Here is a 115343-nt window from a genome sequence, read left to right as displayed (position 1 = left end):
GTAAAGGTGAAATTGAAGGCAAGCGTGCTGTGATCGCTGTCATGGATTCCACATTCCGTATGGGCAGCATGGGCTCAGTTGTTGGTGAAAAGATCACACTTGCGATCGAGAAAGCAAAAGCGGACAAGGTGCCATTTATCATCTTTACTGCATCAGGCGGAGCGAGAATGCAGGAGGGGATCCTCAGTCTTATGCAGATGGCAAAAACAAGCTCAGCATTAAAATTGTTCAGCGAGGACCAAGGTTTGATTATCTCTGTGATGACGAACCCAACAACTGGCGGTGTATCAGCTAGTTTCGCGTCTCTTGGTGATTACAACTTTGCAGAACCTGGTGCTTTAATTGGGTTTGCAGGCCGTAGAATCATTGAACAAACCATTCGTGAAGACCTGCCAGAGGACTTCCAAACGGCTGAATTTTTAATGAAGCATGGTCAATTGGATGCTGTCATCCATCGTGCAGAGATGAAAGAAACATTAGGCCGAATCTTAGCATTACACAGCACAGGAGGTGAACGAGAGTGGCTGGAGAACTAGAATTTGAAAAACCTGTCATTGAACTTCGAGCGAAAATTGATGAACTGAAAAAGTTCACACAAAACTCAGAAATGGATTTAAGTGCAGAAATTGATCGTCTTGAAACACGTCTGAGCAAACTTGAAGCAGACATTTATACAAATTTAAAGCCGTGGGACAGAGTACAGATTGCTCGTCATGCGATGCGCCCAACAACTCTCGATTACATTCAAGAGCTGTTTGACAACTTTTTCGAGTGTCACGGTGACCGTTTTTATGGCGATGATGAAGCGATCGTTGGAGGAATTGCCACGTTTAAAGGGCTTCCTGTCACGGTGATTGGCCATCAGCGCGGTAAAGATACAAAAGAAAACTTGCGCCGTAATTTCGGAATGCCTCATCCAGAAGGCTACCGTAAAGCGCTGCGCTTGATGAAACAAGCAGATAAATTTAATCGCCCGATCATTTGCTTTATTGATACAAAAGGAGCTTATCCTGGTAAAGCAGCTGAAGAACGCGGGCAAAGTGAAGCAATTGCGAAAAACCTATTCGAAATGGCAGGACTTCGTGTACCGGTTGTCTGTATTGTCATTGGAGAAGGTGGAAGTGGCGGCGCACTAGGCTTAGGCGTAGGAAACCACCTATACATGCTAGAGAATTCAACGTATTCAGTGATTTCACCTGAAGGTGCAGCAGCACTGCTCTGGAAGGACTCATCACTTGCGAAAAAAGCTGCAGAATCAATGAAAATTACGGCTCCAGACCTAAAAGAATTAGATATTATAGATGATGTTATTAAAGAAGTGCAAGGTGGAGCACACCGAGACGTGAAACAACAAGCAGCCTACATTGAAAAAACATTAAAACAGTCACTTACATCTTTGCTCAAACTAACACCTGAAGAACTAGTCGAACAAAGATATCAAAAATACAAAGCAATCGGGAAAGTATCGGTTGAAAATCAATATATTGGGGTAAACTAAATAAACGTGCAGCCTTTTTGGCTGACGTTTATTTTTTTCATCTTTTTTCATGAAAATCGTCCTCATGTAAGCGCTATTTGAAAATAATTTTCTTTTGTTTTCATAAAGTTTGAAACGTCTGAAAACCTTGATACCGTGGGCTTTAGAAGGCTGAATCTTCCTCGATTTTGAAAGAATTGCTTTCATGACTGTCTTAACTTTTGTTTAAAAACGGTTTATTTAATTGTATAATAAGTACGGTTTTAGAAATACAAATTGAAAACATCCTGTTTTGCTCATGATTGTTTTCAAGCAGTGGAAATGGTATGTTTAATTCATATATGGTCTCTGAGGTGAAAAAGATGAAGCGTATAGGAGTTTTAACGAGCGGTGGGGATTCCCCAGGAATGAATGCAGCTGTGCGCGCAGTTGTAAGGAAAGCGATTTACCATAATGTTGAAGTTTACGGTATTTATAATGGATATTCAGGTCTAATTAACGGTAAAATTGAGAAACTTGAAATAGGTTCAGTTGGCGATATCATTCATCGTGGAGGAACAAAACTTTACACGGCAAGATGCCCTGAATTCAAGACAGTTGAAGGTCGTGAAAAAGGCATTGAGAACTTAAAAAAATTCGGTATTGAAGGACTTGTTGTGATCGGCGGAGACGGTTCATTCATGGGAGCGAAGAAATTAACTGAGCTCGGTTTTCCATGTGTAGGTGTCCCGGGTACAATCGACAACGATATCCCAGGTACTGATTTCACTATTGGCTTTGATACAGCACTGAATACAGTCATTGACGCCATTGATAAAATTCGTGATACAGCCACATCTCATGAACGTACATACGTAGTGGAAGTAATGGGAAGACATGCTGGTGATATTGCTCTTTGGTCAGGTCTTGCAGGCGGAGCCGAATCTATTTTGATTCCTGAAGCAGACTATGACATGGATGAAATTATCGCGAGATTAAGAAGAGGGCACGAGCGCGGCAAGAAGCACAGTATCATCATCGTCGCAGAAGGCGTAGGCAGCGGTGTTGAATTTGGTAAGCGGATTGAAGAGGAGACAAGCCTTGAAACCCGTGTATCTGTCTTAGGACATATTCAGCGCGGAGGTTCTCCAAGCGCATTTGACCGAGTACTCGCAAGCCGTTTAGGAGCATACGCAGTAGAACTTCTTCTTGAAGGAAAAGGCGGACGCTGTGTGGGCATTCAAAGCAACGAACTCGTTCACCACGATATTTTAGATATCTTAGATAAAAAACATACAGTCGATCAAAATATGTACCGACTTTCACAAGAGCTCTCTATATAAAACGAGAAGACCTTAGGAGGAACAGTAATGAGAAAGACAAAAATCGTTTGTACAATCGGTCCAGCAAGTGAAACCATTGAAAAGCTGACTGAATTGATTGAAGCAGGAATGAATGTAGCCAGACTAAACTTCTCTCATGGAGATTTTGAAGAGCATGGTGCACGCATCGAAAACATTCGTAAAGCAGGTAAAACATTAGGCAAGGACATTGCGATCCTTCTTGATACAAAAGGTCCAGAGATCCGTACACGTACAGTTGAAAACGGCTCAATTGAGCTAGTCGCTGGTACAGATCTTATCGTAAGTATGGAAGACATTGTTGGAAATACGGAAAAAATTAGTGTGACGTATGAAGAGTTAATTCATGATGTAGAAGTAGGCTCAACGATTCTGTTAGATGATGGTCTCATTGGTTTAGAAGTCAAAGAACTGAACATGGACCGCAAAGAAATCGTCACAAAGGTCATGAATACAGGCACGCTCAAAAACAAAAAAGGTGTAAACGTTCCAGGTGTAAGTGTGAACCTGCCAGGTATTACAGAAAAGGATGCCAATGATATTTTGTTCGGAATTGAACAAGGCGTCGATTTCATCGCAGCTTCTTTTGTGAGACGAGCTTCTGATGTTCTTGAAATTCGTGAGCTTCTTGAAAAGAATAACGCGGCTGACATTCAAATCATTCCTAAGATTGAAAACCAAGAGGGTGTTGATAACATCGATGAAATCCTTGAGGTATCAGACGGTTTGATGGTTGCACGTGGAGATCTTGGTGTAGAGATCCCGGCAGAAGAAGTACCGCTTGTTCAAAAAATGCTGATCAAAAAATGCAATCGCTTAGGCAAACCAGTCATCACAGCGACCCAAATGCTTGACAGCATGCAGCGTAATCCTCGTCCAACTCGTGCGGAAGCAAGTGACGTGGCAAATGCTATTTTTGATGGCACAGATGCGATTATGCTTTCTGGTGAAACAGCAGCAGGAACATATCCAGTGGAAGCTGTACAAACGATGCATAACATTGCATCACGTTCAGAAGATGCACTCAACTATAAGGCCATTCTTTCTCGTAGAAGCGAAGAAGTAGATGTCAGCATTACAGATGCCATTGGTCAATCTGTTGCACATACAGCGATGAAGCTTGACGTTGCAGCGATTGTGACACCTACGGAAAGCGGTCATACAGCGAGAATGATTTCAAAATATAGACCAAAAGCACCAATCGTAGCAGTCACAGCAAACGAATCAGTAGCGAGAAAGCTGTCTCTCGTATTCGGTGTATTTGCAAAGAGCGGATCAAAAACGACATCTACTGATGAAATGCTTGAGAATGCAGTCGAGAAGTCGATTGAAACAGGCTATGTGAGACATGGCGATTTAATCGTTATTACAGCTGGTGTGCCAGTTGGTGAAACAGGTACTACGAACTTAATGAAAGTTTATGTTGTCGGTGACATCATTGCGAAAGGTCAAGGAATTGGCCGTAAATCTGCATTTGGACCGGTTGTCATTGCACAAAGCGGAAAAGAAGCAGAGGAAAAAATGTACGATGGTGCGATTCTTGTCGCAAACTGTACAGACCGTGACATGATGGGTGCTTTAGAAAAAGCATCTGCCTTGATCACTGAAGAAGGTGGCTTAACAAGCCATGCAGCAGTCGTTGGACTTAGCCTGGGCATTCCAGTGATTGTGGGTCTTGATGGTGCTACAACACTGCTAAAAGAAGGCGAAGAAATTACAGTAGATCCGGCACGCGGAGCGATCTACAAAGGCCGTGCAAGCGTCCTTTAAATGATACACACGAGGGGAGTTGTCTGACTCCTCTCTTTTTTTATGTTACACTAAAAAAGTAAAACAGCTTTCGGGTGAAAGATACCCCATGAGGTGATATGGCTTGAAAAAATATTTGCTACTATTATTGATTCTGTTCCCTGCAGTGGAAATCAGTTTATTTTTAATATCAAGTAAAATCATTGGCATTTTGCCAACGATGCTGATGATCGTACTCACGAGTGCATTAGGTGCTTATTTTGCAAGAAAACAAGGAATCGAAGCTTTTCAAAAAGTGCAAAGAGATTTACAATATGGCAAAATGCCAGGGGTAACGATTGTCGATGGTTTTTGCATTCTAATCGGCGGTCTACTTCTGCTCATTCCCGGCTTCTTATCGGATATCATCGGTGCGCTGCTGCTCATTCCGATGACGAGAAAGCAAATCAAGCCGCTTTTTGAACGCTGGCTCAGGAAACTGTCTAATCGCAGTCGCTATACAATTATTCGCTAAAGAGACCTTGAGCTGAAGGTCTCTTTTACTTTTGCATGCCGTACCGAATGTACTGATAGATATCCCTGAAAACACCTGCATTACGAAATGCTTGCCACACGACAAGGGAGGCAGGGCCAATGACGAGTCCGAGGAAACCCAACCATTTTAACCCGACAAATAGTGCCACAAGGGTGGCTAAAGGATTAAGCCCAATGGATTTGCTTAAGACTTTTGGCTCTGAAATTTGTCTTTGAATGAGCACGACAATATACAAAATGCCGAGCCCGATGGCGAGTGAAAGGTTTCCTGTCATAGCAGAGTAAATGATCCATGGCAGAAAAACAGTGCCGCTCCCGATATAAGGAAGTAAATCGACAAACCCAATACATAAAGCAATGACAAGGGCGTGCTCGACTTTTAAGATGATCAGTCCAATGACGACAAGGCCGATGGTCATAGCAACAAGCAAAAGCTGCGCCTTCATAAAACCGGTAATGGCTTTTTTGATTTCAGATAAAATGGCTCGTGTATGCTGCATCCATTTTGCGGGAAAGATACGAGAACCATATTTTTTTAATGTAAACCAATCTTTCGTGATAAAAAAAGTCGCCAGTGCAGAAAACAAAAGGGTTGCGGCTGCATCAGGCAAAAGACCTAAAAAAGCCGGGATGAGCTCGAGTGTTTTTGAAAGAAAAGTCCCTATTTTTGCGGCAGCTTCATCGCCTAGCGCTTGGATTTGTCCCAAAATCGATTCCTTTTGACCTGCTTGAAGTGTATTAAATTGGGCGGTTACATCATGGTACAAAGGCAGGATCTTATCTGTAAAAAACTGTTCCACAATCCCAATCATATGATCAAGGTGACCAGGCAGAACCTTTGCCAAATAAGCACTTCCTGAAATGATTTCTGCTACTAAGAGTGTGATGAAACCGGCTGCTACTACTAAAAAGAGCAGCAGTACAATGACTACAACAAATCCTCTCGGCATTCCGGTGATCTCTTCTATTTTGCATACAGCAGGGTGAATCAGGCAGGATACAATAAGTGCAATCCAAAAAGGATATAAAAAAGGAAAAGACTGATATAAAAAGGCAACCGCAAATACAGCAATGCCGATCATCATCAAACTTCGTAGAAAAATGGCCATATAGGTGTGGTTCACACAATCCCCTCCAAAAAACAAGCATGTCCGATACTTCATTTTATTCAAAAAGATTAGTAATATGAAAAGGTCGCAATAAAAAGAAAGGAAGGGGCGGCGTATGTTTACTCAAGCAAATTTATTTTTGGTTCTTTTACTCGTTATTGCACTTATTGCAAAAAACAATTCATTAATTTTAGCGGTTTCTGTGCTCATTGGGATTAAACTGATTGGTTTGGATCAAAAAATTTTCCCAGTTCTTCAATCGAAAGGCATCAATTGGGGGGTCACCGTCATTACAATTGCTGTGCTTGTTCCTATTGCAACAGGTGACATTGGATTTAAGCAGCTTGGAGAAGCCATGAAATCATCTTATGCTTGGATTGCACTTGGAGCGGGTATATTAGTAGCATTAATCGCAAAAAACGGTATTGTGCTACTCGAAAATGATCCGCATATCACGGCAGCGCTTGTGTTCGGGACGATTTTGGCAGTTAGCTTATTTAAAGGTGTAGCTGTCGGTCCGCTGATCGGAGCAGGAATTGCTTATTTGGCGATGCAGGCTGTGAAATTTTTCAGCGGTTGAAAAGAGAGTGGTTCATGCCACTTTCTTTTTTATTTTTTTCTTGCGTGAGCTTTTGCAAAAAAACATAATTAAATATAATAAAAGAAGCAAAATCCCTTTATTCCATGCCTGATATGGAAGACTGGAAAAAAAAATATCAAAAAAAATTATAGTTAAACATTTAACAAATGTCTGATTATTGTTTATAATGGGAATAGGCTTAATTTTGAACTCATTGATCACACAAGAGATATGAGGCTAAAAGCGCTCTAACCGTATAGGTAAATGTAAGCATTTTCTTTTCTGAACCTGCCGTCTTATTCGGATTGGATAGCGCTTTCAAAAAGCGAGAATTCTGCAACGAAGGGGAATCTTTTTAAAAAGGGGAGATTGAACATGACAGCAACAAGAGGTCTTGAAGGTATTGTGGCAACAACTTCATCCGTAAGCTCAATTATTGATGATACTCTTACTTATGTAGGGTACAATATCGATGATTTAACTGAAAAAGCTACATTCGAAGAAATTGTCTACCTGTTATGGCACTTAAAGCTGCCGAATGAGCAAGAGCTGAGTGAGTTAAAACAGCAGCTCAACGAAAATGCTCACATTCCGCAAGAAATCATTGAGCACTTTAAATCGTATTCGCTGGATGGGGTTCATCCAATGTCTGCGATTCGTACAGCGGTATCCTTACTAGGATTACTTGATGACGAATCAGAGATTATGGACAAAGAAGCGAATTACAGAAAAGCCATTCGCTTACAGGCTAAAATTTCTGGACTAGTTGCTGCGTTTTCACGTATTCGTAAGGGACTTGAGCCTGTACAGCCAAAAGAAGAATACAGCTATGCTGCGAACTTCTTGTATATGCTAAATGGCGAAGAGCCGTCACCAGTAGAAATTGAGGCAATTGATAAGGCACTCATTCTACATGCGGATCATGAATTAAACGCATCGACATTTACAGCGCGTGTATGTGTTGCTACACTATCAGATATCTACTCTGGTGTAACAGCGGCTATCGGTGCGCTGAAAGGACCACTTCATGGCGGAGCCAACGAAGGCGTGATGAAGATGCTTTCAGAAATTGGCGAAGTTGAAAACGTAGATTCCTATATTCATGGTAAGCTAGAGAAGAAAGAAAAAATTATGGGCTTTGGCCACCGTGTATACCGTCAAGGTGACCCGCGTGCAAAGCATCTAAAAGAAATGAGCCAGCGTTTAACAAACCTGACTGGCGAGCCGAAATGGTATGAAATGTCTGTTCGCGCAGAGGAAATCGTGACATCAGAGAAAAATCTTCCACCAAATGTTGATTTTTATTCTGCATCTGTATATCACAGTCTTGGGATTGATCATGACTTGTTTACACCAATTTTCGTGATCAGCCGATTCTCTGGATGGATTGCTCACATTTTAGAGCAGTATGACAACAATCGTCTCATCCGTCCAAGAGCTGACTACATTGGACCTGATCTTCAAACCTTTGTTCCGATCAGTGAAAGAGACTAATGTTTATAGAATAAACGGAGGCTGATCCTCAGGAAGGCCAATCAGCCTCTATATCAACAAAAAACGAATCATGTGAAAAACTTCTTCGCTTGCAGACATCAAGCCAAGAAGTTTCAAATATTCACTACATAACCTGGGAGGTAATATCATTGTCACAAGGCGAAAAAATTACAGTTACTGGCGGCGTATTGAATGTACCAAATAATCCAATTATCCCGTTTATCGAAGGGGACGGAATCGGTCCTGACATTTGGAAAGCAGCATCAAGAGTACTTGAAGCCGCTGTAGAAAAAGCATATAAAGGTGAAAAGCAAATCACTTGGAAAGAAGTATATGCCGGTGAGAAAGCTTACAATAAAACTGGAGAATGGCTTCCTGAGCAAACACTTGAAGACATTCGTGAATACTTAATCGCAATCAAAGGACCACTGACAACACCAATCGGCGGAGGAATCCGTTCATTAAACGTGGCACTTAGACAAGAGCTTGATTTATTCACATGCTTACGTCCAGTTCGCTGGTTCAAAGGCGTACCGTCTCCTGTGAAACGTCCAGAAGACACAGATATGGTCATCTTCCGTGAGAATACAGAAGATATCTATGCTGGTATCGAGTATGCACAAGGATCAGACGAAGTGAAGAAGTTAATTGACTTCTTGAAAAACGAATTAGGTGTAAACAAAATCCGTTTCCCAGAAACATCAGGTATCGGAATCAAGCCAGTTTCTGAAGAAGGAACTTCTCGCCTTGTCAGAGCGGCTATCCAATATGCAATCGACCAAGGCCGTAAGTCTGTGACACTTGTTCACAAAGGAAACATCATGAAATTCACAGAAGGTGCCTTCAAAAACTGGGGCTACGAAGTGGCTGAAAAAGAGTTTGGCGACAAGGTCTTTACATGGGCACAATATGATCGTATTGTAGAACAAGATGGAAAAGATGCGGCAAACAAAGCGCAAAGTGAAGCAGAAGCTGCTGGCAAAATTATTGTCAAAGACAGCATTGCAGATATTTTCCTTCAACAAATCCTAACTCGTCCAGCTGAGTTCGATGTTGTGGCAACAATGAACTTAAACGGAGATTACATCTCTGATGCTCTTGCAGCACAAGTTGGTGGAATTGGTATCGCACCAGGTGCGAACATCAACTACGAAACAGGACACGCTATTTTTGAAGCGACTCACGGAACAGCACCTAAATATGCTGGTCTTGATAAAGTGAACCCATCTTCTGTTCTTCTATCAGGCGTGCTTTTACTTGAGCACCTTGGCTGGCAGGAAGCAGCTGATCTAGTGATTCAATCTGTTGAAAATACAATTGCATCAAAAGTCGTCACTTACGATTTTGCTAGATTAATGGATGGCGCAAAAGAAGTGAAATGTTCTGAGTTTGCTGACGAGCTCATCAAAAACTTGTCTTGATTCTTAAACTTTAAAGTTAAAGGGGAAAAAGGAAATGGCAAACAAGCGTAAAAAAGTATCTGTTATCGGAGCAGGCTTTACTGGAGCAACTACAGCATTTCTAACGGCTCAAAAAGAATTAGCGGACGTCGTATTAGTCGATATCCCGCAGCTTGAGAACCCAACAAAAGGGAAAGCACTTGATATGCTGGAAGCAAGTCCTGTTCAAGGCTTCGATGCAAACATTACAGGAACTTCTAACTACGAAGATACAGCCGGTTCTGATGTCGTGGTCATTACGGCGGGGATTGCAAGAAAGCCGGGAATGAGCCGTGACGATCTCGTGTCAACAAATGAAAAAATCATGCGCAGTGTGACACGCGAAATCGTTAAATATTCTCCAGAAGCCATCATTGTTGTATTAACAAACCCTGTTGATGCAATGACGTATGCAGTTTATAAAGAATCAGGATTACCAAAAGAAAAAGTCATTGGACAATCGGGCATTCTTGATACAGCACGTTTCCGTACGTTCGTTGCTCAAGAATTAAATCTATCTGTTAAAGACGTGACGGGCTTTGTGCTTGGTGGACATGGCGATGACATGGTTCCTCTTGTTCGTTACTCTTATGCAGGCGGTATCCCGCTTGAAACATTGATTCCTAAAGAGCGAATTGATGCAATTGTTGAAAGAACAAGAAAAGGCGGCGGCGAAATCGTGAACCTATTAGGTAACGGTAGTGCATATTATGCACCTGCTGCTTCACTAGTCGAAATGGTTGAGGCGATCCTTAAAGATCAGCGCCGCGTCATGCCGACGATTGCTTACCTTGAAGGTGAATATGGCTACGAAGGCATTTACCTAGGTGTACCAACAATCGTAGGTGGAAACGGCCTTGAGCAGATCATCGAGCTTGAGCTGACAGAAGAAGAAAGAAGTCAGCTTGACCGTTCTGTTGAATCTGTTAAGAATGTCATGAAAGTATTGTCTTAATATGAATAAAAAAGAAGGCTTCTCGTATGAGGAGTCTTCTTTTTGTTTACAAAACAAATCTTGTCGAAATTTTAAATTGTTCTCTTGTTAAGCTTTCGTTAAAATGAAAGAGAAAGCATGACTTCTCGCTTTTCACATAAGATACAAAAAACGGATGCAGGGGAAATCACTAATTGGAGGCACAACATGAATAAAAAAATATTAGTTGTGGATGATGAAGAATCGATTGTAACACTTCTAAGCTATAACCTTGAAAGAGCGGGCTATGATGTCGTCACAGCAAGAGACGGGGAAGAAGCGCTTGAAAAAGCAGCAAGTGAACAGCCTGACCTTATTGTATTAGATTTAATGCTTCCGAAGATGGACGGCATTGAAGTGTGCAAACAACTGAGAATTCAAAAAATGATGTTCCCTATTTTAATGCTGACAGCAAAGGACGATGAATTTGATAAGGTGCTAGGTCTTGAGCTTGGGGCCGATGATTACATGACAAAGCCATTCAGTCCTAGAGAAGTGGGTGCTCGGGTAAAAGCCATCTTGAGAAGAGCACAGCAATCTCAGCCTGCCCCCACGCAAGAGGAGAAGGAAGAAATCGTTGCAGATCAAATCAAAATTGGTGAACTGCGCATTTTACCAGAACACTACGAAGTCTATTTCCAAGAAAAACGTCTAGAGCTGACGCCAAAAGAATTTGAACTACTGCTTTATTTGGCGAAACATAAAGGACGTGTCCTCACGCGTGATTTATTGCTAAGTGCCGTTTGGAATTATGACTTTGCAGGTGACACTCGTATTGTGGATGTCCATATTAGTCACTTGCGGGACAAAATTGAAAAGAACACGAAAAAACCAACATACATTAAAACGATTCGCGGCTTAGGCTACAAATTGGAGGAGCCGAAGTCAAATGAGTAAAATTAGAACCCGTCTGTTTTCGGGACTCATTTTTCTCCTTTTTATTGTGTTTGTGGCACTTGGTCTTTTCTTGGATCACATGTTCCATGTTTTCTATGAAACAAAATTAACGGAACGAATGGAAAAGGAATCGAGCTTTCTCCTGTCTTCTATGAATGGTGATGATCTAAAGGCGAAGCAAAACAAAGAGGTCCTCAACCAGGCAAAGCAGCATTTTGATATGAATGCGTCGATTGTGGATTTAAAGGGGAATATCATACATACAACGGGTCAAGCAGAACAAAAGGCCGTCATTCAAAACACACTAAACAATGAACGTCTCCAAACAAAAGGGGTCGTTATTGACGATGAGAAGGATGCGCTTTTCCATTATGCTGTCCCGATCTTAAAACAAAACGAACCAGCGGGTTATTTATTTCTTCATGCGTCATACGAGCCTTTAAATGAAATTGACGGCCAGCTTTGGCTTGCATTAGCCTTTTGTCTTGGCTCGGCGATTATCATTATCGTTTTCTTTGGGTACCGCATGTCGATGAAATATGTGAAACCAATTGATTATGCGACAAAGGTAGCCAAACAGCTAGAACGCGGGAACTATGATACGAATAACTATGAAGAGCTGATGATTGAAACAAGTGAACTGAATACTTCCATGAAGCGTTTGGCAGGAAGTCTTCAAGAAATGACAAGTGCCGGTGAAATGCAGAGAGACCGGCTGCAAACGGTCATTGAAAATATTGGAGCGGGGATTATATTGATTGATAAGATGGGGTATATCCACCTCGTCAATCGAACCTTCCGCAAGCAGTTTAAGGTGCAAAAGCACATTTACATGCACAAGCTGTATCACGAAGCGTTTACCCATGAAGAGATTATCGAATTAATTGACGAGATTTTCATGACAGAAACGAAGGTGCGGAAGTTTTTACGTCTAGCCGTTGACATTGAACGCCGCTACTTCCAAGTGGATGGTGTACCCATTTTAAGTACAGACGATGAATGGAAAGGAATTGTTCTCGTATTTCATGACGTGACAGAAACGAAGCAGCTGGAGCAGATGCGAAAAGATTTTGTCGCCAATGTGTCTCATGAGTTAAAAACACCGATTACGTCGATTAAAGGATTTTCTGAAACCCTTCTTGATGGCGCGATTGATGACAAAGAAGCACTGACAGAATTTCTTTCTATCATTTTAAAAGAGAGTGTCCGTCTAGAAACATTGATTCAAGACTTACTTGATCTTTCTAAAATTGAGCAGCAGCAATTCAAGCTGAATATTCAAGAAGCCAATGCGACAGAAATCATCCAGGAGATTCAAGTGCTGTTAAGTCAAAAGGCTACAGAAAAAGGCATTCAATTACATGTGCGTGTCCCAAAAGAACCGGTCTATGTCATGGCAGACCCGCTAAGGTTAAAGCAAATCTTTCTCAATCTCGTTAATAATGCCCTTACCTATACACCAGAGGGAGGAAGTGTCACCATCTCAGCAAGACCGCGAAAAGGTGCCTATGAATTTGATGTAGCAGATACAGGAATTGGTATGAAGAAAAGTGAGATTCCAAGAATATTTGAGAGATTTTATCGAATTGATAAAGATAGAAGCAGGAATTCAGGCGGTACAGGTCTTGGGCTTGCCATTGTCAAACACCTTGTGGAGGCGCATGAAGGAACAATTTCTGTCGGCAGCAAACAAGGTAAAGGAACGACTTTTACAGTGAGCCTGAAATCGACATAGAGAAAAAAGGAAAGTCACGTTAAAATTTACATGATCTTTACAATGAATTCATGTTTTGTTAAACATTCATTGATAGGATGAATAGGAACCCCTTCATCCAAGGAGCCAATTTTGGAAGGACGAAAACACTTGTTGTTTTCGTCCCTTTTTTATGCAGGCTCGACTATTTTCTTTTCAAAATAAACTTTGATAAAATGAAGATACAATGTGTGAAAGAGACGGCTGAGATGGCTCAGCCGATGGAGGATTAAAACATGACAGACAAAAAGAAATTAGTGTTAGTGGATGGAAACAGCCTCGCATATCGAGCTTTCTTTGCTTTGCCGCTATTATCAAATGATAAAGGCGTACATACAAATGCTATTTATGGCTTTGCGATGATCTTAATGAAGATGCTGGAGGACGAGAAGCCAACCCATATGCTCGTCGCATTTGATGCGGGAAAAACAACATTCCGCCACGAGACATTTAAAGAATATAAAGGCGGAAGACAAAAAACCCCGCCAGAGCTATCAGAACAAATGCCGTTCATCCGTGAACTATTAGATGCCTATCAGGTGAAAAGGTACGAGCTTCCTCAATATGAGGCAGATGATATTATCGGTACATTGGCTGTCGAGGCAGAAAAAAACGGCTTTGAAGTCAAAATCTTCACAGGAGATAAAGACTTAACCCAGCTCTCAACAGATCATACGACAGTGGCTATTACGAAAAAAGGCATCACAGAAGTAGAATACTACACACCTGCTCATATTGAAGAAAAATATGGCTTGCGACCAGATCAAATCATTGATATGAAAGGGCTGATGGGAGATTCATCAGATAATATCCCAGGCGTCCCAGGTGTAGGCGAAAAAACAGCCATTAAATTGTTAAAGCAGTTTGAAACAGTTGAGAACCTGCTTGAACATATTGATGAAGTGAGCGGGAAAAAGCTCAAAGAAAAGCTTGAAGAATATAAAGAACAAGCAGTCATGAGTAAAGAGCTGGCGACCATTCTCGTAGAAGCACCTATTGATGTGTCGAGCAAAGATCTCGCCTACGAAGGTCCACACATGGATCAAGTGATCTCTCTTTATAAAGAACTAGGCTTTCAAACCCTGCTAGAGCGTCTAGGAGAAGCACCAGAAACAGATGAACAGGTTGAAGTAGACGCATTAGAAGTGAAAAAAATGACAACTGTAACGGGCGATATACTGACAGATCATGCAGCCCTTGTGGTAGAACAGCTTGGAGATAATTATCACGAAGCGGATTTGATCGGTTTTGCGATCCATAATGAAAATGGTGCGTTTTTTATGACGAAAGAAGATGCGCTTCAATCAGATGCATTTAAAGAATGGGTACAGGATGAAACGAAGAAAAAATGGGTCTTTGATTCAAAAAGAGCAGTTGTCGCTCTCAGATGGCATGATGTCGACCTAAAAGGTGTCGACAATGATGTTCTGCTCGCTTCCTACGTCGTCAACCCGCAGAAATCATATGAAGACGTCGCAAGTGTAGCGAAGGAATATGGTCTGAATATCGCTCTTTCTGATGAAAAAGTATACGGAAAAGGAGCAAAACAGGCGATTCCACCTGAAGATGAACTGAAAGAACATCTTGGACGAAAAGCAGCGGCGATCTCAGCCTTGCATGATTTAACACTAGAAGCATTAGAAAAAAATGATCAGCATGAACTATATGAAGATTTAGAGCTGCCGTTAGCACTCATCTTAGGCGAAATGGAATCTCTTGGAGTAAAGGTAGATCTAAAGCGCCTAGAGAAAATGGGTGAAGAATTAACGAAAAAGCTTAAAGAATATGAAGAAACCATTCACCGCTTAGCAGGAGAAACGTTTAACATCAATTCTCCTAAACAGCTTGGTGTCATCCTTTTTGAAAAATTAGGTCTCCCGATTATCAAGAAGACAAAAACAGGCTATTCAACGTCTGCAGATGTGCTTGAAAAGCTTGAAGATAAGCATGAAATCATTCGATCCATTCTGCACTACAGGCAAATCGGAAAGCTGCAATCGACCTATGTAGAAGGGTTAATGAAAGTAACGCGCAAGGATACCCATAAAGTGCATACAAGGTTTAATCAAGCACTCACCCAAACAGGAAGATTAAGCTCAACAGATCCAAACCTTCAAAACATCCCGATTCGTTTAGAAGAAGGACGGAAGATTCGTCAAGCATTCGTTCCTTCAAAAGAAGGCTGGCTCATGTTTGCAGCTGACTATTCACAAATCGAGCTGCGTGTACTTGCTCATATTTCACAAGATGAGAATTTGATCGAAGCATTTACGCAGGACATGGACATTCACACGAAAACAGCGATGGATGTGTTCCATGTCTCAGAAGATGAAGTGACTTCCGCTATGAGAAGACAAGCCAAGGCGGTAAACTTTGGTATTGTATACGGAATTAGCGATTATGGACTTTCTCAAAACCTTGGGATCACAAGAAAAGAAGCCGCCGCATTTATCGAGCGCTATTTAACAAGCTTTAAAGGCGTGAAAACCTATATGGAAGAAATCGTCCAGGAAGCGAAACAAAAAGGCTACGTCACGACGCTTCTCAAACGCAGACGATATATCCCAGATATCACAAGTCGTAATTTTAATATCAAAAGCTTTGCAGAACGAACAGCCATGAACACACCGATCCAAGGCAGCGCAGCCGATATTATTAAAAAAGCGATGATTGATATGGCGCGAAGGCTCAAAGAAGAAAACCTGCAGACAAATCTTTTATTACAGGTGCACGATGAATTGATCTTCGAAGCGCCGAAAGAAGAAATCGCCATCCTTGAAAAGATTGTTCCTGAAGTCATGGAAAATGCACTTCAGCTTGATGTGCCGCTAAAAGTTGATTTTTCTTCAGGTCCATCTTGGTACGATGCGAAATAAATAATAGAGAGAAAAAGGAGCGAGGAGCATGCCGGAATTACCAGAAGTTGAAACCGTCCGGCGCACTCTCAAGCGGTTAGTCGAAGGAAAGACGATTGAAACGGTCGATATCAAATGGCCAAACATCATCAAACGTCCTGGGGAGCCGGAAGAGTTCGCAAGAAGAATGGTAGGAGAAACCATACAAACCATTGAAAGAAGAGGGAAGTTCCTTCTCTTTCATTTAGACCATTATGTGATGGTCTCTCATTTAAGGATGGAAGGGAAATACCGTGTACATGAAGCGCATGAGCCTTATGATAAACACGTACACGTCGTCTTTACGTTTACAGATGGGACGGAGCTTCGGTACCATGATGTGCGTAAATTTGGCACGATGCATTTATTTCAGCCGGGTGAAGAGGAAAAGGAACTCCCGCTATCACAGCTGGGATATGAACCATTTGATGAACAGTTCACTCCTGAGTATTTATGGGAGAAATTGAAAAAAACAACCCGAATGGTCAAAACAGCACTGCTTGATCAAAAGATTGTCGTAGGACTTGGTAACATTTACGTAGATGAGGTCCTGTTTAAATCAGGGATTCATCCAGAAACAAAAGCGAATCAGCTCAGCCTGGAATCCTGCAAGGTGCTTCACAAACAGATCATCGATACGCTTCAAGTGGCGGTAGATGCGGGAGGAAGCACGATTCGTTCTTATATCAACTCACAAGGAGATATTGGCACATTTCAATTGCAGCTTCTTGTATATGACCGGCGGGGAGAGCCTTGCCAAACATGCGGAAGCATCATTGAGAAAACAGTAGTCGGAGGGCGCGGCACGCACTTTTGTGTGACCTGCCAAAAACGTCCTCAATAAAACTTAGCCATGAGCATGCTTCCTTTTTGCTATGCATACGATAAAAAACATTCATTTTTCAGCAAGGTGTAGACTGACACACAGCCCACCTGCTCTTCATATAGTGAAGGAGAGTCTAAGAACGCCTAGAGACTCTTGATCATCGTTGCATGAACAGAAAGGAAGAGTTCAGGTATGATTTCGATTTCGCTCCTGTTTTTAGCTATTGCAGTCAGCATCGACAGCTTTTCTGTAGGCTTTACGTATGGTCTCCGCAAAATGAGGATCCCATTTAAAGCTATCGTCATTATTGCATGCTGCTCAGGGATTGTGCTGCTCATTTCTATGCTGATTGGCAGCCTGCTGACGACATTTCTCCCTGTTTCAGTGACCGATAAACTGGGGGGAGGCATCTTAATTGCCATTGGCCTTTGGGTCCTGTATCAATTTTACAAACCAGCGAAAGAGCGTGATTTGCTTCTTCATGAAAAGACATTGCTCAATGTGGAAGTCCAATCACTTGGGCTTGTCATTCACATTTTAAGAAAGCCGACAAGTGCAGATATTGACCGATCTGGGACGATTAATGGAATAGAAGCGGTACTTCTTGGAATTGCTTTATCCATTGATGCATTTGGCGCAGGGATTGGCGCAGCGATATTAGGCTTTTCTCCAATTGTCATGAGTATCACGGTGGCAGTGATGAGCTCACTTTTTGTATGTATCGGGCTACGAGCCGGTCATTACTTGGCAAATTGGCGCTGGATCGATAAACTTGCATGTTTACCAGGGCTTCTGCTCATATTAATTGGGGTTTGGAAGCTGTAAAAGGAGGAAATCAATTGACGCTTGTCATTGGATTAACAGGCGGGATTGCTAGCGGAAAAAGCACAGTCTCACAGATGATAAAAGAGCAGGGCATCCGGGTTGTGGACGCAGATGTGATTGCAAAAGAAGCGGTCGCCAAAGGAACACCCGCCCTTCATCATATCGTTCAAACCTTTGGTGAGGGTGTCCTCCTGCCAAATGGAGAGCTAGACCGGCAGCAGCTGGGAGCCATTATTTTTTCTAATGAAGAGAAAAGAAAGCAGCTAAATGCGATCGTTCACCCAGAAGTGCGAAAGGAAATGCTCAGGCAGCGAGATGAAGGAATCGACAGCCGAGAAACATTCGTTGTCCTGGATATCCCGCTTTTATTTGAGAGTCAGCTGGAAAGTCTCGTCGACCGCATTATTGTGGTGTATACAACACCAGAATTACAGCTATCACGACTCATGAATCGAAACGACCTTAGCGCGGAAGAAGCGCTGAATCGGATTCACTCTCAGCAGCCTCTTGAGGAAAAATGTAAGAAAGCAGACCGGGTGATAGAAAATACACAAGATCTCGCTTTTATTAGAAAGCAATTGCAGAACATATTAAATGAATGGGAACATACAGATAAGTAAGAGTACATACACGTACTCTTCTTTTTTTATGCTTTTTATATTTCTCATGAAAAGAACAGCCCTTTTTAGAAAATATACGTTTATATACTGGCAATTACATTCTAATGTGATATACTAATTTCATAAATAAATTTATTGAGTATAACACATAATAGAGGAGTGACCTGTTCATGAAGGTAAAAGCAGCGATCAATGGGTTTGGCAGAATTGGACGCATGGTCTTCAGAAAAGCAATGCTTGATGATCAAATTCAAATTGTAGCGGTGAACGCAAGCTATCCTGCCGAAACGCTAGCACATTTAATTAAATATGATACAAATCATGGACGTTACGAATGCGATGTGACAGCAGAAGATGACGCACTGATTGTAAATGGGAAAAGAGTGCTTTTGCTCAATAACAGAGACCCAAAGCAGCTTCCGTGGGGAGAGCTTGGGATTGATATCGTCATAGAAGCAACCGGAAAATTTAATTCAAAAGATCAAGCGATGGGCCATATAGATGCCGGAGCGAAAAAGGTCGTACTTACAGCTCCAGGTAAAAATGAAGACATTACAATTGTGATGGGTGTCAATGAGGATGATCTTGATCCTGAAAAGCACCTCGTTATTTCAAATGCATCTTGTACAACAAACTGTTTAGCACCAGTTGTCAAATTGTTAGATGATGAATTCGGTATCGACAACGGTTTAATGACAACGGTTCATGCGTATACAAATGATCAAAAAAATATCGACAACCCGCATAAGGATTTGCGTCGGGCAAGAGCATGTGCCCAGTCCATTATTCCAACGACGACGGGTGCCGCTAAAGCGCTTTCTTTAGTGCTGCCGCACATGAAAGGGAAATTGCATGGACTTGCACTTCGCGTGCCAGTTTCCAATGTATCGATGGTTGATCTTGTTGTCGACTTGAAAAAAGATGTCACAGCAGAAGAAGTCAATGCAGCCTTCTCAAATGCATCAAAAACTTCTCTTTCCGGTATTTTAGATTACACGGATGAGCCGCTTGTTTCTACAGACTTTAATACGAACCCTTATTCAGCTGTCATAGATGGACTGACAACGATGGTGATGGGGGATAGAAAAGTAAAAGTTCTTGCATGGTATGACAATGAATGGGGTTATTCATGCAGAGTGGTGGATCTTGTGAAGTTTGTCGGATCGCAGATGAAAGAGCTTTCTGCTGTTTGAAATGAAGAAGACGAACGTCCCTTTTCAAGGAATGAGAGAAAATCCCATTGAAAACACAGCTTGCAAAATGGGTCTAAACAAAGTATACTATTTTTCGTGAACTTCTTGTTCGCAGACTCATTCGGGTATACTTAAAGGGTTAGGACCTCTTTGGACTAACTTTCCCCCGTGGTATATGTCCGGTCCGGCTGCTTAGAACTTCACTCTTTCATTCTTGTTTAAGGGGGGTCCATGATGGAAACAATCGGACGTCACGTTATCTCCGAGCTATGGGGATGCGACTGTGATAAACTGAACGACATGGATTTTATTGAAAAAACGTTTGTAAATGCAGCTTTGAAATCAGGAGCTGAAGTAAGAGAGGTTGCTTTTCACAAATTTGCACCTCAAGGAGTAAGTGGAGTTGTCATTATTTCTGAATCTCATCTGACAATTCACAGCTTTCCTGAACATGGTTATGCGAGCATAGATGTTTATACTTGCGGCGACCTAGATCCGAATATCGCAGCAGATCATATCGGAGATGAATTAGGTGCTGAAACAAGAGAAAACATTGAAATTCCTCGAGGCATGGGACCTGTACAAGTGAAACAGGCACAAGCCAAAGCACTGTAAACATAAAAAAGATTGCAATGGGAGCTGGCCAAAAGCATTGAAATGCCTTTGTGTTATGCTCCTTTTTATATTTCTTTGATAGACAAAATCCAACATTCCCCAACTTGCCTATACTTTTGTTCTAGGAAAACAAAGGTTTTTTTTATAAAATAAAGAAGAGGCATTATGGCAAAGGGGATACGTAGATGACTTTAGGACAAAAGTTCAAACGGTTCATGTCAAACCATACAGAAACATCTGACGAGCATCCAGTGTCAGAACTGAAAAGCCATTACTACAAATCGACGAATGCGCAAGTTTTTCAAGCGCTTGAAGCCATGCTTTCTGGGCACGCTTCCTATCAAGTGACATCTGTTTCAGCAGAACGAGGTGAAATCAGCGCAAACATCAGTATGCCGAAAAAAGCCTTTCTCGTAGCGACTGTCATTTCAATTCGTCCTTTTGAAACAGCTGTCGATTTTAATGTGACAACAGAAACAGCCTTGCCAACAGATTTTGGCTATAGTGAGAAAACTGTTTTTTCCCTTTATGATGAACTAGACAAACAACTTCCAAGAATAGATCGGAGCTGATGAAATGAAATGTCCCACATGTCAGCACCTTGGCACAAGGGTGCTTGATTCAAGACCAGTAGATGAAGGGAAATCCATCCGTCGTAGAAGAGAGTGCGAAAGCTGCCAATATCGCTTTACGACGTTTGAGAAATTAGAAGAATTACCACTGATTGTGGTGAAAAAAGAAGGAATTCGAGAAGAATTCAGCCGCGAAAAGATGCTGAGAGGACTCATTAAAGCATGTGAAAAGCGTCCTGTTGCTTTAAAGCAGCTGGAGGATGTCTGCTTTAATATTGAAAAAGAACTGCGTAATCAAGGCATGTCAGAAGTGAAAAGTGAGCTTGTAGGTGAAATGGTGATGGACGAGCTGGCAAAAATTGATGAAGTGTCTTACGTCAGGTTTGCCTCCGTTTACCGGCAGTTTAAAGATATCAACGTCTTTATTGATGAATTAAAAGATTTATTAAAGAAAGAACGCTAAAAAAGAGCTGAAGATTCTTCACGCTCTTTTTCCTGCGTAAAGCGTAAAACGCAAAAAGGGTGTACAATAGAAACAATTGCAATTCATGGGGAGGATCAGCATATGACAGAGCATTGGAAGGAAGTGCTAGCCGTCGATCCGTATGTCGTCAAAAGCGCTTCATTGCTCGGTGACATCGATAGACAGCTCATCACTCTTTTATATCAGCCGCTTATAGGCATGTCCGCTTTCAGCTTATATATGACGCTGTGGGGAGAGCTGGAACAAAATCGTATGTGGGGAAAACCCGCACCTCATCGGCAGCTCATGGTCATGCTGCAAACGAATTTAAATGATATTTTTGAGGAACGTTTAAAGCTTGAAGCGATTGGGTTACTCCGCACATATGAACAGGAAACGGAAGAAGGCAGACTGTTTACATATGAGCTTGTGCCGCCGCTAAGACCAGATGAGTTTTTCCAAGATGGTATGCTGAATGTCCTGCTGTACCATCGTGTAGAGAAAGCGAAATATATGCAGCTTCGTGATTATTTCTCATATCCCGGTGTTCCGGCAGAGGCAAAGAACATCTCGCGGTCGTTTGAAGAAGTCTTTCACGTATTGCAGCCAGGTGAACGCAGGATGACAGAAGAAATCAATCAGGCGTCATCACTTGATCAGGGCTATGAATATGTGACCGTTGGATCGAGTCAACCGGCTCCTCTCTCAGACGATTCTTTTGATTTCGATTTATTGTTAGCAGGCATGTCTGATATGATGATTCCAAGAAAGGCTTTGACAAAGCAGGTGAAAGAAACCATTAAGAAGTTAGCCGTTGTATACGGCATCACCCCGCTTCAAATGCAAAATATTGTAGCAGGCGCCTGCGGTTCGGATCAAATGATCTCAACAGAAGAGCTGAGAAAAGCAGCAAGAGACTGGTACCAAATTGAATACAGAGGCGAGCAGCCAAAACTCATTGATCAAAAACAGCCAAGACATTTACGTCACGATGCCTCAAAGCCGCCGGCGGCAGATACACCTGATGCCAAATTGATTGAAAAGCTTGATCATATTTCACCAAGGGAGCTGCTAAAAGATATGGCTGACGGCATTGAGCCAACGTATGCCGACTTAAGAATTGTCGAAGATATTATGCTTGAGCAGCAGCTAGAGCCAGGTGTCATGAACGTTTTAATCTACTATACATTACTGAAAACAGATATGAAGCTGTCGAAAACATATATGCAAAAAATCGCCGCTCATTGGGTGAGAAAGAAAATTAAAACCGTAGCGGCGGCCATGAAAATGGCCAAAGAAGAGAACAGGCAAATGACAGAGTGGGCGCAGCAGAAAAAGCAGCGCAGCACATACGGATCAGGGAAAGTTGTCCGTGAAGAGAAGCTTCCTGACTGGATGAAAGAAACCGAAACGAAAGAACAGCCGGCAAAAGAACAAACAGACAACCTATCGACAGAAGACCTCGAACGAGAAAAAGAAAAACTGTTAGATCAGTTTAAAAATATGAAAAAGTACAATGCACATTAAGATGAGGTGAGATGAGGATGAAACCGATCGGTCGTTCATTTGAACAGCTAAAAGGGCGCGTAGATTTTCGTGTAAGATACAATCAGATTAAAGAAAGTGTACTATCTGATGAAAATGTAAAAACCTTTTTACAGGAGCACCAAGAAGACATACACGAAGACATGATCAATCGCAGCTTGAACCGGCTTTTTGAATATGTGCAGCAGTCGAAGGGCTGTTCATATTGCTTAGATGAAGAGAACGTCAATGCGATTTTAGACGGTTATCACCCGAAGCTTGTGATCAAAGGTCAGAGTATTGATATTGAATATTCCCCTTGTCCAGTCAAGCTGCGGCTCGATAGACAGAAAAAACAGCAAGAACTCATGAAAAGCATGTACATTCCGCAAAATGTTCTTCAAGCGACGTTCTCTGATCTGAACGTTGTGGGAAGGCAGGAAGTCATTCAAAAAGTAGGACAATTCCTGCAAAGCTATGATGAGACGGGCAAAGGGAAGGGCTTATATTTACACGGAAAGTTTGGAGTAGGAAAAACGTATATTCTGGCAGCCATTGCGCAGCAGTTAGCGGAGAAGGAATACCCATCCCTCCTTGTGTACGTGCCTGAATTTGTGAGAGAGCTAAAAAATTCGTTAGCCGATCACACACTAGAATCAAAACTGAACATGGTCAAATCCACTCCTATTTTAATGCTTGATGATATTGGGGCAGAGTCGATGACAAGCTGGGTTCGAGATGAACTACTCGGAACGATTTTACAATACCGTATGGCAGAGCAGCTGCCGACTTTCTTCTCTTCTAATTTCGCACCAAGTGAACTGAAGCATCACTTTACGTACTCACAGCGCGGGGAAAAAGAAGAGGTCAAAGCCGCTCGTTTAATGGAACGAATTCTCTATTTAGCAGAGGCAGTCTTGCTCGAAGGAGAAAACCGCCGTCATTTATAAAACCGTCTATCACCTGAAGGAGGAGCAAATGAAATGAACAAAAGAAAATGGCTGCTTTTTCTCGTGATTGCAGGTCTCGCTGTTTTACTTTGGTGGCTGAACAAACAGCATCTTCAGCTGGCGCCGAAAGATGTGAAGAATTGGGTGCTTCAATTTGGACTGCTGGCTCCCTTTGTTTTTCTTTTCTTATCTCTTTTTCGCCCGTTTGTTCTCGTCCCACTTACGGTCTTTTCGCTGGCAGCAGGTTTGGCATTCGGAAGTGTCCTTGGGACGATTTATGCCCTCGTTGGTGCTACTGCCGGGGCAACAGGCTCCTTCTTACTTGCTACAACCTTTCGTTCAAAAAAGAAGGATACAGAATCAAGCAGCCGGAAGCTGAGAGCGGTGACGTCCCGCATTCAGGAGCATGGGTTTCTTTACATTTTGTTATTGCGAATTGCCCCAATCCATTTTGACTTTGTCAGCTATGCGGCAGCAGCTTCACGTGCAAATTATCGTGCATTTACGGCAGCTACCTTTTTAGGCTTAATACCGGGTACAGTTGCATTAAATGTCCTTGGCTCAAGCTTTGTCAGCGGCAATTATGCCGCTTTAGCAATCGTTTGTTTGATTTATCTGATCTTTATCTCAGTTCCGCTCATTTTAAAAAGAAAGATGCCTGATTTATTTTAGGCGTCTATTTTTTATGTTCTCCCCATATATATGTAACAGATGTCGTTAGGGGGGACAAACATGCTTGAAATAATCTTTGAAGATGAATATGATACCGCCGCTTTTTTACATCTTGCTGAACACTTGGACAGTCGGCATCACATGTCAATTCAACAAGGGAAAGACCGGCTTCTCATAGAGGCGAAGGAATCAAAAGAAGGACTTGAGTCCATTGTGCGGCCATTACTAGTTCACTTTTTTTTGGAATGCAAAGAAAATGAGCGCATGCGCAGCATTCTTGAAAACACGTATTTATTTAAAGATCCTGAAGAGCAGCACCAAATTCTTTCAATTGCCCACAGCATCATGAATGGGGATTTAGATGATATTCCCGGCATTCATCAAGAACCGTCAAGAGAAGCCCTGTTAACAAAGGAGCTTGAGACCATTTCTTTACAGCAAGGTATTTTTTCAATTGGTTCATTTATGACATTCAGACTGTCAGAGTATGACAGGAGGCTGAAGAACTATGTTGAAGTCTCCATTGAAGAATACAAAATGGAACAAGAATATCAAAACTTTATTCAATCGCTTCGAGACTATGTGATGGCAAAAGAACCAAAGCTCGAAAAAGTACATGTTGTGCATCAGGATCGCCTGATGATTTGGGAATTTCGGTACGCTTCTGAGCGTGATCAAAAACAATACATAGACAGACAGTTTGTAAGAGAGCATCCAATGTATATTGATTCGCAGCTGATTGCACCACTCGTATCCATAGCGCCCAAAAAGATTGACCTGTTTACAAATGATACGGGTCACTCGATGGTACAGACCATTCAAAATATTTTTCAAGAAAGGGTCGAGGTATTCCCGGCTCATTCATTTCAAGAACACAATGTTCAATTTGTCCATGACCATTTGGGACAGAAAAGTGAAAAGCTTTCTTGATTTTCACGAAAAAACGTTTTATAATACGGTGTAACTTCATACAGAGACCGTATTGATAAGGACATGAACAAATGAATACCCGCTTAAAGAGAGGGAAGCCTTGGCTGAAAGCTTCCTAGCAGAGGACCATTTGCTTTACCACCTTTGAACATCAGCTGTGAACGTTTTAGTAATGGCTGACGGGAATTCCCGTTATCGAAACACAAGCCGTGTTTGCTTATGAAAAAGAAAGCTGCAAATACGGGAAAAAGGGTGGAACCACGATTCCGTTTATTCAACCTCGTCCCTTTCCAGGGGGCGGGGTTTTTATATTGCCAAAAAAAGGAGTGACCAGAGATGTCAGAACAAATTCAACTTACATTTCCAGATGGAGCAGTCAAGGAGTTTGACAAAACAGCTACAACAGAAGACATCGCGGCATCAATTAGCCCAGGCCTAAAGAAAAAAGCGCTTGCCGGTAAATTGAACGGTAAAGAAATAGATCTGCGTACGCCGCTACTAGAAAGTGGAACAATTGAGATCATCACAGATAAAAGTGATGAGGCACTCGATATTATGCGCCACAGCACAGCTCATTTGCTAGCACAGGCAATCAAACGCCTGTATGGAAAAGAGCATCACGTTCAGTTTGGCGTAGGTCCTGTGATTGAAAATGGCTTCTACTACGATGTGGACATCGATGTTGCCATCACACCTGAAGATTTACCAAAGATTGAAAAAGAAATGAAAAAAATCATTAACAGCAATCTGCCAATCGAGCGAATTGAAGTATCAAGAGAAGAAGCGAAAAAACGCTTTGAAGCGATTGGTGATCAATTAAAGCTTGAGCTGTTAGAAGCGATTCCAGAAGGTGAAGCTGTTACGATTTATGAGCAGGGTGAATTCTTTGACCTCTGCCGCGGCATTCACTTGCCATCAACAGGGAAAATCAAAGAGTTTAAGCTGTTAAGCCTTGCAGGTGCATACTGGAGAGGTGACAGCAACAATCAAATGCTTCAGCGTATTTACGGTACAGCTTTCTTCAGCAAAGATGATCTAAATGAGCACTTACGCCTGCTTGAAGAAGCGAAAGAACGCGATCACCGTAAACTAGGAAAAGAGCTAAAACTGTTTGCGAACTCTCAAAAGGTAGGTCAAGGTCTACCGCTGTGGCTGCCAAAAGGCGCAACGATCCGCCGCGTGATTGAGCGTTACATTGTCGATAAAGAAGTACGCCTTGGTTATGAGCATGTGTATACACCGGTTCTTGCAAATGTTGAATTGTATAAAACATCAGGGCACTGGGCGCATTATCAAGAAGACATGTTCCCTGTGATGGAAATGGACAACGAAGATCTTGTTCTTCGTCCGATGAACTGTCCTCACCATATGATGATTTACAAAAACGAGCCGCATAGCTATCGCGAATTGCCAATTCGTATTGCAGAGCTTGGTACAATGCACCGTTATGAAATGTCAGGTGCTTTATCTGGCCTTCAGCGTGTTCGCGGTATGACATTAAACGATGCACATATCTTTGTACGTCCAGATCAAATCAAAGACGAATTCATTCGTACAGTTCGCCTAATTGAAGAAGTGTATCAAGACTTTGGCTTGAATGACTACACATTCCGCTTATCTTACCGTGATCCAGAAGATACTGAGAAGTATTTCGACGATGATGCAATGTGGAATAAAGCGCAATCGATGCTAAAGGATGCAATGGACGAGCTTGGTCATGACTATTATGAGGCAGAAGGCGAAGCGGCATTTTATGGTCCGAAGCTTGACGTTCAAGTGAAGACAGCTCTTGGAAAAGAAGAGACACTGTCTACTGTACAGCTTGATTTCTTACTTCCAGAGCGCTTCGATCTCACATATATCGGAGAAGATGGCAAGCACCATCGTCCAGTCGTGATTCATAGAGGTGTTGTTTCTACAATGGAGCGTTTTGTTGCCTTCTTAATTGAAGAATACAAAGGAGCCCTTCCAACTTGGCTGGCACCTGTACAATTCCAAGTCATACCGGTTTCACCGTCTGTCCATTTAGACTATGCGAAAAAAGTACAAGAACGTTTGCAGCTTGAAGGTCTTCGTGTAGAGCTTGACAGCCGTGATGAAAAAATCGGATACAAGATTAGAGAAGCGCAAATGCAAAAGGTCCCATACATGCTAGTCGTCGGAGATCAAGAAGCAGAAAATGGCGCAGTCAATGTAAGAAAATACGGAGAGCAAGATTCAGAAACAATGGATCTTGAAGCCTTTGTGAAACATGCAGTAGCAGAAGCGAAAAAATAATCTTTTTCAAGCGAAGCAGCCAGTGATCTTTCTCTTTAGATCACTGGCTTTTTCTTTTTGGGGAAAATCCTCCACTAGTGATCCAGTCCCTTGAATGATACGTTTAGATAGTGCGAAAGTATGGGTAAGTATGTACTATTGGTTCGAGTTAAATTGGGGGAATGAAAGCGATGACGCAAACAACAAACACTTTATCATCACAAGTATTGGAGCGATCAGCAGTACTTCGTGCATTGGAACACTCACTGGCGATGATTGAATTTGATGTGACAGGTGAAGTCCTATGGGTCAATGATATTTTTGCAAAAGCCCTGGGATATTCAAAGCAAGAAATGATTGGTTTAAAACATAGACAGTTTTGTCCTCCTCATATTGCAGAACACGCAAGCTATCAAATGTTTTGGAAGCGTTTGAAAGAGGGGCAAGTCTTTCAGGAAAAGGTGCAGCGGACGACGAAAAATGGTGACAGCTTATGGCTTGAAGCGACATATACACCTGTCCGCAATGAAGAGGAACGCGTAGTGGGTGTTGTGAAAGTCGCAACAGACATAACAGAAAGAGAAAGCACGATGAAACAGGTCGTAGACGTTTTAAAGGAGATGTCTGCGAAATTAATGGAGCGAGCAGAAGTGGGCATCCAGCATAGTCAAAGAGTCAATGTCTCCTTTGATCATATAGCAAACGAAACAGATCAAAATATGAGCTTACTAGAAGGATTAACAGAGCAGGTAGAGTCCATCAGCTCCATTGCTACAACGATTAACAGTATTTCCTCACAAACCCAGCTCCTTGCATTAAATGCGGCGATCGAAGCAGCCCATGCAGGTTCCTATGGAAATGGCTTTAGTGTAGTGGCGGCAGAAATTCGAAAGCTTGCAACTAATTCAAAAGAAGCGATTGTCAAAGTAGATCAATATGTAAAGGCGATTCATGCAGAAGTAGAGAAGGTCAGCAGCGGAACGAGCCGGGCCAAGACAACCGTGTTTACAAATCGTGATCTTGTAAAGCAGGCAAGTGAGGAATTTATGAATGTAGGAGAAGCAGCCCGCAGCTTAGACAAGCAAGCGCAAAGTCTAGCGGTCATTGTGTAGTTTGAGCACACAAAAACACCCAATCTCGTCAGGAGAAGGGTGTTTTTTGTGTTCTATTTTAATATATCAAACAATTCATGTAAGTCTTTGATTTCATAATCTGGCGTTACATCTGTTTCATTCTTTTTGCCATGTCGATTGATCCAAACGGTTTGAATCCCGGCTCGAGATGCCCCAAGAATATCTGTTTTTGGATTATCTCCCACCATGATCACATCGTCTTTTGTTAGATTTAACAGCTGAAGGCAGTGCTCAAAGATGCCAGGGTCAGGTTTGCCTTTCCCGTAATCTCCTGAAATCACAATTTCATTAAAATAAGGCGCAAGCTCAGGAACACCTGCTAGTTTTTCTTTTTGAAGACTAGGATCTCCGTTTGTTAAAAGGAGCAATTCATAGCTGCCTTTCAGACGGTCTAAAACAGGGTACGTTTCTTCATAGACAAATGGGCGTTTTCTCCGCTCGGCTGCAAAAAAATCAGCCAAATATTGTCCAAATGCCTCATCGTCAATTCCTGCTTCTTTTAAGCCATTGGTCCAAGCGTTCTTGCGGTACTCAGGTGCAAGGGCATTCAATTTTTGAAAGCCTTCGCTAATCGGTTCACTAAAATTGGACCACAGTCCTTCGAAAGGATTAATTCCGATCATGACAGTATAATCATATGTTTCATAGGACGAATACAGCTTTCTTGCTTCTTCACGAACAATCTGTTCAAATGTTTCTGGATTCAGTCCATATTTTTTTTCCGCTTCGCGGCATGTTTCCTGAAAAGTGGTATGAATGCTTTTTTCATCCCAAAGCAAAGTATCATCTAAATCGAAAAATACGGCTTTCATGATCTTCTCCCTTGTTATGTATGTGTTACCTTCAATTGCAAGTGACGGCTCAAGTTCATTTTACAATAGAAGATGAGGGCAATAAAGAAAAGATTTGAGAGATATTTGAACATTGACCGCACATGATAGAATAGAAAGACAGTAAATAATACATACATCCAATTGAGGTGGCAGGTTTGCTTCATTTAATTATTATGATGATCGAGCGTGTTGGGATCATCGTTATTTTAGGGTTTGTGCTTGCCCATGTGAAGGGCTTTCGCAATCTATTGCTTCATAATGAAGGGTTTCGAAAAAAGGCAGTCCTTGTCTTTATTTTTGCTTCTTTTAGTATTATCAGCAATTACACAGGAATTGAAATCCAGCAGCAGATGGTCATGAATCATGAGTTTTCCTATCATCTCGGCTCGTCAAGCTCAATTGCCAATACGAGAATCATGGGAATCGAAATGGGCGGATTAATAGGAGGGCCATTTGTTGGCATTGGTGCAGGGCTTCTAGCTGGGATTCATCGCTATTCATTAGGAGGAAGCACGGCACTCAGCTGTGCGATTTCTTCGATTTTAGCCGGTGTGATTGCTGGCTATGTCGGCAGCAGGTTTAAGCGGAAGAATCGAATGGTGACACCTCGCCAAGCCGCACTTTTTGGTGTGGCAATGGAATCCTTGCAAATGATCATTATTCTTCTATTTGCAAGACCATTTGCTGATGCTTGGGGGCTTGTGAGTATCATTGCTTTGCCGATGATTTTTGTGAATGGAATTGGCAGCTTTATCTTTTTATCGATTTTACAGTCAGTCATACGGCAAGAAGAGCAGGCAAAGGCGATGCAGACACACCGTGTATTTTCAATCGCCGATCAAACGCTGCCTTTCTTCCGCCAAGGGTTAAATGAACAGTCATGTAAAAGCGTGGCGGAGATCATTCATCGATTAACAGAAACAGATGCGGTCTCCTTAACCGATACAGAAAAGATTTTAGCGCATGTTGGAGATGGGACGGATCATCATATTCCATCGAAAAGCCTCATTACAGGGCTGTCGAAACAAGTATTGATGAGCGGCAAAATTATGAAGGCGCATTCGAAAGATGAAATCAATTGTTCAGTCACCCATTGCCCGCTTCAAGCGGCGATTGTGCTGCCCCTTACCTCCAATGGTCAAACGATCGGAACGTTAAAAATGTATTTCAATTCTCCGGTCGGATTAAGCAGGGTGGAAGAGGAGCTTGCAGAAGGCCTGGCAATGCTGTTTTCCACACAGCTTGAGCTTGGGGAGGCAGAAACCCAAAGCCGTCTGCTAAAAGATGCAGAGATCAAAGCGCTTCAAGCGCAAGTGAATCCGCACTTTTTATTTAACGCCATTAATACCATCTCTGTCTTGTGTAGAACGAACGTAGAGATGGCTAGGAAGCTGCTGCTGCAACTGAGTATTTATTTTCGATCCAATTTGCAAGGCGCCCGCCAGCTGCTCATTCCACTTCATAAAGAAATTCAGCATGTAGAAGCATATTTGTCACTTGAACAAGCGAGGTTTCCAAATAAATACCATGTGACCTTTCAAATTGAAAAGGAGCTGGAGCAGGTGATGATTCCACCATTTGTGCTTCAGGTGCTTGTTGAAAACGCAGTGAGACACGCTTTTCCTAAACATCAAACGAGCTGTGAAGTCATCGTATCCGCTGTGATGAAAGATGGGCATGTCAATATGAAAGTGACGGATAATGGACAGGGAATCGAGAATGACAAGATGGCTCAGCTATTAAAAGCGCCTGTTGAATCCAAAGAAGGAACAGGTACGGCTCTTTTTAATTTAGATCAGCGGTTAAGAGGGATTTTTGGCAGACAAGCCGCTTTATCCATTCATAGCGGTCAAGGCACTGACATCTCATTTCGCATTCCAATGGACTATGTAAAAAAGGATGATTTTCGTTGATAAACGTATTAATCGTAGATGATGAAGTGTTAGCAAGAGACGAATTAAAATACTTATTACGCAGAACGAAAGAGGATGTTCAAATAGAGGAAGCAGAAAATATAGAATCTGCTTTTGACCGGATGGTGGATCATAAGCCGGACCTGCTCTTTTTAGACATTGATTTATCAGGTGAAAATGGATTTGATATTGCCAAAAGGCTCAACCGGATGTCTGATCCGCCAGCGATTGTATTTGCGACAGCATTTGATCAGTATGCGCTGAAGGCGTTTGAGGTCAGTGCGCTTGATTATTTAACAAAACCATTTGATGAAGAACGGCTTTTGCAAACGATCCAAAAGTTTAAAAAGTGGAAATCTGTTGAGACGCAAGACCACCAGCTGTCAGATGAGAAAATCCCCCATCAGCAAAAGCTAGCCATTTCAGTTGATGACTCAATTGTCATTCTGCAAGTAGAAGAGATCATGTATGTAGGGCTTAGTGAGGGGAAAAAGGTCGTGAAAACAAAGGATCACATGTATGAGGTCACAGAACCGCTTGTGGTCATTGAAAAGAAACTCCCTGAGGCTTACTTTATGAGGGTTCATCGAAGTTATATCGTGAACACCTCTCATATGAAAGAAGTACAGCCGTGGTTTAATTCGACGTATAATCTACATATGACAGACGGGTCGATTATTCCTGTCAGCCGCACTTACGCCAAAGAACTAAAGAAGTCGCTCCTGCTAGAGTAGGACGGCTTTTTTATTTGTATTTCAATACTCGTTTTCTGCATTTCATTCATTGAATTCGGCGAGTTTGATTGTAAACGCTTCATTCATTTATTTCATGCCGTATACTGAGGGCAGTCGAAGAAAGAGGTGAAGGGGCATGAGTGCCACTAAAGTATATGGATTTCTATCTCAAGCATTTATCTTTGCAACCGTAATGTTCGTTTCTAATCTCATTTCAATGTATTTACCAATTCCGATGCCTGCATCTGTGATTGGTCTGGTTCTATTATTTGTTTTGCTGACAACGAAAATCGTCAAACTGGAGCAAGTGGAGCAATTAGGTACATCATTGACAGGGCTCATTAGCTTTCTATTTGTTCCCTCTGGTATCTCGGTTATTCAATCACTAGGTGTCATGCAAGAAGTAGGTGTGCAAGTCGTCGGTGTCATTATCATTGCAACGATTATGTTACTAGCAGCGACAGGGCTATTCACGCAGCTTCTCATGCAATTATCAGACAAACCACAGAAACGTAAAGAGACAAAGGAGAGCAAATCGACTCCTTCTCATTCTAATAAACCAGCTTCAAGTACGCATTAAAGGAGAGATGCAGGATGGGTACAAGTACGATGAGTCCTTATTTTGGTATAGTCGTCTCATTGGTCGCCTTTGGAATCGGTACATTCTTATTTAAAAAATCAAAAGGCTTCTTCTTATTCACACCACTTTTTGTGGCCATGGTGTTAGGTATTTTATTTTTAAAAATTGGCGGTTTTTCCTATGCAGATTATAATGAGGGCGGCAAGATTATCAAGTTTTTCTTAGAGCCTGCGACGATTGCTTTCGCTATTCCGCTTTATAAGCAGCGCGCATTGCTTAAAAAATATTGGTGGCAGATTTTATCCGCTATTTTTGTAGGGTCACTTTGCTCCATTACAATTGTGTATGTTGTAGCAAAAGGAATTCATCTTGATGCGGCTGTAATGAAAAGTATGCTCCCACAGGCAGCGACGACAGCGATTGCTCTTCCGATTGCAAAGGATATTGGCGGAATTGCAGATATCACAGCCTTTGCGGTCATATTTAATGCAGTCATTGTGTATGCACTAGGTGCTTTCTTCTTAAAATGGTTTCGAATTAAAAATCCAGTGGCGAAAGGGCTTGCACTCGGTACATCAGGACATGCACTTGGCGTCTCTGTTGGGATTGAGATGGGAGAAGTAGAAGCGGCCATGGCAAGTATCGCCGTTGTGGTCGTAGGAGTTGTGACCGTCATTGTCATCCCAATCTTTATGCAATTCATTCTTTGATGGCGTCATTGTTTTGAAAAAGCCTTGCCCAATTCGATTAATCATGCTAAAATGAAAAAGTTGTTTCAAGAGTTCGCTTACTTGACGGACAAATGAAAATTGTGTAGAATAATTAACGAATTGAATAGATATCACAAGCAGAAGCACCCGCTTCTCACCTGATTGACACGTGTTTGTAGTTGACAGGTTGACCGTACATTTATTTTTTCATGCAAATGTTCGCAGTGTGGGTGTTTTATATGCCCACACTTTTTGTTTGCCTGTAAAACATACAACGAAATGGTCAAAATGAATTGTGAACTCAATTCAAAATCTCATGGAGGTGGCTCACTATTAGCAAAGATCAATTAGTTAATGAAGGTATTCGTGCGCGTGAAGTTCGTTTGATCGGACAAAATGGCGATCAGCTGGGGATTAAAACCCGCCAGGAAGCTCTGGAGATAGCTGCTAAAGCCAATCTTGACCTTGTGTTAGTTGCTGCAAATGCAAAACCACCTGTTTGCCGAATCATGGACTATGGTAAGTTCCGATTCGAACAGCAGAAGAAGGATAAAGAGGCACGTAAGAATCAAAAAATCATTAGCTTAAAAGAAGTTCGGTTGAGCCCGACAATTGATGAACATGATTTTAACACGAAGCTCCGTAATGCAATCAAATTCCTTGAAAAGGGCGATAAAGTGAAAGCTTCTATCCGCTTTAAAGGGCGTGCGATTACGCATAAAGAAATCGGACAGCGCGTGTTAGACCGTTTCTCTGAAGCTTGCGCTGAAGTAGCAACAGTAGAAACAAAACCTAAGATGGACGGACGTAGCATGTTCCTCATGCTTGCACCAAAAGTCGAAAAGTAAAGTAACAGAGGGAGGAAATATCCAATGCCAAAAATGAAAACTCACCGCGGATCTGCTAAACGTTTCAAAAAAACAGGTTCTGGTAAACTTAAACGTTCTCATGCGTACACAAGTCACCTGTTCGCTAACAAATCTACAAAGCAAAAACGTAAATTGCGTAAGAGCGCAATCGTAAGTGCTGGAGATTTCAAACGTATCAAACAACAACTTGCAAACATCAAGTAATTTGGAATAGGAATCATAGGAGGGAATTACAATGCCAAGAGTAAAAGGCGGAACTGTGTCGCGTCAGCGTCGTAAAAAGGTTCTTAAATTAGCAAAAGGTTATTTCGGTTCAAAACATAGATTATACAAAGTAGCAAACCAACAGGTGATGAAATCTGGAAACTACGCTTTCCGTGACCGTCGTCAGAAAAAACGTGACTTCCGTAAACTATGGATCACTCGTATCAATGCTGCAGCTCGTATGAACGGTCTTTCTTACAGCCGTTTAATGCATGGCCTAAAGCTTTCTGGTATCGAAGTAAACCGCAAAATGCTTGCTGACCTTGCTGTGAATGACCTAAGTGCATTCAATCAGCTTGCTGATGCTGCAAAAGCACAACTAGACAAGTAAGTCATATGAAAGATCATTCCGTCGAGGGGTGATCTTTTTTGCTCATCATGTGAGGTGAAATGAATGAATATCGCGTTGATTGTGCTGCTGATCTTGGTAAATGGCTATGGTTTCTTTCTCATGGGAGAGGACAAGCGCCGGGCAAAAGCGCATAAATGGAGAATTTCAGAGGCGCACTTATGGAGTGCTGCCGTGCTTTTTGGGGCTTTCGGATCGTATCTAGGGATGCAGTATTTCCGTCATAAAACAAAGCATCCTGCCTTTCAAATTGGCATGCCAGTGTTAATCATGGTGCAGTTGATCATATTAGGATATATTAAGTTCATCTGAAAAAGGAGCAGACGCCATCAAGACGGCGTGTCTGCTCCTTTTTTTTGTTTGATTTTTTTAATGGGCTGATCCCAATCAATTTTTGTTTGAGGATAACGTTCGATAATGTTTTCCTCCAATTTTTCAAAGTCTTCTAATGTAAATTCACTTAGCTTCTCAGGTGACTCCGTCCAAACGTAAATGGAGTGGACAAATAGAGGATGATCCTTAGACGGAACATGCTTCTCCCCTTCAAACAAGACACCTTTATAGACGAAATTAAAATTTTTACGTGCATTTTGTTGTTCGTCCATAAAATAAAAGCCTTCTTTTAATTGTGCTTGTTTCAGCTTTCTTCTCGGATTTGAGAAGAATTTTACCGCCATGTAGAAGATGTAGACAAGCAGTGCAACAAGAGCTAGTCTAATGAGGATTACAAACATGACAGGATGCACCTCCAATACCGTTATCTGATATACTACGAATGAAAAGGCCAAAAGGTTTCAACTTTTTTTAAAAAAATATTTCGTAAAACGAAAAAATATTCATAAAAAGATCGTATTGAACGAAAAAGGTTTTGTATAATAAGAATGCACCATGAAGATAAAGGAGGATATATGGAATGACAAAGCTAGATCAAACATTAACTATGCTGAAAGACCTAACGGATGCAAAAGGGATTCCAGGAAATGAACGTGATGTCAAAAAAGTCATGCAGACATACATAGAATCATATGCAGATGAAGTCTCTAGTGACCGCCTTGGCAGCTTAATCGCTAAGAAGGAAGGAAACGCAAACGGACCTAAAATTATGCTTGCTGGTCACTTAGATGAAGTAGGATTCATGGTGACAAAAATTGATGACAAAGGCTACATTCGCTTCCAAACTGTCGGCGGATGGTGGTCACAGGTCATGCTCGCGCAGCGTGTGACCATTGTAACGAAAAAGGGAGACATTACAGGTGTGATTGGCTCAAAGCCGCCGCACGTCTTGTCACCTGAAGCTCGAAAAAAATCGATTGAGATCACAGATATGTTTATTGATATCGGTGCATCAAGCAAAGAACAGGCAATGGAGTGGGGCGTTCTACCTGGAGATCAAATCGTCCCTTATTTTGAGTTTACAGTGATGAATGATGAAAAAATGCTCCTTGCAAAAGCATGGGACAACCGTATCGGCTGTGCAGTTGCGATTGATGTCATGAAGAACTTACACAATACTCAGCATGAGAATATTGCTTACAGTGTTGCAACTGTACAAGAGGAAGTTGGCCTGCGCGGGGCTAAAACAGCAGCGGCTACAATCCAGCCTGATATTGGATTTGCCATTGATGTTGGTGTAGCAGGAGACACGCCGGGCATTACTGAAAAAGAAGCAACAAGCAAACTTGGCAAAGGGCCAACGATTGTTGTATTTGATGCTTCGATGGTATCTCATAAAGGGCTTCGGGATTTTGTTGTCCAAACAGCGGACGAATTGAACATTCCTTACCAATACGACTCCATGCCTGGCGGCGGGACAGATGCTGGCGGTATCCATTTAACAGGTCATGGTGTGCCATCACTATCGATCGGGATACCAAGTAGATATATCCATACTCATGCAGCGATGATTCACCGAGATGATTATGAAAATGCAGTGAAGCTTTTAACAGAAGTGATCAAAAGACTTGATCAAAAAACGGTTGAGCAGATCACGTACGGTTCTTAAGTAAGAAAGCCTTTCCTCAGTATAGGGGAAGGGCTTTTTTTATTTCATTGAATTTCCCAGGAAATGAACTGTCATTTTAAGTTACGCCAAAAGAACTGTTTTTGGCAGAAGAAGAAAAAATATTCTAGTGAATAAGGCACATGTGATCTGGCTTTTATTTTTGTAAGATGAAAGCAATAAAAAGGACAGAGCCTAAAGAATGCCCTGTCAAAAGAGAGTTTATGGAAGTAGGTGAAGCTACCTTAAGAATAAACACATTATTCTTATTTGTCAACTCGGTTTTAAAAGAGAGGAAAATCAATCAATTTATGTTATATTTGTAACAAATTGTTTGTGCGAAGGGGATGATTAAATGAATGCGGTTACAATTGTCATAGCATCTATGTGTATTTTAGCGATTGCCTATCGTCTTTATGGCACATTTATGATGGTCAAGGTCTTAAAGGTGACAGACGATCATCCTACACCGGCTCACACATTAGAAGACGGGAAGGATTATGTGCCAACTAATAAATGGGTCACATTTGGGCATCACTTTGCTGCGATTGCAGCTGCCGGCCCATTAGTGGGTCCGATTTTAGCCGCACAATTCGGGTATTTACCGGGTCTCCTTTGGCTGTTAATTGGCGCAGTGATTGGCGGAGCTGTACATGATCTTGTCGTCTTATTTGCGTCGATGCGAAAAAAGGGGAAATCGTTATCAGAGGTAGCGAAGGAAGAGCTAGGACCTGTCGCAGGATTTTGTACAGGGCTTGCAATGCTGTTTATCATTACGATCACAATGGCAGGTTTGTCTATGGTTGTGCTTCATGCGTTAGAACGTAATCCTTGGGGGACATTTGCAGTCGGAATCACGATTCCAATTGCGATGGGGGTTGGTCTTTATTATAAAAGGACAGGCAATTTAAAACAGGCCACAACTGCGGGATTTATTTTGCTGATGGTTGGCGTATTCCTTGGGCCGAATATTCAAGGAACGGCACTTGGCGATCTTTTAACACTTGATACAAAAACGCTTGCTCTTGCCTTGCCGGTCTACGCTTTTTTTGCTGCGGCATTGCCGGTTTGGCTGCTGCTCGCACCGAGGGATTATTTAAGCAGCTTTATGAAAATAGGTGTTTTTATCGCATTGATTGCTGGAATCTTTGTCGTCAATCCAACGATTCAATTCCCAGCCTTTACGGAGTTTGTGAATGGAGGAGGTCCTGTTTTAGCTGGTCCTGTCTGGCCTTTTATTTCGATTACCATTGCTTGCGGGGCCATATCTGGTTTCCACGCATTTGTTGGATCTGGGACAACGCCTAAGATGCTTGACCGCTGGAGTGATATGAAGCCTGTCGCTTTTGGCGCAATGCTAGTAGAATGTCTAGTTGGAATTATGGCGTTAATTGCCGCTACGGCTCTTCATCCAGGCGATTATTTTGCGATAAACAGTACGCCAGAAGTGTTCAGAACACTCGGGATGAGTGTCGAGAACCTTCCACAGCTGAGTAAGGAAATTGGTCTTGATTTAGAAGGAAGAACGGGTGGAGCTGTGACATTAGCTGTAGGGATGGCGTATATCTTTACGGGAATTCCGTTCTTTGGTCATTTGGCGTCTTATTTTTTCCAATTCGTCATTATGTTTGAAGCTGTTTTTATTTTAACCGCTATTGATGCAGGGACACGTGTGGCACGTTATTTAATTCAAGACTTCTTTGGCGAAGCTTATAAACCGCTTAAACGAAATGACTGGGTCCCTGGGTCGGTGTTCGCAAGTGCGCTTGCTTGTTTTATGTGGGGCTACTTGCTTTACTCTGGAGACATCGGGTCCATTTGGGCGCTGTTTGGGGTGTCAAACCAGTTAATGGCATCGGTCGGTCTCATCATCGGAGCAACCGTTGTATTAAAAATTGCAGATAAAAGGCGATATATGCTGACTTGTTTAATTCCACTTGCTTACTTATATGTGACAGTGAATTATGCGGGCTATTGGATGGTAGCAAATGTATACCTTAATCCCGAGGCATCAGGTTACAGCGTGCTGAATGCGGTGCTATCAATCATTATGTTGATCTTAGGATTTGTGATTATTGTGTTTGCGATTAAAAAATGGGTCGACATTTGGCGTGATCCAGCGCTTCGGATGGAAACACCGATCACTGGCTAAATGAAAAAGCCGGTTTGCTTATGATAGCAAACCGGCTTCTTTTATTGCTGCTGATGAGGCTTTAAGCCTTGCTCTAATGTTTCAAGAATCTCATTTTTCTCGTTTTCTGATGCTTCTTGCCATAGCACTTCGAACAACACGCCAAGGCCTGGCAGCATTTTTTCCTCACCGCTTTGAATGGCATCTAAAATCGTATGCTCAAGCTGCTCTTGATTATGGCCAGTGATGTTTTGAATGACTGCGCCTCTTAAATTAAAATCCATTGCCCACACTCCTTTTTTGATGGTAATAGCCCTATTCTGTCTCAAAGACAGGTTTATTATGTAGTGTGCATGAGATATAATAAATTCATGATATTTAAAGGAGTTAAAGTCGCTTGAAATATATAGAATCTGCTAAAAACACAAACATTAAACAGTGGAAAAAGCTCCATACGAAAAAAGAACGAACGAAAACGGGGCTGTTTCTCGTGGAGGGAATCCACTTAGTGGAAGAAGCATTGAAGAGCGGAGTTGTGAAAGAATTAATGGTCACATCGCCTGATAAGCTTCCTTCTCATATTGATCCGGACATTGAACTGTATGAACTGAGCGAGGAAGCCTTTTCTGCCATGACCGAAACGGAAACGCCTCAGCACATCGCGGCAGTTTGTACAGTTCCTGTATTTGAAGAAAAGAAGTATGAACGACTTCTTCTATTAGATGCAGTGCAGGACCCAGGGAATCTAGGCACACTCATTCGGACAGCAGATGCCGCTGGACTTGATGCTGTGATCTTAGGCGATGGAACAGTTGATGCGTTTAACGGAAAAACGCTCCGTTCCGCACAAGGGTCGCATTTCCACCTGCCCATTTTAAAGCAAAGCCTTCAGCAGACCATACCAGTATGTAAGGAGCAAGGCATTCCTGTATACGGAAGTGCTCTAAACAATGCGAAAGCGTATAGAAGCGTAACGGCAGAAGGTTCGTTTGCATTAATTGTGGGCAATGAAGGTGCGGGTATAAACCCAGAGATTCTGCAAATGACAGACCACAATTTATATGTGCCAATGTATGGACAGGCAGAATCATTAAATGTGGCTGTTGCAGCAGCTGTTCTTGTCTATCATTTGCGTGGATAGTGTTGCATCATGCGCTCATTTTCACTATAATGAAACTAATATTTTAAAAACCATGATAGAGGAAGATTGTTTCAAAGAGCGGCCTGATAGGGAGAATGCATCGTAGACTGAAAGTGCATTTAAGGAATGCTGAAACAGGAATTCACCTCTGGAGTTGTCACCGGGACCGCAAGTTTTGCGTAAAGGTGAACCGGATTCGTTTGATTCCGTTATGTCAATGAAGCTTATTCGCACATGTATTTGTGCTTAACAAGGGTGGTACCGCGACCACAACTCGTCCCTTCTTTTTTAGAAGGACGGGTTTTTTTATTGTCTTCAAACGATCAAACAGCCGTTTATCCAGGCGGTTTTGTATATCAAAAGGAGGATTACACTCATGCAAGAAACGTTAAAACAGCTTGAATTAGAAGCGATAGCGAAGGTTGAAGCAGCTAGCTCGCTCAAAGAAGTCAATGACATTCGTGTTCAATATTTAGGGAAAAAAGGGCCGATCACAGAGGTGCTTCGCGGAATGGGCAAGCTGTCCGCAGAAGAAAGACCAAAAATGGGCGCACTCGCAAACGAAGTGAGAGAGCAGATTGCTGGTGCTATTGCTGAAAAAAATGAACAGCTGGAAAAAGAAGAAGTGAAGAAGAAACTTGCGTCTCAAACGATCGATGTTACATTGCCAGCAAGCCCAATCAAAATAGGGGCAAGACATCCATTAACGATTGTTGTCGAAGATATTGAAGATTTATTTGTTGGTATGGGCTATACCGTTGAGGAAGGTCCTGAGGTCGAAACGGATTATTACAACTTTGAAGCGCTGAATCTTCCAAAGGAGCATCCGGCACGTGATATGCAGGACAGCTTCTATATTACCGAGGATACACTACTCAGAACACAAACGTCACCAGTTCAAGCACGTACACTTGAAAAATATAAAGGACAAGGTCCTGTGAAGATCATCTGCCCTGGGAAAGTATATAGACGAGACAGTGATGACGCGACTCATTCACATCAATTCATGCAGATTGAAGGGCTTGTTGTCGATCACAATATTAGTATGAGTGATCTAAAAGGTACGCTAGAGACAGTGGCGAGAAAAATGTTTGGTGAAGATCGTGAAATTAGACTGCGTCCAAGCTTTTTCCCATTCACAGAACCATCTGTCGAAGTGGATGTGTCTTGCTTTAAATGCGGAGGAAAAGGCTGTTCTGTATGTAAAGGAACAGGCTGGATTGAAATTTTAGGAGCTGGGATGGTTCATCCAAATGTCCTGAAGATGAGCGGATTTGATCCAGAAACTTACCAAGGCTTTGCTTTTGGAATGGGTGTTGAACGGATTGCAATGCTCAAATACGGCATTGATGATATTCGCCATTTCTACACAAATGATATTAGATTCACAAAGCAATTCAAGCAGGACTAAGAGGAGGAAATCAACATGTTTGTTTCATATAAATGGTTAGAAGACTATGTCGATTTAGAAGGCATTCAGCCGGATGAATTAGCAGAAAAAATCACAAGAAGCGGAATTGAAGTGGAAGCCGTTGAATATAAAGGCGAAGGCATTAAAGGAGTTGTCGTTGGACACGTCGTGGAGCGAGAACAGCACCCGAATGCCGACAAATTAAACAAATGTCTCGTGGATATCGGAGAAGACGAACCGGTTCAAATTATTTGCGGAGCTCCGAATGTGGATAAAGGACAATATGTGGCTGTCGCAACGGTTGGCGCAGTCCTTCCTGGGAACTTTAAAATTAAAAAAGCAAAGCTGCGCGGCGAAGAGTCTCATGGCATGATTTGTTCTCTGCAAGAATTAGGTGTCGAAAGCAAACTCGTACCAAAGGAATATGCAGAAGGTATTTTTGTTTTCCCAAATGACGTCAAACCCGGAGATGATGCCCTTCAGGCACTTCAATTAGACGATGCGGTACTTGAGCTTGGCTTAACGCCAAACCGTGCGGATGCCCTGAATATGCTAGGTGTCGCCTATGAGGTTGCAGCCATCTTAGGGAAAGACATCAAACTTCCTGATACAGCACATAACACGTCTTCAGAAAAAGCAGCAGACTATATTTCGGTGAAAATTGAGGATCAAGAAGCGAATCCACTTTATGCAGCGAAGATCATTAAAAATGTAAAGATTGGACCAGCACCGCTTTGGATTCAAACAAGATTGATGAATGCAGGCATTCGCCCAATTAACAACGTCGTCGATATTACGAACTTTGTACTGCTTGAATACGGTCAGCCGCTTCATGCGTTTGATTATGACCGCTTTGGTTCAAAGCAAGTGGTCGTACGTAAAGCGACTGATAGCGAAAGCATTCAAACACTTGATGAGCAAGAACGTACACTTTCATCAAAGCATCTTGTGATCACTAACGGAACGAAAGCGCACGCTGTCGCAGGCGTCATGGGCGGTCTTGAATCAGAGGTGCGTGATGAAACGACAACGATTCTTTTAGAAGCGGCATATTTCAACGGTCAAACAGTCCGTCAAGCATCTAGAGACTTGGGGCTTCGCAGTGAATCAAGCACACGATTTGAAAAAGGACTTGATCCGCAGCGTACGAATTCTGCAGCCGAAAGAGCAGCGCAATTGATCAGCATCTATGCAGGCGGTGAAGTGCTAAGCGGGACTGTGGAGGAAAACCACCTTGAAACAAGTATGAATGTCATCCACGTATCCACTGAGCGTGTGAACAAGGTGCTTGGCATGAGCATTTCAAAAGAAGATATGATTCAAATCTTCAACAAACTGGGCTTTACAGTGGGCGAATCAAATGACGTTCTTGTCGTAACCGTTCCTTCTCGTAGAATGGATATCACGATTGAAGAAGATCTCATTGAAGAAGTTGCGAGATTATACGGCTACGATAATATCCCGTCTACACTGCCTGCGACAGCTGGTACAGTTGGCGGTCTCACGCCATACCAAGTGAAGCGCAGAAAGGTGAGACGCTTCTTAGAAGGCGCAGGTCTTTCTCAAGCGATCACGTATTCATTGACAAATCAGCATAAGTCTACAGCTTTTGCACTGAATCCAGCTTATAAAACGAGACTTTCCCTGCCAATGAGTGAAGAACGAAGTGTGCTTAGACAAAGTCTTCTGCCAAACTTACTTGATTCTGTTGCATATAACTTGGCAAGACAAGCTGATTCATTTGGTTTTTATGAAACGGGTTCTGTGTTCTTAGCAGAAGCTGAAGGAGCAAAACCGGTGGAAAAAGAGCATGTCGCTGGTGCGCTGACAGGCTTATGGCATAAAAATCTTTGGCAGGGCGAGAAAAAAGCCGTTGATTTTTATGTAGCGAAAGGAATTGCAGAAGGTCTATTTGAAAAGCTTGGTGTATCAGACCAAATCACATATGTTCAAGCAGAGCGTGAGGGTCTTCACCCAGGTCGTACAGCAGATGTTCATTTAAATGGAAAAGTCATTGGGTTTGTTGCTGCACTTCATCCAGTCATTGAAAAGGAATTAGATTTAAAAGAAACATATGTCTTCGAGTTTGATTTAACAGATGTGATGACGTCTGAATTGAAGGATATGAAATATACAGCGATTCCGAGATTCCCTGCTGTGACAAGAGATATTGCACTTGTTGTAGATCAGAATATCTCAAGCGGACAGCTGGAGCGCGTCATCTATGAGGCAGGCGGGGATTTACTGACAGACCTATCCGTCTTTGATGTGTATGAAGGTGAACATATGGAAGAAGGCAAAAAATCTGTTGCATTCTCTCTCCAATATTTAAATCCGGAACAAACATTGACAGAGGAAGAAGTCACGGCTGTTCATACAAAAGTATTGAAAGCATTAGAAGATACGTATCAAGCCGTCTTGCGCGGTTAAAGAAAAAAGAGCTATGGCCTTAGGGACTGACCCCCGTTTTTGAGACAGGGATCAAAACACCTTTATACAGCCAATTGCCGATAGTTTATCGGTGATTGGTTGTTTAGTTTCGTTTGAATACGAATGTTGTTATAATAATAAATGTATTCTTTGACAGTGCGTTCTACGATGCTGGTCGTAGTGCGGTCAATCCTGTTAAGATAGAACGTTTCAGACTTTAGTGAGGAATGAAACGATTCGATGGAGGCATTATCAGCGGGCGTCCCTTTACGGGACATGCTCATGGTAATGCCTTTTATATGAACAGCTTTCTGATACTCGTAAGATGTATACACAGAACCTTGATCGCTATGTAACACGCAATTCTCAGGCAGTGCTGGGAGCTGATTAAGTGTGTTTAAGATAAAGTCTGTGTCCTGCTTATCACCAATCGTAAAAGCAATCACTTCTCCATTATATAAATCCAATATACTGGAAAGGTACAATTGTTTCTGTCCATAAGGCAAATACGTGATGTCCGTTACTAGTTTTTCAAGAGGGCGATCAGACTGAAAGTTCCGATCCAGTATATTACTGGCCACGGCATAGGGCTGCCCATTCTTCTTACGCTTTTTCATTTTAACCCGGCATTGCCACTGGTTTTTCTGCATGATGCGTTGAACAGTTTTATGGTTAATACGCATTCTCCTTTTTAGTATAGCTGTGATTTTTCGATAACCATATCGATATTTGTGCTTTCGGCACAACGTGCCGACCTGTTTCTCTAGTTGTCTTTTAGAATGATTCTGAGTCAGATCCTTTTTCCATCTATAATACGAAGTACGTAAGATGCCTAAATGGACACAGATGTCCTGTACCGTCATCGTTTTGCACAATTCTTCTACCAGTTTGATTGACGTTTCCTTATCAACTTCCTTTCCAATTCGTTGTACTTTTTTAAAACTTCATTCTGTTGACTCAAATAGCGATTTTCTGCCTGCAGTCTCTCTAATTCGGAAGAGTACTCGGGACCCTTTCCATAGGTATATTGTTTTCCAACAGGCTGTTCGAACCGGTGTGTATCCCCAGCTTTATGCCACCTCACCCATGTCTGAACCTGCGTCTTATTCTTGATATTCAATTTCTGCATGATCTCTTTCATAGGTACGCCTGCCAATCTCATTTCTACAGCCTTCTGTTTGACTTCAACCGGATAACTCACTCTTGTCCCCATAGAAAAAACACCTCCATGTTTTATTTCGGATCACAACGATCCATTTTCAAACTTGAAGGTGTTTTTTATTTGTCTCATCTTATGGGGTCAGTTCCCTTATGGGCCTAGCTCTTTTTTATAGCCATTTTTTCGCTTTTTGTGTGTTGGCAAAATGCAGTTTTGTAAATTGACGTAAAGCCTCTTCGCCGTGCAGCTTGATGAGCTTTGCAGCCGCCTTGTCCACATGAGGACCGGCTCCTTTTGGGATGTCAAACCCAGCTGCTTTAGATAACTTATCCATTTCAATTAAAAAAGCGTACCTTGCAATAATGGAAGCCGCAGCAACTGACAGATGAATGCCTTCTGCTTTTGTGCTAAAGTACGTCCGCTCTCGAATGATTTTTTTCCCAGCAAGATGCTTGAAATAAATGCCCGGTTCTGCAAATTGGTCAATCAAAATAGCTTCAGGCTGCTTCCCGTCTAATTTCTCTAGCACAGAGGTGATGACTTGGTTATGAAGGAGCGCCTTCATTTTCCCTTGGCTCATGCCCTTTTCCTGCATCGCATTGTACTTTTCATTTCGGAGCACGAGAAGGCTGAACGGAATGGTTTTGATGAGATCTTTGGCAATGTTGATAATTTGCGGGTCTTTTAGGCCTTTTGAGTCTTTTACGCCAAACTCTTTCATGAGAGCAAGCTGGCTGGCATCAACATAGGCGGCACAGACCGTTATCGGTCCAAAATAATCACCTGTTCCTACTTCATCTGAACCGATGACGGACATAGAAGCAATCCCTGACGGCGGACTATATTTTGTGACAGCCGGTGTTTTTGGGCTCTTCGTATCAGCTGCTTTTAAATGGCTGAATTGACGGGCTTCAGCTTCTGCCTTTTGTCCTTGAAACAGCACTTTTCCAGATCGATAGGCTGTAATCGTACAGCCAGGAACCTTGGCTTGAAAAAGGGCGCCTGGTGGTAACGTATCAGTTAAGTGGTGCGCATACGCGCTCTTCATTTTTTTAAGGTCTTCTGATGTTGCTTTTAAGACGGATTGGGGCACAGTGGATAACTCCTTTTTACCTTGATATCATTGATTTCTAAAGTGTACCATAACAGGGAAGGGCTCGTCTTTCCATTCAATGTCTAAACATGTTATGATAGAGACTAGGATTCTCGTGGAATGGAGGAGAAACGTTGTCTGACGGCGGTAAAACGAAAACAACAAAAACAACAGTTGAGATTTACGGACAGTCCTTTACGATCATCGGTCAAGAAACGAAGATGCATATGCGACACGTTGCTTCAATTGTTGATGATAAAATGAGAGAAATAAATGAAAAAAACCCATACCTTGATATAAACAAACTAGCTGTACTGACAGCAGTCAATGTCGTCCACGACTACATGAAATTAAAAGAGCAATACGAAAAACTAGAGATTCAGCTTAAAGAAAAGGAATGAAATTACCGTGATCGATATCATCATTTTGTTTTTGCTTCTTATGGGAACGCTTGTCGGTCTAAAACGCGGGTTTATTCTTCAATTTATTAAATTGATCAGCTTTGTTGTTTCTATCTTAGTGGCTTCCATGTTTTATCAGTCACTTGCACCACAGCTTACGTGGATTCCAGCACCTAATTTTAGCGGCGGTCAAGCGCAGCTCGCTTTCTTTAGTGGGAATTTAGAAACAGCTTATTATAATACCATTGCGTTTATCATTCTGTTTATCTTGACCAAAATCCTGCTCGCCATCATTGGCGGATTGCTCACAACCATTGCAAGTATACCTGTGATTAAGCAGGTCAACAAACTGCTTGGCGGTGTTTTAGGATTTCTTGAAACCTATCTATTTGTATTTATTCTCTTGTTTGTCGCTGCATTACTTCCAGTCGATGCACTGCAAACAATGTTGAGTAAATCCATATTAGCAGATGCGATCGTAAGCAACACCCCTTATCTGTCCGGTCTTGTCAAAGACTTATGGACGACGTATGGAGTTTAAAAACTTCTCCTTTCTTGGAGAAGTTTTTTCTCATTCCATGACAGAAAGTTGTAGGATGAAGGAAAAGTTTGTATATTTATAAAGGAAGATGCCAAAGCGGCTGGAGGATGAGAGATGAATAAAAAAGATATTATCAAACTTCTTGAAACAATTGCAGTATATATGGAGCTAAAAGGAGATAATCCTTTTAAGATTTCTGCCTTTCGTAAAGCAGCAGCGGCACTGGAGCAAGATGACCGCAGCCTTTCTCAAATAGATGATCTATTAGCATTACCTGGCATTGGAAAAGGAACCTTTGCTGTGATCACTGAGTATATCGAAAAAGGACAATCAGAAACACTCGAACAATTAAAAACGGAAGTGCCCGAAGGACTTGTCCCGCTTTTGAAATTACCAGGACTCGGCGGGAAGAAGATCGCTAAGCTTTACCAAGAGCTTGGCGTCCATGATGCACAATCTCTAAAAGAAGCATGCGAAGCGGAAAAGGTACAAGCGCTTGCTGGCTTCGGCAAAAAAACAGAAGAAAAGATTCTCGCAGCTCTTGAGGAAGCAGGAAAGCAGCCGGAACGACTGCCAATTGGCTTTGCATTAGATGTGGCAGAGCGGATTGATTATGCCCTTGAAGAGATGAAAGGTATCATCCGTTTTTCAAGAGCCGGCAGTTTAAGACGTGCTCGCGAAACCGTCAAAGATTTAGATTATATCATTGCAACAGACAATCCTGAGCAAGTTAGAGAGCAGCTCGTTGCACTTGATGATGTCAAAGATGTTATCGCAAGCGGTGATACGAAGGTATCTGTTGTGCTTGCCCTTGATTTTGAGATCAGTGTCGACTTCCGGCTTGTGACAGTAGACCAATTCGCAACTACGCTGCACCATTTCACTGGCTCAAAAGATCACAATATTCGAATGCGTCAGCTTGCGAAGGAACGCGGAGAGCGCATTAGCGAATATGGTGTGGAAACAATTGAAACTGGAGAAGTAAAAACGTTTGAAGACGAAAGCGCTTTTTATGCACATTTTCAACTTCCGCTCATTCCGCCAGAAATTCGTGAAACCGGAGCGGAGATTGATACGTATAAAGAAAGTATGCAGTTTGTAGAACTGAAAGATATTAAAGGCGACCTTCATATGCACTCGACATGGAGTGACGGAGCATTCTCTATTCGTGAGATGGCGGAAGCAAGTATCGCCAAAGGCTATGAATACATGGCGATTACAGACCACTCGCAATATTTAAAAGTAGCAAACGGTTTAACAAAAGAACGTTTGCGTCTGCAAGCAAAAGAAATTGATAAGATTAATCAGGAATTCGAGCATTTTCACATTTTCAAAGGGGTCGAAATGGATATCCTGCCGGATGGATCGTTAGATTATGATGATGACTTTTTAAAAGACATGGATTTTGTCATTGCGTCTATCCATTCTAGCTTCTCTCAGCCGGAAGAAGTCATTATGGAACGCCTTGAAAATGCCTTGCGTAATCAGCATGTCGATTTAATTGCACATCCAACAGGCCGTTTGATCGGCAGACGGGATGGCTATGCCTTAAATATAGATCAGCTCATAGAGCTTGCGAAGAAAACAGGCACTGCACTTGAGCTCAACAGTAATCCGTCAAGACTTGATTTGAAAACAGAGCATTTAATGAAAGCAAATGAAGCGGGTGTGAACATCATGATCAATACAGATGCGCACAACATCGCCATGCTGGAACATATGGAAGTCGGTGTAACAGCTGCAAGAAAGGGCTGGACACCAAAAGTAAATGTCGTGAATACTTTTACTCTAAACGAGATCAAAAAGTTTTTAACGCGTGACAGGTAGTCGTTAGGAGGCTGGACCATGCTGCAACAAAAAGTGTTAGCATCATTAGAATTTCATAAAGTAAAAGAAAAAGTGATGTCCTATACCGCATCCACATTAGGAAAAGAAAGAGCGCAGGATTTAACACCTCTGACGGATATAGAAACCATTCAGCATTTGCTGGAAGAGGTAGCAGAAGCGCAAGATGTGATCCGCTTAAAGGGATCAGCGCCATTTGGCGGGTTAACAGATATTAGACGCGCAGTGAAACGGGCAGAAATCGGCAGTACATTAAGCCCTTCTGAGCTGATGGAAATCGCAGGGCTATTATATGCGGTGAAAAATATGAAGCGCTTTCTCACGTCCATGTATGAAGATGGAGTAGACATACCGCGCCTTCATACATATGCTGAGACGCTCATATTACTGCCTGAAATCAGAAAAGAAATCGAAAGCTGTATTGGTGATAATGGAGAAGTGCTTGATCATGCAACCCCTACACTTCGTTCACTGCGCATTCAATTACGCTCACTAGAATCAAAGGTTCGTGATAAATTAGAAGCGATGATTCGTTCACAATCGGCTTCGAAAATGCTGTCAGACACAATTGTCACCATTCGTAATGACCGGTTTGTTATTCCGGTGAAACAAGAGTACCGCTCGAATTACGGCGGAATTGTTCATGACCAGTCTTCATCAGGGGCGACCCTTTTTATTGAGCCGCAAGTGGTCGTGGATGTAAATAACACCTTGCAGCAAACCCGTTTAAAAGAGAAGCAAGAGGTTGAAAAGATCCTGCAAATGCTGACAGAGAGCGTGTCAGAGCACATTGGGGAACTGCTTCACAATGTAAAGGAGCTGCAGACGCTAGATTTTATTTTTGCTAAAGCTAAATATGCAAAGGCAGAAAAAGCCACAAAACCTGCTGTGAATGATCAAGGAGAAATCTATTTAAAACGAGCAAGACATCCTCTATTGCCTCGGAATCAAGTTGTCGCAAATGATATTGAGCTCGGCAAGGATTTTTCAACAATCGTGATCACTGGACCAAATACAGGGGGAAAGACCGTTACTTTAAAAACGCTAGGTCTTCTGACGTTGATGACACAGGCGGGTCTCCATATTCCAGTTGAAGAAGGCTCTGAAGTGGCTGTGTTCGACCAAGTCTTTGCCGATATTGGAGACGAACAGTCCATTGAACAAAGCTTGAGTACGTTCTCATCTCACATGGTCAATATTGTAGATATCTTAAAGCATTTGACTTCTAACTCTCTCGTGTTATTTGATGAATTAGGGGCAGGAACAGACCCAGCTGAAGGTGCGGCTCTTGCGATGAGCATATTAGATGAAGTGCATCAAACGAATGCACGTGTCATCGCAACGACTCATTATCCCGAGCTGAAGGCATATGGGTATAACCGGGAAGGCGTCACGAATGCAAGCGTGGAGTTTGATATTGAAACCTTATCACCAACGTACCGCCTGCTCATCGGTGTGCCTGGACGAAGTAACGCATTTGAAATTTCAAAGCGTCTTGGTTTGCCAGATCACCTCATAGACCGGGCAAAAGCGGATATGCATGCAGAGCATAATGAAGTAGACCAAATGATTGCTTCATTAGAAGATAGCAAGAAACAAGCAGAAGAAGAACTGCATGAGACAGAATTCTATAGAAAAGAAGCAGAAAAGCTTCATAAAGAATTGCAAAGACAAATTCTTGAATGGAATGAGCAAAAGGAAAAACTGCTTGAAGAAGCTGAACAGAAAGCGAAAAAGAAAATTGAACAAGCATCAAAAGAAGCAGAAGATATCATTCAAGAGCTCCGTTCGATAAAAAGTGAACACCGTTCATTCAAAGAGCATGAACTCATTGATGCGCGAAAGCGTCTTGAAGAAGCCGTTCCTGAGTTTGACAGAAAGAAGAAGCCAGAGCCAGCGAAAAAAGCAGTAAGACAGCTGAAGTCAGGCGACGAAGTCAAAGTGCTCACCTTCGGGCAAAAAGGAACGCTGCTTGAACAAACAGGCGACAAAGAATGGAGTGTCCAAATGGGCATTCTGAAAATGAAGGTAAAAGAAAAAGACATGGAATTTATCAAATCAGCACCTGAATTTAAGCAAGAAAAAGCCATCACGGCAGTTAAAGGGAAAGACTATCATGTCTCGCTTGAGCTTGATTTAAGAGGCGAGCGCTATGAAAATGCCTTAAGCAGGGTCGAAAAATATTTAGATGATGCTGTATTAGCTGGTTATCCGCGCGTGTCTATTATTCACGGAAAAGGAACTGGCGCCCTTAGAAAAGGGGTTCAGGAATTACTGAAACAGCATCGAAGTGTGAAAAATGCTCGTTTTGGCGAACAAGGTGAGGGAGGATCAGGCGTCACCATCGTCGAATTAAAGTAAAAAGGAGAAAACGCATGAAAGCCTTTTGGGAAAATGAACTTGTGGAAATTGCCGCCTATTATAGCGTGGCCGTCCTGTGTCTCGTCTTATTTCTAACCATTTTTGAACTCGTCACCTCCTATAAGAACTGGGAAGAGATCCAGCGGGGGAACTTAGCCGTTGCCATGGCAACGGGCGGGAAAATCTTTGGGATTGCGAATGTGTTTCAGCATTCAATCGCTCAGCACAATTCCCTTCTTCAAATGGTTGGATGGGGCGTATACGGCTTTGTGATGCTGCTTGTCAGCTATTTCATTTTTGAATTTTTAACACCTCGTTTTAAAGTAGACAAAGAGATTGAAAATGATAATAGAGCGGTCGGGTTTATTTCACTCATCATTTCAGTTGGGCTGTCTTACGTAGTAGCAGCCGGCATTTAAGGAGACGACATGGAAAAGCTAGCAAAAGTATTAATCGTAGTTGCCTGCACTTTTGCGGTCATTGGTGCCGTTTATCTGTTCCTGTGAAATGAAGAAAACAACGTTAGAAAGCTGTCAGGGAACCCCTTGGCAGCTTTTATCTCATCAAAGGCGGCGAATGACATGAAGCACATTCTGCAAAAAGATGAATTGATCAAGCGCATTGATACTTGTCTTCAAATGACATCCCTTCCAAGAGACATATACAAACCGTATATTGCACGTCCATTTCAAACGTCAGGATTTTTTGATGATTTGAGTCCCTATATTCAAATCGATTCGAGTGGTTATATCCTCATACAATATGAACGAGGAATTCAAATGCTGCATAAAAGAACAAAAGTGGCGGATGAAGTCATTTACTGGATTTTAGAAGACACCATTTTTCTCACGGTTTACATCGACATGATGAGGAAGTATCAAGTCGACAACATCCAGACGCATTTACCGAATGATCCAAGTATCCATCAACAGATCGTGGATAGAGTCAACGAGTCATTTCGTACAATTGGCGGTTTATATGAACAGTGGCATCATGAAGGAAAAAGAGCTTCTATCGAAACACCGGCGAACAAGTAAACATGTGCAATTGAACCAAGCCCTATTAGAAAAAAGCAAACTGCCCTAAGGAAAAGTTTGCTATAATATAATAGTACGAAAGTTCAGGAAGGAGGGTTTTTATGCAGTCAGATAAACGTTGGCTTCTGCATTACCCGAATCAAATTCCCCACGAACTCACCATCCCAAATGAAACATTACAATCTTACTTATTCAGCTCCGCAGAGGCTGCACCTGAGCATACAGCCATTCATTTTCTAGGAAAGAACATCACCTATGAACAGCTGCAAGAAGACGTATTGAAACTAGCCAGTCATCTGATGAAAATTGGCGTGAAAAAAGGTGACAGAGTAGCGATCATGCTGCCGAACTGTCCTCAATCGGTCATTTCTTATTATGCTGTTTTAATAGCAGGCGGCATCGTTGTTCAAACAAACCCGCTTTATACGGAGAAGGAACTGGAATATCAAATGGAAGACAGCGGCGTCAAAGTGCTGATCACGCTAGATTTGTTGTATCCAAAGGCTTATAAAATGAAAGCGCTGACAAGAATGGAGCACTTAATCGTCACTAAACTACAAGATTATTTACCATTCCCGAAAAACATACTGTTTCCTATTGTGCAAAGAAGAAAAAATAAAATGGTCATCCAAGTGGAGAAAAATGACACCATTCATCACTTCGCGCAGATTATGAAAAAATCGGAAGGTGAACAGCAGATACCCGCACTTGCCTTTGATCCGAAAGAGGATATCGCTGTTTTGCAATATACAGGCGGAACGACCGGGTTACCAAAAGGGGTCATGCTCACACATGAGAATATTTTAGCGAATACTGAAATGTGCGCTTCCTGGATGTATAAAACGACCAGGGGGAAAGAACGCATCCTCGGCATCATTCCGTTTTTTCATGTCTACGGAATGACGACCGTTTTAAATCTTGCTGTCAAAGAAGGACATCAAATGATTCTTCTTCCACGCTTTGATGTCGCTGATACCCTCAAAACCATTGAAAAACAGAAGCCGACGCTATTTCCAGGCGCACCAACAATGTATATCGCCTTGCTGCATCATCCGAACATTGAAAAGTATGACCTGTCGTCCATCTCTGCATGTCTAAGCGGCTCAGCGGCACTTCCTGTTGAAGTCAAACAAAGCTTTGAAAAATTAACAGGAGGACGCTTAGTGGAGGGGTACGGACTTTCAGAAACCTCACCCGTCACTCATTCTAACTTTTTATGGGGAGCGAACAAAACAGGCAGCATTGGCTGTCCGTGGCCTAATACAGATGCAGGTATTTATTGCGAAGAAACCGGAGGCCTCAAAGAACCATATGAGCATGGGGAAATCATTGTTAAAGGCCCCCAGATCATGAAAGGATACTGGAATCAGCCAGAGGAGACAGAGGCTGTATTACGAGATGGCTGGTTTTTCACCGGAGATATAGGGTATATGGATGAGGACGGTTTTTTCTATATCGTCGACCGGAAAAAAGATGTCATCATTGCGAGCGGCTATAATATTTATCCAAGAGAAGTCGAAGAAGCCCTTTATGAGCATGAGCTTGTACAAGAAGTCGTCGTCGCCGGTATTCCAGATCCGTACAGAGGAGAAACAGTGAAAGCATTTGTTGTGCCGAAAAAGGGTGCCTACTTAACAGAGGACGAACTTGATCGCTTTGTCAGGACGAGAATTGCCTCATTTAAAGTACCGCGCGTGTATGAATTTAAAGAATCACTGCCTAAAACAGCCGTTGGGAAGATTTTGCGCAGAGTATTAATTGAAGAAGAAAAAAGAAAGCACGCTTCTTCATCTGAAACGCCTGCCGATCAATCGAAAACATAACGGCCTGCATCATCCGGTCCATCGGCCGGATGATTTGAATGTTGACTGTCTGCTCTGGTATGTTAAAGGTGGAAAAGAAAGAGAAGATCACTTGACAAATCCCCCGTTTCTTTTTAACATAAAGTTATGAATGAATACTCATTCAATCCAGAAAGGGACGAAGCACATTGAAGCAGAAAAGACCGAAGTACATGCAAATTATTGATGCAGCAGTTGTGGTGATTGCAGAGAACGGCTATCACCAATCACAAGTTTCAAAGATTGCGAAACAAGCAGGGGTAGCAGACGGAACCATTTATCTTTATTTCAAAAATAAAGAGGATATTTTGATCTCATTGTTCAAAGAAAAAATGGGACAATTCATCGAACGGATGGAAACAGATATTCAAAAGAAGCCGTCGGCGAAAGAAAAGCTTTTACTGCTCATTGAGGAGCATTTTCGTATGCTTGCGCAAAATCATCATTTGGCTCTTGTGACACAGCTTGAACTTAGGCAGTCAAACCTTGAGCTGCGGCAAAAAATCAATGAGGTGCTGAAAGGGTATTTAAATATGCTCGAGTCGATTTTAGCAGAAGGAAAGAAAACAGGAGAGTTCAGACAAAATCTAGATGTCCGTTTAGCGAGACAAATGGTATTTGGGACGATTGATGAAACCGCTACAACATGGGTCATGAATGATCAAAAATATGATCTTCCTGCACTCGCAGAAAACGTACGTGATCTACTCTTAAACGGAATACATCAATCTTAAAGACATTTTGAAAAAGGATGATTGACATGGAAAAGATACTCACCTTACATCATGAAGGACAGATAGCACTTATCACGATTCAGCATCCACCAGCAAACGCCTTATCTTCTCAGCTGCTCACCGAGCTTAATGAGATGTTTGACCAGCTCGAACAAAATGAAGAAGTAAGAGCCATTGTGATCCACGGAGAAGGTAGATTTTTCTCAGCAGGTGCTGATATTAAGGAATTTACGACGTTACAGGAAGAGTCTGACTATTCAAGCCTTGCAGACAGAGGGCAGCAGGTCTTTGAACGGATTGAACAATGTCCAAAACCGGTCATTGCTTCAATTCATGGAGCTGCATTAGGCGGGGGCCTTGAGCTTGCCATGTCTTGTGATATCCGAATCGCAACAAAAGATGCGAAGCTTGGATTGCCGGAACTAAACCTCGGCATCATTCCGGGATTCGGCGGTACGCAGCGCCTGCCGCGCTATGTTGGTTCTGCTAAAGCGCTGGAAATGATGGGTACAGCTGAACCGATTACAGGTGAAGAAGCATTCGCCTGCGGACTCGTTTCAAAGCTGGCAGAAACAGAGGAAAAGGCGCTCGAAGCAGCCAAAACACTTGCGTCAAAATTTGCAACGAAAAGTCCAAAGTCACTCGAGTATGTGCTGGATTTATTGAATGCGACAAAATTGTATTCATATGATGGCGGTATGAAGCTAGAAGCCAAAAAGTTCGGTGAGATTTTCCAATCGAATGACGCCAAAGAAGGTATACAAGCCTTTATCGAAAAGCGCAAACCGAATTTTAAAGGGGAATAAAGGATTCAAACGAAACAAGGGGGAGAAATGGATGAATATATTTGTTTTGATGAAGCGTACGTTTGACACGGAAGAGAAGATTTCCATTCAGTCTGGTGCAATTCAAGAAGATGGAGCAGAGTTCATTATTAATCCTTATGACGAGTACGCCATAGAAGAAGCCATCCAGCTTCGCGACGAGCACGGGGGAGAAGTGACCGTTGTGACAGTTGGCAGTGAGGATGCGGAAAAGCAGCTGCGAACAGCGCTTGCTATGGGCTGCGATCAAGCTGTTTTATTAAATGTGGAAGACGACTTAGAAGAGTGGGATCAATATTCAGCTTCTACAATTCTTTACCATTATTTAAAAGACAAAGAGGCTTCCTTGATTTTAGCAGGGAATGTGGCAATTGACGGGGGCTCTGGACAGGTTGCCCCGCGTCTTGCTGAATTACTTGGGTTTTCATATGTCACAACAATTACAAGTATTCAAATTGACGGCGGCTCTGCTTCGATTGAACGAGATGCAGAAGGTGATGTGGAAGTCATTTCTGCTGAGCTCCCGCTTGTTGTCACTGCGCAGCAAGGTCTCAATGAGCCTCGCTATCCATCATTACCTGGCATTATGAAGGCAAAGAAAAAGCCTTTAGAAGAATTGGAACTGGATGATTTAGATCTGGATGAAGACGATGTGCCATATAAAATCAAAACAATTGAACGTTTCTTACCGGAGAAAAAAGAGGGTGGCAAGGTGCTGAGCGGTGAGCTTCAGGATCAAGTCAAAGAACTGACGGATTTATTAAGAAATGAAGCAAAGATCATCTAAACATCCACTTTACGATATCACGAGAACAAGGGGGAACTTGAAAGATGAGTAAAAAAGTTGTTGTACTTGGAGAAAGTCGTGACGGTAAATTAAGAAATGTGACATTTGAAGCCATTGCTGCCGCTCATCAAGTGGCAGATGGCGGTGAAGTCATTGGCGTGTTAATAGGGGATAACGTCAAAGACCTAGCGAATGAACTGCTTTACTATGGAGCGGATCATGTCATGATTGTGGAGCATCCGCACCTTTCATATTATACGTCAGATGGTTTCGCGCAAGCACTTCAAGCCATATTAGATCAGGTCAACCCAGATGCCGTCCTCTTTGGCCATACGTCTATCGGAAAAGACTTGTCGCCGAAAATAGCTGCACGCTTGCAGACTGGTCTCATTTCAGATGCGATTGATGTAAGCGTTACCGGAGAACATCTTGTTTTCACAAGACCGATTTACTCTGGAAAAGCCTTCGAAAAAGTGATTTCAACAGATCGTCTGCTTTTGGCGACTATACGCCCGAACAACGTGGCACCTCTTGAGCGGGATGCCTCACGAAGCGGAGACATTACACCCGTTTCTGTCGATATTCAGAACCTGCGAACGATCGTGAAGGAAGTCATTAAAAAAACGTCAGAAGGTGTAGATTTATCTGAAGCAAAGGTCATCGTCGCCGGGGGACGCGGGGTCAAGAGCAAGGAAGGGTTTGAACCGCTGAATGAACTCGCTGAGACGCTGGGCGCAGCAGTAGGTGCCTCGCGTGGTGCCTGTGATGCAGACTACTGTGATTATGCCCTGCAAATTGGGCAAACAGGCAAGGTCGTCACACCTGATCTCTATATTGCGTGCGGGATATCAGGGGCGATTCAGCATTTAGCTGGAATGTCTAACAGTAAAGTCATTGTGGCGATTAACAAAGACCCAGAAGCTGAGATCTTCAAAATTGCCGATTACGGAATCGTCGGTGACTTGTTTGAAGTGGTACCGCTTTTGAATGAAGAGTTAAAAAAGATGAATATCCACTCGTAACGCTCATACACTCAGAATGCCTAGGTATTCTGGGTTTTTTTGTATGTAATCAATACACAAAGGAGCGGTTGACAAGTGAAGGGGACAGTAAAAGTGAATGACGTGATCGGACGTATTTCTAAACACATCTATGGACATTTTCAAGAGCATTTAGGAAGAGGGATTTATGACGGGATTTGGGTCGGAAAAGATTCAGAGATTGAGCATATTGAGGGGATTCGTACGGATGTGTTAAAAGCCCTTCAAGCATTACATATTCCGGTGCTTAGGTGGCCGGGCGGCTGCTTCGCAGACGAGTATCATTGGGCAAATGGTGTGGGAGATCTCAGCGAACGAAAGCCGATGGTGAACACTCATTGGGGTGGTACGGTTGAATCCAATGCATTTGGTACGCATGAATTTATGAAATTGTGTGAGCTGCTTGAATGTGAGCCTTATATTTGCGGAAATGTGGGAAGTGGGACTGTTCAAGAATTAGCAGACTGGATCGAGTACATCACTTTTCCAAAGGGAACACCTATGTCTGATTGGCGCATTCAAAATGGAAAACAAGAACCTTGGGATCTGACCTATGTTGGTGTAGGAAACGAAAGCTGGGGCTGCGGCGGGAATATGACGCCTGAATACTATGCCGATTTATATAAACGATATCAAACGTATGTGAGAGAGTTTGCAGGTCAGACGATATACAAAATTGCGTGCGGCGCCAATTCAAATGATGTGAATTGGACAAAAGTATTAATGGAGCGGGCCGCTCCTTGGATGGATGGACTCAGTTTGCATTACTACACTGTACCTGGTACGTGGGAGAAGAAAGGATCAGCGACTGAATTTGATGAAGATGAATGGTTTATCACGTTGAAAAAAGCCTATGAGATGGAACGGCTTGTCGTGGATCATGGAGAGATCATGGATCGTTATGATCCAGACAAGCGAATTGGGATGATTATTGATGAATGGGGAACATGGTATGACCCAGAACCAGGGACGAATCCAGGATTTTTGTATCAGCAAAACACACTAAGAGACGCACTTGTTTGTGCCCTTCATTTTCATATCTTTCATCGTCATTGCCAGCGGATTCATATGGCGAATATTGCCCAGACGGTCAATGTTCTGCAAGCAATGGTGTTAACGGAAGACGAAAAGATGCTTCTGACGCCTACGTATCATGTGTTTCACATGTTTCAAGTGCATCAAGAGGAGGAAGCACTTGAAGTGGAATTCGTGTCAACGCCTTATGAACGCAGTGGTGAAAAAATACCTCAGGTTAGTGTGTCAGCTTCGCGTTCGTCAGATAAGATGCATATTAGCTTCTGTCACCTGAATCCACATGAACAAAACGAAGTATCCCTTGCCATTGAAGGTTTGGATGCAGAAACGAAAGTCACAGGCCGCGTGCTGACAGCAGACCGCATGAATGCGCACAACACATTTGATGATCCTCATGCTGTCCAGCCAGCAGAGTTTCAGCAATTTGCTGTAAAACCCGGTGAGTTGACCATAGAGCTGCCGCCAATGTCTGTGGTGATGATTACGATTGATCTCGCTTGATCGCATATTTAAATGTTTGATGAGCAGGATGTTGGGGCATCATACATTGTAAACGAAGCGGAAAGGGAGTTATTTATATGCTTAGAACGATTCTCATGATTATCGGTGCAATTGTTGTCATTGGTGCGATTGTACGGTTTGTTTTTTAATTCATTTCATAAAAAAAGATTCGTAAGCATTTCATTCGCAAGTCACATTGGTAGATGCTATACTAAAAATCATAATTTACATTGGAGGAATGAATAATGGCAATCGTAAAAGCTACTGACTCAACATTTTCACAAGAAACTGCAGAAGGTGTTGTTCTTGCTGACTTTTGGGCACCATGGTGCGGACCTTGTAAAATGATTGCTCCAGTTCTTGAAGAACTTGATCAAGAAATGGGCGATAAAATGAAAATTGTAAAAGTTGATGTAGACGATAACCAAGAAACTGCTGGTAAATACGGCGTGATGAGTATTCCAACACTTCTTGTTTTAAAAGACGGTGAAGTCGTAGAAACGTCTGTTGGTTTCAAACCAAAAGAAGCACTTGCTGAGCTTGTTAACAAACATCTATAAACCTGTCTATGCCCTAGCGGCATACTCACTGAAGCGGTTCTCGTAAAGACGAGAGCCGCTTTTCTTTCAACATGGTATAAAACAAATGTTCGTGATACACTAGAAGGAGTGAAAGAGGAAAACAAGGACGGATGAAAATATGAACAAAATGATCAAAGAAAAGCTATCGGTCTTGCCAGATCAACCAGGCTGCTATTTAATGAAAGATCGACAAAATACAGTCATTTATGTGGGGAAGGCAAAGGTCTTAAAAAATAGAGTACGCTCTTATTTCACTGGATCTCATGATGCCAAAACGCAGCGGCTTGTCAGTGAAATTGAGGACTTTGAATACATTGTCACCTCTTCTAATATCGAGGCACTCATTTTAGAGCTAAATTTAATCAAAAAATACGACCCAAAATACAATGTCATGCTCAAGGATGACAAAACGTATCCTTTTATTAAAATTACGAATGAACGGCATCCTAAGCTGATCGTCACCCGTCATGTGAAAAAGGACAAAGGGAAATATTTCGGACCATACCCGAACGTACAGGCAGCACGTGAAACGAAAAAGCTGCTCGACCGTTTATATCCTCTCAGAAAATGTGCCACCCTCCCTGATCGCGTCTGTTTATATTATCATCTTGGACAATGTCTCGCGCCATGTGTGTATGACATTTCTGAAGAAACGAATAAGCAGCTCGTGGACGAAATCATAAGGTTTCTAAACGGAGGACATCAGCAAATCAAAAAAGAACTCACCGAAAAAATGCAGGAAGCCGCCGAACAATTAGAGTTTGAACGGGCAAAAGAACTGAGAGACCAAATCGCTTACATTGACTCTACGATGGAAAAGCAGAAAATGACGATGAGCGATTTATCAGATCGAGATGTTTTTTCATATGCCTATGACAAGGGCTGGATGTGTGTCCAGGTCTTCTTCATCAGGCAGGGGAAATTGATTGAACGCGACGTCAGCCTGTTTCCTATGTATCAAGATCCTGAGGAAGAGTTTCTCACGTTTATGGGACAATTTTATGCAAAAAACAACCACTTTCTGCCGAAGGAAATTTTAGTGCCAGATAGCGTAGATCAAGAGATGATTGAACAATTGCTTGAGACGAACGTTCATCAGCCGAAAAAAGGAAAGAAAAAGGATTTGCTTTTACTTGCCCATCAAAATGCCAAAATTGCCTTAAAAGAAAAATTTTCGCTCATTGAGCGTGATGAAGAGCGGTCCATTGGTGCAGTGAAGCAGCTTGGAGATGCGCTAAATATTTATATGCCTTACCGGATTGAGGCATTTGATAACTCGAATATTCAAGGTGCAGACCCGGTTTCTGCCATGGTCGTCTTTCAGGACGGGAAGCCGTATAAAAAGGAATACCGAAAATACAAAATTAAAACAGTCACAGGTCCAGATGATTATGCATCGATGCGTGAAGTCATTAGAAGGCGATATACCCGCGTGTTAAAGGATGAGCTCCCGCTACCAGATTTGATTTTAATTGATGGAGGAAAGGGACAGATCAATGCAGCGATAGATGTGCTTGAAAATGAATTGAATCTGTCTGTCCCAGTAGCAGGTCTAGTCAAAGATGAAAAGCACCGGACATCGAATCTGATGATGGGCGATACACTGGAAATTGTTGCACTAGAGCGGAATAGCCAGGCCTTCTATTTATTGCAGCGTATTCAAGATGAAGTGCACCGGTTCGCGATTAGCTTTCACCGGCAGCTGCGCGGAAAAAATGCATTTCAATCTATTTTAGACGATGTGCCAGGTATCGGAGAAAAGCGTAAAAAACAGCTTCTTAAACATTTTGGCTCTGTGAAAAAGATGAAAGAAGCTTCTATCCAAGACTTTCAGGAGGCTGGCATCCCGAAACAAACGGCCGAGCTTTTAATCGAAGCGTTAAAAAAATAGATTGTACTTTTTCCAAAAGTCTGTTAAGATTGTGACTAAATTTAATAAATGAACGTGTTGTTTGTTGAAGATAGAGGTGCGAACTTCAAAAGTAAGCCTTCAGAGATCGATGGGGTCTAGGAAGAGGGCTGAAAGGGGAGCGTCGCCGAAGTGAATAAAATCCACTCATTTTATTCGCTGGCTGTACATTGAAGAAATGTAGGGCTGTCAAGAATTTATTTCTTGGAGGGCTATCTCATTGTTTGCATCGTTTGATGATGATTATAAAGCAATGGGAGATCTGTTCTCTCATTGCTTTTTTTATTTGCAGTGAGCAGGCAGTCTCCAAAGCCGCTTCTTGCCTCTTCTCTCACACGTGATCTTTTGAAAAAGGGTGGTAGACATGGGACTAATTGTACAAAAATTTGGCGGAACGTCTGTTGGATCGACAGAAAAAATTCGCAATGCTGCAGAAAGGGTCATCGCTGAACGCGAGGCCGGACATGATGTGGTTGTGGTTGTGTCGGCAATGGGTAAATCAACGGATGTTCTAGTAGACCTAGCGGAAGAACTCACAGATCATCCGAGCAAAAGAGAAATGGATATGCTGCTTGCAACTGGAGAGCAAGTGACCATTTCCTTATTAACGATGGCGCTGCAAGCAAAAGGCTATGATGCCATTTCCTTTACAGGCTGGCAGGCTGGTATGAAAACAGAGCAAGTACATGGTAACGCAAGAATCGTCGATATTGATGAATCAAGAATAAAAGAGGAATTAAGTGCTGGGAAAGTGGTTGTTGTGGCAGGCTTCCAAGGAATTGCAGATAATATGCATATCACAACACTTGGACGTGGTGGATCAGATACGACAGCTGTGGCACTTGCTGCTGCACTAAAAGCGGATAAATGTGATATTTACACAGATGTATCAGGTGTGTTTACGACAGATCCGCGTTATGTACCGGCCGCGCGGAAACTTGCAGGTATTTCATACGATGAGATGCTCGAACTGGCTAATTTAGGAGCTGGCGTCTTGCATCCAAGAGCTGTCGAATTTGCGAAAAATTATCAAGTCCCACTAGAAGTCCGTTCTAGTATTGAAAATGAATCGGGTACGTTAATTGAGGAGGAATCATCCATGGAACAAAATTTAGTCGTCAGAGGCATTGCATTTGAGGATCAGATTACACGCGTGACGGTGTGCGGTCTTTCAAGCGGTCTCACCACATTGTCGACCATCTTTACGACACTTGCGAAGCAAAATATCAATGTCGATATCATCATTCAGTCCGTCACAAGCACCAATCAGACGTCGATCTCTTTCTCTGTGAAAACGGATGATTTGTCTAAAACAGTTGAAGTGTTAGAAGAATATAAAGGAGCACTTGGCTACGAACAGATCGAGACAGAAAGCAAATTAGCCAAAGTATCCATCGTTGGATCTGGTATGGTCTCAAATCCAGGCGTAGCCGCTGAAATGTTCGCTGTGTTAGCGGAAAAAGATATACAAGTGAAAATGGTCAGTACGTCTGAAATCAAAGTCTCAACAGTGGTTGGCCGGGACGATATGGTCAAAGCAGTTGAAGCACTGCATGATGCGTTTGATTTATCAAAGGTAGCTGCGCATTCTTAAAGAGGCAGGGAGGTGTATCTCATGAAAGAGTGCACCTCTTTTTTATATTCGAAACCGCCGCATACAAGAAAGGAAAACGTGCGTAAACCCATTCACTAAGTATGCTATGATAGAAGAAGACAAACAAAAAAAGGCGTGACCTGAAGTCCGCGCCTTTCATAAAGAGTGTTAGCTAGGGTCTCTTAAATCCCATTTAACGGTTAAAATGACTTTATCAGCACGCTTTTTCACTTGTTCATAAGATTCAGCCACGTGCTCGTTGAGAAGCTGGATTTGTTCAGCAATAAAACCTGCTTCCATCTGAAAGCATGGCTCCTTTTGATAGGTGAGTCGATTTGATACAAGTGGACCTTCGAGCTCAAACTCAATTTCCTGTTTTTTCGAATGGACCATCGTGAGAGTTCCCCATCCGGCATCATGGAAAAATTCGGGGATTTTCTCCCATGACTCTTGAGGAAATTTACGAGCAAGCAGCTTACCCGCAAAATACATCATAGATGAATGGTCCTGACCAAGAATATCAGGAAGCAGAACTTCGCGTATCAGCTCGTAGGCAAATCCATTGACTTCAATTTCTTTTAGCTGTTCTAAGTTAGATTCGAATTTATTCATTGTACGGCTCCCCTCTTTCAACAATTTATTATAGCTTATGTGAGCATATGATGACAGAGTTTTCCCTGAAGTCTAAGAAATTCTTATTGTAGTAAAACGAATTTTGATTTAAAACTTTTAAATTTCGGAAAATTTTAATTTATGTACGCGGTTTCTTGACGCTTTTTTGACATAGGAGTAAAATGAAATTGTCAATAAATTTGAATAAAGTGCTTACAATTGAAAGAAGCGGGGGTAAGACAATTTTCAGCAATTGCACTTTTTACTAGGGGGTAAAGTAATGTCGGGGAACAAAGAATTTTTTTATCGGAGATTGCATTCTTTGCTTGGCGTCATTCCGGTCGGTCTATTTTTAATTCAGCATTTAGTGGTGAACCACTTTGCGACGAGTGGACCAGAGGCGTTTAACAAAGCTGCACACTTTATGGAACAGCTTCCATTCAGATATGCACTTGAGCTGTTCGTGATTTTCTTACCACTGATCTATCATGCTGTTTATGGGGTGTACATAGCCTTTACGGCACAAAATAACACGTCTCGCTTCAGTTACTTAAGAAACTGGTTGTTCAGACTGCAAAGGGTTTCAGGTATCATCACATTGATTTTTGTCACTTGGCATGTATGGGAAACGCGAATTCAAGCGCAGCTTGGAGCTGAAGTGAACTATGACATGATGGCGAATATTTTAAGCTCTCCATTTATGCTAGGCTTCTATATTGTCGGCGTTTTATCTACTATTTTCCACTTTGCTAATGGCTTGTGGTCATTTGCTGTCAGCTGGGGAATTACTGTTTCACCACGCTCACAAAGAATCTCCACATATGTGACATTAGGTATATTTATAGCGCTTTCATATGTAGGGCTAAGAGCAATTTTCGCTTTTGTTTAAGAGGAAATAGATTAGTAGAAGAGGGAGAGGGGCTACAATGAGTAATTCTAGCATCATCGTTGTCGGAGGCGGCTTAGCTGGTCTTATGGCAACTATTAAAGCAGCAGAAGCGGGAACAGCTGTTAAACTATTTTCAATCGTACCTGTAAAACGTTCGCATTCTGTATGTGCACAGGGCGGAATCAACGGAGCGGTGAATACAAAAGGTGAAGGGGATTCACCTTATGAACATTTTGATGACACGGTGTATGGCGGAGACTTCTTAGCCAACCAGCCGCCAGTAAAGGCAATGTGTGAAGCAGCGCCGTCCATTATCCACTTACTTGATCGGATGGGTGTTATGTTTAACAGAACACCAGAGGGATTACTGGACTTCCGCCGTTTCGGGGGAACACAGCACCACCGTACAGCATTTGCTGGAGCTACAACAGGTCAGCAGCTATTATATGCACTTGATGAGCAGGTTCGCCGCTATGAAGTAGCAGGACTTGTCACGAAATATGAAGGCTGGGAATTCCTTGGCGCTGTGTTAGATGACGAGGAAGTATGCCGAGGCATTGTCGCGCAGAACTTGACGACAATGGAAATTGAATCCTTCCGTTCAGATGCAGTGATCATGGCAACAGGCGGTCCTGGAATCGTGTTCGGAAAATCAACAAACTCCATGATTAACACTGGCTCTGCTGCATCTATCGTCTATCAGCAAGGGGCTCATTATGCAAATGGAGAATTCATTCAAATTCATCCAACAGCGATCCCTGGAGATGACAAGCTTCGTCTCATGAGTGAATCGGCTCGTGGTGAAGGTGGACGTGTTTGGACATATAAAGACGGGAAGCCTTGGTACTTCCTTGAAGAGAAATACCCGGCATACGGAAACCTTGTACCGCGTGATATCGCAACGCGTGAGATCTTTGACGTATGTGTCGAGCAAAAGCTTGGCATCAACGGAGAGAACATGGTATATCTCGATCTTTCTCATAAAGATCCAAAAGAACTTGATATTAAACTAGGCGGCATCATTGAAATCTATGAAAAATTCATGGGTGATGACCCGCGTAAGCTCCCAATGAAAATTTTCCCTGCTGTTCATTACTCAATGGGCGGATTATGGGTTGATTATGATCAAATGACGAATATCAAAGGCCTATTTGCTGCCGGAGAATGTGATTACTCTATGCACGGCGGAAACAGACTTGGTGCAAACTCACTGCTTTCAGCCATTTACGGCGGAATGGTCGCTGGACCAAATGCTGTGAAGTACATTAGCGGTCTTGAAAAGTCTGCGGAAGACCTATCTTCTGCAACATTTGACAGCGCTGTGAAGAAAGAGCAGGAGAAATGGGACAACATCCTCGGCATGGATGGAACAGAAAATGCGTACGTGCTTCATAAAGAGCTTGGAGAATGGATGACGGATAACGTCACAGTTGTTCGTTACAATGACAAACTCTTAAAAACAGATCAGAAGATCGAAGAACTAATGGAGCGCTACAAGCAGATCAACATCAACGATACAGCTTCATGGAGCAACCAAGGCGCTGCCTTCACACGTCAGCTTGACAACATGCTTCAGCTGGCAAGAGTCATTACGATCGGGGCTTACAACCGAAATGAAAGCCGAGGCGCACACTACAAACCGGACTTCCCAGAGAGAAACGATGAAGAGTTCCTAAAAACAACGATGGCTACGTTCAAAGGAAAAAATCAAAAGCCTGCATTCCACTATGAGGACGTCGATGTATCGTTAATTGCACCTCGTAAACGAGATTACTCGAAGAAAAAGGTGGAGAAATAAGATGAGTGAAAAAAACACGATTCAATTCATAATCACACGTCAAGATACAGCAGATGGAAAGCCTTATGATGAAGAATTCGAAATCCCTTACCGCCCAAATATGAACGTCATTTCCGCACTCATGGAAATTAGACGGAACCCGGTCAATAAACAAGGGAAAAAAACAACGGCGATCAACTGGGATATGAACTGTCTTGAAGAGGTGTGCGGAGCTTGTTCTATGGTCATTAATGGAACACCGCGTCAATCATGTACAGCCTTGATTGACAAGTTAGACCAGCCGATTCGTCTTCAGCCGATGAAGACATTCCCGGTTGTGAGAGATTTGCAGGTTGATAGAAGCCGGATGTTCAATTCCTTGAAAAAGGTGAAGGCATGGGTACCGATTGATGGTACGTATGATCTTGGTCCTGGACCAAGAATGCCTGAGAAAAAACGTCAATGGGCCTACGAGCTTTCTAAATGTATGACATGTGGTGTCTGCCTTGAAGCTTGTCCAAACGTGAATGATAAGTCTTCCTTTATGGGACCTGCACCGCTTTCGCAAGTTCGTCTATTTAACGCACATCCGACAGGTGCGATGAATAAATCTGACCGTCTAGAAGAAATTATGGGGGACGGTGGTCTTGCGAACTGCGGGAACTCCCAAAACTGTGTGCAGTCTTGTCCGAAAGGAATCCCGCTGACAACGTCAATTGCTGCACTTAACCGAGATACAACTTTACAAGCGTTCCGTAACTTCTTCGGAAGCGATCACGCAGAATAACATTACATTCAGTCCTCTTTGCCAATCATGATGAGTGTTTAAGAGGCTGGATGCAACATATAAACAAACGCCTCTTCCAATACGGGAGAGGCGTTTTGTTTCCAAATAAGGAGATGGTCAAGTGAGATTGCCGTCATATATTGAAGAGCCGTTTGAAGAGTGGAGGGCATCCTTTCGATTTTATGTCGAAACGACCGTTCGCTTTTCAGAAACGGATATGTTTGGCCATATGAACAATGTCACCCCTTTTGTGTATTTTGAAGAGGCGCGCATTGCCTTTTTTCAAAAAACAGGAATTGTTGATAAACGGATGAAGCGTGTGAGAGAAACCATGACAGTCGTCGCTAACCTGCAATGTGATTACATCAAGCAGGTAGAGATTGGAGAGAGACTTCGTGTGTATGTCAAGCCGGAAAAGGTAGGCTCAAGCTCACTCATTCTTCATTATTTAGGAGAAAATGAGCAGCAGGAACCATGCTTTACAGGCTCAGTCACCATGGTGCAAATTAGTAAAGACACAGGCACATCTGTCCCATTTACTGAAGAAGAAAAAGAGACATTTCAGGCGCAGCGAAATGAGTAGCATGCTGGCTCATCAACGTGTACGCTTCATTTTGTTATAATAAAAGCATCATATCAAGAAGAAATAAGAGGAGAACATATGAAGATTTTTCAATATGACACCATTGATAGTACAAATAATGAAGCAAAAAGGCTTATGCAGCAAGGAGAAAAGCCCTCATTTGCTGTCTATGCACACCAGCAGACAGCAGGAAGGGGCAGACTCGGCAGGCCGTGGGAAACACCTTTAGGGAATGTGGCGGTAACCATGACAGTCATGCCGCCAGAAGAACTCTCCACCCAGTCAACGATCGCCCCGCTGACAGCACTAGCAATCTATGATGTGCTGAAACCACTCATAAGAGCGGACGATCAACTGGCGATCAAATGGCCGAATGATATCCTCATTAATGAAGCAAAGGTATCCGGCACATTAATTGAAGCAGACCGCAGCGCCATTTATATCGGTGTTGGCATCAATGTAGAGACGAAGCCGGAGCATGTCCCGTACAAAACCATTTGCTTATCAGAGCTGACAGAGGTGAAAGCAGATCAGCTAGTGAAAGACCTGGCAGCGGCTTTTGAAAAATACCATACACGCTGGCAGAATGAAGGATTTGAAGCACTCACTGCCCTTTATAACAAACGGTTATATCGTCTCAACAAGCCGCTTCGCATTTCGTTAGATCGTGAAAAACAAACATGGGAAGAAGGCATTTGCTGCGGCGTTAACCGCTTTGGTCATCTTCAGCTAAAAGATGATAAAGGACAAATCAAAGCTCATTCTGCCGGAGATATTGATGCCCCGCTTCAACATTAAAAAAAGCAGACGATGTTCTCGTCTGCTCAGCGTGTAGACAAACCCTCGCATTCGTTGTCAGGTCTGCGCGCTGGTGCTCACGAATGTTCAATTCGCTCCGCGCCAGTACTCGTCCTTCCTAGACTTCAAAGGTTTTCTATCACGCTGAAAAGAAGACAAAGTGCTAAAATAAAAATCATTTTAGCACTTTGTCAACAATCTAAGCAGACGATGTTCTCGTCTGCTTTAGGCTTCTCTTTTAATATGAGGCTGCACAATATAATCTTGTTTCGTAAAGACAACCCCGTCTAGAATTTCTCTTGCGGTTCGAATGACTTTGACTCTGTTTTGAGACACGTCAATGTCCGTTTGCATTATCCCAGCAGGGTGCCCAATTCGAAGCGTATCATGTTGTCCATCATAAAGCTGTGCAGGAAGCGTATGTTCCATAAAACAGCTGGCTGACACGCAGACAGAGCCGGTAATGGCAAGCGCTTGGTGTGGTCTTTGCATCGATAGCATGCGTACGACGATATCCATATCGGCTGCTCGTCTCATCACTCCGTTTGTATCCACATAATCAGCAGGCTCGCTAATGATCGCAAGCTTCGGAACAGCTGGTGACTGTAATGTCGCCATGTCTTTTGGCGCAAAGTGACACATTTCAGCAGCGATGGAACGAATCTCTTCTAAATCATTCAGTAATGCGTCTGTAAACTCCTCAGGCAATTCAGTTCCATTTAAATGAAGATCCTTCGCACGGACAAAGGCAATGGGATTTGCGATGTCAACGATCGAGATCGGAATCTCTCCGAATTTTGTCTGAATCATATCCATGCGGTTCCCTGTCGGAAAGGTTTTACCTGTCACAGCGCCTTCAGGATTTTCAAAAGATAAATAAATGGGAGAACCTGTCCCTTTTACTCCTGGAATTTCTGCCTGTCCCTCAAATTTTACTTCTCCATTTTCGACTTCGACCTCTGCTGTAATGACTTTATTTGTGTTGGTATTGAGGATACGTACAGTCGTAATGGGCTCAACCGCTTGAACAAGTCCTTTAATGATGGCGTATGGTCCAACCGCTGATGAGATATTCCCGCAGTTCCCTTTAAAGTCGACATATCTCTCATTGATGCTGACTTGTGCAAACGTATAGTTCACATCCACATCTGGACGTGTGGCTTTATCGATAATGGCCACTTTGCTTGTTAAAGAATTACCACCGCCGATTCCATCGACCTGCAACCGGTCAGGGCTGCCCATAATGTCTAGTAGAAATGCCTCGAGCTCATCGTGTTCAAATGGTGCATTGTTTGCTTGAATGAATACCCCTTTACTTGTACCGCCTCGCATGATTGTGATTGGAACTTTTCTCATTGCTCTCACCCTCAATTTTTAATGAACTGTTTATCTAATCAAAATGGTAAAGTATAATAAGAAATAAGTTAAATACATTATTTTAAGATGAATCAATAAAATTTTTTTATAACTAGTGAAAAAGGAGGGCACACAATGGATGAGAAAGACTGGCGGTTTTTAAAGGTGCTTTATGAAGAAAAGAACATCACAAAAGCGGCAGAAAAATTATTTGTCTCTCAGCCTGCCTTAAGCTATCGGTTGAAGCAGCTTGAAGAAGAGTTCGATATGAAGCTTTTCTTTAAAAGAAAACGAGGGATTGAATTTACGTCAGAAGGCGAGTACTTGGCTGCATACGCAAATGACATGCTCAAACAGCTTCAGCAAACGAAAGATGGTATGCTGAATATGCAAAAAAAGGTCAAAGGGACAATCAGGTTAGGGGTCTCAAGTAACTTTGCTCAGTATAAGCTCCCAGAAATTTTAAGAGAATTTTCTAAGCAGTATCCACATGTTCAATTCATGGTGAATACAGGATGGAGCACAAAAGTCATGGATTTATTAGGGACATCAAGTGTCCATTTAGGCATTTTAAGAGGGGATTACGACTGGAATGGAGAGCGGTTTTTGCTCGATAAAGAGCGGCTTTGTATCATTTCAAAATCAGAAATTCAGCTGAAAGACCTCCCAAATCTGCCGCTCATTGACTATCATACAGATAGTTCATTAAAACGATTGATTAACAGATGGTGGCAGGAAACGTTCACCATGCCTCCACTTGTGACGATGGAGACAGACCGCCAGGATACATCAAAAGAGATGGTCAAGCATGGTTTAGGCTATGCCATTGTCCCAGAAATTTGCCTCAGACCAAGTGATGAGCTATTTGTAAAAGGTCTTTCGTATAAAGATGGACAGCCCGTTTTAAGAGATACATGGCTTATGTACCAGCCAGACTCCCTTCATTTATCTGTTGTGAAAGCATTCATTGAGTTTTTAAGAAGTCAGCAAGGTTGATTATAAAAGAAATTTATAGAATATACGAAAAAATCAATATTTTCATTATGAAAAAAGCTATTATATCCTTGAAATAGAAAGCGCTAACATATAGATCGCAAGTGCAAGGGGGCGCTTGCAGATCATGTAAAGAAGAGGATGGAGGGATATAAAGTGCTAGCTATTTTAGGGATCTTAATGGTCTTGACATTTACATTTCTTATTATGACGAAACGTATGCATCCGGTGGTGGCTCTAACCGTTGTACCTATCATATTTGCATTGATCGGTGGCTTTAACAAAGGATTAGGGGACATGATGCTTGATGGACTGAAAACTGTTGCACCATCAGCTGCTTTATTGTTATTTGCCATTTTATTCTTTGGTGTCATGCTGGATGCTGGATTATTTGATCCTCTGATTAAACTCATTTTACGTATTGTAAAAGGTGATCCTGTCAAAATTGCTTTTGGGGTAGCGATTTTGTCTATGCTTGTTGCTTTAGATGGTGATGGAACAACAACGTATATGATCACCGTATCAGCAATGCTACCACTTTTCTTAAGAATTGGGATGAACCCATTAATTTTAGGAACGATTTCATTATTGTCTTTAGGAATTATGAGCGGAATGACGCCTTGGGGCGGTCCGGCTACCCGTGCCATCGCGGCGCTTGGATTAGATGCTGGTGAATTTTTTATTCCATTAATTCCAACAATGGTTGGAGGCGGTCTTTTTATTCTTTTTACTGCGTATGTGCTTGGAAAAAAAGAGCGGAAACGAATTGGGGTTGCAGAGATTCAGTACAAAGAAGAGGCCTCGATCTCCCCTGAATTGGCAGCGTCAATAGAAGATGGAGTAGAAGACATGAAAAGACCCAACCTCATTTGGGTGAACTTCTTCTTGACGATTGCGGTGATGGCGACACTTGTTTTAGATATCGTACCGATTCCAGTTCTCTTCTTAATTGGATTTGTCATCGCTCTCATGATCAACTATCCAAAGGTTGAAGATCAGCGCGAGAGAATTTTGTCGCATGCAGGAAATGCCTTAACGGTCATTACCCTTGTGTTTGCAGCAGGGATTTTCACAGGCATTTTTTCGGGGACAAAAATGGTGGAGTCCATTGCTCATTTGGTCATTTACATGATTCCAGATTCCTACAGCTCATTTTTTCCGCTGATTGTTGCTTTGACGAGTATGCCATTTACATTTGTTCTTTCAAATGATGCTTACTATTTCGGGGTGCTGCCCATTCTGGCTGAGGCCGGTGCAGCATACGGAATTGATCCGGTGGAGATTGCACGTGCCTCTATTATCGGACAGCCTGTTCACTTGCTGAGCCCTCTTGTGGCTTCAACGCTGCTTCTTGTCAGTATGCTGAACAAAGATATTGGCGATTTGCAAAAATATGCACTGCTGTGGACCGTGTTAACTGCCCTTTTTACAACATTGATCGCTTTGTTGACAGGTGCCATTTCTATCTTTTAAATAGGTGTATGAAAAGGACGGTGTCTCAGGTAGGAGACTCGTCCTTTTTTGTGCGGATAAAAGCGCACAAAATGGACGCTCATATGCGGGAATTCTCGATTTTAACGTCACCTACCTCGAGCAACCGGCATATGATATCTCGACTATACAGAATCCCATTCTATAGAGACTAGAGCTCTCACCTTAGCAAGGAGGGTTACAATACTTGAAGGAGAAAGAGTTTCAATCCAAGCCGCTATTAACCAAAAGAGAAAGAGAAGTATTCGAATTGCTCGTCCAAGATAAAACAACAAAAGAAATTGCAAGCGAGCTTTTTATTAGCGAAAAGACTGTTCGAAATCATATTTCGAATGCCATGCAAAAGCTAGGAGTCAAAGGTCGTTCACAGGCCGTAGTCGAGCTTCTGCGTATGGGTGAGCTAGAGCTCTAAAGTCAGCCGGTTTTCCTTCCATACAAGGGAGGAACCGGTTATTTCTATATGGTTTCCATGAGTCTCTTCTTGCATTTTCTCTGAAAAACGAGGAAAATAGGAATGTACGTTTTAATCAAAGTGAGATGCTATAGTGAGGTATCAATGAAATGGAAACGAATGAGTTCGACCATGTAGCAGAGATTGAAAAATCATTGCGCCATATTGCTGCAATTATTAAGCAAAAAGGCAGAGAAATCCTGAATCAATATACGATTACACCTCCTCAATTTGTAGGGCTTCAGTGGCTTTATGAATTCGGAGATATGACAATAGGTGAGCTATCACAAAAGATGTATTTGGCTTGCAGTACAACCACCGACTTAATTGATCGAATGGAAAAAAGTGAACTTGTCGAACGAGTAAAAGATCCTTCTGACCGCCGCGTGGTTCGCATTCATTTATTGCCTGAAGGCGAGCGGATCATTCAAGAAGTGATTGTTAAACGCCAAGAATACGTCAGTGAACTTCTAGGGGCTTTCTCAGAAGAAGAAGCCATCGTTTTCAATCAATCCTTAACGAAACTACAGCAGCAAATGAAAAGAAAATGAGGCGATTTTGTTGGATCAACCAATCGGCGTCATTGATTCCGGCGTCGGCGGTTTAACCGTTGCAAAGGAAATCATGAGACAACTGCCAAAAGAAAAAATCATTTACGTAGGCGATACAAAACGGTGCCCGTATGGCCCGCGGAAAGAAGAAGAAGTTCTTCAATATACTTGGGAAATGGCACACTACTTATTAAGACATCACCATATTAAAATGCTCGTCATCGCATGCAACACAGCGACGGCAATTGCCCTTGATGAAATCAAAGCAACACTCGATATTCCGGTCATTGGCGTGATTCAGCCCGGCGCCCGCACAGCGATCAAGGTGACAAACAACCAGCAGATTGGTGTCATTGGTACAGCCAATACGATCAAAAGTGAGGCTTACAAAGAAGCTCTGCTATCTTTAAAAGCAGGACTAGCGGTTCAAAGTCTGGCATGTCCGCTGCTTGTTCCCTTTGTGGAAAGCGGTACATTTTTAGATCAGACAGCAGATGAAGTGGTGAAAGATTCCCTTGAACCGATGAAAGAAACAGGAATTGATACACTCATTCTTGGCTGCACACACTATCCGATTTTAAAAGAGTCGATTCAGCGCTTTATGGGCAGTGATGTGAGCATCATTTCATCAGGGGATGAGACAGCTAGGGAAGCGAGTACAATTCTTTCCTATAAAGGACTGTTAAACACTTCCCAAGAAGCACCTGTCCATACATTTTATACAACAGGGCAGCAGCAAAATTTTGAAAACATTGCTCGTGACTGGTTTGGCTACCTGCCAGGGAAGGTCGAAACCGTATCACTCGAACACGTCTATCAGCAATAACCCGCTTCTTCTTGAGGTGGGTTATTTTTTTATGAAAAGGGTCTAATCCGCAGAGGGAGCTCGTATACATAGTAGTACAAACTACTAGAGGAGGGTGAAGTATGCTGAAAAAAGGATCTACAGCAGCTGTGACGTGTATCGCGTCAGCCATGCTTTTGTCAGGATGCGGATTGTTTCAAACAGACCAAGCGAAAACAGAGATTGACCCGCCACAAAACGTCACATATGTGAAAGATAATAAAGAAGATAAACAAACAGCCAAAGAAGGAAAAGAAGAGAAGCAGGCAGATACAGTCATGAGAGAATTATATTTAATTGATAAAAACGGGTATGTCGTCTCTCAGTCCATTCCACTGCCGAAAAATGAAGGAAGTGCCAAACAAACCCTTGAATACCTTGTGGACGGAGGACCGATTTCTAACCTCATGCCAAATGGATTCCGGGCTGTTTTGCCGGCCGACACGAGCGTATCTGTCGATATTAAAGACGGAACGGCCGTAGTGGATTTTTCAAATGAATTCAAAAACTATAAAAAAGAAGATGAACAGCGAATCCTGCAATCTGTCACTTGGACGTTAACGCAGTTTGATTCTGTCGCCAAAGTCAAATTGAAAATGAATGGTCATGAACTAAAAGAAATGCCTGTGAACGGTACACCGATTTCAGATGATTTAAGCAGAGAAGACGGTATTAATATTCAGCACGAGGCTGCCGCTGATATGACATCGACAAAGCCAGTGACGGTTTATTACTTAGCTGAATCTGATGAACAGACGTACTATGTTCCTGTCACCAAAAGAACGCCAAAAGACGAGGATGATCCGATTACAGCAGCCATTGATGAGCTCGTCTCTGGACCGAGCAAAAAAAGCCATTTGCTCACAGACTTTGATCAAGATGTAAAGCTGAATGATATCCCGAAAGTAAAAGACGGACATGTGACACTTGATTTCAACGAATCCATTTTCGGCAGCGCAGATGAAAAGAAAAAGGTCATTTCACAAAAAGTTCTTGATAGCATTGTGCTCACATTAACAGAGCTGCCGGACGTCAAAAGCGTCTCCGTTAAGGTAAACGGCAAGGCTGAGCTTGTGAACGAAAAAGGAACAGAGCTGACAAAGCCGGTTTCAAGACCAGAACAAGTGAATACAGGTAGTTTTTAACGGCACACATTGATATAATGGAGAAAAAGAGGCATGCATATTCGCTGCCTCTTTTTTATTCCAAGCGATTAGAACGAGCCGAGGTTGTCAAAGTTAGTAGGAGAACCCCGCTGGCACCCGCGCGGAATGTATATTGTAACGGAGGTAAATCATGAGATTAGATGAAAGACACTATGACGAATTAAGAAAAGTTGAAATAGAGGCAGGCTACATTACGCATCCAGAAGGCTCTGTCTTAATCTCAGCGGGCAATACGAAGGTGATTTGTAACGCATCCATCGAAGACCGCGTACCTCCTTTTTTAAGAGGAGAAGGAAAAGGCTGGATTACAGCAGAATATAGCATGCTTCCAAGAGCAACTGCTCAAAGAACCATTAGAGAATCATCTAAAGGAAAAGTGACAGGACGTACAATGGAAATTCAGCGATTAATTGGACGAGCACTCCGTGCAGTCGTTGACTTAGAAAAGCTTGGCGAACGCACGATTTGGATTGACTGTGATGTCATTCAAGCAGACGGCGGTACACGCACAGCATCCATTACAGGTGCTTTTGTCGCCATGACACTTGCGATTCAAAAGCTTCGAGCAGAAGGAGTCATCAAACAAAACCCGATCACTGATTATTTAGCGGCGATATCCGTCGGAATTGATTCTCAGCAGGGTCTTCTGTTAGATTTAAATTATGAAGAAGATTCTTCAGCTGAAGTAGATATGAATGTCATCATGACAGGCGCTGGACGCTTTGTTGAACTTCAAGGCACAGGTGAAGAAGCGACATTCTCAAGAGAACAGCTAAACGGACTGCTTGATTTAGCCGAAAAGGGCATCAAAGAATTAATCGAAAAGCAAAAAGCAGTGACAGGAGAAGTCATCGAATAAAAAGAAGGGTTTGATCAGGATGAAAACAGCCATCATTGCAACGCACAATGCGGGCAAAGCGAAAGAATTCAAAGCCATTCTTGAGCCAAAAGGATTCACGGTCAAAACACTAGCAGACATCGGCTTTACTGAAGAGATTGAAGAAACAGGACATACCTTCGAAGAAAATGCCATTATCAAAGCCGAGGCGATTCAAGCCAAAGCGGGTGAAATGGTCATTGCAGACGATTCCGGTTTGTCGATTGACTATCTTGGCGGAAAACCTGGCGTCTATTCAGCCAGATACGCTGGAGAGCATAAAAACGATGCTGAGAATGTAGAAAAAGTGCTGAGCGAACTTCAAGGCATTGAAAAAGAAGACCGCACAGCTAGATTCAGATGTGCCCTGGCTGTCAGCATACCAGGTAAAGAAACAAAAACGGTAGAAGGATCAGTAGAAGGTTTTATCGCACAGGAACCAATCGGCGAAAATGGCTTCGGATACGACCCGATTTTCATCGTCAAAGACAAAGACCAGACGATGGCCGAATTATCACCAGAAGAGAAAAACAAGATCAGCCATCGAGCGGTCGCGCTTCAAAAGCTTTCATCACTGCTAGACGCAAATGAATAAGGAGGAATGAAGCCATGAAGATACTCATCATTAGTGACAGTCATGGACTCACAGACGAACTTCAAACCATTGCCAAACGGCATGCGGCTGAAGTCGACATGATGATTCACTGCGGAGATTCAGAACTCGAAACGAACCACCCAGCACTCGAAGGATACAAAGTCGTCAAAGGAAATTGTGACTTTATGGGCGATTTTGAAGAAGAGCTCCTGCTCCCACTTGATGGAGGCGGAAAACTATTTCTCACTCACGGACATCTGCATGGCATCAAACAATCCTTGCTTCAAGTCTACTACCGTGCAGAAGAGCTAGGTGCAGACATCATCTGCTTTGGCCACTCGCACATCCCAGGCAGTGAGTGGCTAAGAGGTAAACTACTCATTAACCCAGGCAGCGTGCACCTGCCAAGAGTGCGTAAAGAGCGCAGCTACGCTATACTGACACTAGATGGAAGCGAAGCGAACGTACAGTTTTTCACAGACGAAGGTCAGGTCATACAAGACCTCGAAAACACGGTCACATTGGAAGGTATTTCATAAGGGTGCAGCATTTGCCCCTTGTGAAAAAACTTTCGAAAAACCGTTGACTTTAAAGAACAATAGTAATATAATAAATCTTGTCGGTGAGGTACTCACCAACAGAACACTACATAACAACATGTCCCAGTAGCTCAGCTGGATAGAGCAACGCCCTTCTAAGGCGTCGGTCGGGAGTTCGAATCTCTCCTGGGACGTACTAATGTAAAAGCCTGAAACCCTTTATTATCAAGGATTTCAGGCTTTTTTTTGTTTTGAAATTTAAGTTTAGCTTTTGCTATAAATTAGAATGTTGAAAGTGTATACAAAAAAAGGGAGCTGCATAAACAACAGTTCCCTAGAGGATGAGTTAATTTTTCTTGTAGTCCTTTATTAAGCTTGAAACCACTAAACCCATAACACTAAAAGCCACAATATAAAATAAAACATTTGTTACAGGTGTATCAATTTTCCCTAAGATCATCACAAGGGCAATAATAGCGCCGGGTAAAGTAATTAATAACATTTTGGATGGTTTGCTTTGCTGTGTCACTGAATGACCTCCTGATTGATCCATTATCTAGGTATTTTAGTTAATTTTAGCATATAGAGATTATACGAACAATATAAGAAAGGGGAGCAACCCACTTATAGAGCGAAACAGAGGAAACCCACTTCTTCTTGTGCGAAATCAATCTAGACTTGCGTATATCTGATTTTGTGGAAATTATTTCAATTGAACCTTTTGTGTAATAAAATGTATATGATTTATACAAAGGGGTGAGATGGCGGTGAAGCATTTTTTAACGGCAATCGTAGTGGCTGTCATTGTGGGGATCATTGTTTATGTTGCAGATGATCGTTTAAGTATGTTTCCGTTGATGCTGATTTTAGCGGTTGCGATCTATATCGTAAGCAGGATTAGCGCATCATTGATAAAAAAATATTCCAAAGAAAATAGATAATAATACAGTCCCTCCATTGAAAGGGCGTTTTTTAATGAACCTTCCATTTATTTTTAACTAATGAAAAAGACATTACAAAGGTGTAAATATTCAAAAGAGGGAATATTCTTTCTCCAACTGAAAAAATTAAGGTGTATAGTAGAAGGAGAAGATGAAGCGAGTGATAAGTGAGAGCTTGCATTATCAAATGGGCAGATAGAAAGCGATTTACAGGGGAAATTCTTTTCAGGGTATGGAGTTGATACTGGAAATGGATGTTCTATGGATGATCATGCTTTGAAATTGAAAAATACATAATCTCAAACGTCTCAGAAAAATAATGAAAGGAATGATCCCTTGTACAAAATTGATCCAACAAACTTAATTTTTGAAAATGGAGAGAAAAAAAGCAGCTCAGAAGGTGATCAATTATTTGTCAAACAGTTAGGACATGTCGAGATCACAAGCGGTCATATCGTTGCCTGTGATCCTTTTGTTTCAGAGGGAGACCAATCTTTTTCTAAGAAGGTTCATCCGGGAAAATATCCTATTCTACTTATGGTTAAGCGGTTAGAAAGTGGAGACGAACGTGTAGCCTATGCAATGATTAAGTTTACAAACGAGCAAGCAATAGAATGGGAGCTTGCCACAAGAGCAGGGCAGGAACTCAATCAATTGAAAGAAGACAAGTTCTTCGGCTACGGTGTAAATACGGGGATGGGCTGCTTTATGGATGCGGAGGCAGCACTATATTTACAAGCTTATGAGGAAAAGCGATATAAAGAGGACAATGATTTTTATTTTTATGAGGAATTTGCAGAAGCGCTTGAGCAAAACTACAAGCACACATGGGACTGGCTCGTTACTCGTTTTCATGACAAAGTGGACATTGCCATGTTTACAACAGGCTTCGGCGACGGGATGTATCCAAGCTTTTGGGGGCTAGATCAAAACGGAGAGCCCGCTTGCCTTGTGACGGATTTTTTAATAATGGACTGAGAAGAAACCCATGAATCATGGGTTTTTTTATTGTTCTTTGATTATAGACTTAGGCAGTTTTTGATTGAACCTATTATTTTAAGCGACTCTTTAGTAAGTCACTTTTTCGATACTTTTTTCTATTAATTTCTATTTAAAAAGATCAATTATTCTATAAAAATAAAAAAACACTCCGATAATGAAGAAGTAAGATAATGAAAAGGGAGTGTTATTTTTGAAAAAATGGGTCGTCATGATGTTGCTAGTAATCCTTTCATTCACGCAGTCAGTTCAAATGGTACATGCGGCTAAGGATGAATGGAATCAATTAGCTGATTTGCCCACAGCAAGAGTGGGATCTGTAGCTAATGCAGTGGATGGGAAAATTTATGTGATTGGTGGGTTCAATGCGTTTAATGAAACGTTAGAATATGATCCTTCTGTCGATAAGTGGACTAAAAAGAAAGACATACCTACTGGAAGAGGAGGAGCAGCATCAGTAGTAGTAGGTTCAAAAATATATGTTCTTGCTGGAAAACATACGGGTTTTACTTATAATAAGTTTGAGGTGTATGATACAAAAAATGATGAATGGGAAACGTTACCTGATATTCCCTTTGTTAGCAAATCAAAAGGCTCTTATAACGTTCAAGCGGGTGTTATTGGAAATAAAATTTATGTATTTGGTGGAAAAGAGTTTTTTAGCTATGATCTTTCTGAGCAAACATGGAAAGAAGAAGCTCCTCTAAATGTTAAAATAGAAGGAGCAATCGGTCTAGTATTAGATGAGAAGTTTTACATCTTTGGCAAAAACGATAAACGTGAAGTTTTTGAATTTGACGCTAAAAAAGAAGTTTGGACTGCAAAGAAAAAAGGGTTTGTCAGTGGTTATTTGAATGGTGTAACTTATAAAAATAACATGATATTTCCAGGTGGTACAACAAGAAGTTTAATTGCATATGATACTGAACAAGAAGAATTAGTTAGAATAGATGTGCCTTACCACAATATGCGTATAGGAGCTTCATCAGTAGTTATTGGAGATATGTTATACCTTTTAGGCGGTCGAGATTATAATTTGAATTATACAGAGACTGCAGACAAAAACTACAAATCTTTTATCTCTTTATCTTTAAAAGATCTAGAATTTCCAAACAATACAGAAACCCCAGGCGACAAAGACCCGGATCCAGCAACACCGCCAAAAGACGGTTCAACTAATCCAGGCGACAAAGACCCAGAACCAACCACACCACCAAAAGACAGTGCAACTGATGAAGACGGCGATGCTCTCCTCATCATCACAATGGTCAATGGTTTGCAAAAAGAGTATGACCTCTCCATGAAAGAAGTCAACGCTTTCCTATCCTGGTACAAGAAGCGTGATGCCGGAGAAGGACCAGGGTTTTATGAAATTGATGAGCATGACAACAATAAAGGTCCCTTTGAAAGTAAAAAGGATTATGTGGTGTTCAAAAACATTCTCATGTTCGAAGTCAATAAATATAAGAAGTAATTGAAATCAAAGCCATCTAGGCAAACTAGGTGGCTTTTGCGTTTATTCGACAGCTTTCACCAATTTTAAGGCAAATTTAAGCTGGAATTTCATTTCAAATACATTAAATCTTTGTTACAATAAGACAGCTTTGCCTAGAGACACGTTTATCGATTCGACATCTTTCTTTCATGATTTCTTAAAATTTTTATGTTTTGATATGAAACTCTTTTAATGATTCATGCGTCTCTATAAGTGTCAAAAGAAAAGAGGTTATCAATATGCTATTCAAAAAGCTATCAGAAAATAAGTCTGTAAAATGGATAGGATATACAAGTTTTTACTTACTTATTTTGCTATTATTGTTCTTTATTTACGGATTCCATACAGCAAATACGGGATCATTCATTTACAACGATTTTTAATTGGAGATTAAACTATGAAACTATTACACACGATTCATGAATACCAACAAACGAAACCAACACAGCCAGCATTTGTTTCTCAACATGCTTCGATCACATATGATGAGCTTTGGCATCTATCAGACCAAATGGCTGGTGCCATCGATGTAGTCGCAACTGGCAGTGCACCTGTCATTGTATACGGTCATATGGAACCAGAGATGCTCATTTCTTTCTTAGGCAGTGTGAAATCAGGTAGACCATACATTCCGGTCGACATCTCAATCCCTGCTGAGCGTATCGTCTCAATTATTGAAAGCTCAAAAGCCAGTCTGTTGATTTGTGCAAATGAGCAGAATGTACTAGATGTAGAAGAACATATTGAAGTGAAAAGTGCGGCATCTCTTTTAGCTCTTGAAAAAGAAGCACCGCCATCCTCGCAGTGGGTTCAACAGGATGATGTCTTTTACATCATTTATACGTCTGGCAGTACCGGAAAACCGAAAGGCGTTCAGGTAACAGCCAATAATTTAGAAAGCTTTACAGAGTGGATGTGCCGAGACTTCCCAATTGGCGGGGGACGCACGTTCTTAAATCAAGCACCATTTTCTTTTGACTTATCAGTGATGGATTTGTATCCAGCGCTTCAATCAGGCGGCACGCTTTACTGTTTAGTGAAAGATCTAGTGAATAAGCCGAAGGATATGTTTGCAGCACTTGGTCAATCTGACGTTGAAGTGTGGACATCAACACCTTCATTTGTGCAAATGTGCTTAATGGACCCTTCCTTTACAGGGGAGCTTTTACCAGAGCTGAAAGTTTTCATGTTCTGCGGAGAGGCACTTCCTGTATCTGTAGCAAGTGCACTCCTTGAGCGTTTTCCAAAGGCGCAGGTCTTTAATACGTATGGTCCGACTGAAGCAACTGTTGCGATCACAACGATTGAAGTCACGCAGGCCATTCTTGATCAGCACGATTCTTTACCAGTCGGCTATGCCAAACCGGATACAGATATTGTCATTTTAGATGAAGAAGGCAAGACCCTTCCTGATGGTGAAAAAGGGGAAATTGTCATCGTGGGGCCAAGCGTCACGAGAGGCTACTTAGGTGAACAAGCCTTAACGGATAAAGTGTTCTTTGAATACGAAGGACGCCCTGCTTACCGCACAGGTGATGCAGGTGTGGCGCAGGATGGTTTGATTACGTGCCACGGTCGTCTGGACTATCAAATTAAGCTGCACGGATACCGAATGGAGCTTGAAGAAATTGAATATCATGTGAGCGAGACAACGTATGTCAATGCTTGTGTGATTGTGCCGTTCCAGCCAAACGGTCATGTGGAGTACTTAATTGCAGCCATTGTTCCAGCAGCGCATTCTTTTGAAAAAGAATATCAGCTGACAAGTGCAATTAAGAAAGAAATGGCGGATTCACTGCCCGCGTACATGATTCCAAGAAAGTTTATCTATCTTGAGCAGCTGTACATGACGCCAAACGGGAAGGTTGACCGTAAAAGAATCGCGAAAGAGGTTCTTCTATGATTCCGTTTAGTTCATTCTTTTTCTTCATTCTAATTGGTGTTCTTCTTTTGCCGACGATCATTCTTGGTCTTCGCGGCAAAAGAATGCAGGGCTACAACATGTTTGCAACGGTTGTGGCACTCGCGCTTATTTTCTCAAAGGATGCACATGGCGCGCTTCTTCTTTTCTTATTTACAGTGTGGCAAGTCTTGATCATCCGCTTGTACCTTTCGTACCGGTTGAAAGCAAATCAAGCGTCTGTCTTCTATATGGCAGTGGTGGCATCGATTTTGCCGCTTGTACTATCAAAGGTTTTACCGTTCTTTTTAACTCATCAGCCGCATCAACCGCCGCCAATGAACTGGCTGAGCTTTTTAGGGATCTCGTACTTAACATTTAAAGGTGTTCAGTTAATTATCGAGACAAGAGACGGCTTGATTAAGAAGAAAATTCCGATTCACCGTTTGGTCTATTTCATTGTCTTTTTCCCGACGATTTCATCAGGTCCGATTGATCGTTACCGCCGGTTTGAAAAGGATATGGATACGCCGCCTGAAAAGGAAGCGTACAGTGATCTTCTATACGCCGGTATGCATAAAATTTTTATCGGCTTCTTATATAAGTTCATTATTGGTTATCTGATTCACACGTATATTCTGATGAATATTCATCACATTAGCAGCAGTCACTTTGTTCAACAGTTAACGTATATGTATGCGTACAGTATGTATTTGTTCTTTGACTTTGCTGGTTATACAGCATTTGCTGTTGGTGTGAGTTATATGATGGGCATTAAATCACCAGAAAACTTTAACAAACCGTTTATCAGCCGGAACATTAAAGACTTCTGGAATCGCTGGCACATGTCCTTGTCCTTCTGGTTCAGAGACTACGTGTTTATGAGATTTGTGTTCTTTATGACAAAAAAGAAGTGGATCAAGAACCGTATGGCTGTATCAAATATTGGGTACTTTGTCCTCTTTCTATTGATGGGTGCTTGGCATGGTCTAGCACTTCAATATATTATTTACGGACTATATCACGCAGTTGTGATGTCCGGTTACAATTTATTCGAGAAATGGAATAAAAAACACAAGTGGTGGCCGGATAATAAGGTCACAATGGTTGTGTCGATCATTATTACATTCCATGTGATTTGTTTCGGATTTTATATTTTTTCAGGAAAACCATTTCATCATTAATTATTAAGGGAGTAGAAAATTATGGAATTTAAAAATCAAGTATACGGTATTATTGCAGAGGTTTGTCAGGACGACGTTGTGAAAGAAAATCCAGAGATTGCAATTTTTGACGAGGGTCTTCTCGATTCATTTGGTACAGTAGAACTGCTTATGGCCATCGAAAGTCAACTTGGAATTACTGTTCCGATTACAGAGTTTGATCGTGATGTGTGGGATACGCCGAATCACATTGCTGAGCAGCTGGCAGAGATGAAGTAATGAAAAAGCGTTTTTTTGGGCCGCTTATTTTAGCGGCTGTTCTATTCATTTGTGTTCTTCTTGTACCAAATGCATGGCTCTCACATCTGATCCCAAAAGACAAATTACAAAAGTCAGCCACAGAATTAGATCCGGGGATGTTCCAAGGGCTATATTTACAAGATGAAATGCTAAAAGATCCAACTTATTTGCCGATCTATGGATCCTCTGAACTATCACGTTTTGATCCATATCACCCTTCGAATTTCTTTCATGAGAATCCTCAAGGGTTTACACCTTATCTTATTGGAAAAGGTGGATCGCAATCATTAATTCATGCGATGAACTTTGCTGCTCATATGGATGAGTTAAAAGGGAAGAAGCTTGTATTTATCGTGTCCCCGCAGTGGTTTGTAAAATGGGGATCTGACGAAAATCACTTTGCACCGAACTATTCAGCGCTTCAAGCGCTGAATCTCGCTTATAATAAAGAAATTGATCCAACTGTGAAAAAAGAACTGATCAAGAGAATCATGACGTTTAAAGCAGTTAAGAACGACATGGTCATCACAGAGCTTTTTAAAGCAGAGCTTTCTGGGAACAAATTCGCTTATGGCGCGATTTCTCCTATTGCAAAAATGTATTATGGCATGCTTCAAAAGAAAGACATGTACTATACAATTGGATCAGGGAAAGAGCGTAAGCTTCAACCGTCTCCGTCAGTCAAAGGAAAAACATGGACTGAGCTTGAAAAAGAAGCGAGCGTTTTTGGTGCGAAAAGAGCAGGGGACAACCCGTTTTATATTAATCAAAAACTGTTTGAGCGCAAGCTGAAACCGATTATGAAAAAGATGAAAGATTCTCGTGAAGACCACTCTTATGCGGAATCACCAGAATACAAAGATTTTCAAATCATGCTGGATATTTTAAAACAGGCAGGGGCAAAGCCTTTGTTTGTGACGATTCCTGTCAACGGAAAATGGTATGATTATACCGGTTTTCCAAAAGAGGGACGTACAGAGTATTATGAGAAAATCAATCGTCAAATACGTGATAACGGGTATGAAGTCGCAGATTTGACTAAGCATGAGTACGATCCTTACTTCTTTAAAGATACGATTCACGTGTCTTATAAAGGATGGGTGTACATCGATAAGGCAATCGAAAAGTTTTACAAAGAGCAGTAGAATGCAGCAGCTTTCTGCTGCTTTTTGTTTGTCGAATCGGCGGATATCTTGTATAAAGAAGGGAAAAGGGCTATGCTGTAAATGGAGGCGATATGATGAATCGTTCTGAGAAAAAGGAACTATTAAAGCGTTCGAAAAAGCATTTTAATGATCATGCCTTTTGGAAAAAGTTAAAAAAGACGGCACAAAAAGCTGGTGTCTCTCTTGTCTATGCTGTGCTATTACTTTACTATACATTGCAAAAACCTGAAGTACCTGTCAAAGCGAAGACCCTTATTATTGGGGCGCTTGGATACTTTATCCTTCCAATTGACCTCATTCCTGATACATTGATTGGTGTCGGCTATACAGATGATTTAGGAGCGATCACATTTGCTCTGCTCCAAGTAGCGTTGTACATTGATGATGATGTGAAAGGTAGAGCGAGGGACAGGCTGTCAAAATGGTTCGGTGAAAAAACCGATACGTCTCTGATTGATCAAAAGCTTGAAGATGGCGGGATGCCGTCTACACACTGAAAAGAAGACAAAGGGCTAAAATCAAGATCATTTTAGCCCTTTGTCAACAATATGAAGCCTCCACAGCTGGAGGCTTTTTTCCATTACCCTAAAAATTTCACGCAAACTGGATGAGGCACTGAGATGTCTGATTGTAAGACAGTGAGTCGTCCTGTTTCTTTGTCGCGTTTGTATAACACTAGGTTGCTAGATTCTTGGTTTGAACCGACGAGGAATTCTTCAGTTGGATCAAGCACAAAGTCTCTAGGCCAGTTTCCTTCAGATGAAGCAATCTCGACAAGACTTAATTGGCCGTCAGCCTCTGCTTTAAAAATCGCAATGCTGTCATGTCCGCGATTTCCTGCATAAACAAATTGGCCGTCTGAAGAGACGTGAATGGCACTGCCTTGATTGTTCTCTGCAAAGTCGCTTGGAATGGTTGCGATCGTTTGGATCTCTTCGAAATGACCATCTTCAAAGTAACGAAGCACAATCACCTCTGAGCTTAGCTCTGTCATCACATATGCCACAGGTTTCGTTGGATGGAATGTGATATGACGAGGCCCGGTGCCTGGTTTTGTTTCAAATGTATGAGCTAGCTCAAGTTTGCCGTCTTCTTTCTTATACGTATAAATGCCATCTGTCCCAAGGTCAACAGCCACTGCAAATTGTTCATCTGGTGTCAGACCCATAAAGTGAGTGTGCGGTTTTTCCTGACGATCTTCATTAGGGCCAGTTCCTTCATGCTGCGCCTGTGACAGCGTGCGGATTACTGAGCCATTTTCAGAATCGATTTCATACATCTCTGCTGTTCCTTTATGATAGTTTGCTGTAAAAGCTGTTTTTGTTTGACTGTCCACGCTGACGTGACAAGGAGAAGCGCCTTCGGCAAGTTCTTGGTTGATGAAACGAAGTGTGCCGGTTTCTGCATCGATTTGATAAGCAGCTACGCCGCCCTGTGATCCTTCTTTCACAACAGCATACACAAATTTTTGAGAATCTGAGACGGTTAAATATGTAGGATTTTCAAGTTCAGCAGCTACTTCTACTTTCTCAATCTGCTGTTTGTCTGTATTTAATGTAAAAGTATAAATGCCTTTACTGTCTCCCTTTGTATACGTTCCGATATAACCTCTGATGTTAGCCATGTATTGCCCTCCTTCTATAAGATGCTCTCATTCTATCATAAATTCATAGGAAAACGCTTTAGAAAGGCATGACGAAAGAAAATCAAAAGCGTTGGAATCTACCAGTATACATTAAAAAAGATGTGAAAAAATATGACAAACGTTTTCTCAAATGAAAAGCGTTCAGGTAAAGTAAATAAATTGAAGAAAAAATACAAAAAAATTTAAGTTTTTTCATTCCTTGTCTAGCAAAGGTGTAAGCGTATACATTTAATTTTGATTAGTCTAAATTGTCTAATAATTTTAAAAATGCTGTTGACACTGTATGGAAAGCGGCGTAAGATGGGTTCAACAAAAGCTAAACAAACACGCAGAGCAAGCGTGAGACGCTTCAATATAAAATGTCTGAAAATTCAACTACTTTTTGTTTGAAAGAGAGGGTGCTCACTGAAAATGGAAGACCAAAAGGAACAGTGGATCTTTTTAAACGATGAACTCGTGAAAAAAGAGGATGCGAAGATTTCAGTTTATGATCATGGCTTCTTATACGGTGACGGTGTGTTCGAAGGGATACGCGTGTATAACGGAAATATCTTTCGAATGAAAGAACATTTAGACCGCCTGTATGATTCCGCCAGATCGATTATGCTGAACATTCCATATTCACTTGAGGAACTCACGGAAAAAATGATTCATACAGTTGAAAGGAACGGCCTAAAGGATGCCTATATCCGTCTTGTTGTCTCAAGAGGAGCTGGTGATCTTGGTTTAGATCCAAACAACTGCGGGAGAGCCAACACAGTGATCATTGTAGAGCCGCTGGCCATCTTTCCAAAGCACCTATATGAAACAGGGATTGACATTGTGACGGTACCGACGAGACGAAATCGTCCCGATGTACTGAGTCCAAAAGTGAAATCATTAAATTATTTGAATAACATCCTTGTCCGAATCGAAGCCCATATGGCCGGTGTGAGTGAAGCGCTGATGCTGAACGATCAAGGGTACGTGGCAGAAGGTTCTGCAGACAATGTGTTTATTTATAAAAAAGGTAAGCTCTATACACCGCCAGGTTATATCGGCGCTCTTGAAGGCATCACAAGAAATGCCATCATGGAGATTGCAGAAGACTTAGGCTACGAAGTGAAAGAAGAACCATTCACAAGGCACGATGTGTATACAGCAGAAGAAGCTTTTCTAACAGGAACCGCAGCCGAAGTGATCGCCGTTGTAAAGGTTGACGGCCGTACAATCGGTGAAGGAAAACCTGGGATCCACACAAACAAACTTCTTGAACAATTCCGCAATCGAGTAGTTGAAGAGGGAGAAAAAGTCGTTTTTACAGATGAAAACATTCACGCAAGCTAAATAGATATCGATAAACGTTGAAGAGGACTAGTAGTTTTAGAGTCAGTATCTACAGAGAGCCGGTGGTAGCTGGAAACCGGTGTTACTTTCTAAAATGAACTCACCTCTGAGTGTCTGCTTGAATTGATAGTAGGGCAGACCGAGTGACATTGCTCACTCGTTACCAAAATGGATGAAAGATGTCCATGAGACGGCAGCAGATGTTGCCGTGAACAAGGGTGGTACCGCGAAAAACAAAGCTTTTTCGCCCCTTTGACCTAGTGAAAAGTAGTGTCATTGTGGGGTGAGAAGGCTTTTTTATATGGTTAAAATCACGATCTTGAATAGAAAAGGGTGAAAAAACTTGACTGAAGCAAGACAAAGAGGAGGAAAACAAATGGGGACAAATGTACAAGTGGAGACGGAAACATCTAAAGCACCACAAACGATGAACGGTGCACTCATGCTAATTGAAGCACTTAAAAGAGAAAAAGTAGAAGTCATTTTCGGATATCCAGGCGGAGCGGTTTTACCGATCTACGATAAAATTTATGATTCTGGTTTATTTCATGTCCTGCCAAGACATGAACAGGGAGCGATTCATGCGGCAGAAGGATACGCTAGAGTATCTGGCAAGCCGGGTGTTGTCATTGCAACATCAGGACCTGGAGCGACAAACCTTGTCACAGGAATTGCAGATGCAATGATTGATTCACTTCCTCTTGTTGTCTTCACCGGGCAGGTGGCAACCTCAGTTATTGGATCAGACGCTTTCCAGGAAGCAGATGTGCTCGGCATCACAATGCCTATCACAAAGCACAGCTATCAGGTGAGAAATCCAGAGGAATTACCAGGTGTCATTAAAGAAGCGTTCCACATCGCAACGACAGGGAGACCTGGTCCAGTCTTGATTGATATTCCAAAAGATGTGGCAGGTATTGAAGGAACGTTTGAATACGATCAGCCAATCGATTTACCTGGTTATCAGCCAAAAGTGGAGCCGAACTATTTGCAAATTCGCAAATTAGTAGAAGCTGTCAGTAGAGCGAAGAAACCGGTCATTCTAGCAGGAGCTGGCGTTCTTCATGGCAAAGCATCTGAAGAATTAAGGCAGTATGTAGAGCAGCAGCAAATCCCAGTCGCTCATACACTGCTAGGACTTGGCGGCTTTCCGGCAAAGCATCCTCTTTTCCTAGGGATGGCTGGTATGCATGGCACATATGCGGCGAACATGGCTCTTCATCAATGTGATTTGCTCATTTCAATCGGTGCGAGATTCGATGACAGGGTAACTGGCAATCTCAATCACTTTGCGAAACATGCGAAGGTAGCACATATCGATATCGACCCAGCAGAAATTGGCAAGAACATTCATACTCATATCCCGGTTGTTGGAGACAGTAAGCTAGTCCTTGAAGAGTTGATTAAGCAAGACGGGAAGCAAGGAGAGTCAGACGAATGGAAAAACCAACTAGATCAGTGGAAGGAAGAATATCCACTCTGGTACGTTGAAAACGAAGCAGAGGGCTTTAAACCTCAAAAGCTGATTGAATACATTCATCAATTCACAAAAGGTGAAGCCATTGTGGCAACTGATGTTGGACAGCATCAAATGTGGGCAGCGCAGTTCTACCCATTTGAAAATGCAGATAAGTGGGTCACATCTGGGGGCCTTGGTACGATGGGCTTCGGTTTACCGGCAGCCATTGGCGCTCAGCTGGCTGATCAAGAGGCAACGGTTGTGGCGATTTTAGGAGACGGAGGTTTCCAAATGACCCTGCAAGAACTTGCCGTTATCCGTGAGCTGAACCTTCCAGTGAAAGTGATTGTTCTAAATAATCACAGCCTTGGAATGGTAAGACAATGGCAAGAAATTTTCTACGAAGAACGCTACTCATATTCTAAATTTTCAGAGCAGCCAGACTTCGTTAAATTATCTGAAGCTTATGGCATTAAAGGAATCAGAATCTCATCAGACGAAGAGGCGAAAGAAAAGCTTGAAGAAGCGCTAACCTCTAGAGAGCCTGTTTTCATCGATGTCAATGTAGCGAGAGATGAAAAAGTATTCCCGATGGTAGCACCGGGGAAAGGACTTCATGAGATGGTGGGGGTGAAACCTTGAAAAGAATTATTGTGTTGACTGTATTAAATCGATCAGGCGTACTGAACCGAATCACTGGCCTTTTTACCAAACGACACTACAACATTGAAAGCATTACGGTCGGCCATTCTGAGATTCAAGATGTATCACGCATCACGTTCGTCGTCCATGTAGACCAAGAGAAAGACATCGAACAGCTGACAAAACAGTTGAACAAACAAATTGATGTTCTCAAAGTAACAGACATTACAAACCAATCAATCGTTCAGCGAGAGCTGGCTTTGATAAAAGTCGTTTCTGCACCAGCATCTAGAATGGAGATCACAGGGGTCATTGAACCGTTTAGAGCTTCTATTGTAGATGTGAGCAGAGAGAGTGTCGTCATTCAGGTGACAGGTGAGTCTTCAAAAATTGAAGCACTCATTGAATTACTTAAGCCATACGGCATTAAAGAAGTCGCCAGAACTGGCACCACGGCCTTTGCGAGAGATAATCAGCAAAAGCCGCAACAAAATAAAACAATTTCAATTGTCTAAACAAAAGGAGAGAGTCAAATGGTAAAAGTATATTATAACGGTGATATTCAAGAAAACGTATTAAATGGTCAAAAGGTTGCCATCATTGGATATGGATCACAAGGTCATGCACATGCATTGAACTTAAAAGAGAGCGGCGTAGATGTCATCGTCGGCGTGAGAAAAGGCGGATCTTATACAAAAGCACAAGAAGACGGCCATCAAGTATTCACAGTAAAAGAAGCAGTAGCACAAGCAGATGTCGTGATGGTACTACTACCAGATGAGCAGCAAAAGAAAGTATATGACGAAGAAATCAAAGATCAATTAGAAGCAGGCAACTCACTTGTTTTCGCACACGGATTCAATGTTCACTTCCATCAAATTGTTCCTCCTAGTGACGTAGATGTGTATCTTGTGGCTCCAAAAGGTCCAGGACATCTTGTGAGAAGAACATATGAGCAAGGCGCTGGTGTACCTGCACTATTTGCTATCTATCAAGATGTATCTGGTCAAGCGAAAGACAAAGCACTTGCTTATGCAAAAGCAATCGGCGGAGCAAGAGCGGGCGTTCTTGAAACAACATTTAAAGAAGAAACGGAAACGGATCTATTCGGTGAGCAAGCAGTCCTTTGCGGGGGTCTTACTTCACTAGTAAAAGCAGGATTTGAAACATTAACAGAAGCAGGTTATCAGCCAGAGCTTGCATACTTCGAGTGTCTACATGAACTGAAACTGATCGTTGACCTTATGTACGAAGAAGGATTAGAAGGCATGAGATATTCAATCTCTGATACAGCACAATGGGGTGACTTCGTATCAGGACCACGCGTTGTGGATGCAAACGTAAAAGAATCGATGAAAGCTGTCTTGACTGATATCCAAAACGGAACATTTGCAAAAGAATGGATTGTTGAAAACCAAGTGAATCGTCCACGTTTCAATGCGATCAATGCTAATGAAAATGAGCACCAAATTGAAATCGTCGGAAGAAAGCTTCGTGAAATGATGCCTTTCGTCAAACAAGGAAAGAAAAAGGAAGCGGTGAGCGTCGGTGCGGAAAATTAATTTTTTTGACACAACACTTCGAGATGGAGAACAATCACCAGGAGTGAACTTAAATGCACAAGAAAAGCTAATCATTGCAAAGCAGCTTGAGCGCCTTGGGGTTAATATCATTGAAGCGGGTTTTCCCGCTTCATCCCGAGGGGATTTCTTAGGCGTACAAGAAATTGCTAGAACGATCAAAAACTGTTCAGTTGCTGGTCTTGCGAGATGTGTAAAAGGTGACATTGATGCTGCATGGGAAGCATTAAAAGATGGAGTGGAACCAAGAATTCATATCTTTATTGCTACTTCTGATATTCACTTGGAGCATAAACTAAAGAAAACACGTGAAGAAGTCGTAGAACAGGCTGTCTCCATGGTGAAATACGCGAAAGAACGTTTTCCAGTTGTCCAGTGGTCAGCAGAAGATGCGTGCCGTACAGATCTTGCTTTCTTAGCAGAAATTGTAGAGAAGGTCATCGACGCTGGAGCGAGTGTCATTAACTTGCCAGATACAGTTGGATATCTAGCGCCAAAAGAGTATGGCAATATTTTTAAATATATGAAGGAACACGTTCCAAATATCGACCGCGTCAACTTGTCTGCTCACTGTCATGATGATCTAGGAATGGCTGTAGCAAACTCACTTGCAGCCATTGAAAATGGAGCAAATCAAATTGAAACGGCTGTTAACGGAATTGGAGAACGTGCAGGAAATGCCGCATTAGAAGAAATTGCAGTCGCTCTTCATATTCGAAAAGACTTCTACAAGGTCGAATCAACGATTCAATTGAATGAAATTAAGCGTACAAGTGATGTAGTGAGCAAATACTCAGGAATGATTGTACCGCGTAATAAAGCAGTCGTTGGCAACAACGCTTTTGCACATGAATCAGGTATCCACCAAGATGGTTTCCTCAAAGAAAAAACAACCTATGAAATCATTTCTCCAGAGCTTGTCGGTGTGACAACAGACGTACTTGTCCTTGGGAAACACTCCGGAAGACATGCGTTTAAAGACCGCATGAAAACGCTAGGTTTTAAACTAACAGAAGAAGAAATCAATAAGTTCTTCGAAACCTTCAAGAACTTGACAGAGAAGAAAAAAGAAATCACAGATGATGATTTGATTTCTATTATATTGGAAGAAAAAGTAGCAGACCGAAAAATTGGCTACGAATTTGAAAGTCTTCAAGTGCATTATGGAACAGAACAGATGCCGACAGCAACGGTCTCTTTGAAAAATCAAGAAACGCAAGAAGTCATTCAAGAAGCAGCTACAGGCGCAGGCAGTGTAGAAGCTGTGTACAACACGCTGGAGCGCTGTATGGAGGAAAGAATTCATTTGCTAGACTACCGTATTCAATCAAATGGAAAAGGCAGAGATGCACTAGCCGAAGTATATGTCACTGTTTCAATAGAAGGAAAAGAAACAGCAGGACGCGGTGTGGCGCAAGATGTGCTGGAAGCATCAGCGAAAGCCTACGTCAATGCAGTAAACAGGCATTTAATCTTTAAATCAAATCTCATTGAAATTGAGAAACATCACGCGATCTCATAGGAAAGGAGGTAGGTCCTCATGAAAAAGAAAATTGCACTTTTGCCCGGCGATGGAATCGGACCGGAAGTTGTGACATCAGCGGTCGCTGTCCTCAAAGAGACAGAGGCTCAATTTAGGCACGAATTCGAATTCGAAACGGCGCTCATTGGTGGTATCGCAATAGATGAAAAAAACAATCCGCTCCCAACAGAAACGGTTGATGTATGCAAGAGCGCTGATGCGATTTTATTAGGAGCAGTCGGCGGACCAAAATGGGACCAAAACCCACCAGAGCTTCGTCCGGAAAAAGGCTTGCTCGCCATTCGTAAACAATTGGACTTATTTGCCAACATCCGTCCTGTTAAAGTGTTCGATAGCTTAAGCGAGGCGTCACCGCTAAAACAGGATCACATTAACGGAGTCGATTTTGTCATCGTTCGTGAATTAACAGGCGGTCTCTATTTTGGTGAACCAAGCGAACGCTACACAGATGAAGAAGGAAAAGAAGCTGCGGTTGATACGCTTCTTTATACAAAGGAAGAGATTGTCCGTGTATTAAAAGAAGCATTCGACATGGCGTTAACGAGACGGAAAAAAGTAACGTCTGTGGATAAAGCGAATGTTCTGGCTTCTAGTAAACTATGGCGGGATGCGGTAGAAGAAGTGGCTTCTCAATATCCAGACGTTGAATTTGAGCACATGCTCGTTGATAATGCCGCCATGCAGCTGATTTATAAGCCTGCACAATTTGATGTCATTGTGACAGAGAATATGTTTGGTGACATTTTAAGTGACGAGGCTTCAATGATTACTGGATCACTCGGTATGCTACCATCTGCTAGTCTATCAAGCACCGGCCTCCATTTATATGAGCCGATTCATGGATCAGCACCCGATATTGCGGGGCAAAACGTCGCAAACCCTCTGGCAACTATTTTGTCGGCAGCAAGCTTGCTTAGAACATCCTTTGCGTTAGAAGAAGAAGCGGCTGCCATAGAAGAAGCTGTGGAAGTTGTTCTTGCCTCTGGCAAAAGAACAAAGGATTTATCGACAAAAGAGGGAACGTATCAAACAACTGAAGACATCACTCATGCAGTTGTAGACGCACTTAAGCAGCGCGTGAAAACAATTGTATAAATAGAATCTTGTGGAATTAGGTAGAGGGAGGAAAAGGGTTATGCCTCGAACAATCATCGAAAAAATATGGGATCAGCACGTTGTCAAAAGCGGCGAGGGGAAACCAGACCTTTTGTATATTGATCTGCACTTGGTGCATGAAGTCACATCACCTCAAGCGTTTGAAGGATTAAGACAAAAAGGGCGCAAGGTGAGAAGACCTCAAAATACGTTTGCAACAATGGATCACAACATCCCGACTGTGAATCGATTTGTGATCAAAGATGAGGTTGCTAAAAAACAAGTGAGTGCTCTAGAGCGTAACTGTGCTGAATTTGGTGTCCGTCTAGCTGACCTTCACAGTGTAGACCAAGGAATTGTCCATGTCGTTGGACCAGAGCTTGGTTTGACACTTCCAGGAAAAACAATCGTTTGCGGAGATAGTCATACATCCACTCATGGCGCATTTGGCGCACTTGCTTTTGGAATCGGTACAAGTGAGGTTGAACATGTACTTTCCACACAAACACTTTGGCAGCAGCGTCCGAAAACATTAGAAATTAGAGTAGACGGAAAGCTACAAAAAGGGGTAACGGCCAAAGATGTCATTTTAGCAGTCATTGGTGCGCATGGCGTGAAGTTCGGATCAGGTTATGTGATTGAATACACTGGGGAAGTATTCAGAAACATGACGATGGATGAACGTATGACCGTTTGTAATATGTCGATTGAAGCAGGCGCAAGAGCAGGATTGATTGCACCTGATGAAGTCACCTTTGAATATTGCCGCGGCCGCAAATATGCACCGCAGGGAGAAGACTTCGAAGCAGCGATTAAAGAATGGGAAGAACTTAAAACAGATCCGGGTGCAACCTATGATAAAACGATTGTTTTAGATGGGAATGAGATTTCACCAATGGTCACATGGGGAATTAACCCAGGAATGGTGCTGCCTGTAGATGCATCCATCCCAGGACCTGAGGATTTTGCGCAAGAGGATGACCAAAAAGAAGCGATTCGTGCGTACGAATACATGGGTGTTCATCCGCATCAGCGTATTGAAGATATTACGATTGAGCATGTGTTTATTGGCTCATGTACGAACTCAAGAATGACTGACTTACGCCAAGCAGCTTCTATGATAGAAGGACAAAAGGTAGCTGAACATGTCAGAGCGATTGTCGTGCCTGGCTCTCAAAGCGTCAAATTGCAAGCAGAAGAAGAAGGTCTTCATGAAATCTTCCTTGAAGCAGGATTTGAATGGAGAGAATCAGGCTGCAGTATGTGTCTAAGCATGAATAACGATGTGGTACCAGAAGGTGAACGCTGCGCATCCACATCAAACCGTAACTTTGAGGGCCGTCAAGGAAAAGGTGCGAGAACGCATCTTGTCAGCCCGGCAATGGCTGCAATGGCTGCAATACATGGCCGATTTGTCGATGTCAGGAAGTTTAATCAAGAGAAAACAGTCGTGTAAGGAGTTGTCATAAATGGAGCCTTTAGTCACACACAAAGGAAAAGCCGCTGTGCTTAACCGTATCAACGTAGATACAGATCAAATTATTCCGAAGCAATTTTTGAAAAGAATTGAACGAACAGGATATGGCCGGTTTGCCTTTTTCGACTGGCGGTATTTAGCCGATGGCAGCCCAAATCTTGATTTCGAACTGAATCAGCCGATTTATGAAGGTTCATCCATTTTGATCGCAGGAGAAAACTTTGGCTGCGGATCATCAAGGGAACATGCCCCTTGGGCACTTGATGATTATGGCTTCAAAATTGTTATCGCACCATCATTCGCAGATATTTTTCACCAAAACTGTTTTAAAAATGGGATGCTTCCGATTCGTCTTGATTATGATGTGTGGAAAACATTCGCTGCGTCATATGAGAACAAAGGGTATGAGATGACGGTTGATCTTGAAAAACAGCAAATAGAAGATCACGAAGGGAATATCACTCCTTTTGATGTGGATCCTCACTGGAGAGAAATGCTCCTGAATGGCTATGATGAGATCTCATTAACTTTACTACTAGAAGATGACATTCAAGCATTTGAAGATAAGCGCAGCAGCTGGCTGCGTGCGTAAACAACAAGAAGCCGTCCACCCGAGGTGTGACGGCTTCTTTTTTGCATGAAAACCTCTCGTTACTTGTGTTTACTAACCTTCGTTGGTAAACTGATAAAAAATATGCGCCCGAAAGGAAAGTAAGCATGAAACATGACAAGAAGAAAGATAATGTCATTTTGTTTCCTGGTCTGAAAGAAAGACTGATTGAAAAAGGAATGGCAGCATTAAAAGATAAACAGTATCAAGAGGCGCTTCACTTGTTTTCAGAAGCAAAATCTTATGATGACGATGAAGAATCCGATATTCATCTCGGTATGGCGATTTGTTTTCTGGAGCTGGGCGAGCTGCAGGATGCAAAACGTGTGTGTGAAAAGATGCTGAATGAGGGATATGGTCATTACTTCACCGTGCTTCAAGTGTATATGACAATCTTAATTCAGCTGAAAGAATATGAAGAAGTGAAGCAGACAATTGAGGCAGTACTTGAGGAAAACCACCTTCCAGCAGAAAGCGCAGAGCATTTTTACAAACTGCTCGAATTTAGTAGAAAAATGATCGAATCGCCTGAACAGATTTTAGATGAAGATGAGGAGGTCGGCAGTGAAATCAATATAGATGATATGCTCGAGCGGCCAGAAGAGCAGGTGCAGTTCATCCATTCGCTGAAAGACCGAAACATCACGCCGCACATGGGTCTATTAAATACGATCCTACAAAAGCCTGATGGAAACCCTTTGGTCAAATCATTGATTCTGCAGCTTCTGTCAGATCATGATGTGGCAAAGCCGGTTCATGTGACGAAATTCGGTGATTCTTTAACGCTTGTTCCTTCTGAGGCTGTTAAACCAGAGCAAATGCCGCTGCTTCAGCAAGTCCTTCGTAAGCTCGATGACACACTAGGCAATGAGAACCCAACCCTTTATCAAGGCGTGGAAGAGTTATGGCGCCGGCACTTATTTGTGCTATATCCGTTTCTTCCTAAATACACAGATCCGAATCTTTGGGCAGCAGCACTTCATAAAGTCGGCTATGAAATGCATGGGATCGAGATTGACCTCGAAGAATTGCATCTATTGTATGAATTTGATGAACGAGAGCTGAGAGAAGCTTGCACAATGCTGAAAGATATTGAAGAAATTTCTTATTTGTAATTTGTCGATTTAGTTGAAAGACGGACTTGTTATGTTATAATATAATGGTTGTATTTGTGCATATATCGTGCAGTTGTCGATTCCAATGGTTGAAAGACGATATGTATAATCAAGTCAAATGTTGTATACATAATACCGCTTCTTTAGCGGCGTGCGTGGTTTTTAATTGGACGAAGTCTTTATGATGCTTTAGAATGTAACAACGCACAATCTGAATAGATTTTTGGAGGGAAACACACATGTCAGTAAAATGGGAAAAACAAGAAGGTAACGAAGGCATCTTAACTGTAGAAGTTGATGCTGAAACATTTAACAAAGCACTTGATGATGCGTTTAAGAAAGTTGTCAAGCAAGTATCGATCCCTGGATTCCGTAAAGGGAAAGTACCACGTGGTCTTTTCGAACAGCGTTTTGGTGTAGAATCTCTTTATCAAGATGCATTAGATATTCTTCTTCCAGTTGAGTATCCAAAAGCAATCGACGAAGCTGGTATCGAGCCAGTTGACCGCCCTGAAATCGATGTTGAGAAAATCGAAAAAGGCGAAAGCTTAATCTTCACTGCAAAAGTAACAGTGAAGCCTGAAGTGAAACTTGGTGACTACAAAGGTCTTAACGTAGAAAAAGACGACGCTACTGTCACTGATGAAGATGTACAAGAAGAGTTAAAAGGCATGCAAAACCGTCAAGCTGAGCTTGTTGTCAAAGAAGAAGGCGCAATCGAAAACGGCGATACAGTTGTTCTTGATTTCGAAGGATTCGTTGATGGAGAAGCATTCGAAGGCGGAAAAGCTGAGAACTACTCTCTTGAAGTAGGTTCTAATTCATTCATCCCTGGTTTTGAAGAGCAGTTAGTTGGTCTTGAAACTGGAGCTGAAAAAGACGTAGAAGTCACTTTCCCAGAAGAATACCATGCTGAAGACCTTGCAGGTAAACCAGCTGTATTCAAAGTGAAAATTCACGAAATCAAAGCAAAAGAACTTCCAGCACTTGACGATGAGTTCGCGAAAGATGTTGATGAAGAAGTAGAAACTCTTGCTGAACTAACTGAAAAAACAAAGAAACGTCTTGAAGAAGCGAAAGAAAACGAAGCAGAAGGTAAACTTCGTGAAGAGCTAGTTGAGAAAGCTTCTGAAAATGCGGAAGTTGACATCCCACAAGCGATGGTTGACACAGAGCTAGACCGTATGATGAAAGAATTCGAACAACGCCTTCAAATGCAAGGAATGAACCTTGAGCTTTACTTCCAATTCTCAGGACAAGATGAAAATGCGCTGAAAGAGCAAATGAAAGAAGATGCTGCTAAACGCGTAAAATCTAACCTAACACTTGAAGCGATTGCTGCTGCAGAAAACTTACAAGTGTCTGATGAAGAAGTAGAAGAAGAGCTTTCAAAAATGGCTGAAGCATACAACATGCCAATTGAAAATATCAAACAAGCGATCGGATCTACTGACGCAATGAAAGAAGATTTAAAAGTTCGTAAAGCAATTGATTTTCTTGTAGAAAACCGTTAATATGGTGCATAATAATAAAACAGGGCGCGAGTGACTCGTGCCTTGTTTTGTACAATTTTTGACTTATCATCGCTTCTTTTGGAAACGATAGTGTAAGTCGCATCTTTCTGTTATACATATCTCGATGTGCAGTGTTAGAAACACATCATTACCGTCTTTTAGGAAAGTATGGTAAAATGCATACATACTGGACCCAGAAAGGTAGCTGACTGTTAGCTACAGGCAAGTGAAGAAGAATAAGGGGTGAAAGAATGTTTAAATTCAACGAGGAAAAAGGTCAATTAAAATGCTCGTTTTGCGGAAAAACGCAAGATCAAGTGCGTAAACTGGTCGCAGGACCTGGCGTATATATATGTGATGAATGTATCGAGCTTTGCACGGAAATAGTTGAAGAAGAGCTCGGCACTGAGGAAGAAGTTGAATTCAAGGATGTTCCGAAGCCTCATGAAGTTCGGGAGATTCTTGATGAATATGTCATCGGCCAAGAAAATGCGAAGAAATCCTTAGCTGTAGCGGTTTATAATCACTACAAACGGATCAATTCCAACAGCAAGATTGATGATGTTGAGCTTTCGAAAAGTAATATCTCTATGATTGGGCCAACAGGAAGCGGTAAAACATTACTTGCTCAAACGCTTGCTCGTATTTTAAATGTGCCATTTGCGATTGCAGATGCAACATCACTAACTGAAGCAGGTTATGTTGGTGAAGACGTAGAGAATATTTTACTAAAGCTGATCCAAGCAGCCGATTATGATGTAGAAAAAGCGGAAAAAGGCATTATCTACATCGATGAGATCGATAAAGTAGCAAGAAAATCAGAAAACCCTTCTATCACTCGTGATGTATCTGGGGAAGGTGTTCAGCAAGCACTATTGAAAATTCTTGAAGGAACTGTCGCTAGTGTACCGCCTCAAGGTGGACGTAAGCATCCTCATCAAGAATTCATTCAAATCGATACAACAAATATCCTCTTTATTTGTGGTGGAGCCTTTGACGGCATTGAGCAAATCATCAAACGCCGTCTTGGTCAAAAAGTCATTGGATTCGGTGCGGAAAATAAAATCGAAGATCTTGAAAAAGAAGTTCTTCTATCAAAAGTACTCCCAGAAGACTTGCTTCGCTTCGGTTTAATCCCAGAATTCATCGGTCGTCTACCGGTTATTGCAAGCCTAGAGCCGTTAGATGAAAAAGCACTTGTAGAGATCTTGACGAAGCCTAAAAATGCACTCGTTAAGCAGTATACAAAAATGCTTGAGCTTGATGATGTAGAGCTAGAATTTGAAGAAGATGCTCTTAGCGAAATTGCGAAAAAAGCAATTGAGCGTAAAACAGGAGCTCGTGGTCTACGTTCAATTATTGAAGGCATCATGCTTGATGTGATGTTTGACCTTCCATCACGTGATGATATTGAAAAATGTGTCATCACTGGTGCAACAGTTGCTGATGGCGAGTCGCCGCGTCTTGTGTTAAAGGACGGCACAGTTGTCAATAAAGATACGAAAACATCTGCATAAGAGTAGTCTCACTCCTGAATCTTTTTGATTCAGGAGTTTTTTATTTATCGATGAAGTGGTGTTTATTCCGTCCAGCTCTAGGAAATACTAGCAGACAGAAACCAATACATACGAAAGATGAAGGAGGGAGCACCGATTGAGCTGGACAGGAATCGTATTATTCATACAGCTGTTCTTTGGTATCGTCATCGGGCTGTACTTTTGGAACTTACTGCAAAATCAGCGCACACAAAAGGTGACGATAGACAAAGAGTCAAAGAAAGAAATGGAAGCACTCAGAAAGATGCGATCAATCAAGCTGAGTGAACCTTTATCAGAGAGAGTCCGGCCAAAGGGGTTTCAGGATATTGTGGGGCAGGAAGACGGCATTCGTGCACTAAAAGCGGCACTATGCGGGCCGAACCCACAGCATGTCATCGTCTACGGACCACCGGGAGTCGGTAAAACAGCCGCTGCCCGTCTTGTGATGGAAGAAGCAAAGCGCCACGCTGATTCACCGTTTAAAAAAGATGCGGTCTTTGTAGAGCTCGATGCCACAACCGCGAGATTCGATGAACGAGGCATTGCAGACCCGCTTATTGGTTCCGTGCATGACCCAATTTACCAAGGGGCTGGAGCAATGGGGCAAGCAGGCATTCCGCAGCCAAAACAAGGAGCCGTCACACATGCTCATGGCGGGGTTCTGTTTATCGATGAAATTGGCGAGCTGCATCCGATTCAAATGAACAAAATGCTCAAAGTGCTGGAAGATCGGAAAGTCTTTTTAGACAGTGCCTACTACAGTGAAGAAAATACCCAAATCCCGAATCACATTCATGATATTTTCCAAAATGGACTTCCGGCTGATTTTCGATTGATTGGTGCCACGACAAGAACACCTGACGAAATTCCACCAGCGATCCGGTCAAGATGTCTGGAAATTTTCTTTAAAGACCTTGACCAGCATGAACTGAAAATCGTCGCTGCCAAGGCTGTCCAAAAAATTCAAAAGGAATTAAGTGATGAAGGGCTTAACCTGTTAACCTCCTATGTGAAAAATGGACGTGAAGCCGTCAACATGGTGCAGATTGCCGCTGGCATGGCGGTCACGGAAAACCGAAAAGACATCACAATCGAAGATGTAGAATGGGTCATTCATTCGAGCCAGTTGACACCAAGATATGAACAAAAAGTACCGGAAAAGCCAAAAGTGGGGGTAGTCAATGGACTGGCCGTTTATGGACCAAACAGCGGTGCCTTGCTTGAGATTGAAGTGAACATCTGTAAGGCGCTTGAAAAAGGCAGTATCAACATTACAGGCATTGCAGAAGAAGAAAGTATTGGCAATCAATCGAAATCCATTAGACGAAAAAGTATGGCCAAAGGGTCAGTCGAAAATGTATTAACTGTGCTACGAAATTTAGGTATTCGGACAAATGAATATGACATCCATATTAATTTTCCAGGCGGTGCCCCTATTGATGGGCCGTCTGCTGGGATTGCCATGGCGACCGCAATCTTCTCAGCCATACATCAAATCCCGATTGATCACCTAACAGCCATGACGGGTGAAATCGGATTGCAAGGTCAGGTGAAGCCGATCGGTGGTGTGATACCGAAGATTAAGGCAGCGAAGCAGGCTGGTGCCACAACCGTCATTATTCCTTATGACAACCAACAGTCAATCTTAAAAGAGATTGAAGGGGTCACCATTGTGCCTGTGAAGCACTTCCAAGAAGTGCTGGATCAGTGTCTGGTTAACCCGCCAGACGAGAAGAAAGATGGACTAGAAGACGAAATGAAAAGAAAATCTGTTTAATCCCCATCACATATGGGGATTTTTTAGTGAAATAGATCTTTTTTTCTTTTTCAAGATAAAAAGAAAGGGTATACTACGGTAAGATCAACATTTCTTAAGTCTTTTACATTGTACAAGACTGAAACAGGTATATTATAATGATTCATACTAGTGACGGAGGTGTCAATCAACATGGCAGATGAAATCAAAAAGAATGTTCCGCTCCTTCCATTGCGAGGTTTGCTTGTTTATCCAACAATGGTCTTGCATTTGGACGTTGGACGCGAAAAGTCTGTTCAAGCATTAGAACAGGCGATGATGAACGATCATATGATTTTTCTAGCAACACAGCGGGAAATTTCAATAGATGAACCAGGTGAAGAGGAAATTTTCAAAGTCGGCACCTACACAAAAATTAAACAAATGCTGAAGCTGCCAAATGGAACGATTCGTGTACTCGTTGAAGGCTTAAATCGAGCACAGATCGAATCATATGTCGAGCTCGAGGACTATACGTCTGTCGACATTAAAGAATTGGCAGAAGAAGAATTAAAGGACGCAGAAGCAGAAGCACTCATGCGTACATTGTTAGATCACTTTGATCAATACATAAAAATTTCAAAAAAAATCTCAGCTGAAACATATGCAACAGTGACGGATATTGAGGAACCGGGGAGAATGGCAGATATCGTTGCTTCTCACCTGCCGCTCAAACTAAAGGACAAACAAGAAGTACTGGAAACAGTGGATGTCAAAAAACGGCTGAACCGGGTCATCAGCTTAATTCACAATGAAAAAGAAGTACTCGAGATTGAAAAGAAAATCGGGCAGCGCGTGAAACGTTCAATGGAACGGACGCAAAAAGAATATTATTTACGTGAACAAATGAAAGCCATTCAAAAGGAGCTTGGAGACAAAGAAGGGAAAACTGGCGAAGTCAGTTCTTTAATGTCTAAAATCGAAGAGTCGAGCATGCCGGATTCTGTTCGTGAAACGGCGCTCAAAGAATTGAACCGTTATGAAAAAATTCCTTCAAGCTCTGCTGAGAGCTCTGTGATTCGAAATTATATTGATTGGCTGATCGGTCTCCCGTGGGGCATCTATACAGAAGATCGTCTAGATTTAAAGCTTGCAAGTGAAATTTTAGATGATGAGCATCACGGGCTGGAAAAGGTAAAAGAACGGGTGCTTGAATATCTTGCTGTACAGAAGCTGACCAATTCATTAAAAGGACCGATTCTTTGCTTAGCAGGACCTCCTGGAGTAGGGAAAACATCACTTGCCAAATCGATTGCCAAATCACTTGACCGAAAGTTTATCCGTATCTCCCTTGGCGGTGTGCGTGATGAATCCGAGATTCGTGGACATAGAAGAACGTATGTAGGTGCGATGCCAGGCCGCATCATTCGCGGAATGAGCAAGGCAGGAACGATGAATCCGGTCTTCCTTTTAGATGAAATTGATAAAATGTCCTCTGATTTTAGAGGTGATCCATCTTCTGCGATGCTCGAAGTCTTAGACCCAGAGCAAAATCATAACTTTAGCGATCACTATATTGAAGAAACATTTGATTTGTCTCAAGTGTTATTTATTGCCACTGCCAACAATTTAGCAACCATTCCAGGTCCACTTCGTGATAGAATGGAGATTATCACGATTGCAGGGTATACAGAGGTTGAAAAAGCAGAAATTGTGAAAGATCATCTTCTGCCGAAGCAGCTAAAAGAGCACGGATTAAAGAAAGGGAACTTGCAGCTTCGTGAAGCAGCGATTTATGATACGATTCGCTATTACACAAGAGAAGCTGGTGTTCGTGGATTAGAGCGTCAGCTTGCGGCGATATGCCGTAAAGCGGCAAGAGCGATTGTGGCTGAAGACCGCAAACGCATCACGGTGACAGAAAAGAACTTATCTGAATTTCTCGGAAAAAGACTTTACCGTTATGGTCAGGCTGAAACGACAGACCAAGTGGGAGTTGTCACAGGACTTGCGTATACCACTGTTGGCGGAGACACCTTGTCAATTGAGGTATCACTTTCTCCGGGTAAAGGCAAGCTGTTGTTAACAGGTAAGCTTGGTGATGTCATGAGAGAATCTGCACAGGCGGCATTCAGTTATATTCGTTCCAAAGCAGATGAACTGAACATTGATCCTAATTTTAATGAAAAGCATGATATTCATATCCATGTTCCAGAGGGTGCGGTTCCAAAGGACGGGCCATCAGCTGGTATCACCATTGCGACGGCTCTTGTATCAGCCCTCACAGGACGACCTGTGTCAAAAGAGATTGGTATGACAGGAGAGATTACGTTAAGAGGAAGAGTGCTTCCAATTGGCGGACTAAAAGAAAAAGCATTAGGCGCACATCGCGCAGGACTGAAAACCATTATTCTTCCAAAGGACAATGAGAAGGATATTGATGATATTCCTGAAAGTGTGAGAGAAGGACTAACCTTTATTCCGGTCTCGCATTTAGATGAGGTGCTTGAGAAAGCGTTGGTAGGAGAGGGAAGATGAAAGTAACAAAATCAGATATCGTCATCAGTGCGGTAAAACCAGAGCAGTACCCGAGCGGGGGACTGCCTGAAATCGCTCTTGCTGGACGATCAAATGTTGGGAAGTCCTCGTTCATCAACTCATTGATTAATCGTAAAAATTTAGCGCGTACGTCTTCTAAACCAGGTAAGACTCAAACGCTTAATTTCTACATCATCAATGATATGCTCCATTTTGTGGACGTTCCAGGTTACGGCTTTGCTAAAGTATCAAAGACAGAGCGTGAAGCCTGGGGTAGAATGATCGAAACGTATATTACAATGCGTGAAGAATTAAAAGCAGTCGTCCAAATTGTGGACCTGCGTCATAAGCCATCAGTAGATGATGTGAACATGTATGAATTCCTGAAATATTACGGAGTTCCTGTGATCGTCATCGCAACAAAGGCGGACAAAATTCCAAAAGGCAAATGGGAAAAGCATGCGAAAGTCGTCAAACAGACACTCGACATTGCCCCATCAGATGAACTAGTCCTATTCTCTTCTGAAACAAAAAAGGGAAAAGACGAAGCCTGGAATGCCATCCTTGCGAAGATTAATAACTAAAAAAAGGCATCTGTCATAAGCAGATGCCTTTTTATTGTATAAGTTATTTCCTTTTTAAAAATAATAAGAGGAGACTGACAGCAATCAGTACATAAGGCCAGTACAATTCAAAACCGGAAGTAGGGATCGAAAGGGAACTTAGCTGTTTTGTAATTTGCTGAAAGAAATAAAGGAACAGACCGAGTGCAATGAGAACAACACTTTCAATACGATATTCTTTTTTCTGAGATGATTTCACAAAAAGAGCAAGTCCAACGATGAATACGATCATCGTAAATGTGTCTGGCCAGTAGTCCAATTTTGGCTGAAGAATAAAGTGTAGCGAAAGGCCCGTCATCAGCATACCGATAAACACATGAGCGCTTTCTTGCTCCTTCTTTCCTTGATATAAGAAAGCAAGGCCAAAAAGCAGTACGAGTGTATACCATTTCTCTTGATCCTTCCAAATGTCAAATTGACCTCCTGAGAGAATGGCATATAGCGCTACAGCCAGCAAAGTGAGCGGTAGCAAAATGGATTTCTTCTTCAAAGATGTCACCTTCTTTTAAGCAGATCATTTGTCCGCACGCGCCAAATCTGGTAAATTGCTTGAAGTGATGATATGGCATAATGAGTGTCGAACATTTTTCTACTATATCACAACATTTTTGAAATCTGTTCACAATTTTCATCCAGTTAAAAATGAATATATGTTATAATCACTATAAATAATAAATTCTATATTGTAATTATTATAAATTAGACAGGGCGTTGGGGGTGCAAGCTGAAGTTATGCATATTCTTGTTGTGGGTTTAGATTATAAAACAGCCCCTGTTGAGATACGGGAACAGCTGAGCTTTGAACCGAGCGAGCTCGGAACAGCGATGTCCAAGCTTAAAGAAGAAAAAAGCATTCTAGAGAATATCGTCATCTCAACATGTAATCGAACAGAGATCTACGCAGTGGTAGATCAGCTTCATACTGGACGGTTTTATATAAAAAGATTTTTAGCTGATTGGTTCGGTTTAGAAAAGGAAGATGTCTCGCCATATTTGAAGTTCTATGAAAATGATGGAGCGGTCGAGCATTTATTCCGTGTGGCCTGTGGACTTGATTCCATGGTGATTGGCGAAACACAAATACTTGGTCAAGTGCGCTCTAGCTTTAAAGTAGCTCAAGAGGAGAAGACCATTGGTACCGTTTTCAATTATTTATTCAAACAGGCGGTCACCGTTGCAAAACGCTCTCATGCGGAAACAGACATTGCGTCTAATGCCGTGTCTGTCAGCTATGCGGCTGTCGAGCTTGCGAAAAAAATCTTTGGACGTCTTTCTGATAAACATGTCCTGATTCTTGGTGCGGGTAAAATGGGCGAACTAGCGGCTCAAAACCTTCAAGGTCAAGGGATTGGTCAAGTAACGGTTATCAATCGAACGTATGAGAAAGCAAAAGAATTGGCGGGCCGTTTTTCAGGAGAGCCTAAAAGCTTAAACCAATTGGAAAAAACATTATCCGAAGCTGACATTTTAATTAGTTCCACTGGTGCGAAACAATTTGTCATTACAAAAGAAATGGTCGAAAGTGCGAATAAAAAGCGGAAGGGCAGACCTCTATTTATGGTGGATATTGCTGTCCCTCGTGATTTAGATCCAGCCATTTCTGAAGTAGAAGGTGCTTTTTTGTATGACATTGATGACCTTGAGGGCATCGTGGCAGCTAACTTAAAAGAGCGTCGTGCGGTGGCTGAGCAGGTTGAGCTCCTCATTGAAGCAGAAATTGTGGAATTTAAGCAATGGCTGAATACGCTTGGTGTGGTTCCTGTCATTTCTGCACTTAGAGAAAAGGCGCTGACGATTCAAGCGGATACGATGCAGAGTATTGAGCGAAAGCTTCCGAATCTCACACATCGTGAAATGAAGCTATTAAATAAACATACGAAAAGCATTATCAATCAAATGCTGAAAGATCCTATCTTAAAGGCAAAAGAAATTGCCGCGGAGCCGAATGCAGAAGAAAAACTTTTACTGTTCAAAGAAATCTTTGATTTACAGGTTGAAGATGAAGAGCAAAAGGTGGAGCCGATGCAGGTGGAGCAAGGATCATTTCAGCTGTTTAAACCAAATATGGCACAAGGCTTTGCTACAGTTGCCAGTGAGTGATTAAGCGATGATGGAATCCATTGTAGCGAGACTAGGCGAAGCGACGACCTTGATCTATGCACTAAGTGTCTTGTTCTATTTCATAGATTTTCTTCAACACAACCGGAAGGCTGGAAAAATGGCTTTCTGGTTGCTTTCTATTGTCTGGCTGCTGCAAACAGTCTACATGTTCTATATTATGATGGAAACAGACCGATTCCCTGTGTTGAATGTAGCAGAGGGGTTATATTTTTATACGTGGGTGCTTGTGACACTTTCACTTGTTCTCACAAAAATATTGCGTGTTGAATTTATCGTCTTTTTTACAAATGTCATCGGTTTTTCCTTGATGGCGATTCACACCTTTACACCATCTGATCTCCACTCAGCAGAACTAACTGGGAAGCTGACGAGTGAATTGCTTGTGATTCATATTACGATGGCGATTTTATCATACGGTGCCTTTTCACTTTCATTTGCTTTCTCTCTACTCTATCTCTTTCAATATCGTTTGCTGAAAAAGAAAAAATGGGGAAAATGGCTTCTGAGAATTGAAGATTTATCGAAGCTTGATCATATGGCATACGTATTAAACATTATTGGCGTGCCGATGCTCTTACTTAGTTTGATTCTTGGCATCATTTGGGCATATATTTCGTATGATACGTTGTACTGGACAGATACAAAGGTGCTGGGTTCGTTTATTATGCTGTTTTTATATGGTGTTTACTTATATATCAGATTGGTGAGAAATATGCAGGGCAAAGTCGTGGCACTGTGGAATGTCGGTTCATTCTTTGTGCTGATGATCAATTATTTTCTGCTTGGTAGCTTATCAACCTTTCATTGGTTTCAATAAATAATGATGAGTCTTAAGGGCATTGTCGGGAGGAAGACGAATTGCGTACAATTAAAGTAGGTTCTAGAAGAAGTAAGCTTGCAATTACACAAACAAAATGGGTCATTCAAAAGCTGTCTGAACTAAACCCTTCTTATTCTTTTGAAATAAAAGAGATTGTGACAAAGGGTGATCAAATTTTAGATGTGACCTTATCAAAGGTTGGCGGAAAAGGACTGTTTGTCAAAGAAATTGAACAGGCGATGCTGAATCACGACATCGATATGGCAGTTCACAGTATGAAGGATATGCCGGCTGCTCTTCCTGAAGGGTTAGTCATTGGCTGTATTCCTGAGCGTGAAGATGTAAGGGACGCTCTAATTTCGAAGGATCATCTGCGTCTTCATGAGCTGCCGAAGGGTGCTATTGTGGGAACGAGCAGCTTACGGCGCAGTGCCCAGCTTCTTCAGGAAAGACCAGATCTGAACATTAAATGGATTCGAGGAAACATTGATACACGATTGGAAAAGCTGAAAAATGAAGAATATGATGCCATTATTCTAGCGGCTGCCGGTCTGTCCAGAATGGGATGGAGCAAAGAGGTCGTGTCTGAATTTTTATCTCCTGAGACTTGCCTGCCCGCAGTTGGTCAAGGCGCTTTGGCAATTGAGTGCCGCGGAGATGATGAAGAGCTATTGCAGCTTCTCGCTCAATTTACGAATGAATACACAAAGAAAACGGTTCTCGCAGAAAGAGCCTACCTTAAACAAATGGATGGCAGCTGTCAGGTGCCGATCGCTGGCTATGCAACGATGAATGAGCGTGATGAAATTGAACTGACGGGTCTTGTGGCATCTGCTGACGGACACACGATTATTCGAGAAACTGTATCAGGCACTGACCCTGAAGCAATTGGAACAGCATGTGCGAAGCAGATGGCTGATAAGGGAGCAAAGGATTTAATCGACAAGGTGAAAAAGGATCTGTCCTCCCAATGACCATAGGGCAATCGCTTCACGGACAGACGGTGCTTGTCACTCGAAATGAACGTCAAGCGGGTGTGTTTCAGCAGAAGATTGAAGAGCTGAACGGCCATGCTGTTTTAACCTCTCTTATTCGATTTGAGCCTACGCTCACAAATGAAAAAGCGCAGGCCTTTTTAAAGGACTTAGAAAATAGCCAATGGCTTGTTTTCACGAGTGTAAATGGCGCGTCTTTTTTTCTGAGCTACATAGAAGACCATCATTTACATAAGAGTTTATCCCATTTGAAAGTGGCTGCGGTAGGTGAGAAAACCTCTGCCTATCTTGAGCAGCACGGCTTGAAGGTGGATGTAGTACCAGAACGATTCATAGCGGAAGAGCTCGCAGATGCGCTGCTTGACCATGTGCGTCTGGGAGAGCGTGTGTTTGTAGCAAAAGGACACCTGTCTCGAGATGTCGTGAAGAAAACGCTTGTTCCACTTGGCATAGAAGTAAAGGAATGGATTTTATATGAAACGGTCAAGGATGAGGAAGGGATTGCCGCTCTCAAAACAGCAATGACGAAGCAATCATTTGATTTTATTACATTTACGAGCTCATCCACTGTCCATTCATTTATGCATGCCATGGAGGCAGATGCAGCGAAGCTGGCTGCTTCTGACACCTGTTTTGTGACGATCGGTCCTCTGACAAAAGAGGCGCTGCTTCAATACGGGATTTCTTCTGAAACCCCAGATACTTATACGATAGACGGAATGCTTGAATTGATGTGCCGTTTATCTGAAAGGAAGTTGAACCAATGATGAAATTTAACAGACACCGCAGACTGCGGACAAGTGCAGGAATGAGAGAATTAGTCAGAGAAACCTTTTTAAGACCATCTGATTTCATTTATCCGATCTTTTTTGTAGAGGGAGAAAATGTCCGAAAAGAAGTCCCTTCAATGCCGGGTGTTTATCACATTTCAGTGGACCTTGTAAAAGAAGAAGTCCAAGAGCTTGTCGACCTAGGCATCAAATCAATTATTGTATTTGGTGTTCCAGATCATAAAGACCATGTGGGCAGTGAGGCGTATCACGATCATGGCATTGTGCAAAGAGCGACGCTTGAGATCAAAAAGCATTTCCCAGAGCTTGTGGTTATTGCAGACACTTGCTTATGCCAATATACAGATCATGGACATTGCGGGATTGTTGAAGATGGTGAAATTTTAAATGATGAATCTCTTCAGCTTTTAGCGAAAACAGCTGTTAGCCAAGCGCGCGCAGGTGCAGATATCATTGCTCCTTCAAATATGATGGATGGATTTGTTGTGGCCATTCGTGAGGCGCTTGATGAAGCTGGCTTTATTCATGTACCTGTCATGTCATATGCTGTGAAATATGCAAGTGCGTTTTACGGTCCGTTTCGTGACGCAGCGCATAGCACACCGCAGTTTGGAGATCGTAAAACATACCAAATGGACCCTGCAAACCGTTTAGAGGCACTAAGAGAAGCGCAGTCTGACGTAGAAGAGGGAGCTGACTTCCTCATTGTGAAACCATCTCTTTCTTATTTAGATATTATGCGTGATGTCAAAAATGAATTTACACTCCCAGTTGTTGCATACAATGTGAGCGGAGAATATGCAATGGTCAAAGCCGCTGCTCAAAATGGGTGGATTTCTGAAAAAGAGCTTGTTCTTGAAATGCTGACAAGCATGAAACGTGCAGGAGCAGAACTCATCATTACGTATCATGCAAAAGATGCAGCAAAATGGCTCTCAGAATAAAGAACGGATAGACAGGAGGACGTTGAAATGGGACGTAGCTATGAAAAATCAAAGCAAGCATTTGAAGAAGCGCAGCATTTAATGCCTGGCGGTGTCAACAGCCCTGTGCGTGCATTTAAATCAGTGAACACAGACCCGATTTTTATGGAGCGAGGCAAAGGCGCCAAAATCTATGATATTGATGGAAATGAATACATCGATTATGTCTTATCATGGGGACCACTTATTTTAGGGCATACGAATGACCGTGTGGTTGAAAGCATTCAGCGAGTGGCAGAAAAGGGGACAAGCTTTGGTGCTTCCACATTAGTTGAAAATGAATTAGCTAAGCTTGTATCAGAGCGGGTACCTTCTATCGAAGTCATTCGTATGGTCAGCTCTGGTACAGAGGCAACTATGAGTGCGCTTCGTCTAGCTCGTGGCTTTACAGGCAGAAATAAAATTGTGAAATTTGAAGGCTGCTATCATGGCCACGGCGATTCCTTGCTCATTAAAGCAGGTTCAGGCGTCGCAACGCTTGGGCTTCCAGATAGCCCAGGTGTACCTGAAGGGACTGCAAGCAATACGATCACAGTGCCTTACAATGATTTAGAAAGCATTCAAGTTGCATTTCAGGAGTTTGGAGACGATATTGCAGGTGTCATTGTCGAGCCGGTTGCAGGAAATATGGGGGTTGTCCCTCCGCAAGACGGTTTCTTACAAGGGCTGAGAGACATCACAGAGCAATACGGAGCTTTACTCATTTTTGATGAGGTCATGACCGGCTTCCGTGTGGACTATCACTGCGCGCAAGGTTATTTTGGCATCACACCTGATCTGACGTGTCTTGGTAAAGTGATTGGTGGCGGCCTCCCGGTTGGCGCTTATGGCGGAAGAGCGGATATTATGAGACAAATTGCGCCAAGCGGTCCAATTTATCAAGCAGGAACGTTATCTGGTAACCCACTTGCGATGACAGCAGGCTTAGAAACCTTAAAACAGCTGACACCTGAGTCTTATGAAGAGTTTAGACGAAAAGGAGACCGGCTGGAAGAAGGCATTTCAAACGCGGCGAAAACACACGGAATTCCATTAACGTTTAACCGTGCGGGTTCGATGATTGGATTCTTCTTTACAAATGAAGAAGTGGTCAATTATGACAAAGCCAAAACAGCTGATCTCGCTTTATTTGCTGAATTTTACAAGGAAATGGCCGACCACGGCATCTTCCTTCCCCCTTCTCAATTCGAAGGACTATTCCTGTCAACAGCTCACACAGATGAAGACATCGAATATACGATTGAGACAGTGGAAAAAGTATTTCAAAAACTACGTCGATAAACGAAAGCTGATATGGAGACATATCGGCTTTTGATCATGACACAAGGCTTGTTTTCAGCCTTGTGTCTTCTTTTCGGCGTGAATTGAAAACCTTTGAAGTCTAGGAAGGTCGAGCACAGGAGCGAATTGATATTCGTGAGCACCTGCGCACAGGACTGACAACGAATGCGAGGGTTTGACTACACGCTGCGCCGATATGGAGACATATCGGCTTTTTTGTGTTGCTGAAAACCAATCATATTTTCACTGCCTCTCACATACATCTGTATTGACATCTAATTTTATTTTGAAGGATTAGATGAAAGGAGGACACCGACTTGTCTCAAAACAATCGATTACAGTTTTCAGTAGAAGAATCAATCTATTTCAAAAGCGGACAGGAAGTCAGTGAGCTGCTGTCTATTTCTCTCGATCCTGACATTCTCGTTCAAGAAGTGAATGATTATGTTTCGATTAGAGGTTCACTCGAGCTAACAGGAGAATACAACATAAATCAAGAGGAGCTATTGGGTGAATTGAGTTCCTATGCATCATACAGAGAAGCTGATGAGGTGAAGGTCAGAGAAGACGGGACGGCGGAGCTTCTGCATCAATTCCCAGTCGATATCACTATTCCTAAAAACAAAATCAGTCATTTAAATGATGTGTTTGTGTTTATTGATGCGTTTGATTACCAGCTGACAGAAAATCGTTTGCTGACCATTCAAGCTGATCTAGCGATTGAGGGTCTTTTAGACGAGGAAACGCCTCAAGCGCCTGTAGAGGAGCCGTATGAATTTGTTCATCGTTCTGAAGAAGAATATGGCGACGTGACCTACGATTATCAGCTGCAGCCAGAAGATGAAGAGCAAGAAGAGCTACAAAACTATGAACGTGAGATTGATGAGGATCAGGCTGTATTACAGCATGACACGCGCACCGAAGAAGAAAAGCAGGAAGAAGAAATTGAGATAGAGCTGGTGAGTAGGGAAGAAGAAACCGAAGAACTGGAAGAATCGGAAGAACGGGAGGAAACGGAGAGCCAAGAAGAAGTGGCGCTTGGTTATCGCTCCTTACCTGAAGCTCAGGTGCAAGAACCACCATTTTTTGAACCGCCTAAGCTCTTAGAAGAAGAGAAACGGGAGGATACATTCTTTGAGGTGGAAGTGAGAAAAGATCCCGAAGCAGCTGAAGAGCTGGAAGAAACGGTTCAGCCGTATCCAGTATTTGAATCACCCGCTTATCACGTGGAAGAGGAAGAGGCGCAAGATGATACGTACCAGCTCGGACGGTTATATGAACGAGAAGCACCAAAAGTATATGAGTCAGCTCAAGAAGAAGAGGAGTTTGAAGAAGACGTGAGAGAAACGTCTGGCAGTGAAAACTCTCTTTATTTAACAAAGCTGTTTGCTAAGCAGGAGGAGGAAGATTTTTCTCGCATGAAAATATGTATAGTTCAGCAAGAAGATACGGTCGATCGTATTTGTGAGAGATATCAGTTGAATGTGCAGCAGCTCCTTCGCACAAACTCATTATCGATGGATGCGGAGCTTGAAGAAGGGCAGATTCTTTATATTCCTGAATATCAAAAAAGCAATGCCTAACAAGAGATGACCGATCAAGAAAATGTGGTGAGTGAACGTGGATGAGATCCAATCTGTCCTATATGAATACGGGCTTGAGGCGGAATACATTGAACCTGTCAGTCCTGCTGTCGTCAAAGTGTATACAAAGCAGGGCGTATTTGCCTTAAAGCGAGTAAAAGCCAGTCGACATATGCAGTTTACAGAGCAAATGCTTGAACTAGAATCAAAGGGCTATCGCTCTTTTGTGCCGATTTATCGGACGAAGAGCGGTTCTTTTTTCTCAAGTCATCGTGAAAGCCAGTACGCATACTATCTCATGCCTTGGCTGACGAATGAAAAGAGAGAAGAGCAGGACGATAAACATGAATATTTATTTCAAGAGATTGCAAGACTTCATAAGCGGACTGAAGTGATGATGGATATCACAGAGCAAGAGATCGAAGCGCACTACACACAAATCAGAACCAAATGGGAAACAGAGAAAGACATGTATGAACGATTCATAGAGCGGGCAGAGCAGACTTGGTATATGTCGCCATTTGAACTGGCTGCTGCGATGTATTTTTCAGAGGCGATGTCTGCCAGCGAATTTGCCCTTGAACGACTAGA

General features: G+C 42.2%; 109 protein-coding genes, 1 tRNA gene, 1 riboswitch and 3 other annotated features (2 of these 114 cut by a window edge). Of the genes, 99 read left to right on the top strand and 11 right to left on the bottom strand.

Translation table 11 applies throughout. The annotated features are described in order from the left end of the window. The 5 genes from accD to MKY18_RS13075 all read left to right on the top strand — a co-directional run. Positions 1-536, top strand: partial view of an acetyl-CoA carboxylase, carboxyltransferase subunit beta gene (accD, locus tag MKY18_RS13095; RefSeq protein ID WP_342497535.1) — the 3' portion only. 340 nt of this gene lie to the left of the window's left edge; 536 of the gene's 876 nt are visible here — the last part of the coding sequence; the start codon falls outside the window, past its left edge; the stop codon is at positions 534-536. Continuing rightward, positions 521-1498: an acetyl-CoA carboxylase carboxyl transferase subunit alpha gene (gene accA, locus MKY18_RS13090; RefSeq protein ID WP_106066893.1), complete on the top strand. Its 978-nt coding sequence runs from the start codon at positions 521-523 to the stop codon at positions 1496-1498. The genes accD and accA overlap by 16 nt, the downstream gene beginning before the upstream one ends. 341 nt (positions 1499-1839) lie before the next feature. Next, entirely contained in the window at positions 1840-2799 is a 960-nt protein-coding gene (gene pfkA, locus MKY18_RS13085; protein ID WP_012010865.1) for a 6-phosphofructokinase, read from the top strand. A gap of 27 nt (positions 2800-2826) precedes the next feature. Then, positions 2827-4587: a pyruvate kinase gene (gene pyk, locus MKY18_RS13080; RefSeq protein WP_113767547.1), complete on the top strand. Its 1761-nt coding sequence runs from the start codon at positions 2827-2829 to the stop codon at positions 4585-4587. A gap of 103 nt (positions 4588-4690) precedes the next feature. Then, on the top strand, positions 4691-5080 hold the full coding sequence (locus MKY18_RS13075; RefSeq protein WP_065098580.1) for an FxsA family protein: 390 nt from the start codon (positions 4691-4693) through the stop codon (positions 5078-5080). 25 nt (positions 5081-5105) lie between these two features. Here MKY18_RS13075 and ytvI read toward each other — a convergent pair whose 3' ends face one another. Beyond that, positions 5106-6224, bottom strand: a complete 1119-nt coding sequence (ytvI, locus tag MKY18_RS13070) for a sporulation integral membrane protein YtvI (RefSeq protein WP_106066896.1) — start codon at positions 6222-6224, stop codon at positions 5106-5108. Positions 6225-6324: 100 nt separating this feature from the next. Here ytvI and MKY18_RS13065 point away from each other — a divergent pair, with 100 nt between their 5' ends. From MKY18_RS13065 to MKY18_RS12970, 20 genes are all read left to right on the top strand, one after another. Next, positions 6325-6789: a DUF441 domain-containing protein gene (locus MKY18_RS13065; protein ID WP_044139290.1), complete on the top strand. Its 465-nt coding sequence runs from the start codon at positions 6325-6327 to the stop codon at positions 6787-6789. A 375-nt stretch (positions 6790-7164) separates the two neighbouring features. Then, positions 7165-8283 carry a citrate synthase gene (gene citZ / locus MKY18_RS13060; protein WP_008346063.1) on the top strand — a complete coding sequence of 373 codons (1119 nt, stop codon included), beginning with the start codon at positions 7165-7167 and terminating at the stop codon, positions 8281-8283. 149 nt (positions 8284-8432) lie between these two features. Then, positions 8433-9704, top strand: a complete 1272-nt coding sequence (gene icd, locus MKY18_RS13055) for an NADP-dependent isocitrate dehydrogenase (protein ID WP_044139289.1) — start codon at positions 8433-8435, stop codon at positions 9702-9704. Positions 9705-9738: 34 nt separating this feature from the next. After that, on the top strand, positions 9739-10677 hold the full coding sequence (gene mdh / locus MKY18_RS13050) for a malate dehydrogenase (RefSeq protein WP_007501693.1): 939 nt from the start codon (positions 9739-9741) through the stop codon (positions 10675-10677). 186 nt (positions 10678-10863) lie between these two features. Continuing rightward, positions 10864-11592 carry a response regulator transcription factor gene (locus MKY18_RS13045; RefSeq protein ID WP_044139288.1) on the top strand — a complete coding sequence of 243 codons (729 nt, stop codon included), beginning with the start codon at positions 10864-10866 and terminating at the stop codon, positions 11590-11592. Further along, a complete protein-coding gene (locus tag MKY18_RS13040; protein WP_065098577.1) occupies positions 11585-13327 on the top strand; it encodes an ATP-binding protein in 1743 nt (580 codons plus the stop codon). Before MKY18_RS13045 ends, MKY18_RS13040 begins: the two co-directional genes overlap by 8 nt. Before the next feature lie 254 nt (positions 13328-13581). Further along, positions 13582-16221 carry a DNA polymerase I gene (gene polA, locus MKY18_RS13035; protein WP_065098576.1) on the top strand — a complete coding sequence of 880 codons (2640 nt, stop codon included), beginning with the start codon at positions 13582-13584 and terminating at the stop codon, positions 16219-16221. 28 nt (positions 16222-16249) lie between these two features. After that, complete coding sequence (mutM, locus tag MKY18_RS13030) at positions 16250-17083, top strand: DNA-formamidopyrimidine glycosylase (RefSeq protein WP_065098575.1); 834 nt, start codon at positions 16250-16252, stop codon at positions 17081-17083. Positions 17084-17257: 174 nt separating this feature from the next. Further along, on the top strand, positions 17258-17890 hold the full coding sequence (gene ytaF, locus MKY18_RS13025) for a sporulation membrane protein YtaF (protein WP_003216274.1): 633 nt from the start codon (positions 17258-17260) through the stop codon (positions 17888-17890). Between the two features lie 14 nt (positions 17891-17904). Next, positions 17905-18510 (top strand): dephospho-CoA kinase, encoded by a 606-nt coding sequence (gene coaE / locus MKY18_RS13020; RefSeq protein ID WP_050943596.1) that lies wholly within the window; start codon positions 17905-17907, stop codon positions 18508-18510. Between the two features lie 170 nt (positions 18511-18680). Further along, positions 18681-19703: a glyceraldehyde-3-phosphate dehydrogenase gene (locus MKY18_RS13015; RefSeq protein WP_185107120.1), complete on the top strand. Its 1023-nt coding sequence runs from the start codon at positions 18681-18683 to the stop codon at positions 19701-19703. A gap of 234 nt (positions 19704-19937) precedes the next feature. Further along, positions 19938-20318 carry an adenosylmethionine decarboxylase gene (speD, locus tag MKY18_RS13010; protein ID WP_003216492.1) on the top strand — a complete coding sequence of 127 codons (381 nt, stop codon included), beginning with the start codon at positions 19938-19940 and terminating at the stop codon, positions 20316-20318. Positions 20319-20503: 185 nt separating this feature from the next. Next, positions 20504-20890 (top strand): hypothetical protein, encoded by a 387-nt coding sequence (locus tag MKY18_RS13005; RefSeq protein WP_044140645.1) that lies wholly within the window; start codon positions 20504-20506, stop codon positions 20888-20890. A gap of 4 nt (positions 20891-20894) precedes the next feature. Continuing rightward, positions 20895-21353, top strand: a complete 459-nt coding sequence (gene nrdR, locus MKY18_RS13000) for a transcriptional regulator NrdR (protein ID WP_003216720.1) — start codon at positions 20895-20897, stop codon at positions 21351-21353. Positions 21354-21455: 102 nt separating this feature from the next. Beyond that, a complete protein-coding gene (locus MKY18_RS12995; RefSeq protein ID WP_185107118.1) occupies positions 21456-22880 on the top strand; it encodes a replication initiation and membrane attachment family protein in 1425 nt (474 codons plus the stop codon). A gap of 17 nt (positions 22881-22897) precedes the next feature. After that, complete coding sequence (gene dnaI / locus MKY18_RS12990) at positions 22898-23827, top strand: primosomal protein DnaI (protein WP_185107116.1); 930 nt, start codon at positions 22898-22900, stop codon at positions 23825-23827. A gap of 33 nt (positions 23828-23860) precedes the next feature. Then, positions 23861-24499, top strand: a complete 639-nt coding sequence (locus MKY18_RS12985; protein WP_044140648.1) for a TVP38/TMEM64 family protein — start codon at positions 23861-23863, stop codon at positions 24497-24499. A 60-nt stretch (positions 24500-24559) separates the two neighbouring features. Next, complete coding sequence (gene ytxC, locus MKY18_RS12980) at positions 24560-25429, top strand: putative sporulation protein YtxC (RefSeq protein ID WP_185107115.1); 870 nt, start codon at positions 24560-24562, stop codon at positions 25427-25429. A gap of 43 nt (positions 25430-25472) precedes the next feature. Further along, positions 25473-25720, top strand: a binding site (T-box leader). A 45-nt stretch (positions 25721-25765) separates the two neighbouring features. Next, positions 25766-27706 carry a threonine--tRNA ligase gene (thrS, locus tag MKY18_RS12975; protein ID WP_185107113.1) on the top strand — a complete coding sequence of 647 codons (1941 nt, stop codon included), beginning with the start codon at positions 25766-25768 and terminating at the stop codon, positions 27704-27706. 170 nt (positions 27707-27876) lie between these two features. Then, entirely contained in the window at positions 27877-28797 is a 921-nt protein-coding gene (locus MKY18_RS12970) for a methyl-accepting chemotaxis protein (protein WP_185107111.1), read from the top strand. Positions 28798-28850: 53 nt separating this feature from the next. Here the strand turns inward: MKY18_RS12970 and MKY18_RS12965 are convergent, their stop codons facing one another. Next, positions 28851-29630: an HAD family hydrolase gene (locus tag MKY18_RS12965; protein ID WP_061409040.1), complete on the bottom strand. Its 780-nt coding sequence runs from the start codon at positions 29628-29630 to the stop codon at positions 28851-28853. 176 nt (positions 29631-29806) lie between these two features. Between MKY18_RS12965 and MKY18_RS12960 the strand changes: the two genes are divergently transcribed. The 8 genes from MKY18_RS12960 to MKY18_RS12925 all read left to right on the top strand — a co-directional run bounded on the left by MKY18_RS12960 (position 29807) and on the right by MKY18_RS12925 (position 35382). Next, positions 29807-31564 carry a sensor histidine kinase gene (locus tag MKY18_RS12960; protein WP_065098567.1) on the top strand — a complete coding sequence of 586 codons (1758 nt, stop codon included), beginning with the start codon at positions 29807-29809 and terminating at the stop codon, positions 31562-31564. Continuing rightward, positions 31561-32298, top strand: coding sequence for a LytTR family transcriptional regulator DNA-binding domain-containing protein (locus tag MKY18_RS12955; RefSeq protein ID WP_044139936.1), 738 nt, complete (start codon positions 31561-31563; stop codon positions 32296-32298). Before MKY18_RS12960 ends, MKY18_RS12955 begins: the two co-directional genes overlap by 4 nt. A gap of 136 nt (positions 32299-32434) precedes the next feature. Then, positions 32435-32878, top strand: a complete 444-nt coding sequence (gene lrgA / locus MKY18_RS12950) for an antiholin-like murein hydrolase modulator LrgA (protein ID WP_003216712.1) — start codon at positions 32435-32437, stop codon at positions 32876-32878. A 14-nt stretch (positions 32879-32892) separates the two neighbouring features. Next, positions 32893-33588 (top strand): antiholin-like protein LrgB, encoded by a 696-nt coding sequence (gene lrgB, locus MKY18_RS12945; RefSeq protein WP_170966027.1) that lies wholly within the window; start codon positions 32893-32895, stop codon positions 33586-33588. Positions 33589-33717: 129 nt separating this feature from the next. Then, positions 33718-33849, top strand: a sequence feature (ribosomal protein L20 leader region). Between the two features lie 71 nt (positions 33850-33920). Beyond that, a complete protein-coding gene (gene infC, locus MKY18_RS12940) occupies positions 33921-34436 on the top strand; it encodes a translation initiation factor IF-3 (RefSeq protein ID WP_044139937.1) in 516 nt (171 codons plus the stop codon). Positions 34437-34460: 24 nt separating this feature from the next. Further along, on the top strand, positions 34461-34661 hold the full coding sequence (gene rpmI / locus MKY18_RS12935) for a 50S ribosomal protein L35 (protein WP_003216324.1): 201 nt from the start codon (positions 34461-34463) through the stop codon (positions 34659-34661). Positions 34662-34692: 31 nt separating this feature from the next. Then, complete coding sequence (gene rplT / locus MKY18_RS12930; RefSeq protein ID WP_003216409.1) at positions 34693-35052, top strand: 50S ribosomal protein L20; 360 nt, start codon at positions 34693-34695, stop codon at positions 35050-35052. A 63-nt stretch (positions 35053-35115) separates the two neighbouring features. Continuing rightward, positions 35116-35382: a DUF1294 domain-containing protein gene (locus MKY18_RS12925; RefSeq protein WP_044139938.1), complete on the top strand. Its 267-nt coding sequence runs from the start codon at positions 35116-35118 to the stop codon at positions 35380-35382. A gap of 17 nt (positions 35383-35399) precedes the next feature. Here MKY18_RS12925 and MKY18_RS12920 read toward each other — a convergent pair whose 3' ends face one another. Then, on the bottom strand, positions 35400-35804 hold the full coding sequence (locus MKY18_RS12920; protein WP_003216690.1) for a hypothetical protein: 405 nt from the start codon (positions 35802-35804) through the stop codon (positions 35400-35402). Between the two features lie 179 nt (positions 35805-35983). Here MKY18_RS12920 and MKY18_RS12915 point away from each other — a divergent pair, with 179 nt between their 5' ends. Both MKY18_RS12915 and cstA read left to right on the top strand, forming a co-directional pair. Then, complete coding sequence (locus tag MKY18_RS12915; protein ID WP_050943605.1) at positions 35984-37072, top strand: M42 family metallopeptidase; 1089 nt, start codon at positions 35984-35986, stop codon at positions 37070-37072. Positions 37073-37424: 352 nt separating this feature from the next. Beyond that, on the top strand, positions 37425-39221 hold the full coding sequence (gene cstA, locus MKY18_RS12910) for a carbon starvation protein CstA (protein ID WP_106066900.1): 1797 nt from the start codon (positions 37425-37427) through the stop codon (positions 39219-39221). 41 nt (positions 39222-39262) lie between these two features. Here cstA and sspI read toward each other — a convergent pair whose 3' ends face one another. Beyond that, the gene (gene sspI / locus MKY18_RS12905; protein ID WP_003216243.1) at positions 39263-39484 is read right to left on the bottom strand and encodes a small acid-soluble spore protein SspI; all 222 of its coding nucleotides are present in this window, start codon (positions 39482-39484) and stop codon (positions 39263-39265) included. Between the two features lie 113 nt (positions 39485-39597). Between sspI and MKY18_RS12900 the strand changes: the two genes are divergently transcribed. The 3 genes from MKY18_RS12900 to pheT all read left to right on the top strand — a co-directional run bounded on the left by MKY18_RS12900 (position 39598) and on the right by pheT (position 44182). Continuing rightward, positions 39598-40341 (top strand): RNA methyltransferase, encoded by a 744-nt coding sequence (locus MKY18_RS12900; protein ID WP_044139942.1) that lies wholly within the window; start codon positions 39598-39600, stop codon positions 40339-40341. A 376-nt stretch (positions 40342-40717) separates the two neighbouring features. Further along, the gene (gene pheS, locus MKY18_RS12895; protein ID WP_113767538.1) at positions 40718-41752 is read left to right on the top strand and encodes a phenylalanine--tRNA ligase subunit alpha; all 1035 of its coding nucleotides are present in this window, start codon (positions 40718-40720) and stop codon (positions 41750-41752) included. A gap of 15 nt (positions 41753-41767) precedes the next feature. Beyond that, entirely contained in the window at positions 41768-44182 is a 2415-nt protein-coding gene (gene pheT, locus MKY18_RS12890) for a phenylalanine--tRNA ligase subunit beta (RefSeq protein WP_342497534.1), read from the top strand. Between the two features lie 62 nt (positions 44183-44244). On the opposite strand, the gene MKY18_RS12885 is transcribed toward pheT, so the two are convergent. Next, positions 44245-45395, bottom strand: a protein-coding gene (locus MKY18_RS12885) for an IS3 family transposase (RefSeq protein WP_185108217.1) whose coding sequence is annotated in 2 segments (ribosomal slippage) — positions 44245-45122 and positions 45122-45395 — 1152 coding nt in all. Because the reading frame shifts where the segments join, the coding sequence is not laid out codon by codon here. A 115-nt stretch (positions 45396-45510) separates the two neighbouring features. Continuing rightward, positions 45511-46434: a ribonuclease HIII gene (rnhC, locus tag MKY18_RS12880; protein ID WP_340961325.1), complete on the bottom strand. Its 924-nt coding sequence runs from the start codon at positions 46432-46434 to the stop codon at positions 45511-45513. Between the two features lie 134 nt (positions 46435-46568). On the opposite strand from rnhC, the gene zapA reads away from it, so the two are divergent. The 15 genes from zapA to MKY18_RS12805 all read left to right on the top strand — a co-directional run bounded on the left by zapA (position 46569) and on the right by MKY18_RS12805 (position 63465). Next, entirely contained in the window at positions 46569-46835 is a 267-nt protein-coding gene (zapA, locus tag MKY18_RS12875) for a cell division protein ZapA (protein ID WP_044139945.1), read from the top strand. Between the two features lie 7 nt (positions 46836-46842). Continuing rightward, positions 46843-47376 (top strand): CvpA family protein, encoded by a 534-nt coding sequence (locus tag MKY18_RS12870; RefSeq protein ID WP_003216761.1) that lies wholly within the window; start codon positions 46843-46845, stop codon positions 47374-47376. Positions 47377-47490: 114 nt separating this feature from the next. Beyond that, the gene (gene polX / locus MKY18_RS12865; protein WP_065098563.1) at positions 47491-49203 is read left to right on the top strand and encodes a DNA polymerase/3'-5' exonuclease PolX; all 1713 of its coding nucleotides are present in this window, start codon (positions 47491-47493) and stop codon (positions 49201-49203) included. A 21-nt stretch (positions 49204-49224) separates the two neighbouring features. Next, complete coding sequence (locus MKY18_RS12860) at positions 49225-51582, top strand: endonuclease MutS2 (protein ID WP_065098679.1); 2358 nt, start codon at positions 49225-49227, stop codon at positions 51580-51582. Between the two features lie 14 nt (positions 51583-51596). Beyond that, entirely contained in the window at positions 51597-52001 is a 405-nt protein-coding gene (locus tag MKY18_RS12855; RefSeq protein WP_007501637.1) for a DUF350 domain-containing protein, read from the top strand. 162 nt (positions 52002-52163) lie between these two features. Beyond that, positions 52164-52619 (top strand): immunity 63 family protein, encoded by a 456-nt coding sequence (locus tag MKY18_RS12850; RefSeq protein ID WP_044139947.1) that lies wholly within the window; start codon positions 52164-52166, stop codon positions 52617-52619. 101 nt (positions 52620-52720) lie between these two features. After that, positions 52721-54442, top strand: a complete 1722-nt coding sequence (locus MKY18_RS12845; protein ID WP_342497533.1) for an AMP-binding protein — start codon at positions 52721-52723, stop codon at positions 54440-54442. A 167-nt stretch (positions 54443-54609) separates the two neighbouring features. After that, a complete protein-coding gene (locus tag MKY18_RS12840; protein WP_003216590.1) occupies positions 54610-55194 on the top strand; it encodes a TetR/AcrR family transcriptional regulator in 585 nt (194 codons plus the stop codon). A gap of 26 nt (positions 55195-55220) precedes the next feature. Continuing rightward, positions 55221-56000 carry an enoyl-CoA hydratase gene (locus MKY18_RS12835; protein ID WP_065098561.1) on the top strand — a complete coding sequence of 260 codons (780 nt, stop codon included), beginning with the start codon at positions 55221-55223 and terminating at the stop codon, positions 55998-56000. Between the two features lie 31 nt (positions 56001-56031). Beyond that, a complete protein-coding gene (locus tag MKY18_RS12830; protein WP_065098560.1) occupies positions 56032-56805 on the top strand; it encodes an electron transfer flavoprotein subunit beta/FixA family protein in 774 nt (257 codons plus the stop codon). A gap of 44 nt (positions 56806-56849) precedes the next feature. Then, positions 56850-57827 carry an electron transfer flavoprotein subunit alpha/FixB family protein gene (locus MKY18_RS12825; protein WP_065098559.1) on the top strand — a complete coding sequence of 326 codons (978 nt, stop codon included), beginning with the start codon at positions 56850-56852 and terminating at the stop codon, positions 57825-57827. Between the two features lie 75 nt (positions 57828-57902). Next, entirely contained in the window at positions 57903-59381 is a 1479-nt protein-coding gene (locus tag MKY18_RS12820) for an alpha-N-arabinofuranosidase (protein WP_065098558.1), read from the top strand. A gap of 245 nt (positions 59382-59626) precedes the next feature. After that, positions 59627-59941, top strand: coding sequence for a thioredoxin (trxA, locus tag MKY18_RS12815; protein WP_106065715.1), 315 nt, complete (start codon positions 59627-59629; stop codon positions 59939-59941). Positions 59942-60080: 139 nt separating this feature from the next. After that, positions 60081-61853 carry an excinuclease ABC subunit UvrC gene (gene uvrC / locus MKY18_RS12810; protein WP_185107109.1) on the top strand — a complete coding sequence of 591 codons (1773 nt, stop codon included), beginning with the start codon at positions 60081-60083 and terminating at the stop codon, positions 61851-61853. 63 nt (positions 61854-61916) lie between these two features. Then, positions 61917-62094, top strand: a riboswitch (Lysine riboswitch). 141 nt (positions 62095-62235) lie between these two features. Continuing rightward, positions 62236-63465 carry an aspartate kinase gene (locus MKY18_RS12805; RefSeq protein ID WP_044139953.1) on the top strand — a complete coding sequence of 410 codons (1230 nt, stop codon included), beginning with the start codon at positions 62236-62238 and terminating at the stop codon, positions 63463-63465. 168 nt (positions 63466-63633) lie between these two features. Here the strand turns inward: MKY18_RS12805 and MKY18_RS12800 are convergent, their stop codons facing one another. After that, positions 63634-64077, bottom strand: coding sequence for a YslB family protein (locus tag MKY18_RS12800; RefSeq protein ID WP_003216293.1), 444 nt, complete (start codon positions 64075-64077; stop codon positions 63634-63636). Between the two features lie 280 nt (positions 64078-64357). Here MKY18_RS12800 and MKY18_RS12795 point away from each other — a divergent pair, with 280 nt between their 5' ends. From MKY18_RS12795 to MKY18_RS12775, 5 genes are all read left to right on the top strand, one after another. After that, entirely contained in the window at positions 64358-64966 is a 609-nt protein-coding gene (locus tag MKY18_RS12795; RefSeq protein ID WP_044139954.1) for a succinate dehydrogenase cytochrome b558 subunit, read from the top strand. 37 nt (positions 64967-65003) lie between these two features. Then, positions 65004-66764: a succinate dehydrogenase flavoprotein subunit gene (gene sdhA, locus MKY18_RS12790; protein WP_003216403.1), complete on the top strand. Its 1761-nt coding sequence runs from the start codon at positions 65004-65006 to the stop codon at positions 66762-66764. A 1-nt stretch (position 66765) separates the two neighbouring features. Beyond that, complete coding sequence (gene sdhB / locus MKY18_RS12785) at positions 66766-67530, top strand: succinate dehydrogenase iron-sulfur subunit (RefSeq protein ID WP_185107107.1); 765 nt, start codon at positions 66766-66768, stop codon at positions 67528-67530. A gap of 121 nt (positions 67531-67651) precedes the next feature. Continuing rightward, positions 67652-68113: a thioesterase family protein gene (locus tag MKY18_RS12780; protein ID WP_044139955.1), complete on the top strand. Its 462-nt coding sequence runs from the start codon at positions 67652-67654 to the stop codon at positions 68111-68113. Positions 68114-68191: 78 nt separating this feature from the next. Continuing rightward, the gene (locus MKY18_RS12775) at positions 68192-68911 is read left to right on the top strand and encodes a biotin--[acetyl-CoA-carboxylase] ligase (protein ID WP_113767530.1); all 720 of its coding nucleotides are present in this window, start codon (positions 68192-68194) and stop codon (positions 68909-68911) included. Positions 68912-69136: 225 nt separating this feature from the next. Here MKY18_RS12775 and MKY18_RS12770 read toward each other — a convergent pair whose 3' ends face one another. Further along, complete coding sequence (locus MKY18_RS12770; RefSeq protein ID WP_268508561.1) at positions 69137-70267, bottom strand: PrpF domain-containing protein; 1131 nt, start codon at positions 70265-70267, stop codon at positions 69137-69139. A 135-nt stretch (positions 70268-70402) separates the two neighbouring features. On the opposite strand from MKY18_RS12770, the gene MKY18_RS12765 reads away from it, so the two are divergent. The 10 genes from MKY18_RS12765 to MKY18_RS12720 all read left to right on the top strand — a co-directional run bounded on the left by MKY18_RS12765 (position 70403) and on the right by MKY18_RS12720 (position 77968). Further along, the gene (locus MKY18_RS12765; RefSeq protein ID WP_003216318.1) at positions 70403-71263 is read left to right on the top strand and encodes a LysR family transcriptional regulator; all 861 of its coding nucleotides are present in this window, start codon (positions 70403-70405) and stop codon (positions 71261-71263) included. A gap of 153 nt (positions 71264-71416) precedes the next feature. Next, positions 71417-72733, top strand: coding sequence for a citrate:proton symporter (locus MKY18_RS12760; RefSeq protein ID WP_044140038.1), 1317 nt, complete (start codon positions 71417-71419; stop codon positions 72731-72733). A 205-nt stretch (positions 72734-72938) separates the two neighbouring features. Further along, positions 72939-73163 carry a spore germination transcription factor GerE gene (gene gerE, locus MKY18_RS12755; protein WP_003184172.1) on the top strand — a complete coding sequence of 75 codons (225 nt, stop codon included), beginning with the start codon at positions 72939-72941 and terminating at the stop codon, positions 73161-73163. 149 nt (positions 73164-73312) lie between these two features. After that, a complete protein-coding gene (locus MKY18_RS12750) occupies positions 73313-73753 on the top strand; it encodes a MarR family transcriptional regulator (protein ID WP_003216546.1) in 441 nt (146 codons plus the stop codon). Between the two features lie 7 nt (positions 73754-73760). Continuing rightward, complete coding sequence (gene racE / locus MKY18_RS12745; RefSeq protein ID WP_012010811.1) at positions 73761-74579, top strand: glutamate racemase; 819 nt, start codon at positions 73761-73763, stop codon at positions 74577-74579. A 101-nt stretch (positions 74580-74680) separates the two neighbouring features. Then, on the top strand, positions 74681-75742 hold the full coding sequence (locus tag MKY18_RS12740; RefSeq protein ID WP_113767527.1) for a GerMN domain-containing protein: 1062 nt from the start codon (positions 74681-74683) through the stop codon (positions 75740-75742). Positions 75743-75893: 151 nt separating this feature from the next. Further along, complete coding sequence (gene rph, locus MKY18_RS12735; RefSeq protein WP_044139960.1) at positions 75894-76622, top strand: ribonuclease PH; 729 nt, start codon at positions 75894-75896, stop codon at positions 76620-76622. Between the two features lie 10 nt (positions 76623-76632). Continuing rightward, positions 76633-77235: an XTP/dITP diphosphatase gene (locus tag MKY18_RS12730; protein WP_185107100.1), complete on the top strand. Its 603-nt coding sequence runs from the start codon at positions 76633-76635 to the stop codon at positions 77233-77235. Positions 77236-77249: 14 nt separating this feature from the next. Continuing rightward, the gene (locus MKY18_RS12725; protein WP_044139962.1) at positions 77250-77774 is read left to right on the top strand and encodes a metallophosphoesterase; all 525 of its coding nucleotides are present in this window, start codon (positions 77250-77252) and stop codon (positions 77772-77774) included. A gap of 120 nt (positions 77775-77894) precedes the next feature. Next, a tRNA-Arg gene (locus MKY18_RS12720) sits at positions 77895-77968 on the top strand. A gap of 152 nt (positions 77969-78120) precedes the next feature. Here MKY18_RS12720 and MKY18_RS12715 read toward each other — a convergent pair. After that, on the bottom strand, positions 78121-78303 hold the full coding sequence (locus tag MKY18_RS12715) for a hypothetical protein (RefSeq protein ID WP_113767524.1): 183 nt from the start codon (positions 78301-78303) through the stop codon (positions 78121-78123). A gap of 232 nt (positions 78304-78535) precedes the next feature. On the opposite strand from MKY18_RS12715, the gene MKY18_RS12710 reads away from it, so the two are divergent. From MKY18_RS12710 to MKY18_RS12670, 9 genes are all read left to right on the top strand, one after another. After that, positions 78536-78715 carry a hypothetical protein gene (locus MKY18_RS12710; RefSeq protein ID WP_113767523.1) on the top strand — a complete coding sequence of 60 codons (180 nt, stop codon included), beginning with the start codon at positions 78536-78538 and terminating at the stop codon, positions 78713-78715. Positions 78716-79051: 336 nt separating this feature from the next. Then, positions 79052-79693, top strand: coding sequence for a DUF4241 domain-containing protein (locus MKY18_RS12705; RefSeq protein ID WP_185107096.1), 642 nt, complete (start codon positions 79052-79054; stop codon positions 79691-79693). A gap of 214 nt (positions 79694-79907) precedes the next feature. Further along, complete coding sequence (locus tag MKY18_RS12700) at positions 79908-81188, top strand: DUF1668 domain-containing protein (protein ID WP_268453018.1); 1281 nt, start codon at positions 79908-79910, stop codon at positions 81186-81188. A 254-nt stretch (positions 81189-81442) separates the two neighbouring features. After that, positions 81443-81592, top strand: coding sequence for a teichoic acid D-Ala incorporation-associated protein DltX (locus tag MKY18_RS12695; RefSeq protein WP_024427820.1), 150 nt, complete (start codon positions 81443-81445; stop codon positions 81590-81592). A 14-nt stretch (positions 81593-81606) separates the two neighbouring features. Beyond that, a complete protein-coding gene (gene dltA / locus MKY18_RS12690) occupies positions 81607-83112 on the top strand; it encodes a D-alanine--poly(phosphoribitol) ligase subunit DltA (protein WP_268453016.1) in 1506 nt (501 codons plus the stop codon). Further along, positions 83109-84293: a D-alanyl-lipoteichoic acid biosynthesis protein DltB gene (gene dltB / locus MKY18_RS12685; protein WP_044139970.1), complete on the top strand. Its 1185-nt coding sequence runs from the start codon at positions 83109-83111 to the stop codon at positions 84291-84293. The genes dltA and dltB overlap by 4 nt, the downstream gene beginning before the upstream one ends. A gap of 21 nt (positions 84294-84314) precedes the next feature. Next, positions 84315-84551, top strand: coding sequence for a D-alanine--poly(phosphoribitol) ligase subunit 2 (dltC, locus tag MKY18_RS12680; RefSeq protein WP_003216498.1), 237 nt, complete (start codon positions 84315-84317; stop codon positions 84549-84551). After that, complete coding sequence (gene dltD, locus MKY18_RS12675) at positions 84551-85717, top strand: D-alanyl-lipoteichoic acid biosynthesis protein DltD (RefSeq protein WP_268453015.1); 1167 nt, start codon at positions 84551-84553, stop codon at positions 85715-85717. The genes dltC and dltD overlap by 1 nt, the downstream gene beginning before the upstream one ends. 95 nt (positions 85718-85812) lie before the next feature. After that, positions 85813-86235 (top strand): YkvA family protein, encoded by a 423-nt coding sequence (locus MKY18_RS12670; protein ID WP_268453014.1) that lies wholly within the window; start codon positions 85813-85815, stop codon positions 86233-86235. An 83-nt stretch (positions 86236-86318) separates the two neighbouring features. Here the strand turns inward: MKY18_RS12670 and MKY18_RS12665 are convergent, their stop codons facing one another. Continuing rightward, positions 86319-87362, bottom strand: coding sequence for a lactonase family protein (locus MKY18_RS12665; RefSeq protein ID WP_268453013.1), 1044 nt, complete (start codon positions 87360-87362; stop codon positions 86319-86321). 432 nt (positions 87363-87794) lie between these two features. Here MKY18_RS12665 and ilvE point away from each other — a divergent pair, with 432 nt between their 5' ends. The 14 genes from ilvE (at position 87795) to yihA (ending at position 106139) form a co-directional block, all read left to right on the top strand. After that, complete coding sequence (ilvE, locus tag MKY18_RS12660) at positions 87795-88709, top strand: branched-chain-amino-acid transaminase (protein ID WP_065098545.1); 915 nt, start codon at positions 87795-87797, stop codon at positions 88707-88709. An 8-nt stretch (positions 88710-88717) separates the two neighbouring features. Further along, positions 88718-88964 (top strand) — a binding site (T-box leader). Between the two features lie 121 nt (positions 88965-89085). Further along, on the top strand, positions 89086-90810 hold the full coding sequence (gene ilvB, locus MKY18_RS12655) for an acetolactate synthase large subunit (RefSeq protein ID WP_044139976.1): 1725 nt from the start codon (positions 89086-89088) through the stop codon (positions 90808-90810). Further along, the gene (gene ilvN, locus MKY18_RS12650) at positions 90807-91325 is read left to right on the top strand and encodes an acetolactate synthase small subunit (protein WP_003216637.1); all 519 of its coding nucleotides are present in this window, start codon (positions 90807-90809) and stop codon (positions 91323-91325) included. The genes ilvB and ilvN overlap by 4 nt, the downstream gene beginning before the upstream one ends. Before the next feature lie 18 nt (positions 91326-91343). Then, complete coding sequence (gene ilvC, locus MKY18_RS12645; RefSeq protein WP_044139977.1) at positions 91344-92372, top strand: ketol-acid reductoisomerase; 1029 nt, start codon at positions 91344-91346, stop codon at positions 92370-92372. Then, the gene (locus MKY18_RS12640) at positions 92359-93912 is read left to right on the top strand and encodes a 2-isopropylmalate synthase (protein WP_113767514.1); all 1554 of its coding nucleotides are present in this window, start codon (positions 92359-92361) and stop codon (positions 93910-93912) included. The genes ilvC and MKY18_RS12640 overlap by 14 nt, the downstream gene beginning before the upstream one ends. An 18-nt stretch (positions 93913-93930) precedes the next feature. Continuing rightward, positions 93931-95028 carry a 3-isopropylmalate dehydrogenase gene (gene leuB, locus MKY18_RS12635; RefSeq protein ID WP_342497532.1) on the top strand — a complete coding sequence of 366 codons (1098 nt, stop codon included), beginning with the start codon at positions 93931-93933 and terminating at the stop codon, positions 95026-95028. A gap of 40 nt (positions 95029-95068) precedes the next feature. Next, on the top strand, positions 95069-96484 hold the full coding sequence (leuC, locus tag MKY18_RS12630) for a 3-isopropylmalate dehydratase large subunit (protein WP_044139980.1): 1416 nt from the start codon (positions 95069-95071) through the stop codon (positions 96482-96484). 13 nt (positions 96485-96497) lie between these two features. Further along, complete coding sequence (gene leuD, locus MKY18_RS12625; protein ID WP_342497531.1) at positions 96498-97097, top strand: 3-isopropylmalate dehydratase small subunit; 600 nt, start codon at positions 96498-96500, stop codon at positions 97095-97097. A 125-nt stretch (positions 97098-97222) separates the two neighbouring features. Then, the gene (gene ddcA, locus MKY18_RS12620) at positions 97223-98230 is read left to right on the top strand and encodes a DNA damage checkpoint antagonist DdcA (RefSeq protein WP_106065700.1); all 1008 of its coding nucleotides are present in this window, start codon (positions 97223-97225) and stop codon (positions 98228-98230) included. A 239-nt stretch (positions 98231-98469) separates the two neighbouring features. Next, entirely contained in the window at positions 98470-99744 is a 1275-nt protein-coding gene (gene tig / locus MKY18_RS12615; RefSeq protein ID WP_003216748.1) for a trigger factor, read from the top strand. A gap of 251 nt (positions 99745-99995) precedes the next feature. Then, the gene (gene clpX / locus MKY18_RS12610; protein ID WP_044139984.1) at positions 99996-101261 is read left to right on the top strand and encodes an ATP-dependent protease ATP-binding subunit ClpX; all 1266 of its coding nucleotides are present in this window, start codon (positions 99996-99998) and stop codon (positions 101259-101261) included. Positions 101262-101397: 136 nt separating this feature from the next. Continuing rightward, entirely contained in the window at positions 101398-103059 is a 1662-nt protein-coding gene (lonB, locus tag MKY18_RS12605; protein WP_342497530.1) for an ATP-dependent protease LonB, read from the top strand. Positions 103060-103230: 171 nt separating this feature from the next. After that, positions 103231-105555, top strand: a complete 2325-nt coding sequence (lon, locus tag MKY18_RS12600; RefSeq protein WP_217012260.1) for an endopeptidase La — start codon at positions 103231-103233, stop codon at positions 105553-105555. Then, the gene (gene yihA / locus MKY18_RS12595; RefSeq protein WP_003216344.1) at positions 105552-106139 is read left to right on the top strand and encodes a ribosome biogenesis GTP-binding protein YihA/YsxC; all 588 of its coding nucleotides are present in this window, start codon (positions 105552-105554) and stop codon (positions 106137-106139) included. The genes lon and yihA overlap by 4 nt, the downstream gene beginning before the upstream one ends. A 43-nt stretch (positions 106140-106182) precedes the next feature. Here yihA and MKY18_RS12590 read toward each other — a convergent pair whose 3' ends face one another. Then, positions 106183-106668, bottom strand: a complete 486-nt coding sequence (locus MKY18_RS12590) for a hypothetical protein (protein WP_044139987.1) — start codon at positions 106666-106668, stop codon at positions 106183-106185. 242 nt (positions 106669-106910) lie between these two features. Here MKY18_RS12590 and hemA point away from each other — a divergent pair, with 242 nt between their 5' ends. From hemA to ysxE, 8 genes are all read left to right on the top strand, one after another. Continuing rightward, positions 106911-108278 carry a glutamyl-tRNA reductase gene (gene hemA / locus MKY18_RS12585; protein ID WP_003216303.1) on the top strand — a complete coding sequence of 456 codons (1368 nt, stop codon included), beginning with the start codon at positions 106911-106913 and terminating at the stop codon, positions 108276-108278. Positions 108279-108285: 7 nt separating this feature from the next. Then, positions 108286-109116: a cytochrome c biogenesis protein gene (locus tag MKY18_RS12580; protein WP_044139988.1), complete on the top strand. Its 831-nt coding sequence runs from the start codon at positions 108286-108288 to the stop codon at positions 109114-109116. Between the two features lie 41 nt (positions 109117-109157). After that, positions 109158-110093 carry a hydroxymethylbilane synthase gene (gene hemC, locus MKY18_RS12575; protein WP_126740777.1) on the top strand — a complete coding sequence of 312 codons (936 nt, stop codon included), beginning with the start codon at positions 109158-109160 and terminating at the stop codon, positions 110091-110093. Further along, complete coding sequence (locus MKY18_RS12570) at positions 110090-110881, top strand: uroporphyrinogen-III synthase (protein WP_065098537.1); 792 nt, start codon at positions 110090-110092, stop codon at positions 110879-110881. The genes hemC and MKY18_RS12570 overlap by 4 nt, the downstream gene beginning before the upstream one ends. Further along, on the top strand, positions 110878-111849 hold the full coding sequence (gene hemB / locus MKY18_RS12565) for a porphobilinogen synthase (RefSeq protein ID WP_034661673.1): 972 nt from the start codon (positions 110878-110880) through the stop codon (positions 111847-111849). The genes MKY18_RS12570 and hemB overlap by 4 nt, the downstream gene beginning before the upstream one ends. Before the next feature lie 27 nt (positions 111850-111876). Continuing rightward, complete coding sequence (gene hemL / locus MKY18_RS12560; protein ID WP_044139991.1) at positions 111877-113169, top strand: glutamate-1-semialdehyde 2,1-aminomutase; 1293 nt, start codon at positions 111877-111879, stop codon at positions 113167-113169. A 317-nt stretch (positions 113170-113486) separates the two neighbouring features. Next, positions 113487-114752 carry a LysM peptidoglycan-binding domain-containing protein gene (locus MKY18_RS12555; RefSeq protein ID WP_113767504.1) on the top strand — a complete coding sequence of 422 codons (1266 nt, stop codon included), beginning with the start codon at positions 113487-113489 and terminating at the stop codon, positions 114750-114752. Between the two features lie 37 nt (positions 114753-114789). Continuing rightward, on the top strand, positions 114790-115343 hold the 5' portion of the coding sequence (gene ysxE, locus MKY18_RS12550) for a spore coat protein YsxE (RefSeq protein WP_217012258.1). It continues 478 nt past the right edge of the window; only the first 554 of its 1032 coding nucleotides appear in the window; it begins with the start codon at positions 114790-114792; its stop codon lies beyond the right edge, outside the window.

Source organism: Bacillus sp. FSL R7-0672 (assembly GCF_038601465.1).
GTDB lineage: Bacteria > Bacillota > Bacilli > Bacillales > Bacillaceae > Bacillus > Bacillus pumilus.
This window is presented reverse-complemented; position numbering and strand designations above follow the sequence as displayed.

Coding starts and splice junctions, on each gene's coding strand:
- dltC (WP_003216498.1), top strand. CDS start 84,315: ATGGAATTTAAAAATCAAGTATACGGTATTATTGCAGAGGTTTGTCAG.
- MKY18_RS12925 (WP_044139938.1), top strand. CDS start 35,116: ATGAATATCGCGTTGATTGTGCTGCTGATCTTGGTAAATGGCTATGGT.
- MKY18_RS12805 (WP_044139953.1), top strand. CDS start 62,236: ATGGGACTAATTGTACAAAAATTTGGCGGAACGTCTGTTGGATCGACA.
- dltB (WP_044139970.1), top strand. CDS start 83,109: ATGATTCCGTTTAGTTCATTCTTTTTCTTCATTCTAATTGGTGTTCTT.
- rpmI (WP_003216324.1), top strand. CDS start 34,461: ATGCCAAAAATGAAAACTCACCGCGGATCTGCTAAACGTTTCAAAAAA.
- leuB (WP_342497532.1), top strand. CDS start 93,931: ATGAAAAAGAAAATTGCACTTTTGCCCGGCGATGGAATCGGACCGGAA.
- MKY18_RS12995 (WP_185107118.1), top strand. CDS start 21,456: ATGACAGAGCATTGGAAGGAAGTGCTAGCCGTCGATCCGTATGTCGTC.
- uvrC (WP_185107109.1), top strand. CDS start 60,081: ATGAACAAAATGATCAAAGAAAAGCTATCGGTCTTGCCAGATCAACCA.
- ytxC (WP_185107115.1), top strand. CDS start 24,560: ATGCTTGAAATAATCTTTGAAGATGAATATGATACCGCCGCTTTTTTA.
- MKY18_RS12665 (WP_268453013.1), bottom strand. CDS start 87,362: ATGGCTAACATCAGAGGTTATATCGGAACGTATACAAAGGGAGACAGT.
- citZ (WP_008346063.1), top strand. CDS start 7,165: ATGACAGCAACAAGAGGTCTTGAAGGTATTGTGGCAACAACTTCATCC.
- ddcA (WP_106065700.1), top strand. CDS start 97,223: ATGAAACATGACAAGAAGAAAGATAATGTCATTTTGTTTCCTGGTCTG.
- MKY18_RS12710 (WP_113767523.1), top strand. CDS start 78,536: ATGGCGGTGAAGCATTTTTTAACGGCAATCGTAGTGGCTGTCATTGTG.
- pfkA (WP_012010865.1), top strand. CDS start 1,840: ATGAAGCGTATAGGAGTTTTAACGAGCGGTGGGGATTCCCCAGGAATG.
- leuC (WP_044139980.1), top strand. CDS start 95,069: ATGCCTCGAACAATCATCGAAAAAATATGGGATCAGCACGTTGTCAAA.
- MKY18_RS12970 (WP_185107111.1), top strand. CDS start 27,877: ATGACGCAAACAACAAACACTTTATCATCACAAGTATTGGAGCGATCA.
- MKY18_RS12985 (WP_044140648.1), top strand. CDS start 23,861: ATGAACAAAAGAAAATGGCTGCTTTTTCTCGTGATTGCAGGTCTCGCT.
- mutM (WP_065098575.1), top strand. CDS start 16,250: ATGCCGGAATTACCAGAAGTTGAAACCGTCCGGCGCACTCTCAAGCGG.
- MKY18_RS13005 (WP_044140645.1), top strand. CDS start 20,504: ATGACTTTAGGACAAAAGTTCAAACGGTTCATGTCAAACCATACAGAA.
- MKY18_RS12965 (WP_061409040.1), bottom strand. CDS start 29,630: ATGAAAGCCGTATTTTTCGATTTAGATGATACTTTGCTTTGGGATGAA.
- MKY18_RS12725 (WP_044139962.1), top strand. CDS start 77,250: ATGAAGATACTCATCATTAGTGACAGTCATGGACTCACAGACGAACTT.
- MKY18_RS12740 (WP_113767527.1), top strand. CDS start 74,681: ATGCTGAAAAAAGGATCTACAGCAGCTGTGACGTGTATCGCGTCAGCC.
- yihA (WP_003216344.1), top strand. CDS start 105,552: ATGAAAGTAACAAAATCAGATATCGTCATCAGTGCGGTAAAACCAGAG.
- MKY18_RS12795 (WP_044139954.1), top strand. CDS start 64,358: ATGTCGGGGAACAAAGAATTTTTTTATCGGAGATTGCATTCTTTGCTT.
- MKY18_RS12920 (WP_003216690.1), bottom strand. CDS start 35,804: ATGTTTGTAATCCTCATTAGACTAGCTCTTGTTGCACTGCTTGTCTAC.
- leuD (WP_342497531.1), top strand. CDS start 96,498: ATGGAGCCTTTAGTCACACACAAAGGAAAAGCCGCTGTGCTTAACCGT.
- MKY18_RS12670 (WP_268453014.1), top strand. CDS start 85,813: ATGAATCGTTCTGAGAAAAAGGAACTATTAAAGCGTTCGAAAAAGCAT.
- lrgB (WP_170966027.1), top strand. CDS start 32,893: ATGGGTACAAGTACGATGAGTCCTTATTTTGGTATAGTCGTCTCATTG.
- MKY18_RS12845 (WP_342497533.1), top strand. CDS start 52,721: ATGCAGTCAGATAAACGTTGGCTTCTGCATTACCCGAATCAAATTCCC.
- lrgA (WP_003216712.1), top strand. CDS start 32,435: ATGAGTGCCACTAAAGTATATGGATTTCTATCTCAAGCATTTATCTTT.
- MKY18_RS12580 (WP_044139988.1), top strand. CDS start 108,286: ATGATGGAATCCATTGTAGCGAGACTAGGCGAAGCGACGACCTTGATC.
- MKY18_RS12775 (WP_113767530.1), top strand. CDS start 68,192: ATGAAGATTTTTCAATATGACACCATTGATAGTACAAATAATGAAGCA.
- thrS (WP_185107113.1), top strand. CDS start 25,766: ATGTCAGAACAAATTCAACTTACATTTCCAGATGGAGCAGTCAAGGAG.
- pyk (WP_113767547.1), top strand. CDS start 2,827: ATGAGAAAGACAAAAATCGTTTGTACAATCGGTCCAGCAAGTGAAACC.
- speD (WP_003216492.1), top strand. CDS start 19,938: ATGGAAACAATCGGACGTCACGTTATCTCCGAGCTATGGGGATGCGAC.
- hemA (WP_003216303.1), top strand. CDS start 106,911: ATGCATATTCTTGTTGTGGGTTTAGATTATAAAACAGCCCCTGTTGAG.
- pheS (WP_113767538.1), top strand. CDS start 40,718: ATGCAAGAAACGTTAAAACAGCTTGAATTAGAAGCGATAGCGAAGGTT.
- MKY18_RS12915 (WP_050943605.1), top strand. CDS start 35,984: ATGACAAAGCTAGATCAAACATTAACTATGCTGAAAGACCTAACGGAT.
- MKY18_RS12770 (WP_268508561.1), bottom strand. CDS start 70,267: ATGAGAAAAGTTCCAATCACAATCATGCGAGGCGGTACAAGTAAAGGG.
- polX (WP_065098563.1), top strand. CDS start 47,491: ATGAATAAAAAAGATATTATCAAACTTCTTGAAACAATTGCAGTATAT.
- MKY18_RS13040 (WP_065098577.1), top strand. CDS start 11,585: ATGAGTAAAATTAGAACCCGTCTGTTTTCGGGACTCATTTTTCTCCTT.
- tig (WP_003216748.1), top strand. CDS start 98,470: ATGTCAGTAAAATGGGAAAAACAAGAAGGTAACGAAGGCATCTTAACT.
- hemL (WP_044139991.1), top strand. CDS start 111,877: ATGGGACGTAGCTATGAAAAATCAAAGCAAGCATTTGAAGAAGCGCAG.
- MKY18_RS12850 (WP_044139947.1), top strand. CDS start 52,164: ATGAAGCACATTCTGCAAAAAGATGAATTGATCAAGCGCATTGATACT.
- cstA (WP_106066900.1), top strand. CDS start 37,425: ATGAATGCGGTTACAATTGTCATAGCATCTATGTGTATTTTAGCGATT.
- MKY18_RS12800 (WP_003216293.1), bottom strand. CDS start 64,077: ATGAATAAATTCGAATCTAACTTAGAACAGCTAAAAGAAATTGAAGTC.
- MKY18_RS12765 (WP_003216318.1), top strand. CDS start 70,403: ATGGATGAGAAAGACTGGCGGTTTTTAAAGGTGCTTTATGAAGAAAAG.
- MKY18_RS12855 (WP_007501637.1), top strand. CDS start 51,597: ATGAAAGCCTTTTGGGAAAATGAACTTGTGGAAATTGCCGCCTATTAT.
- MKY18_RS12825 (WP_065098559.1), top strand. CDS start 56,850: ATGAGTAAAAAAGTTGTTGTACTTGGAGAAAGTCGTGACGGTAAATTA.
- nrdR (WP_003216720.1), top strand. CDS start 20,895: ATGAAATGTCCCACATGTCAGCACCTTGGCACAAGGGTGCTTGATTCA.
- pheT (WP_342497534.1), top strand. CDS start 41,768: ATGTTTGTTTCATATAAATGGTTAGAAGACTATGTCGATTTAGAAGGC.
- MKY18_RS12830 (WP_065098560.1), top strand. CDS start 56,032: ATGAATATATTTGTTTTGATGAAGCGTACGTTTGACACGGAAGAGAAG.
- sdhB (WP_185107107.1), top strand. CDS start 66,766: ATGAGTGAAAAAAACACGATTCAATTCATAATCACACGTCAAGATACA.
- MKY18_RS12835 (WP_065098561.1), top strand. CDS start 55,221: ATGGAAAAGATACTCACCTTACATCATGAAGGACAGATAGCACTTATC.
- dltD (WP_268453015.1), top strand. CDS start 84,551: ATGAAAAAGCGTTTTTTTGGGCCGCTTATTTTAGCGGCTGTTCTATTC.
- ilvE (WP_065098545.1), top strand. CDS start 87,795: ATGGAAGACCAAAAGGAACAGTGGATCTTTTTAAACGATGAACTCGTG.
- dnaI (WP_185107116.1), top strand. CDS start 22,898: ATGAAACCGATCGGTCGTTCATTTGAACAGCTAAAAGGGCGCGTAGAT.
- polA (WP_065098576.1), top strand. CDS start 13,582: ATGACAGACAAAAAGAAATTAGTGTTAGTGGATGGAAACAGCCTCGCA.
- mdh (WP_007501693.1), top strand. CDS start 9,739: ATGGCAAACAAGCGTAAAAAAGTATCTGTTATCGGAGCAGGCTTTACT.
- MKY18_RS12750 (WP_003216546.1), top strand. CDS start 73,313: ATGGAAACGAATGAGTTCGACCATGTAGCAGAGATTGAAAAATCATTG.
- MKY18_RS13015 (WP_185107120.1), top strand. CDS start 18,681: ATGAAGGTAAAAGCAGCGATCAATGGGTTTGGCAGAATTGGACGCATG.
- rplT (WP_003216409.1), top strand. CDS start 34,693: ATGCCAAGAGTAAAAGGCGGAACTGTGTCGCGTCAGCGTCGTAAAAAG.
- dltA (WP_268453016.1), top strand. CDS start 81,607: ATGAAACTATTACACACGATTCATGAATACCAACAAACGAAACCAACA.
- MKY18_RS13065 (WP_044139290.1), top strand. CDS start 6,325: ATGTTTACTCAAGCAAATTTATTTTTGGTTCTTTTACTCGTTATTGCA.
- sdhA (WP_003216403.1), top strand. CDS start 65,004: ATGAGTAATTCTAGCATCATCGTTGTCGGAGGCGGCTTAGCTGGTCTT.
- lon (WP_217012260.1), top strand. CDS start 103,231: ATGGCAGATGAAATCAAAAAGAATGTTCCGCTCCTTCCATTGCGAGGT.
- MKY18_RS13045 (WP_044139288.1), top strand. CDS start 10,864: ATGAATAAAAAAATATTAGTTGTGGATGATGAAGAATCGATTGTAACA.
- rph (WP_044139960.1), top strand. CDS start 75,894: ATGAGATTAGATGAAAGACACTATGACGAATTAAGAAAAGTTGAAATA.
- clpX (WP_044139984.1), top strand. CDS start 99,996: ATGTTTAAATTCAACGAGGAAAAAGGTCAATTAAAATGCTCGTTTTGC.
- trxA (WP_106065715.1), top strand. CDS start 59,627: ATGGCAATCGTAAAAGCTACTGACTCAACATTTTCACAAGAAACTGCA.
- ilvC (WP_044139977.1), top strand. CDS start 91,344: ATGGTAAAAGTATATTATAACGGTGATATTCAAGAAAACGTATTAAAT.
- sspI (WP_003216243.1), bottom strand. CDS start 39,484: ATGGATTTTAATTTAAGAGGCGCAGTCATTCAAAACATCACTGGCCAT.
- hemB (WP_034661673.1), top strand. CDS start 110,878: ATGATGAAATTTAACAGACACCGCAGACTGCGGACAAGTGCAGGAATG.
- ytaF (WP_003216274.1), top strand. CDS start 17,258: ATGATTTCGATTTCGCTCCTGTTTTTAGCTATTGCAGTCAGCATCGAC.
- MKY18_RS12570 (WP_065098537.1), top strand. CDS start 110,090: ATGACCATAGGGCAATCGCTTCACGGACAGACGGTGCTTGTCACTCGA.
- ilvB (WP_044139976.1), top strand. CDS start 89,086: ATGGGGACAAATGTACAAGTGGAGACGGAAACATCTAAAGCACCACAA.